Origin of the sequence: Paenibacillus sp. WLX1005 (genome assembly GCF_046603685.1) — a bacterium.
In the GTDB taxonomy this organism is placed as follows: domain Bacteria; phylum Bacillota; class Bacilli; order Paenibacillales; family Paenibacillaceae; genus Saccharibacillus.
In genome coordinates, this window is record NZ_CP176756.1 from 1,574,289 (window position 1) to 1,689,631 (window position 115,343).

A 115,343-nucleotide genomic window follows, 5' to 3' on the forward strand; every position below is an offset into this window, starting at 1 on the left:
AGCAAGAGACAGAAGCGACACAGATTCGCAGCGAACTGGAGCAGGTACGTCAGCAATGGGCGGATGAGCAGCAGCGTTATCAAGAGCAATCCTCGCAATGGCTGGACAAAGAACAACAACTGGCACAAAGTACACGCGAATTGGAAGAACAACTGACGACTGTACGCAGTGAAACTGACGAGTGGCGTGAAGAAGCGGAAACGTGGCGCGAGCTGTCCCGTCAACAGGAACAGGACACTGCCCAGATTCAGAGTGAGCTAGAGCAGGCACGTCAGCAGGTGGACACACTGACGTCGCAACTGGATGAATGGAATGCGCGTCAACAGGAGCAAACTCGTTTACTGGAAGAAGCATTGCAGGATATTGACAGCTGGAGCCAGCGGCATCACCGTCTGGAAGAAGAGTATCGTGCGATTGTGCTGAACGAGCAGGGGTATATGGAAGAGATCGGACGATTGGAGCAACAGAACCAACAGTTATCTGTAGAACTGGAGCAGGTCAATGGACGACTGGAGCAATTAACCGATCGTCAGGAGCAGCAAAATGAACTGCTGCGCGAATTGGAAGAGAGCGAGCAGCAATGGCGTGGTCAGTGCGAGCAATTGCAACATTCGCAGCAGGAGCACAGCCGTGAAGCCCGCGAAGTGATGGATCAGTACGAAATGCTCAGCCATCAGCTACGTATTATGAATGTGGAACGTGAAAGCCAGATTCAGGAGAAAGAGCGCATTCATCAGGAACTTCAACAGCTGCGCGAACAGCATCAACAGCTACAGGTTGAGCACAATGAGTGGATGGAACTGATCGAGCAAGATCAGAACTGAGCAAGTGAAGATGCTCGTAAATGGTGTATGGAAACTGAAATAATAAAAAAGTTAGAATGAGAAAACTGAAATCAAAAAGAACCGACAGCATCTAGGTGCTGTCGGTTCTTTTTACGATTATACAATTACAATAAAGATGAATACCGTCTCACAAGCGTATTATCCAATCTGTTTGTTAGCATTCAACATCCGCATCGTGCGTAGATAAACATACGATGAGATGAAGGCAAGAAGCGCCATAATCATCAATCCCCAGAAAATATTGGAGTACGCAGCTGAGAGAGATAATCCTTTTTGCCATTCCATTGCACTGGATGCCAATGCCACACTGAATGCTCCGCTGAAAAATTGCATCAGCTGGAACAGTCCCATGCCCGAGCCGACCTGTGATGCTGGCAAGATGCGCGAGATTTCATTAGACACACTGCTTGATAACATTGAGAAGCTCAAGCTGTTCAGCAAATAAATGAACAGAATTGATAACCAGGAATTGCCTGCAAACAGGGCGAACAGCACAATCGCGAACAATACCATTAGCGGCGCATATCGCAGAATCGACGAGTTACCATGCTCGTCAATAATAGAGCCGATTTTGCGTGAAGCGACAATCGCCAGTAGCGAACCTGGGAAAATAATGAATCCAGCATGACTGGCACTGAAGCCGAAGCGATGCACCAGAATTTGCGGAATGAGGAACAGCGTAGCAAAGCTGCACAGATACGAGAGAATGCCGACCAGCGATAGTGTTACATACGATGTATTTGCCAGCAGTGCAGGCTGCACGAACGGTTCCGCTGCTAGTCGAATACGCAGAATGAACAGTGCCAAGCCAACCAGCCCGATCGTCAGCGCCAACCATGAGTGATTGGTCAGGAACAGCAGAATACCACTTGTACCTGCCGCAACAAACAATGCGCCCGCCGTATCAAACACACCGCGCTTTGGCATTTCTTTGGGTAAAAATAAATAAAACAGCGGCACCAGCAGCAAGCTAATCGCCGTGATCAGAAATAGAAAACGCCAGCCCATATAATCAACAATCGCTCCGCCGACAACTGGACCTAAGCCGAGTCCTAGCGAGACCGCAGACATAATGAATGCCATCGCTTTACCGCGCCGTTCTAGTGGAATATAGCGGGTGAACAATACCATCGACAGCGAAATGACTGCCCCGGCACCAACTGCCTGCAATACCCGCATCGTCAGCAGCAGTGCAAAGCTGTTACTGAACAGACCGCCGATCGCAGCTAGCCCGAGAATGCTCAGCCCGATCACTAGCAAACGGCGTAGCGGTACGAAGTCGGACAATCGGCTATATGTAATAGAAGAGATGGCGAACATGATCGAATAGCCGGTTACGATCAAGGAAGATACCGAATCCGTCAATTGAAAATAGGACGTGATTTTGGGTAATGCCAGATTGAACATCGATGTGTTCATAATTGCCAGTACGACTGCAATGCCTAGCAGCACGGTTAATAGCCCTTCTTTTTGCAGGCGATCCTGACGGACGCTGTCTGTATGGGAAGCAGCAACAGATGTTGTTGCAGTAGTTGACATCAAGATTCCCCCTGTACGAAAAAAGTGTTGTTCGAATGTCATCGAACAATTGAAATATAGCATGGGATGATTTAAAATTCAATTAGAGATTTTAAAATTGGATAGGAATAGTATTCATTATTTACATGTAAATATAAATATAGTAACTGTGCTCTGCATTTCATAGAAACGTATGATGCCGCTTCCAATTTCCACATGACGTATGAGGGAATAGCGGAGCTGCTACTTACTTTTCAGCTCAAAGGAGACGTTGTTATGAAAGTGTTATATCATCCTGACCGTCACGAGATCGAACTGGCTTCCGTATTGTACGCTTTGAGCGATCCGATTCGGCTTCATATTGTTTCGCAAATTCGCAGTGAGGGCGAGAGTCCATGCAATGCTTTTCAAGTGCCTGTTGCCAAATCGACCTTGTCGCATCATCTGCGGACGCTGCGCGAGAGCGGGGTTGTGTTTACACGCAGTCATGGTACACAGCGATTGATCACTGTACGCGAAGATGATCTGAATGAGCGTTTTCCCGGCGTGCTGCATGCAGTGCTGTCCGCCTATGATGCGACAGCAGCTTGCTTTCCTGATGCTAACGATGAAGCGACGACTACATTGGCAGATGAGGAATAGCAACCATTGATAAAAGAAACAGAGTAGCCACTTTGTCACCATGTAGCCGCCTTGCCACTATATCCATGTTCTACAGCACAAAAAACACGCAGTCAGCATAAGAGCGACTGCGTGTTTTGTCATCCTATTCAAGAGATCATGCTTATGCTTCGTCAACGATCAGCTTGGCAACCATCGTGCTGTGACCGGAGCCACACATGATCGAGCATGCCATATCAAATTCGCCTGCTTCTTGCGGGGTTACGGTTGCCGTTGTATTGCTGGAATTCAGATCGACATTCAGTGCCGGGATCATCAGACCGTGGTTTCCTTGTTCATTTTGGAAGACGATCGTGATCGGTTCGCCTTTTTTGACATGGTATTCCTTCTGGTCGAATGCGTAATTCGTCGCTTTGACGACCAGCTGGTTGCCGCTAGCTTCACCGCTATCCGATGTAGCTACGCCCGTATCGGTAACGCCTGTTCCGCCGGATGAGTTTTGCGCTTGCCCGCCGCACGCTGTTGTTAATAACAACATGGCGGCAGTGACGCCGATCAGCATATATTTTTTCATGAGTAGTTCCCTCCTGATCTCATTATCTTCCATTGCAATCATTTTTATCATAACGCACATGGAAGAGACTGTCATTCAAACCTTTTGTGAAAATTGTGTGCGGGTGTATAATAGAATGGAAGTGGTATGCCATGTTGCCGCTGTAGATGTAATTGGTACGTATTCCACCTGTCTGTACGTGTGTGTTGAAACATTTGCCTGAAATCGCCGTCTATGGTGATGAGGATTTCAGTATGAATAGAGGAGTGTCATAACGTTGAACGAAAAAATATTCCATACGATGCAGTATGGACATATTCTCGATATGCTGGCAGGTTATGCGGCAACCGCGCTTGGTAAGCAGGCTGCGCTGTCGCTGAAGCCGGATACCGATCTGGAGTATGTCAAGAAAATGCTGCAATATACCGATGAGGCGACCAATGTGGATCGACTCAAAGGCACACCGCCATTTGGCGGCATCGTCGATATTCGTCCGGCTGTCAGCCGCGCACGCATCGGCGGTACACTGAACCCAAGCGAGCTGCTTGGTATCGCGAATACGATTATGGGCATGCGCCGTGCGGCACGCCATGTCGAGATGGTGCATGAAGAAGAGCCTGCACCGCTACTGTTTGATCTGATCGAATTGTTGTCTGATCAGCGTCCGCTCGAAAAGTATATCCGTGCCTGTATCGACGATTCAGCGCATGTGATGGACTCTGCCAGCAGTGAGCTGGCAACGATTCGCCGTGAGCTGCGTTCCGGCGAAGTACGTATCCGTGAAAAGCTGGACGGTATGATCCGTTCACAAACGGTAGCGAAGATGCTGCAAGACCAGCTGATTACGATTCGAGGCGACCGCTTTGTCATCCCGGTCAAAGCTGAATACCGTTCGTACTTTGGCGGGATTGTGCATGATCAATCTGGTTCTGGTGCGACGCTGTTTATTGAGCCGGAAGCGATTGTAGCGATGAACAATAAGTTACGCGAAACACGACTGCGTGAAGAGCGTGAGATCGAAGTTATTTTGCAAAAGCTGACCGCACAAGTAGCAGAGCAGAACGAACTGCTTGGCTACGATGTGGAGACGATTGCGCAATTGGACTTTATTTTCGCCAAAGCGCGTCTTGGCTACAAAATGAAAGCGAACAAACCGGTCATGAACGACCGTGGATTTTTTAAATTGAAAAAAGCCCGTCATCCACTGATTGCACCGGAGCATGTCGTTCCGACTGATCTGGAGCTGGGTAATACCAATACGAGCATCATTATTACCGGTCCGAATACGGGCGGTAAGACAGTCACCCTGAAAACGGTCGGTCTGCTCAGTCTGATGGCGATGTCCGGTCTGTTTATTCCGGCGGATGATGGCAGCCAGATGTGCGTATTTGACGCGATTTATGCCGATATCGGGGATGAGCAAAGTATTGAACAGAATCTCAGTACATTTTCCAGTCATATGACCAATATCATCTCCATCCTGCGTCAAATGACACCGAAAAGTCTGGTACTGTTTGACGAGCTAGGCGCGGGAACCGATCCGGCAGAAGGCTCGGCGCTGGCGATTGCTATTTTGGAGCATATTCATGCCCGCGGCTGTCGGATGATTGCAACGACGCATTATAGCGAACTGAAAGCATACGCGTATGATCGCAAAGGCGTCATCAACGCCAGTATGGAATTCGACGTCAACACGCTCAGCCCGACATACCGTCTGCTGATCGGTGTACCGGGACGAAGCAACGCGTTTGCGATTGCTGAGCGCCTTGGACTGTCGAAGGATATTCTGGATGTAGCACGTGGTGAAGTAAGCGAAGAAGATCAACGCGTCGAGCAAATGATCGCTTCCCTCGAAACGAATCGTCTGGGTGCCGAAGCGGAACGCACCGAAGCCGCGCGTCTGCGCCAGGAGATGGAGCAGCTGCGTGCACGCTATGAGCGCGATCTGGAGCGCTTGGAAGATCAACGCGACAAGCGTCTGGAAAAAGCCGAAGACGAAGCGCGTGCCATTCTGGACAAAGCGCGCAGCGAAGCGGATGAAGTCATTCAATCTCTGCGCAAAATGGCGCTGGAAGAAGGCGCATCCGTCAAGGAGCATCGCCTGATCGCTGCTCGTCGTCAATTGGACGAAGCCGCACCAGCACAACGCAAGAAAAAGAAAGCACCGACCACCACTGAGAAAAAAGCAAAACCGATCGGTCCCGGCGATGAAGTTATGGTGCACAGCTTCCGTCAAAAAGGTCATGTCGTCGAACTGTCCGGCTCCAAAGAAGCGCTTGTACAAATGGGCATTATGAAGATGAAAGTTTCGCTCAGCGACCTAGAGCTGATGCAATCGTCCAAATCGACTGCCGCTCAGCCACAGCGCAAGCAGGTGACGACCGTTCAGCGTTCGCGCGATGACAATACTCACTCCGAGCTGGATCTGCGTGGTGCCAATGTCGAAGAGGCGTTGATTGATGTGGATCGTTTCCTTGATGAAGCATTTCTGGCGAATCTCGGACAGGTGTATATTATTCATGGCAAAGGTACAGGCGTACTGCGTACCGGCATTCAGGAGTTCCTGCGCCGCCACAAGCATGTGAAAAGTTACCGTACTGGCAACTACGGTGAAGGTGGTACGGGTGTGACCGTTGCCGAATTGAAATAAATCCGGAATCTCTTTGAAACCATTACGGACGTCATACGTACACAGTATGATGATCTGTAATGATTTCATACCGGAAGGAGTTACGAAGAGGCGTGAAGGACTACGTGGATCCATTGCTGGCGCACCCGGTCGGGATGATGATCGGTTATTTTTCCGTGGCTGTGCTGCAATTAATCGTATTTTTATGGTGTTTTGAATTAGTAACCAAATATAAATGCTGGGACGAAATCAAGCGCGGCAATGTGTCCGTAGCGATGGCAACTGGCGGTAAAATTTTCGGTATTTGCAATGTGATGCGCTTTTCCATTGAAGCGCACAGCTCGGTCTACGGAAGTCTGGGCTGGTCGCTGGTCGGTTTTTTGCTGCTGATGGTTGCCTATTTTTTGTTTGAATTTTTAACCCCGGTATTTAATATCGATAAAGAAATTGCTTCGGACAACCGGGCGATTGGTTTGATCTCGATGATCATCTCCATATCGCTATCGTATGTCATCGGTGCGTCCATTCTTTAAATTTGACTTTGCATCACGAAAGGGACGAAATTATGGATACAACAGTATGCCCATGGTGTCACAGCGAGATCGTATGGGACCCGGAATTTGGACCTGAGGAGCATTGCCCGCATTGTGGTAATGAACTACAAGGTTACCGCACGCTGAATATTGAACTGGATGAGGAAGACGAGCAACCATCCCAGTATGCAGCGGAAGAGGCGTACCAACAGAACGTCATCGGCAACGAGCAAGCGGCGAATACACCAATCGGTAATCGCGCGGCGACATTGCTGGATGAGGCGGAATTGTTCCAACAGCCGAATCTGTCTTCACTCAAGACGATTGAGCAATACGGTGATGAGAACTTCAAGATGGTCGACTACGAGGAAAAGGTTGAGCAATTGCTGGACAGTCAGGAAGAGATTCCGCAATGTCCACATTGTCAGGAGTACATGCTGCTAGCAGGCAGTCAGGAAATGGGGACAACTGGCTTCAAGCCAAACCCCGCAGCGAACGGTAAGCTGTCATTCCTGACAACACCATATACCGTCAACGTATATGTTTGCCCAAGCTGTTTCCATGTGCATCAGAGCTTGGATGAAGCAGGTCGTCTGCGTATGATCGACACGCTGTCACGCTCTACTGAGCAGAATGGCTAAGTTGATGCCAATCTACTTTGCTTCTATTGGAAGATAGGGCAGAGCAATGAGCATAAATGAAAATGAACAAGAATTTATGTACAATGCGATTTGAGCATGATCGGCTAGCTACAATACGAACAAAAATACAACACAAAAAAGCCCGGCAGTTTCTGAATGAATTTCAGAAGCTGTTGGGCTTTTACGTATAAACAAGCACGAATCTCAGTGAAAGAATGCAAACATACAGCATAGCAAGAATAGAATCACATACGAACAATATAGCAACAACATCAAAATAATATAACAAAGCTGTTATTCCTGTTATTCCTGTTATTGCTGCTATTCCTATGTTTGTAACTTAGCTAGCTGTTTAATACCGATCCATCAAGATGCTGGCACATCAGGAGTTACTGCGGGTGACGGCTTAGACGTACGAGTCAAACTGAACAGTTCCAATTCGGGGCGTGTGACGCCGGACAGTTCATCTGCCAGCAGCATGGCAGCGATAGTGCTATATACCGTACCGTTACCGCCATATCCTTCCACAAAGTAGCAATGTGGATAGTCCGGGTGTTTGCCCATATAAGGCAGACCGTCGCGACTAGAGCCGAATGGCGCTGCCCATGCCGATTCGATAGATAATGGACCAATGTCCGGGAACAGCTCTTGTACCGATTCCAGCAGCCGCTGCGCCTGATTGATTCGGCGGACTTCCATATCTTCGATATCTGTCAGTGGTTCGTCCAGACCACCAGCGATAATCCGGTTATCTGCGGTCGTACGGATATACAAATACGGTCGCGCCGTTTCCCAGATCATACTTTGCTTGTACCAGCCATCCCAGCTACTGACTGGATTGGTGGCAATCGCATATGTGTTCATCAGGAACGCACCGCGTTCTTTTTTCTTTTCCTGTGTTTCGTAGCCGGTAGAATACACGACTTTTTTGGAACGAATATGATAATCGCCGATATAGCTGACAACTTCGTTCGTGCCGTATTCCTGATGCGTAATCTCCGCTTCTTCAAATACGCGGACACCGTTCTGATGCGCATCCATCATCAACGCATGCACCAGTCGATACGGATTCACCTCTGCATCGCCATGCGTGTAAATGCCTGCTGGACGGCGGAACGAGAAGTGTTCAGCAATTTTCTCTTCATCCCAGAACTCGGCAGCAAAGCCATGCTTCGATAATGTTTCATATTCTTCGATGACTGTCTCTACATCGCTCTCGTCACTGGCAAAGTACAAACTGCTCCGCGGAATCAGCTGTGCATCCAGCGGCAACTGTGGAGCAGTGTGCAGCAGATATTCCATCGCATCACGGCATAGCCTATAAAAGAGTACACCATTATGCTCGCCAAATGTATTGATGCAAGCAGTCAGTGTTTTGTCATTCGTATATTGAAGCAATCCGGTATTGGCAATGGAGCTACCACGACCGACCTGTCTTTTCTCGGCAACTACTGTGCGTAGACCGCGTTTGGCAAACTCGTGCGCACATAGCGCGCCGCCCATGCCGCCACCGATGATCAGCACATCGCACTCCAGATTCTCAGTCAGTTGTTCGTAGGTTGGCGGGTTCGTCAGGGTGTGTCCCCACATCGTATCTCTGGTGTGCAAATCCATGGTTGTTCGCTCCTTTGATTGTGTAAAATCGTCAAATTTCATACTTAATGTCAGTTGAACCGTCAGTTGGACAATCTTCAATTCTATTCGATGAAAACGAGTGATCTACAATCTGTTATGACACAATATAATCTGTCTTAGCATTAAGTAACCGGAACAGGTGTATAATGAAGCAGAACAACGACAGGTGCGAAGACCGATAGCGGCAAATGCTGCAAAACGACCTTCGGGGCTTGGCAGGAATGTTGGATTCGTGTAATATTTTTAATATTAACTTTTGCACTTGGAGGCTATATCGTTATGAAGGAACTTAGCGAGCTGAAGTTGCAGATCCTTGATCTGCTCAAAGAAGATGCAAGACGTACCCCGCAGCTTATATCGACTCTGCTCGGTATTGAAGAAGCCGAGGTCAAACAGGCGATTCAGGAATTGGAAGATGATCATGTGATCGTCAAATATGCAACAGTTGTCAATTGGAGCAAAGTAGATGAAGAAACGGTTACTGCACTGATCGAAGTACAGATTACACCGGAACGCGGACGCGGTTTTGAAGGGATTGCTGAGCGTATTTACTTGTATCCGCAGGTGAAATCGGTCTATCTGATGTCCGGCGCATATGATCTGCTAGTAGAAGTGGAAGGTCATAACCTGAAAGAAGTCGCGAGCTTCGTTTCCGAACGTCTGTCTCCGATTGAATCGGTATTGTCCACCAAAACACACTTTATTCTCAAAAAATACAAACAGGACGGAATTGTTTTTGAAGATCGCGAAGATGATCGCCGCCTGATTATTTCTCCGTAAAGGAAGGCGAATAGCATGATGGTCAATGGAGGACAGACAGCCGAAGGGCAGAAGTCGATGGAGTCATACCTGGCTCCACTCGTGCGCGGTATTCAGCCTTCCGGTATCCGCAAATTTTTTGATCTGGTGAGCGCGAGCAAGGATATTATTACACTTGGTGTCGGCGAACCGGATTTCACTACACCGTGGCATGTACGTGAAGCGTGCGTATATTCATTGGAACGTGGCTATACCCGTTACACATCCAACTCCGGTATGCCGGAATTGCGTGAAGCGATTGCAGGTTATTTGGAAAATGAGTTCAAAACGTCGTATGATCCCGCAGACGAGATTATCGTGACAGTTGGCGGTAGTGAAGCGATTGATCTGGCGTTGCGAGCATTGATCGCTCCGGGTGATGAGATTCTCATTCCAGAGCCTTGTTATATTTCGTATTCGCCTATTACAGCGATTGGTGGCGGTATTCCAGTCGGTATTGAAACATTTGCCGAGAATAATTTTAAATTAACTGCGGAAGCACTGGAAAAAAGTATCACGCCGCGCTCCAAAATTCTGATTCTCTGCTATCCAAGCAATCCGACAGGCGCAATTATGACATATGAAGATTGGTTGCCGATTGCGCAAGTAGTAGAAAAGCATGATCTGATCGTCATTTCCGATGAAATTTATGCTGAGCTGACTTACGGCACCAAGCACGTTAGCTTTGCATCCATTCCAGGTATGCAGGAGCGTACCATTCTGGTGAGTGGATTCTCCAAAGCCTTTGCGATGACAGGCTGGCGGATGGGATATGCGTGTGGACATCGTGATCTGATCTCTGCAATGCTCAAGATTCATCAGTACACTGTAATGTGCGCACCAGTCATGGGACAAGTTGCCGCATTGGAAGCATTGACTAACGGATTAGAGGAAAAAGACAAAATGGTCGAGTCTTATAACCGTCGTCGTCGACTAATCGTTGATGGATTCCGTAGTGTCGGACTAGAGTGCCATGAGCCGCAAGGCGCATTTTATGCATTCCCAAGTATTCAATCGACTGGTCTGACATCGGAAGAATTTGCTCAGCAATTGCTTGTTGAAGGACGCGTAGCTGCTGTGCCGGGCAATGTGTTCGGATTGGGCGGCGAAGGCTTTATTCGCTGCTCGTATGCGACTTCTGTTGCTCAACTTAGTGAAGCGCTTGAGCGAATTGGATCGTTTGTTAATAAAATAAAATAATTTCCATTAATGTAATTTGTCACAGAATATTTCTAATTTACCCTCTTTAACAAATTTCTGCTTCCATTTCCTTAGACCTGTGCTATAATAGGTCTTCGGAAGCAGGAATTTGTGTAGAAGGAGGGAATTATTTGTATTGTGCTGAATATCCGGTACCGATGTACCGTGGAATGCTACTGTCAGAGAATAAAGCAGTCTGGCCGCAACAACCGGATGACTCCAGACAATTAATTTCTCTGGAAGATGAGATTCACAAGCTTCGTACCCGCATGGAGCTGATGTTTTTGGAAAGACAATCGTTTACAGCGGAAGATGTACTAGAAATCAGCATGCTGCTCGACATCAAGATTAACGAATATATGCACTGCAAAAGCAAACGGCATCGTTTATAAAAAAGCAGTCGGACTCTTGCAATTCAACTATATACAATAACAGGCTTGACTAGTTGCGATATCATACATAGCGTTTATAGCGGTAAGATGAGTGCGTCAGACGGCATAAGATGCCGAATGTAGTCGGCAGTGGGACAGTGAAGACCTCGCGGGAGGTCTTCTTTTTTTGCGCGTGAAAGCTGTGGTATGATGGGAGTTAGTTACGTTGAAGGGGGAACATCGGTGAAGGCGAAGGCATGGATGAGAACAATTGGCTTTGCGCTGGGGATGAGTCTGATGGTGCTGCTGGCGGCATGTGGCGGCGACAAGCAGGATAATGATCCGAACCAGATCAAAGTATTCATTATGGGAACTGAAGGGTTTCCGCAGGAATATGCAGACAAGATCAAGCAGAATTTACAACAGAAGCTGGGCAATGATTTGACCGTTACAGTTAGTACGACGCCCGTATATTCGGCAGAGAAGCTAGTGCTGGAATATGTGGATCGTACCGACGATATTATTATTTTACCGGAAAATGATATGAAAGCTTATGCCGTCAATGGCGGTCATATGGTGCTGGATAACGACTTTAGCGCGAATACGTACAAGTCTGGTGTGACCAAAGGTGCAGCAAACGAGAATGATACCGAACCGACCAAACAAAAGGAGCATCTGTTTGCAATTCCGGTGAGCCAGATGTCCTCGTTCAAAGATATCGGATATACGCGGGATGATCTGTACGCTACCATTCCGATCTTCGCCAATCATGAGCAGGCGGTAAACGTATTGAAAGCACTGACCGACTGATGTATGCAGTAAGCAGAGAGTGAATATGCAATGACGATCGTAGGAGGGAATAGCGATGAGCATCTACACACGTACCGGGGATGAAGGCAGAACATCGGTGATCGGTGGACGAGTCAGTAAGGATGATATTCGTGTTGAGGCGTATGGTACAATCGACGAGCTGAATAGCTTTGTCGGGCAGGCTGTGCTAATGGCGCTGAGTGAGCATCATGAAGATTTGCAGGACGATCTGTTGCTCATTCAGCAGGAATTATTTGATTGCGGCTCTGATCTTGCATTTGTCAGCTTACAGGAGAGTCGCTACAAGGTGCATGACGATATGGTGGAGCGGCTGGAGCAGTGGATGGATGGGTACGAGCAGGAGAATCCGCAGCTGGAGCGTTTTATTTTACCAGGCGGCACTCAGTTGGCGGCAGCACTGCATGTGTGCCGTACGGTATGCCGTCGCGCTGAGCGTCGTACTGTGACATTAGGTGCAGAGCATGAGATCAATCCGGCGGTACGGCGGTATTTGAATCGATTGTCGGATTATTTCTTCGTGATTGCTCGGACTGCCAATGTGCGTTCTGGTGTACCGGATATTGAATATGTACGTAGCCAAAAGGTATTTCGGCGCGATTCCGATACGAAATAACGAGATCGGCAGAGGTAACAGGGAAAGGAATGTCAAACTGCAATGATAGATGAGGACCATAACCGCTATACCCACCCGGATGCTGCCGATTATTATGCTCCCATTCAGCATATTGTCGAACCGCAGGATGAAGGCATGTTGCTGAAAACGATCCTGAATCGCCGAATGGGCATCTCGCGCAAACTGCTGTCCCGGCTAAAAATGACGCAGCGCGGTGTAGAACTGAACGGTCAGCGGGTATATGTGGACGAGAAAGTAAAAGGCGGCGATGTAGTGCACGTACGCATGCTACGTGAAAGCTCGGATGATATTTTGCCACAGCCGATGGAGCTGGACATTTTGTTTGAGGATGAGCATCTGCTTATTTTGAACAAAAGAGCTGGTGTTATCGTGCATCCGACGCATGGACATTATACGGATACGCTGGCAAATGGTGTCGTGCATTACTGGCAGCAGCAAGGTGTGCAATACCGTTTTCGTCCGGTGCATCGGCTGGATCAGGATACGTCAGGCGTGCTGGCAGTTGCCAAAAATCCGTATGTGCATCAGCATATTTCGGAGCAAATGATATCGGGAACGGTGTTCAAATCGTATCGTGCTTACGTGCATCATCTGCCGTCACCAGCTGCTGGCAGAATTGAGGGGGCGATCGACCGCGATCCTGAGCAACCGCATGTACGTATCGTTACGCCGAATGGATATGCGGCTGCGACGCGTTATAGAACGGTACAACAATTTCCTGATCAGGATGCTGCGCTAGTGTCGTTACAATTGGAAACCGGACGTACTCACCAGATTCGGGTGCATATGAAGCATATCGGTTGTCCGCTGATCGGGGATAAAATGTATGGATATGCAGCGGCGGATGGTTCATTGGATACTTTAGCCGCTAAGGATCAACAGGCAGCACAGCGAATCACTCAGCTGGATGAGATCGTTGGCCGTCAGGCGCTGCATGCGTATGAACTTGGTTTTGTACATCCGGCGACAGGCGAGCAGGTGTTGTTTCAAGCGCCTTTGCCGGAAGATCTGGCATTGCTGGATGCTCAATTGAATGTTTGAAAAGGAGTCTGATCTTGATGAGTAAATTGACCGTTTACCAATATCCGCCATGCAGCACATGCCGCAATGCAATCAAATGGCTAAAAGAACAAGGGCACGAACTGAACCTGATTCATATCGTGGAATCACCGCCAACAGCCGAACAGCTGCGCGAACTGGTGGAACACAGCGAATTAGAATTGAAAAAGTTCTTCAATACCAGCGGTGAAGTGTACAAAAGCCTTAGTTTGAAAGACAAGCTGCCAACGATGAGTGCAGAGGAGCAGCTTGAACTGCTATCGCAAAATGGCAAGCTGATCAAGCGCCCGATCGTAACCGATGGCGATCGTGTGACCGTCGGCTTTAAGGCAGATATGTACGAGCAAGCGTGGAAGGCATAATATTTCTTTGGATCGATAAGCAGATGGATAATCTCATCTTCATATGAATCTAGATGTATGTGGTGAATATAGATTCGTATCACCCAGTATGATAAACTCCTCCTAAACATACGGAGGAGTTTTTGCTATGTCTCATACATATTCCCATTCATCGCCGCAGTATCAGCTACAAAGCGCGAATCTCGAAGATGCTCATTGGATCGCCGAATTACGCGCAATAGTATTAAAGGAAGACCTGACCCGTTTGGAGCGGTATGATGATGTGCGTGTTCGACAGCGGTTTTTGAATTCTTTTCAACCACAATATACACAGTTGATCGTTGTTGATTCTCAAGCTGTTGGCTGTGTAGCTTTGCGTCCAGCTCCAGATGCTGGATACGTGCTAGAGCACTTTTACATTCATCCTGATCAACAGGGACAAGGCATTGGCGGTGCCATACTTGCACATCTATTGTCCTCACATGAGCTGCGCGGACAGTCAGTTATACTTAACGTATTGCAGGGCAGTCCGGCGCGTCGATTGTATGAACGCCACGGCTTCCGAATGTATGAGCAGGATGAAGTGGATGTATGGATGAAACGTATATTAGACGCATCAACAGATGGATAAGCAATCAGAATTATCATTGTATAACTAGCATGTATAACATCAGCAGTTATATAGCCAATCAATGGAATATAGATCATTTTTAGTGAAGTCCAATAACCTGACTTCTTTTCCTCAATCTACTTAATTAAATATAATGTGTATTTTTTAGGAATAATAAGGATATAAAATAAAATATAGGGTATACTAATCTGGTAGCTAAGTATTTGATCAATACGATCAAAAGGGGATAAAGATATGATAACCAGGTTGGCGAAAGCATCGGCAGCACTTATTCTGGGCGCTTCACTTTTATTTACAGCAACCACACCGGCAACAGCAGCAAGTTCATCGTACAAAGTCACACTGACCAAAGTTAAAATGATCTCCAATGATCACGTCGGCAATGAATGGTATACCGAAGCCAAAGTGAACAACAAAGTATTGTATGAAGGTCAAAGTGTAACCGTCAAAGCTAACTCGAATGGCACTGTGAAGCTGTATGCTTATGCAGAAGAGCAAGACAAAATTCCCGATGAAGGAACCAAAACCAAAAATGTCAGCCTATCTTCGGTATCGTCTAGCGGTTCTACTGTCAAACTGCGCGTCAGTGTAATCGAGAATCGTGGACGTTATTCCGGCAACGAAGCGGTCTGGGAATTTACGTATGTACTGAAAAAATAACGGATTCTCGATCATGGATTGTCGATTCTGAATCACCGCGTAGGTTTTCCTTTTATTTTGCAAACGTATGACACCAAAGGCTCCCTGTATGAACAGAGAGCCTTTTTGCTGCGGCATAAACGAAGCAAATAAGAAAACGCTGTGAACAGTTGTACAGCTTTGAACAAATTCGGTATGATAGAGTCAAACTGGTTTTACACGCATAAGGGAGAATGGAACATTGACACAATTACAACCACAAAAAATGATGCTGGTCGACGGCATGGCACTGCTGTTCCGGGCGTATTATGCCACCTCACAGAGCGGCTATATCCGTCGTACGAAAGCCGGTATTCCGACTAATGCGATCTACGGTTTTGTACGTTATCTATGGGATGCAGTTAGCCTGTATCAGCCGACGCATGTTGCTTGCTGCTGGGATCTGGGAACACAGACATTTCGACGCGAGGAATTTGCCGCTTACAAGGGTAATCGCACCGCTGCACCGGACGATTTGATTCCGCAATTTGATCTGATTATCGATGTGATGAAAAGTATGGGCATTCCGAATCTGAGTGCACCGGGCTACGAAGCGGATGATTGCATCGGTACGATCTCGCGTGAATTGGAGCAGAATATGGAAGTAATGATTCTGACTGGAGATCACGATATGTTGCAACTGGTCGATCACCGTACCAGTGTGATCATTATGAAAAAGGGTTATGGCAACTACAGAGTGTATACGCCAGAATCGCTCATGGAGGAAAAAGGGCTGACGCCAGCACAGATTATCGACATGAAAGCGCTCATGGGCGATGCAAGCGATAACTATCCGGGTGTCAAAGGCATCGGTGAGAAGACAGCAACCAAGCTTGTACAGGAACATCAGTCGGTAGAAGGCATTCTGGACAATCTGGAATACCTCAGCCCGTCCGTTCGCAAAAAGATCGAAGCCGATCTGGACATGCTGCATCTATCTCGTCGTCTTGCAACGATTCACCGCGAAGTACCAGTGTTGTGCACACCTGACGAATGCTTACTGCTGCTAGAAGACAACAAAATCATCGACAAATTTGAAGAACTGGAAATCAAAAGTCTCTGTTCTATGCTAGGAGTGGGCGTATTTGACTAAAGGTTCTACATCTTCAAGCTGGACTGTTCGTTTGCCAATGATGCTGTTGACCGCCGCGTTGCTGATTGGCATAACGGCTGTTCCGAGCAAGGAGCCTGCACAGGCGGCAGGCAGCGGTATCCGTTATGCCAAAGTCAACGTGCAGGCAGCCGGACGCAGCTTTGCCGTACAAACGGTCCGCATTCCTAAAGGTACTGCAACAGCGGTCGGTCTAGCAGATCGTCAGGTAGGGCATACGTCCTCACTCTCGTCGATTGCCAGCGCATATGGTGCCAAGGCTGCAATTGACGGTGCCTTTTTCGAGGCATACGGTGGACCACCTGATCCTTACGGTACATTAATCTCAGGCGGACGATTGCTGCATATCGGTCGGTACGGTACTACGATTGGCTTTACTGCGAATGGCACTGCGATGATGGACACGCTGCGTATGGAAGTGACTGGTCAAGTGACGCCGCAGAGCGGACGTTCTAGCGGCTGGTATGCCGTCTGGTTTAACCGTACTCCGGCATCCACATCCAGCACATCTATCGTATACACGCCTGATCGGGGCAAAACGACTGGCTTTCAGGGCGGTATCGCTGTCACCGTACGCAATGGTAAAGTAACGGCAAAAGGTAGCAATACCAATACCACCATTCCGACAGACGGGTATGTGATCGTCTTTACCGGTACGATGAAGTCTTCTGCGGATCGCTTTGTCAAAGGAGCAACCGTTAGCATGAACAAAACGTATACGGACATCAATGGCAAGCCCATCGACTGGTCCAACGTCGTCACAGCTGTTGGTGCCGGACCACGACTGGTCAAAGACGGCAGCATTGCACTTAACGCGGCAGCCGAAGGCTTTCAAGATCCGAAAATTCTAACTGCATCCGGTGCACGTAGCGGTATCGCTATTATGGCAGACGGCTCAGTTATGATCGCGACTGTACCCGGCGCAACGATGAAGCAATGGGCAGCGGTTATGCAAAAGCTCGGCGCCAAACAAGCTATGAATCTGGATGGTGGCGCATCGTCCGGCATGTATGTCAACGGCAAAGTCGTTACATCGCCCGGACGTACGCTTAGCAATACCCTCGTATTTGGCGGTAATCGTTCCTAACTCTTATTGAACAATCATGTAACGGCTTGCATGATGGCAAGCAAGGGCGGCTGGTCTGTATCGACATCTGCCCGACACATTGCCACGCTATCATGATAAGCCTGCACATGCTCATATTGGTCATCCATAAGGATGCTGCAAAGGAGACGCATAATTCATGAAAAAACTTGGAGCAATTGAGGCAGGCGGTACCAAATTTGTATGCGGAATCGGTACGGAAGACGGACAGATTCTGGAACGTGCCAGCTTCCCGACGGAGACACCGGAGATTACGATGAAAAACGTCGTATCGTTTTTTGAAGGGAAAGGCATTGAAGCGCTTGGCATTGGCTCATTTGGACCGATTGACCCGATTGTGGGCAGTCCGACATACGGATACATAACAACAACACCGAAGCCACATTGGGGGCAATTCAATCTGGTTGGGCATTTGAAGCAGCATTTTGACATACCGATGAGCTTTGATACCGATGTGAATGGGGCGGCATTGGGCGAATATACTTGGGGTGCAGCGCGCGGGCTAGACAGCTGTATTTATATCACGGTAGGTACTGGGATCGGTGCAGGTGCTGTCGTAGGCGGCAAAATGCTGCACGGTCTGTCTCACCCCGAAATGGGTCATATTCTGGTACGCCGTCATCCTGACGACACCTTCGAAGGGTTTTGTCCATATCATGGAGATTGTCTGGAAGGGATGGCTGCTGGACCAGCAATCGAGAAACGCTGGAATATCAAAGGTTCCGAACTGACTCCAGATCATCCGGCATGGGAAATGGAAGCGCACTATCTTGCCCAAGCGCTGATGAGTTATGTACTGATTCTGTCTCCGCAAAAGATCATTATGGGCGGCGGTGTGATGAAGCAGGAGCAGCTATTCCCGCTTATTCGCACGAAGCTGGTTGAATTGCTGAACGGCTATGTGCAGCACCCAAGTTTGTCAGAACATCTGGACCAGTATATCGTCTATCCCGAATTGGGTGATAACGCCGGATTGTGTGGAGCAATCGCACTGGCGAAACTGGCACTGAATGGAGAGGAAGGTGCAACGATTGGCTAACCCCAAATCGAACAAGAAAAAAGTAAATCCCGAGGTCAAGCGTCAACAACAGCAGGCGTATAAGGAAAAAGAACGTCTACGCCAGCGCAAAACGATGCGCAATCTGATCATCGGAACCGTAGCTGTTATCGCTGTAGTCGTACTACTCATCATCTTCATTCCGAACAACAACAATGATACAACGTCTGGCACGCCGGCAACGTTTGACTATACCCAGTTGCCAGTGAAGGGCGAAGCCAATGCTCCGGTCAAAATTGTAGAATTCGGCGATTTCAAATGTCCGATCTGCAAAATGTACAACGAGCAGATCGTACCGCAAATCCAGAAGGATTTTATCGACAACGGTACGGTAGCGCTGCATTTTGCTAATTTCCCGTTTATCGGTGAAGATTCCACCACTGCTGCACTAGCGGCAGAATCTGTGTATCACCAGAAGAGCGATGCGTTCTGGACATATCTGGATGCCATTTACACAAATCAAAAAGACGAGAATACGAACTGGGCAACACCGGACTATCTCGTTCAACTGGCGGAAAATGCCAAGCTGGGCATTGATACGACCAAGCTGCGCCAGGACATCGATAACAAGACGTATGCCGATCAGGTGAGCGCACAGTACGATAAAGGGCAGGAGCTGAATATTCAGGGAACACCGTCCATCTTTATCAATGGTGTGCAATATACTGGCGATCTCGGTGATTACAATGCGCTGAAGCAAGCGATTGAGAAAGCACAGCAAGAAGCCGCAGCTACTACTGGAACAGGAGGCTGACGGATATGCAGATCAGTGGCTTTAAGCTATTTCTGTCACGGTATTATCTGTATCTTGCCTGGATCGTCGCCATCGTCGCTACTGGCGGCAGTCTATTTCTGAGCGATGTGCTGAAATGGGAGCCATGCAAATTGTGCTGGTTCCAGCGCATCTTCATGTATCCACAGGTCATCTTGCTCGGTATCGCCGCTTATCGCAGCGACCGCCGCATTGTCGGCTACGTTCTGCCAATGAGCATCATCGGCGGTCTGATCGCCATATATCACTATGCCAAACAGCACATTCCGGCACTTGACCGGATTGCGCCATGTACGACAGGCGTACCGTGTAACAAGGATTATTTTGAATATCTGGGCTTTATCACGATTCCGTTTCTTGCTCTGATTGCGTTCACTCTGATTGCACTGCTTCTCTGGCGGGGCAGTCGTGCTTACGACGAAGTGGAAGTAGCGGAAGACAACGCAGAGTGAGTGTACAAGCAGATTGAGTATATAATCGGAGATCGATATCGCATCATACTCATGCTAACTGAAAGATCGCATCTTACAAGACAGCATATTTTAGAAAGATTGTCAGGATAGCATAGTTACAATAAAAATAATTGTGGTAAATATAATTGCTGTATGATTAGGGAGTCAAATGGGACTCTATACGATGGATGCTTGGAACAAAGCTATCGTATAGAGTCTTTTTGTATGCAGAAAGAGTGTTGTTTATACATACAATCAGAACTACAGATTAGTTGATAACCTGTTAATCGTAGTATTTTTACAGCATAAACTTTTTGTGATGATGGGTAGAGACAATTTTCAGATCGTGTACAGATTTAGATCATGTGCAGAAGCACTTTTGAGATCATGTGGGGAAATATAGTTCAGGCGAGAAAACAACTTATTTTATAAAAATTAAAATTTTTTAAAAATATATGTTGCCGACCACGTAAAAATAGTTTATATTTATGTTGCCGGCAACATAAAACATTAAAAATTCAAATAACCCAACAAAAAAGGAGTTTATTATGATGACCAACAATACAATGCAAGCGATTTTGATCGACCGTTACGGAGATGCTAACGTGCTGGAATTACGCGAAACGGATCGTCCTCAACCTCAGGAAAATGAAGTACTCGTCCGCATCGCTTATGCTTCGATGATTCCGTTGGATTGGAAAATTCGCAACGGCTGGCTGGAGCAAGTATTCCCGATCACCTTCCCATACACTCCGGGATTTTACGCTTCCGGTATCGTTGAAACTGTAGGTTCACAAGTAACTGACCTGCAACCGGGCGACCGGGTTTTCGGAGACTTGCGCAGCTCATATGCTCAGTATGCGATTGCTGAAACAGGAGCATTGGTCAAGCTGCCCGATTCCATTTCGCTGCAAGATGCCGCTGCGATCAAAGCGGGAGCAGATTCTGCATGGAAAGCCTTGTTCCTTGAAGGCAATCTGCAAAGTGGACAAACCGTTCTGATCCATGCTGCTGCTGGCGGGGTTGGTCAATTCGCAGTACAGCTTGCCAAATGGAAAGGTGCTACGGTGATCGGAACTGCTTCGGCAGACAATGTTGATTTTGTACAATCACTTGGTGCGGATCAAGTAATCGATTATCGCAGCGAAGATTTTGCTGCAATTGTACATGATGTTGATCTGGTTGTGGATACAGTTGGCGGAGATACAGAACAACGTTCCTGGGGTGTATTGAAGCAGGGTGGTATGCTCGTATCGCTCGTCGGTGATCCTGATGCCGAACAGGCTGCGGCTCACGGCGTGACAGCAAAGTTCAATACCGTGTTCGCTGCTCGTGAACATTTGCTTCAGATCGTGAATCTGATCGCCGATGGTACGCTGAAGGTGGAAACAGGTCGCGTATATCCACTGAGCCAAGCCGGAGCAGCGCAGCAGTTCAGCGAACAGCGGCGTGGACGCGGCCGTATACTGCTCAACCCGGAAGCCTGATTCGGTTTGCGTATACTGGAATGGCTTCTATACAAATTGTATGATAGAAGCAGCAGTATTCTGTATACGAACCAGAATCGCTTAGATACAATAGGAACAGCGTATTCAGAAGAAACGAGGACAATACAATGAATGACGAACAAGCTCACTCCGTTCCATCTTCTCAAGCTCACGATCCACATAGCCAAGAGACGCACAGCGCTGCTGTAGATCATTCTTCTTCAGCACCTACGCGCGAATTCAGTGCGGGCGATCAATATCCAGTCAGCTTTGCGATCTTTGCCGCTGGACGTTCACACAAAGGATTGGCTGCCCAAATGCTACGCGAAGTCGGTCTATTTCCCGGGCAGGAAATTTTATTATTTCAGCTATGGGATCAAGATAGCCAATCGCAAAATAGTCTCGGACGCGCACTGCGACTGGATCATTCCACCGTCGCCAAATCTGTCAAACGATTAGAAGAAGCCGGGCTTGTATCGCGCTCCCGCTCACCGCAAGACGGTAGAGTTACGCTCGTATCACTAACCGATGCTGGACGAGCGCTAGAGCAGCAAGTAACCGAAGTGTGGCACCGTATGGAAGAAGCGACAACAGCAGGACTCACAGAAGAAGAACTGACGATCCTAACAAAACTGGCACTAAAAGTCGCAGCCAATTTGGATAACCAACTAAAATAAAGCAGCTGCCACGAACCCATGCACAAAATACAGCAAAAAGACCATTTCTTCGCGAAGCGGTCTTTTTTGCATGCTCGTATTATTTATGTACGTTGTTCTTATCTACATTTTTACCTTGGCATATATACAAGTATCCGTCCAACGCAACCCATCCGCAGACAAATCCTCATTTTTCAAAATCCCCTCTAATTCAAATCCTAACCGTTCTGCTAATGCTCTGCTTTTCCAATTTGTGCTCTCGCACTGAATCGCCATCCTTCTAAATCCCAATCGCTCAAAACCAAGCTCTATTAACGCTTCAACAGCTTCAGCCATATATCCGTGCCCACTGCAACTGCTACGAATCCAATATCCCAATTCACATTTCTTCACCTGATAATCAATGCCCTGCAAACTGACAACCCCGATAAACTGTGCCGATTCTTTGGAAAAAATCAGATACCGAAACCCTTCCCGACGTAGAAAACGTAACCTCGCCTGTTGCAAATCAATTTCCGTGTCCAATAATTCAGGAACACGTTGAGCGAACGGTAAAAACAACATTAACTCATCCAACGACTCCCGTATAGCCGCATTCACAATAACCGAATCATGAATTTCGACTCTTCCAATCAAAGGCGAACGAATCAAAAGCCGCTCTGTCTCAACATATTCCGGTATAGGATCTGCCAAGGTATATGTCCCATTGTGTTCCTCATTATCCTGCATATCCATTCTATGTACTCCTTCACCCAATTATAGTTTTCTCACTACTCTACTACCACTACCCCCAAAAGCGCAATATTGCCTCCCACCCCCAAATTCGTATACGCGAAGCGTCCTATCCTTTCCAATATACAATTTCCTCACTTCCACCAATATTGCACTTTTCTTTCCCCATCAAACCAGTTAATATCTTTTCTAAGAGCGTCCCCCTAGCAAATATGGTTAATGATGAAGAGTACCACTATCCCAGTAGTATCATCTGAATGAACAGAAGCTTGCAGCAAGCGACAGTACAGTACATCTACCAGCTTAACGAAGAAAGGGGAATGACCACATGAGAGAAGGAACAACGATTTATGAAGTAGAACCGTGGGTAATCCGCGAGACTTCTTTTAATCCACAATACAATCGCCGAAGCGAAACCGTATTTACCGTAGCTAATGGGTATATCGGGATGAGAGGACATTTTGACGAAGGCATGAATGTGCCGGAAGTGGATGCGCTGAATGGTACATACCTGAACGGGTTTTATGATTCGGCAGATATTATATACGGAGAAGAAGCATACGGATATGCCCGCAAACGGCAGACGATGCTTAACGTAACCGATAGCAAAATCATCGAACTATGGATTGAGGGCGAACGCTTCAATCTGCTAGCAGGGCGCATCGTCGATTACGAACGCGTACTGGATATGCAGACAGGCATCATGACTCGCTGTATTACATGGGAGAGTGGACGTGGACGTCTGATCTCGATTTGTATTGAGCGTCTTGTTTCGTTTGCGAATAAGCATGTGGCGATGATTCGCTATAAGGTTAAGCCGCTGAACTTTTCCGGTGAGATTACGCTTGTATCCTCGCTCAATGGCGAAGTGCATAACGAGATTTCCGAAGGCGATCCGCGCGCAGGTGCGGCTTTTACCGGGCAGGTGCTGCATACGATTGACAAGTCCGAGGAAGGCACACGTATGTCGCTGGAGCAGCGCACGTCCGAGACAGAGTTCCATCTGCTGTGTGCCGCCGATCATCGTGCCAACCTCAAGCATGACGTGAAGACAGAGGAACACGAGCAGCGTCTGGATAAACATTTTATATTCAATCTGGAGCAGGATCAGGAAGCGATTTTGGAAAAAGGGATTGTCTATTATTCCTCCAAAGACTACGAGGTCGAGCATCTGGATATTCTCGCTCAATCTACACTCAAAGACGTAATAGAAGATGGATTTGACGAGCTAGCTACACTCCAACGTCAGCGTTTGGATGAATTTTGGGAAACGGCAGATATTCAGGTTGAAGGCGATGAGAAGCTACAGCAGGGATTGCGCTTCAATGCCTTCCATCTGTTCCAGTCAGTCGGTCGCGATGGGCTGACTAATATCGGTGCCAAAGGGATCACCGGCGAAGGGTATGAAGGTCACTATTTCTGGGATACGGAAACGTATATTATGCCGTTCTTCCTGTACACTCAGCCAGATCTGGCGCTTCGTTTGCTCGAATTCCGTTATCATACGCTACCCAAAGCGCGTGACCGTGCCGTAGAGATGGCTGCTTCCGGTGCCTTGTATCCATGGCGGACGATTGGCGGGGAAGAAGTATCCGCGTATTATCCAGGCGGTACGGCACAATACCATATCGACGCCGATGTGGCACACGCTGTCATTCAATATAGCGAAGCTGCCGCAGATGAAGAATTTTTGCATACCAAAGGTATGGAGATTCTAGTGGAAACGTGTCGATTCTTCTTATCTGTTGGCGACTGGATTCCGGGCAAGGGCTTTTGTATTAATGGAATTACCGGACCAGATGAGTATACAGCGATCGTCAACAACAATACGTATACGAATATTATGGTCAAAGACCAGCTGGAGTTTACCGTGCGTGAACTGCGCAACTGGCGCGATAACGACCGGGCGAATTACGAGTCGATGATCCAAAGCCCGATGGGCTTGTCCGACGATGAGATCAACGTATGGGAGCAGGCAGCAGAGTCGATCTATATTCACCGTCAGAGTGGTCTGATCGGACAGGATGATTCGTTCTTGGACAAAGGCATTTGGGATTTTGAGAATACACCAGCAGACAAATATCCGCTGCTGCTGCATTTCCACCCACTGGTCATTTACCGTCATCAGGTGCTGAAGCAAGCGGACTTGATTTTGGCGATGTACATGCAAGGTCATCGCTTTACGAAAATGGAAAAAGTGCGTAACTATGCTTACTATGAGCCGCTGACTACGCATGATTCCTCTCTATCAGCAGCGATTCATGCCATTCTCGCTTCGGAACTTGGCACGATGGATCCGGCATATGATTTCTTCATTCAGTCAGCACGTATGGATCTGGATGATATTCATAACAACGTCAAGGACGGTATTCACGCCGCTTCGATGGCAGGTAGCTGGTTGACAATTGTCGGTGGATTTGCTGGTATGCGTCAGTATGCAGGCTTGCTACATTTTGAACCGAAGTTGCCACCAGGCTGGACACGTTATACGTTCCGCGTCCAATTCCAGAAGCGTCTATTGGAAATGACCATCGAACAGAATCAAACGACTTACAAATTGCTGCGCGGCGAACCGCTGCTGATCGACCATTATGGTGACCAGTATCTGGTTGCATTAACTCAGCCATTGGAAATGAAAAATCGTAAACTGGGTGCTGTCATTTTCGGTCTGGAAGGTGTACTGATTCCAATGCCAGAACTGGAGCAGCATTATGAGATGCCAGCAGAGAAAGAACGCGAACCTGCATTGGTTGGTGCTGCGGCAGACCAGCATGATTATGAGGCAGAAGATGAGAGTAAGAAGCCCAATACAGGACCAACCGGTAAGCTGTTCGATCAAGCGGTAAAACGCAATAAACAGGCAGCACAGGATGCTGCCGACAAAGCGGATAAGGAAGAAGAACAGCATCAACAACAAGCTACCGTTGCGCAAAAGCAAGCGTCTTCTGCCAATACCAACGAACAATCATCTACCGAAGCGCAAGAGGAAGTTGTCCATCCGCAAGAAGATGATAATCAAGATACAGTTAGTCAGCCAAATGTAGTGGATACGCCAGCAGAAAATAATAAATTAACCGATACGAACCGCACAGGTAACAAACGTGGTAAAGGTAAAGCTGCTGACAAAACAACCGCATCGCGTCCGCCAGCATCCAAAGGTAATCCAGACGATACCGACAACCAACGTCTGAAAAAAGCATCTGCGAGTAACGATGAGCATAGCGGCGAAGAAAATGCCCAAGTGTCAAGTCATCCATCGGATGATCAAAAGGCAGTCAACCCTCCTGCTGCATCGGCACAAGGGGATGGTGAAGATACTGTGCTGGATACTGGACATGCCCCAGATGCACAGACTGAGCCAGCACTGCCAATTGATGAGATGAATGAGCAGGAAATGCATCGCGAATTCTTGTTACCAGGTGTAGAAAGTCTGCTTGCTCAACTGCATGAACAAAATGTAAAAGTGCTGCTTGCTACCGATCGCCCGGATGCGCGTCAGATTCTGGAACGTCTTGGCATGGATCACTATTTTGCCTCTATCATTCAAGCGCAGGATATTACCCATCCGAAGCCAGACCCGGAAAGCTTCGTGCTTGCCGCTGAATCAGTAGATGTGCATCCATATCACTGTATGGTCGTTGAGGATTCACCAGAGTGCTTGCGCTCAGTTCGTCAGGCAGGGATGAAGACCATCGGGGTCAGCCTGCATCATATTATGGATCACGCCCACTTTACCGTTGCCAGCCTGGAGCATTTAAATGCAGAAACGATGGAGCGGTGGATGGAGATTCCTTGATGATTCGTAATGCATATCGTACCAGCCGAACGTATATAGCAAGATGAATATACATGTAGCGAATACGGCTATGCAATCTGTTCCAAAGTAAATCCAGAGTTATAAAAAGGCACCTCCGATCTCCTGATCTACAGGAAGTCGGAGGTGCCTTTTATACAACCTATACAACCAAATCAAAAAGCGTCCATACCGGAATGCATATTCCGCATGGACGCTTTTCATAATACAATACAGATCAACATATATGGTAGATGACAATGCATAGCAGAGATGGGATCAGCGACAGAAAGTTAGATCCAGTCACGTTTACGGAACGTGAAGAACATTGTCAAACCAAGTACGATCATAATACCGATCACCATCGGATAGCCGAAGGGCCATTTCAGCTCCGGCATATTCTCGAAGTTCATTCCATAAATGCCCGTAATGACCGTGAGCGGCATGAATATCGTCGTGATGGCGGTAAATACGCGCATAATTTCATTCGCACGATTGGCGATACTCGACTGGTACGCCTCTCGTAAGTTGCCCATCAGATCGCGGAATGTATCAAACATCTCAGATACTTTCACGGCATTCTCGTACACGTCACTAAAATATTTTTGCAGCTGATCGTCGATCAGGCGCAGGTCTTTTTTGTTGAGCGTATTAATAACCTCGCGCTGTGGACCAAGTACCCGTTTGAGCCACAGAATCTCACCGCGTAGACCGATAATTTCGTTCAGATGCGACTTTTTCGTATTCATCAGAATACTTTCTTCCAGCCGCTCGACTTGATCTTCGATCCGATCGCCAACGGTGAAATAGTTGTCCACCACCAGATCGACCAGCAGGTACATGAATTTGTCTGGACGACTCACTTCCTCTTCCCACAAAATCGGTTTGAGGGTGCGCAGCTCACTGATTTTCTGTTTGGTCACGGTGATGATAAAATGACGTCCCAAGAAAATATTCAGTGCGCGCAGGAAAATCTCTTCATCGTCAAAACGAATACTGTTCACAACGATAAAGTAGTGATTTTCATAAATTTCGATTTTTGGACGCTGCTCCTCATCGCCCATCATGTCCTCAACCGCCAGATCATGCAGCATAAAGAGTGGCTGAAGCAAGATCAGATCATCAAGACCAGCGTCTATCCAGTAGAAGCCTTCCTCCGGTGCAACCAGTGTTTCATTAACATCCTCAACCAGCGTGAAATTGCCGGCGTTTACGTGCCGAATTTTCATAATATGCTCTACTCCTTTTTCATATAAATGAGCAGGAAAGAGACGGCAATTGTACACACTTATTTAAAGCTTCGCTATAATCTGAAAATTACATTTTCAACATGGCGCGCTCCTCCGGTATCCTCTTGTCGTTTTCTTCCTGCGATATGGTGGAATCTTCTTGCCAGCTACTCCTCGGGTCGCCTTCCATCTTGAAATTCACCTCTTTGAAATAAATTGAATACCAACATGTTTTACGAAAAACATGAAAATACGCCAAATACTTGTTAAGTATACCGTGGCGACAGCAGGCTTTCAAGCTTAATTCATCACGTCACGATATAAGTTGTATATCGGTAGAACTTACCCTTGACGATAGGTATGACGATGGTATACGATATCGTATATCCAATCCGGTGAGCTTCCATCTGGAACATCCCATATTGGAATAAACGATAACGTGTCTTTCTATTTTTTACCCCATAATCAAATACAGCGAATCTTATCAAGAGCAGGCGGAGGGACTAGCCCTATGAAGCCCGGCAACCGGCAGTCATATACTGTACGGTGCTAATTCTAGCAGAGATACAGGTACATCCTACGATGAAGTATCTGGTATCTGCTGACAGATGAGAGAGGCGCTATATAGACGCATCCTTTGCGGATATGACCTTTCTCAGTATGTTTTGGAGAAAGGTCTTTTTGCGTTACACATCGCAACTCTCCTTCCATCATGCGGGCAGCTGCTCGGCTGTATTATCCACACATTTCAAGGAGTGAATCAGTATGCCAATCAAAATTCCAGACAGTTTACCGGCGAAAGAGATCCTTTCCGGGGAAAATATTTTCGTGATGGATGAATCGCGCGCGTACCAGCAGGATATTCGTCCGCTGCGCATCGCGTTGTTGAACCTCATGCCGACGAAGGAGACGACCGAAACGCAGCTTCTGCGGTTGCTCAGTAACAGTCCGCTGCAAGTGGACATTTATTTGCTGCATACGCGTTCCCACACATCCAAAAACACATCTGCTGAGTACCTGAACGCCTTTTACAAAACCTTTCCAGAAGTCAAGCATCTACGCTTTGACGGTCTGATCGTCACCGGTGCGCCAGTGGAGACGATGGATTTTGAAGATGTGAATTACTGGGAAGAGATTCAGGAAATTTTCGAATGGAGCAAATCCAACGTCACCTCGACGATGCACATCTGTTGGGCATCACAGGCTGGCTTATATCACCACTTCGGCGTACCGAAAGTCGATCTGCCGGAGAAATGCTTTGGTGTATTCCCACATACGCTCAACAAAAACAATGTGCAACTGCTGCGAGGATTCGACGAATTATATTTTGCCCCGCATTCCCGTCATACCGAAGTGCGGCGCGAAGATATTGAGAACGTACCAGAGCTAGAAATTCTGTCCGAGTCGGAAGATGCCGGTATCTACATTGTAGCGACAAAAGACGGCAAACAAATCTTTGTCACCGGTCATTCCGAATATGATCCATTATCCCTGAAATGGGAATACGACCGCGATATCGCACGCGGTATGGACATCGCTGTCCCGAAAAATTACTATCCAAACGACGATCCAACTCGTACGCCGCCGTCGATCTGGCGCGCGCATGCAAACTTGCTGTTCTCCAACTGGTTGAACTATTACGTGTATCAAGAGACTCCGTACGATCTGGAAACAAGCAAGGCCGAAATTGGTCTGTATTCCATTTAAACAGTAGAGACTATATCAAAAGAGATCATATCAAACTTGAATTGGATATCTGAGGAGGAAGTAACCTATGACGGAACATAAAAAGAATGAATCTTCACTTAATATTGAAAGCCGGTTAGCCCAGATTGGGTCGATCCATGAGCCGGTAACAGGAGCTGTGAATTTCCCCATTTACCATTCGACTGCATTCCGTCATCCAGCACTTGGGCAAAGTACAGGCTTTGACTATATTCGTACGACCAACCCGACTCGTGCTGTACTGGAAGAAGCCGCAGCTGGACTGGAATCCGGTGATGCAGGGTTTGCCTGTAGCTCCGGCATGGCGGCGCTGCAAACGATCTTCGCGCTGTTTGGTCAGGGCGATCATCTGATCGTCTCGCTTGATCTGTATGGCGGAACGTATCGTTTGCTGGAACGCATCCTATCCAAATTTGGCATTACTGCATCTTATGTAGACACGAACGATCTGGAAGCGATGAACAACATCGTACAGGACAACACCAAAGCGGTATTTATCGAAACGCCGACCAATCCGCTAATGATGATTACCGATATCGAAGCGGTAGCGACATGGGCGAAACAGTACAATCTGCTGACCATCGTGGATAACACGCTGCTGTCGCCATTTTTCCAACGTCCGATTGAGCTGGGCGCGGACATCGTTGTACACAGTGCGACAAAATATCTGGGCGGACATAACGACGTACTCGCCGGATTGATCATTACCAAAGGCAAAGAGTTGTCTGATGAGATGGCATTTCTGCACAATTCGATCGGCGCAGTACTGTCACCAACCGATTCGTATCAGCTGATGAAAGGCATGAAGACGTTGGCGCTGCGTATGGAGCGTCATGAATACAACGCCACAACGATTGCGAACCATCTGCTAGAGCATCCGCAAATTGCCGAAGTGTTCTATCCTGCACTGCCAGATCATCCGGGGCATGAGGTACAGAATCGTCAATCTAGCGGTAACACGGGGATTTTCTCTTTTAAAGTGAAAGATGCTCGTTATATTAAACCGATCTTGAGCAATATTAAACTGATCGCCTTTGCTGAAAGTCTGGGCGGTGTGGAATCGTTAATGACCTATCCAGCGATTCAAACGCATGCAGATATTCCACTCGAAATCCGTGATGCAATCGGCGTTGACGATCGTCTACTACGTTTCTCCGTGGGAATTGAACATGTAAATGACCTGATCGCCGATCTGGATCAGGCACTGGAAGCAGCACGTATTGAAGTAGAAGGAGCGTGATTGGACATGACCCATTCCGGCAACGAACAGAACAAGAGCGGTGTGACGCAGCTAGACCCTGCACAAGCTAACAGTCACGCTCATTCCGGTCGCGGCGCGGCTGGCAAGTCATACAAAGAACGCAGCTTTGAAACGAAATTGATCCATTTTGGTGCCGAGATTGATCCGGTAACAGGTGCATCCAGTGTGCCGATTTATCAGGCGTCAACTTTTCATCAGGAAGATATTCTGAATCCACCGCAGCATGATTACAGCCGTTCTGGTAATCCGACGCGGCAGGCGCTGGAAGATTATATTGCGCTGTTGGAAGGCGGAGCGCGCGGATTTGCCTTTGCTTCGGGCATGGCTGCCATTTCGACCGCATTTCTAATCCTGTCCGCAGGCGATCATGTCATTGTGACTGAAGATGTGTACGGCGGAACGTATCGTTTTCTAACGACCGTGCTGAACCGGATGAATATCGAGATCAGCTTTGTCGATATGACCAATCTGGAGCAAGTGAAAGGCGCACTGCGTCCGAATACGCGCGCCGTTTATATGGAAACGCCGTCCAATCCGACGTTGAAAATTACGGATATTGGCGCAGTGACGAAGTGGGCGCAGGACAATCATCTGTTGACGATGTTGGACAATACCTTTATGACCCCGTATTACCAGCGTCCGATTGAACTGGGTGTGGATATTATTCTGCATAGTGCGACCAAGTTTCTGTGTGGTCACAGTGATGTGCTGGCAGGGCTTGCTGTCGCTCGTACACCAGAGCTGGGCAAACAGCTCAAGCATCTGCAAAATGGACTTGGCACTGTACTCGGTCCGCAAGATTCATGGCTGTTAATGCGCGGCATGAAGACGCTCGGCGCGCGTATGGCACATACCGAGAAAAGCACCGCGATTATCGCTGACTGGCTGAACAACCGCGATGATATTCATGCGCTATATTATCCGGGGCTGAGCAGTCATCCGGGTCATGCGATTCAAGCGGCACAGTCCAGCGGCTTTGGCTCTGTACTATCGTTTGATGTCGGTTCTGGTGAACGTGCCAAGCAGGTACTGGATCGTGTGCAGTTGCCACTCGTAGCGGTAAGTCTGGGAGCAGTCGAAAGTATTTTGTCCTATCCGCCCACGATGTCACACGCCGCAATGGGTGCGACCGTTCGTGCAGAGCGCGGCATTACGGATGGTCTGCTGCGCTTGTCGGTTGGGCTAGAGGATGTCAACGATCTGATCGCAGATCTGGAGCAGGCGTTGGAAGATTGATTTTGGATGTAATGATCTTCAGAAAGTGAGTATCCCTTTTGATGTAGATAAGACAAAAAGTCATGGATTACTATGAACTTGATCTTATTTATGTTAAAAGGGATTTTTTCTTGGATTGATATGATTGAAAACAAATTTATTATTGTATAGGAGGATGTAAATTTGGCAATAGTCACATCAACTATAATTGCTGTAGCTACTTTTTTGTTTACTGTTTTTAAATATTTTCATGAGAAAAAAGAAAATAGACGCAATGTTGAATTTGATCAATATATAAGAATACTTGATAGAGTCACAGGTAGGCATCCAGATGGAAAACTGATGGTTGAGATACAGCAAATTTCCGCTGTTTATCAACTACTCGAATTTAAAAATTTTAACTATATTACATTGCCTATACTTATTCATTACAAAGAAATGTTTACTGGGGAAGAAGATTCGAGCTTCATCAGAGCAATCAATAATGTATACAGCAAGATTTCGCAATAAACTGAAACATTATATTTTGAAGTGTATTGCAAACGTTATCAATAACAACTGCCGTTTATATCCTATCTCAACGGGTAATGACCATACGTAAGTAACATCCGTGAAGCATGATGACAAGTAGCCATTTTGTTTCTCAAAAACCATCACACGGAGGACCTAACTATGACTCATAATACTTACCCTTTTGAAGATTCTGTTGTACTCATTACCGGCGCTAGCACAGGTATTGGACGTGCAGTTGCTGCTGCTTTTTTGGAAAATGGCGCCAAGGTCGTACTGGCTGCGCGCAGTGAAGATAAGTTGTATGAAGTAGTGGATCGTTACAATGATGATCGGTATCTAATCGTACCGACTGATGTGCGTGTTCGCGCACAGGTAGATGCATTGGTTGAAAAAGCAGTAGAGCGCTTTGGCAAATTGGACGTTGTGATTAGCAACGCCGGTGTCAGCGTGGTCGGGCCTATCGAAGAATTAACCGATGAGGACTGGGACAATATGCGTGCGACTAACATCGACGCTCAGATTTATCTGGCACGCGCTGCTACGCCGCATCTGGTGAAGTCGCAAGGCTCGCTGATTGCCACCTCATCTGTATCTGGTCTTGCTGGCGATTGGCCACACCCGGGGTATAATGCGACCAAAGGTGCAGTCAGCCTGTTCGTCCAATCGCTGGCATTACAGCTCGGTGAAAAAGGGGTACGTGTTAATGCAATCGCTCCGGCATTTACGATCACCGAGATGACCAAGCCGATGATCGAAGAGGGCGGTCAGGAAGTCGTAGAGAAGTTCAAATCTCGCGTTACCCTACAACGCATCGCCGAAGCGGAAGATGTCGCACCAGCGTATCTGTTCCTCGCCAGCCCGGATGCCAAATACATCACTGGCGTAATCCTGCCAGTCGATGGCGGTACGAGCGCATCCAACGGTCAGGGCAACTCTCCGCGTGAATTTGGCAATTGACCATACAGAATATGCATGAAACGGTATGAGCAAACGGTACACCATGATTCATATAAGATTTAAATACACGACTGTGCGATACAGTTGGAAAATAGGATGAAATTATCCTTTCTTATTCATACCAAATCCAACAGCCGTTCGGCATCATATTCTGAAATGTTATATTGGTGTATCAATTGAATCCAACCGAGCGTTTTGCGAAGCGGGTATTCCGATTAGGAACCTGCTTCGCATTTTATATATACTTGCTTATATCCGAAAACCGAATTTTTCGGCCAACTTCTTCATAAAAAAAGATACTCTTCATCATTCCATCCCTGTTTTTAAAATGTGAAATATGTTACGATAGTACATGTCGTTATTGATTATTTTAATTTTTAGATATAGGTTTGCAGACACATCGCAACACGCAGCCCTATCATCAACCTATACTCAAATTGACTTTTCGACATCAACCCCTGATGCCTGAATACACTAGGAGGCTATCATATGAATACAGTAGATCGTATTCTGGAAAAAGCACTACAAGGCGGTCGTCTGGATGTGGAAGATACGATTGCATTATACGAATCGGATCAGATTGAAAAAATGGGTCATGTTGCGAATCAGATCATGATGCGTCACAATCCCGATCCGATCACGACGTTTGTTATCGGTCGTAACGTCAACTATACGAATGTATGTGACGTGTACTGCCGTTTTTGTGCCTTTTACCGTCGTCCCGGTTCGCCGGAAGGTTATGTATTGCCGGACGAAACGATCCTGCAAAAGATTCAGGAAACCGAGGACGTAGGCGGTACTGAAATTCTGATGCAAGGCGGAGTCAACCCTGATCTGCCGTTTGATTACTACCTGAATATTTTACGTAAAATCAAACAGCATTTCCCGAATATCACCATGCACTCCTTCTCCCCAGCGGAGATTATGAAAATGCAAAAACTATCTGGACTGTCGATGGAAGATACGATTCGTGCGATTCACGAAGCGGGTCTGGATTCACTGCCAGGTGGTGGTGGCGAGATTCTCGACGACCGTACACGCCGCAAAATTAGCCGTCTCAAAGGCTCATGGCGTGATTGGATGGACGTGATGCAAACTGCTCACAAAGTCGGCATGAATACAACCGCAACGATGGTAATCGGTTTTGGCGAATCGTTTGAAGAACGCGCATTGCACATGCTGCGTGTACGTGAAGCGCAGGATGAATGTATCCGCAACGGTTACGATTCGGAAGGCTTCCTGGCATTTATCTCTTGGACATTCCAGCCGGATAATACCAATATGAAAGCCGAAAAACAAACACCGGAACAATATTTGAAAAATGTAGCGATTAGCCGCATTTTCCTGGATAACATCAAGCATTTCCAATCGTCTTGGGTAACGATGGGACCGGAAGTTGGCAAAATGTCACTGCAATACGGCTGTGATGACTTCGGTAGTACGATGATGGAAGAAAACGTCGTATCCGCCGCTGGTACAACTCACAAAGTCAACATCGAGCAAACATTGGAAATCATCCGCGCTGCTGGTAAAATTCCAGCACAACGCGATACGAAGTACAATATCCTGCAAGTGTTTGACGACAAAAACCAGAAGATCCAGCGCGACTTTATTATGCAGAACTAATAGCAGGTATGTGATGCATACAGCATAATATGCTGTACGAATACAACCGCAAATTGCGCAAAGTTTCATATATTGAAATATCAAAAGCTCTGTAATCCATAATGGACTACAGAGCTTTTTTTTGGATTCATAGTCAGGGTTTTCGTATATCAGTTTTCCGAAAACTGTACAACAATCCAACCATTCCATACAATTTAACTTATCACTTATCACTTATCACTTATCACTTATCACTTATCATTATATTCATGCTTCAAACGAATACGCGCGCTCTACTTTGCATATTTTCAGTGAGTAGCCAGCATACCATTGCTCTTTCCCTTTATGTTGAGCAACTTGATGTGTCGGGTTCTCCTTCCAGTGTCGAATCGATTCCAGATCGCGCCAGTAGGAGATGGTAACACCTGCGCCGCCAGTATCGCGATAACTTTCTACACCGAGAAAGCCCGGCTGACGGGAAGCCATATCTACCATTACATCGGACATTTGACCATATCCGTGATCTCCTTCTGTGCGCTGGCTACTGAAGATAACGGCGTAATACGGGGTTGTTTGCTGTTCAAGTGGTACATGCATACATGATACTCCTTTCGATTTTGCGGGGTTGCTTGCATATGATACATTAGATTATAACGAGGAATGCGGAATGAGAAAAATGAATGTTTAGATACAATAAGTGAATCTTTTTCATGTACGATAGGAGGGGAGCTATGAGTCTCCAACGTTATCGAATATTGCAAAAAGTAGTGCATACCGGCAGTCTTGCCATCGCCGCCCGCGAGCTGCAATTAACACCTTCTGCAATCAGTCATGCGATCACGTCGTTGGAGCAGGAATTGGGGCTAAAATTGCTGCTGCGCAAACGGGAACATGTGCAGCTTACTGTCGAAGGAGAATTGGCATGGCAGCATATCCGTACGATTTTGCATGAACAGCAGCTGTTGATTCAGAAGGTAGACAGCTTGCGGGAACTGGAGACAGGTATATTACGCATCGGTACATTTTCCAGTGTGTCTATGCGCTGGTTACCCTATATGTTGGCTGAGTTTCGTCAACGATATCCGCAGATTACGATTCAGCTGCGAGATGGTTCGTATGATGAGATTACAAGCTGGATTGCCGCAGGGGAGATAGAATTGGGTTTCATTAGCGAGACCCATACGGCAGGATTACCGTTTCAATTGCTGTATGAAGATGAGCTATTTTGTCTGCTACCAGATGGGCATCCACTGTCTGATGAACAGGAGCTGCATGCAGAGCAGCTTCGGCAGGAACGATGGATTTTGCCTGTGCTCGGTTGTGATACAGGTGTGCGAGGCTTCATAGCGGAATGTGATTGGAAGCCGTATATTGCGTATGAATTGGAAGATGATCACAGTATGATGGCAATGGTGCGGCAAGGGCATGGCATTACGGTTTTGCCGGAGTTGATTATGAATCCTTCTGATCGACAAGGAATGCGACTGGTGAGATTATCCGGTCGCCCTTGTCGTCGTATCGGCTTAACTGCTCTGAATCTCAATGATCTATCACCCGTCGCCTGTCATTTTGCTGCATGTGTTATGGAGTTATTGCTGAGTGATGTACATACCTGATGAAGGAGCTGATATTGATGAAACTTATGTTTATTTCCGATATTCACGGTTCGCTGCACTGGTTGCAAATGGCATTGGACAAAGTTCAAGTCGAACAGCCGGATCAACTGATTTTGCTAGGTGATTATATGTATCATGGACCACGCAATCCGCTGCCAGACGGTTACGATCCTGCTGGTGTCGCTGAAGCTCTGAATCAGTACACAAGTCAAATCATCGGCATTCGCGGGAATTGCGATTCTGAAGTGGATCAGATGCTGCTGCAATTCCCGATGATGGGTGACGATGTTCAATTGTATGTGGACGGTCGCCGTATCTATGTCACACACGGTCATGGCTACAGCATCGACAAGCTGCCACAGCTGAATGCAGGCGATGTATTGATTCAAGGGCATACGCATGTGCCCGTCGCCGATATGAAGGATGGCATCTACGTTCTCAATCCCGGTTCTATCGCATTACCCAAAGAAAACTATGCGAACTCCTATGGCATTCTGGAAAATAATATCTTCACAGTCAAAGACTTCGATAATCAAACGATCAAATCTATTGAGTTTGCATAAACAGCGGTTGCGATTCGAACGAAACTCTACAGAGATCAAAAGCATAGAAACGCCTAAACTGAATATACAATCGACGATATAGCAAAACATATCGCTCGCAAATGCTTGACGCCGCTCCTACACACTTTTATAATAATTGAAGCAACGATTCCATGCGCTGGGTAAGAAAAAACAGCATGATGGCGTTATGCAATCACATATCTGTGCAATGACAAAGACAACAGCACCATGCCTGTCCGGTTCAGAGAGAGGGAAGTTCTCCACGCTGCAATTTCCTCCGGTTGACGATGGTTGCTTACCCCTTTCGAGCAATGATGTTGAACCCGGTATGGTCTGCTTCAGACCTCTATGACCGTCAGTAAGCATGATCGGTTCATCTCCGTTACTAGATGTTCAATGAAGGATTCTGTCCCACCTGCAATGTTACCAATTGCTCTGTGTGCTGGTGCAGAATTGAATCAGGGTGGAACCACGTGTGTATATAACGCTCGTCCCTTTGCCGGGGCGGGCGTTTTTTGCTGTTTATAAAAGAAAGGGAATGAAGCGTAGCCCGAACGGTGCCTTACGATCCATCATGCAATGTACAAACAGTATCTAGCATGATCTATTTTGTATCCAGAGAGGAAGATTGAAGATGGCAATCGAAATTAAACTGCCTGACGGCTCGGTTCGTCAGTACGAAGAAGGAAACAACATCGGCGACGTCGCCAACTCCATTAGCAAAAGCCTGTTCAAAAACGCGGTAGCTGGTAAATTGGACGGAATCGTAGTCGATCTGAATACACCGCTGCATAATGGCGCACTGGTTGAGATCGTAACCGCAGATAGTGCAGACGGCGTGGAGGTTATTCGTCATAGTACGGCTCACTTGACTGCTCAAGCGGTCAAACGTCTATTTGGTGCCAAAGAAGTAAAACTGGGCGTAGGTCCTGTTATCGAGGACGGCTTCTACTACGATATGGATCTGGAGCATTCGCTTAACCCCGAAGATCTGCAAAAGATCGAAAAGGAAATGGAGCGTATCGTTAACGAGAATCTGCCGATTACACGTCGCGAAGTGAGCCGCGCGGAAGCACTGGACATTTTCCGTGAACTAGAAGATCCGTACAAAATCGAATTGATCGAAGCGCTGCCGGAAGACAGCATTATTACGATTTATGATCAAGGCGAATTTTTTGACCTGTGTCGCGGTCCACACGTACCATCCACAGGCAAACTGAAAATCTTCAAATTGCTGAGCGTAGCCGGTGCTTACTGGCGCGGCGATAGCAAAAACAAAATGCTGCAACGTATCTACGGTACAGCATTTAACAAAAAAGCCGAGCTGGAGCAGCATCTGCATTTCCTCGAAGAAGCGAAGAAACGCGATCACCGCAAGCTGGGTAAAGAACTAGGCATGTTCACATTCTCCAATCTGGTTGGTCAAGGCTTGCCAATCTGGCTGCCTAACGGTGCCAAGCTGCGCCGTACACTGGAGCGTTATATCGTTGATCTGGAAGAAAAATTGGGCTATAGCCACGTATATACACCAGTTCTCGGTAACGTTGAACTGTACAAAACATCCGGTCATTGGGAGCACTACCAAGAAGATATGTTCCCAGTGATGAGCATGGACAATGAAGAACTCGTTCTGCGTCCGATGAACTGTCCGCACCATATGATGGTGTACAAGAGTGATCTGCGCAGCTACCGTGATCTGCCGATCCGTATCGCCGAACTGGGTATGATGCACCGTTACGAAATGTCCGGCGCACTGACTGGTCTGCACCGTGTACGCGCGATGACGCTGAACGATGCGCATCTATTCGTACGCCCAGATCAGATCAAAGATGAGTTTGCCCGTGTTATTCAACTGGTGCAACAGGTATACAAAGACTTCGGCATCAGCGACTATCGCTTCCGTCTGTCGTACCGCGATCCACAGGATACTGAGAAATATTTCCCGAACGACGAAATGTGGGAAATGTCCCAGCGTATGCTGCGCGAAGTCGTCGAAGATCTGGATCTGCCATTCTTCGAAGCAGAAGGCGAAGCAGCATTCTACGGTCCGAAGCTGGACGTACAAATCCGTACTGCACTGGGTAAAGAAGAAACGCTGTCGACTGTACAGCTGGACTTCCTACTGCCAGAGCGCTTTGAGCTGGAATATATCGGTGACGATGGTCAGAAGCACCGTCCGGTCGTTATTCACCGCGGTGTCATCAGTACGATGGAACGCTTTACTGCCTTCCTGCTGGAGAACTTTGCTGGTTCGCTTCCACTATGGCTGTCCCCGGTACAAGCGAAAGTCATCCCGGTATCGACTGCATTTGAAGAATATGCACGCAAAGTTGAAGATCAGCTGCGCCTGAGCGGTGTAACCGTTGAAGCCGATCTGCGCAACGAAAAACTGGGTTATAAAATCCGTGAAGCCCAGCTGGAGAAAATCCCGTACATGTTCGTTGTCGGCGAAAACGAGATGAATGCAAACAGCGTCTCTGTTCGTAAACGCGGCGAAGGCGATATTGGCGCTATGCCGCTGGATGAAGTAGCCAAACTACTGAGCCAGCAAATCGCAGATCGCACCATTTTCTAAATCGGAATTTGGACCATTGTCGAATCATCTTCTTATTCCCATGGAATGTAAAAGGAAATAATTGACTGTAGTTTACGCCTATTTTGCACGAAAACGCAGCTATTGCTGTCCATTTCTTCTATAATGAAAGCATCGATCTTCATGATCGGTGCTTTTTGTTGTTGAGTCATTCCATACATGGGATTCAACGACATCGTGCTACTTAATGAAAAGCCTACTGTTTAGATATTGTAATCTATCTATGAGCTACACTTATGAGGCATGTGAGTACATCATGTCATAATCTGCGTATGGTACTCAGTCTGTAGACCGAGATAAGGTTCCGCCTATTGCCGCTATGCAGAGAGGCTGTATTTTTTTACACTTAGAGTATGAATGAACGAAGGTATGCGTACTGGAATGATATAGAGATGAAAGTAACAGGCAACAAGAAAGCGAGGGGCTTCATATGAATCGTCATATGTTCCGCAAAACGTTCTGGGGATTGACTCTGATTGGACTTGGTTTGGTCTTTCTGCTGGATCGACTGGATATTATCGATTGGGGCGTAAGAGATGCACTATTTCTACTTTGGCCACTGTTTTTGCTGGAGATCGGTTTAAACGAGCTTCTGTTCAAATGCAAAAAGGATGTTGGCGGCTGGATTATGACCATACTGGGTGTATATTTCCTCGGACGCAATCTGGATTGGTTTGACTATTCGATCGGCGATCTGATTCGTCTGATGATTCCGCTCGGATTCGTATTTTTCGGATTCCGTATGCTGACTGGCAAAGGTCGTTCCGATCATAAGCGTAGAAAGCATCATCAGGAGCATGGTAATCCATATGCAGATCAACCATCATCACCTTACAATGCTAGCCCGCCACCACCGCCGGCTCCTTCTTCGTTGGACGATCTGTTTGATGAGAAGTTAGGACGCAAACAGAATCCATCCTCATCCGAACCTTCTGCTTATCAGCACGAAGCGGTGGGGAATCAAGCACAGCAAGGATTTGGCGAGAAAAAAGGCCCGAATCTGCGTAAGGATGAACATTCATTCGAGGATGGATTTCATGAACCTTTGCATAACGAGCATATGCATAACACGCAAGCACATCAGGATGATGGATCTGGCTGGGAAAGATTTAATAAGCAGGATTGGCATCAGCACAAGCAAGATTTCAAAGATCATATGCGCCGCATGAAGCAGGATAAGCAATGGCATGCGGAACAGTGGAAACAGCAGCATAAGCAGGGGCATCATTATGCGGGTAATCGGTGCAGTAGTCGATATAATCAGCAACATGGCTATGGCGGTAATGTAGAGAATCGTTCCAATTTTATCGGCGATGTGCATATCGGCAAAGATTATTTTGAACTAAAACCGCTGAATATTTCTCATTTTATCGGTGATACAATGCTAGATTTAACAAAAGCTCAAATTCCATACGGTGTGACCAAGATCAATGTCTCTGCCTTTATCGGCGATGTCAAAGTATTTATCCCAAGCGGTGTGGAAGTGAGTTTCAAAGCGCAGGGCAATTCGTTTATCGGTAATATGGATATTATGAATCGCAGTATGGATGGTATGATGAATCAGCTGAGCGGCGAGACGAGTGATGACGAATCGACGGGCAAACGGGTTGAAATCGCGGTAAGTGTATTTATCGGCGATATCCGAATTAACCGAGTGGGGTAAGATGACGATGCGGACAAAGTGGTTTAAAAATATCAAATGGGAATTAATTGGCTTCTTCGGTATTGTAGGCGTATTAACTACGATTACAATCTATGTCGCCTTGAGCCGGGATTACCATCTGCTGGTTATGCCGGAAAATTGGTATCTGTACTTTATCGGTCTGATCGCTATCTCGCTCATTGCTGGTTATGTTGCCGGTCAGCGGGTACAGCGACGCATCGATAATGTCCATTTGCAAATGACACAGGTGGCAAAAGGGAATTTCGGTGCTCGACTGCAACCTATCGAAGACGAATCATTTAACCGTGTACATGAAGAATTTAACGAAATGATGAGCACGGTGGAGCGCAAGATGCGTATTCTGCAACAGCTTGGCGAGCGTGAAGTGATGGAACGTACGCGCGAAACCGAGCAGGCGGTGCTGGAAGAACGTCGCCGGATGGCACGCGATCTGCATGATTCAGTCAGCCAGCAGCTATTTGCCATTCATATGTCCGCGTCTTCATTGCCCAAAGTACTGGAACGCAATGAACAACAGGCTAAGCAGGTGATGGAGCAATTGATCCAGATGTCCCAGCTCGCGCAAAAACAAATGCGTGCGCTCATTACCCAGCTTCGTCCGATGGAGCTGGAAGGGCGCTCGTTGACCGAGGCGCTGGATACGTGGTTTCCGGATTATTGCCGTCACAACGGCTTGAAGGGAATTCAGGATATGGAGCTTGTGGGAGAATTGACTGAGGCCAAAGAGCGTCAGCTTTTTCTCATTATTCAAGAGGCACTGGCGAATATCGTCAAACATGCGGACGCTTCGATTGTCAGCCTGTCATTGCAGGAGGAGCGTCACCATGTATCTTTACATATTAGCGATGATGGTCGCGGCTTTGAAATGGGACTGCATAAGCAGGGTTCCTATGGGTTGACCATTATGGCGGAACGGGCGGAGAAGCTGGGCGGGCAGGCCGAGATTATCAGCAAGCCGGGAGCGGGAACAACGATCCGTATTCATATCCCGACATTTGAACATAATAGCAGGGGAGCGGATGAGCGTGGACAAGATCAAAATATTGCTGGCAGATGATCACGATATGGTACGGATGGGTCTAAAAACGTATCTTATGCTGGACGATCGATTTGAGGTTATTGCCGAAGCCGCAGATGGGCAACAGGTCATTCAACTGTTAGAGCAGGGCATTGATGGCGGTATGCCGGATTTGATTTTGATGGATATGATGATGCCTGTTATGAACGGTGTCGAAGCAACGCGTCATATTATACGGCAATATCCATATTTGAAAATTGTCATTCTGACTAGCTTTCTCGAAGACGAGATGGTGGTGGAGGCAATCGAGGCGGGAGCGGTTAGCTATATACTGAAAACGGTCTCTGCTGAAGAATTGATCTATGCGCTGCAAGGAGCAAGTCGTGGTATGCCTGTAATGACCGGTGATATTTCGCAGGCATTAACGCGTGGGCTGCGTCAGCGCAGCACCAATCAGGAGGAATCATCCGATCTGACTGCTCGTGAGCGTGAAGTGTTGATGCTGATCGCCGAGGGCTTGAGCAACAAGGAGATTGCCGAAGAACTGCATATCAGTATCAAAACGGTTAAAACGCATGTCAGCAATCTGTTGATGAAATGCGAACTGGATGACCGTACGCAGCTAGCAATCTTTGCGCATCGCAAAGGCTGGGTCACACAATATTAAGCCAGTTTTAAGATGAATTCTTACATGTAGAACGATTCATATGACGTTCATAAACGATCAAACCGCCGATTCTGGCGGTTTTTTGCTGTTTTTCCATACTTGATCTGGTGAGTAGGTAAGGATTTATTTTCTTTTTAATTGATTTTAATGTGAAGTTAAGGTTAATAAGCGAATATAACAATGTACCAAATGAGACGCAAACGATCTACACAGGCATTGCACTCATATCATGGGAATCTGGGAGGTTTTCTTCATGGAAGATAAGAACAAACATCAGTTTAATAACGGCCAGAACGATGAAGGCCAAAACAATCATACAGCAAACTCGGCTTCAAACAAAGCCAACAGCGAGCAATCGCATTACTATTCATACGGTCCATTTCAATCGCTTAACAAGGACAACAGCAATGAGCAATCGTCAACCACGTCCGACAATCAGGTAGAAGTGACGCCTCCTGCTCCGGTTCGTCCCATTTACAGTTCGGAGTCCAACAATGCAGTGCCAAGCAACTCGCCAAACGATCATCTTAACAATCTGCACAATACCGGTAACGGAAACGGTAATGGTGGATACAACGGTAATGGATATGGTGGCAATGACGGAAACAACCGCAAACCTCAATTCCAATACAACAAACCGAAAAGCCCTATCAAAACTGTGGTCGCTTCCGTACTTGCCGGCATGATCCTAATGACCGGTGGGATGTATGGTGCAGATCGTGCCAACCTGTTTACAGGCGGCGAAGCTGCGACCACATCAACAGGAACAGCATCGACCACCAACGCGACACCAGCTGAGAGTAATACCGTCACGCAGGCAGCATTGCCAGCAGGATCAGCAGATGTAGCGGATGTCGTGAAAACAGCCAGCCCGGCTGTAGTTAAAATTGAAACGTACACCAATTCCAGCTCTGGCAGTGGAGGTAGCAGCAGCCCTAACTATAGCGATCCGATGTACCGTTTCTTTTTCGGTGATCAATTCGGCGGCGGAGATGGTAGCTCCGGCGGTTCAGGTTCCGGCAACGGTGGAAATGGTAGTGGCAGCGGCAGTGGCTCGTCAGGTGGCTTGACTCCGCTCGGTATCGGCTCTGGCTTTATTTTCGATAAAAGCGGTTATATCCTGACCAATGCTCACGTAGTCGGTGATGCGAGTACAATCCAGGTTACACTGGAAGATAACAAAACACCGTACGAAGCCAAGCTGATGGGCAAAAGTACAGACCTCGATCTGGCTGTACTGAAAATTGAGCCAACGGAAGGTCAAACCGACTTCCCTTACATTTCACTCGGTAACTCGGACAATGTATCGATCGGTAGCTGGTTGGTCGCCATCGGTAACCCACAGGGGTTTGATCATACCGTAACAGCAGGCGTACTGAGTGCGAAGGAACGCAGTATTACCGCTTCCGACGCGTCCAACGGCGAATCGACCAAATATCAGCATCTGCTGCAAACCGATGCTTCCATTAACCCTGGTAACTCTGGTGGTCCGCTGCTGAATATGCAGGGACAAGTGATTGGGATCAATACCGCGGTGAGTGAAGACGCACAAGGTATCGGCTTTGCAATTCCGTCCAACGAAGTTGCCAAAGTTGTAGATAATCTGAAAAATGGTAAAGAAATCCCGGCTACTCCGGTTCCATTTATCGGTGCATCCCTAATGACGCTAACTCCGGAAATTTCCAAACAATTAGGTGTTGATACTACTAGCGGTTCGGTTGTAACGGAAGTATTGTACAGATCTCCTGCATACCAGGCTGACCTGCGTTCGTACGATGTTATTACAGGCATCAATGGTACTGCCTATACGAACAGTCAAGACTTGATCACAGCGATTCAAAAATTGACTGTTGGTGATAATGTAACCTTGAACATCATCCGTGATGGTAAGAAAATGGATCTGAAGGTAGCAATCGGTGATCGCAATCAATACGAGAAAACCGTAGGCACTTCGGGTACAGAAGGTAATCAATAATCGCATACGCGATTTTATATAACAAACAGGCGGAAGGGGTATCCTTTCCGCCTTTTGTGTGGGCAGCACATATAGTCTATTTTTCAATTCATTGTTACAATAGGACTAATACTCACATTACAGAACGATGACCAAAGGAGAAGCTGCGATGAGACCAACGATTCTAATTATTGATGACGATGAAAAAATTATTTCCATGCTCCGACGTGGGCTGGCATTTGAAGGATATGAAGTATTGACTGCTTCTAACGGAGCGGAAGGATTAAACAAAATGCTGGAAAACGATCCTGCGGTAATGGTACTGGATGTGATGATGCCGCAAGTGGATGGTTTTGAAGTATGCCGACGTGTGCGCGAAGCGGGAATTTCCGTACCCATTCTTATGTTAACTGCCAAGGATGAAGTGGAAAATCGCGTCAAAGGGCTAGATGCCGGAGCAGACGATTATCTGGTGAAGCCATTTGCGCTGGAAGAATTACTGGCACGTGTACGGGCATTGCTGCGTCGTAAGCCGGATGCAGACAGTGCCAACACGAACCGATTGAGCTTTGAGGATCTGACACTGGATGCAGATGCGCGTGAAGTGACACGCGATGGGAATCGTCTGGAGCTGACAGCCAAGGAATTTGAACTGCTGTATCTGTTTATGCAAAATCCGAAGCGTGTACTTTCGCGTGATCTGATTATGGATAAAATCTGGGGCTACGACTATAGCGGCGAATCCAATGTGCTGGAAGTGTACATTGCGATGCTGCGCCAGAAAACGGAAGAGCATGGCGGCAAACGCCTGATTCAGACAATCCGTGGTGCAGGTTACATTTTGCGAAACAACACCTAGGAAAGGGCGGACAGTATGTCAATACGTTTGAGGCTGACAGTATGGTATTCCGGCATATTAGCAGTAACATTGATGCTGTTCAGTATCGCCATTTACGCATTTGTATATTTTAATACGTATCAGGATTTGAGTAACCGTCTAACGGAACTGTTCAATAATCAGATCAGTGTATCAGCGGGGGTTCCCGATGAGAATGGAAGCATTGACCTGCTCCCTTCCCGTAAAGATTATGATCGATTCATTGATGCTGGTCTTCGGTTTAAACTGGCTAACTATACCGATTCGTCCAAAAATTTAACGTATAACGGTTCTTTTCTGAAAGTCCCTGATAAAAATAAAATACCCGAAAAGTTGCAAGAAATTAGTTACAATGAACGTACGTATTTAGTTGCATATAAGCCTATAAGAGATAGAACAGATTTGCAAAATGTACTGGGTGTATTGATTATTGCGTCGGATATGACGGATTCGCATCAGTTGTTTGACAATCTGCGTGTGACGCTCATTGTCGGCTCGCTGGCGACGCTGTTTATTGCCTTTACCCTCGGGCTATTTCTGGCGCGCAAATCTATGGCGCCTATTGGTAAGGTTATTAAAGCAGCCAATCAAATTCAGAATGGAAAAGATCTGAGCGTTCGTATTGATTATGATGGTCCTGCGGATGAAATCGGGCAGTTGATCAGCACAGTAAACGGCATGTTTGGACGTACTGAGGTGTTCTACAAAGAACTGGCTGAAGCTTATACAGCACAGCGCCGATTTGTATCGGATGCGTCTCATGAATTGCGTACACCGTTGACTACTATTCGCGGGAATGTCGATCTGCTGCAAAAAGCATGGAATAAAAAGCCGCACGAAGCTCCACATCTCGATGAAGTGATGCTCAAACAGCTGTCGATGGAAGCGATCAACGATATTTCCGATGAAGCCAAACGGATGAGTCGTCTCGTCAATGATATGCTCTCGCTAGCGCGTGCTGATGCGGGGCAGACGATTATGAAAGATGCGCTGCCTGCTGGCGAATTACTGGAAGAAGTCGTACGCCGGGCACAGTTTATTCCGCACCGCGCAGACTGGCAACCGGACCTTTCGCCACAGCTGCATGAGTACTTTGTGTACGGCAACAAAGATTATTTACAGCAGATGCTGTTTATCTTTATCGAAAATGCGTTTAAATATACGCCGGAAGGTATTGTTACACTTGACACTGTTCTGTACCCGGATCAGATCGGTATTCGTATCAGCGATAGCGGGATTGGTATGGATCAGGAAGAAGTGCCGCATATCTTCGAGCGCTTCTACCGTGCGGATGAATCGCGTGGTGTGACGCCGGGTACAGGTCTGGGGCTGTCCATTGCTAAATGGATTATAGACGCTCATGAAGGCTCTGTAGAGGTCGTTACCGCCAAAGGGAAAGGAACTACCTTTGTCATCTGGCTGCCACTTGCTGCGGTGCCAGTAGAAGGCGAGATTCTAGCGGACAAATTGCCGGACGGTGAAGAAATACTGGAAATGAAGCCGGATCGCGATACCCGCAAACCGGGTCGACTCGACTCGAAAAAGAAACCGGAAAAACAGGCGCAAAAGAACGAAAAAGACGATCGTAAACCGGATTCTCCTTTTTCGACCTGAATCTTATTGTACTGTATGACGTATAAGGAATACGCGGACAAATTAGCATGTACCACATCGCGGCACAGTTGACATTCGGATAATCGTACGTTCCGAACCGTCGGCTGTGCCTTTCCTGTCACCGCTCTGATAAGGTATAATGAAATTGTTGTTGCTCCTTTGCGAGCAAACCCCAGAAAGCAGGTGTTAAGCCCATCATGGAAATCGTAAAAATTGCGCCACGCGGATACTGTTACGGTGTCGTTGACGCTATGGTGATTGCACAGCAGGCCGCACAGAACCCGGATCTGCCGCGACCGATTTATATACTTGGTATGATTGTACACAACAGTCATGTAACCCAAGCTTTTGAAGATCAAGGTATTGTTACACTGGACGGTCCGAACCGTCTGGATATTCTGGATCAAGTAGAGAGCGGTACGATTATTTTCACTGCTCATGGCGTCTCTCCAGAAGTCCGCCGGATTGCTCGTGAAAAAGGATTGACGACCGTGGATGCAACTTGTCCCGATGTTACTCGTACCCACGATCTGATCCGCGAGAAAACAGCAGAAGGATATCATGTAATCTATATCGGCAAACGGAATCACCCAGAGCCAGAAGGCGCGATCGGTGTCGCACCAGATTATGTACATCTGATCGAAAAGGAAGAGGAGATCGACGAACTGGAAGTGAATGCCGAGCGCATTCTAATTACGAACCAGACGACGATGAGCCAGTGGGATATACGCAAGATTATGGAACGTTTGCAGGAGAAATTCCTGCATGCCGAAGTGCATAACGAGATTTGTCTGGCAACTCAGGTTCGTCAGGAAGCGGTCGCTGAACAAGCAGGACAGGCTGAACTGGTGATCGTTGTTGGCGACCCACGTAGTAATAACTCCAACCGTTTGGCGCAAGTATCCGAGCAGATTGCTGGTGTGACAGCGTACCGCATCTCCGATATTACAGAGCTGAATCGTGAATGGCTGCTAGGCAAATCCAGAGTAGCTGTTACAGCAGGTGCGTCTACGCCAACGCCGATTACGAAGGAAGTTATCGGATATTTGGAACAATACGATAATGACGATCCTTCCACTTGGGAGATGATACGTACGGTCAATCCGAATCGTTTGTTGCCGCCTGTACGTGAGAAAAAAGGTAGAACGACCAATCAACCGGTTCGTCGTTAAATCGTTTCTATGAAGCTGTCTAACAGCTTAGTCTGATACATTATCATTCGAAAAGCACTGTGTTTGCCTCTCCGGCGGACACAGTGCTTTTTGTATATTTGGGATTTTTTATCATATAAAAATTACGATTTCATAACCATGAGCAGGCAAATGATCATCTATTTAAAGCATAATAAGATGTCTTACATTTACATAATCCGTACAAGAATTTGCATTTTCGTCACAACTGATATTATTGACACTGATAGACAAAAGGTGTATATTTACTTTAGTGATTAAAAGCTTAAAAGCGTGCAAGCTAAAAAGCATAAAATCAATAAAGCGAGCGCTGATTTATAGGAACGATAATTTATAGTTAGTTAGTATTTAAAATCTCAATGTCCCAAACTATACAATCCTACAGGAGAGGAAGATTTTATTATGATTATCCATGTATGCAAACAAACATCGCAGGAGCAATTGAACCAGATTGTAGAGCTTGTACAACAAGAGGGAGTACAAGCGCATGTATCGCATGCTACCGACCGCATCGTAGTTGGTATGATCGGCTCGGTCAAACCGGATTTGGTAGAACGTCTTCAACAGATGAACGGTGTACAGTCAGTGAACAAAGTGTCCAAATCTTACAAATTGGCAAGTCGTGAATTCCATCCAGAGAATACAGTGATTCGCATCGGAGATGTGAATATCGGCGGTGGTGAACTGGTCGTTATGGGCGGTCCGTGTGCGGTAGAATCGCCGCAGCAGATTGACGAAATTGCTCGTCTGGTCAAAGCCGCAGGTGGTCAGGTATTACGCGGAGGTGCGTTCAAACCGCGTACTGGTCCATACAGTTTTCAAGGTGTTGGAGTGGAAGGTCTGATTATGATGGCTGAAGCAGGTAAGAAGCACGGTCTGCTCACGATCACTGAGGTTATGACACCGGAATATGTTGATATTTGTGCAGAATACGCGGATATTTTGCAGGTCGGTACTCGGAATATGCAGAACTTTGATCTGCTACGTAAGCTGGGCGAGATTCGCAAGCCTGTACTGTTGAAACGTGGATTCAGCGCGACATATGATGAATTGCTGAATGCAGCAGAATACATTTTGGCAGGCGGCAATCCAGATGTAATGCTGTGTGAGCGTGGTATTCGCACGTTTGAATCATACACGCGCAATACGCTTGATCTGTCAGCGATTCCAGTGCTGCAACAACTGAGCCATTTACCGGTTATTTCCGATCCGAGTCATGGTACAGGACGCCGCGAATTGGTAGAGCCGATGACTAGAGCGTCTGTAGCCGCAGGTGCGGATGGCCTGATTATCGAGATGCATACCGATCCAGACAACTCGATGACTGGTGACGGTGTTCAATCGCTGTTCCCGGATCAGTTTGCTCATTTACTGCGCCAACTGGAACAATTGTCTCCTATTATCGGCAAAAGCTTCAACACGCCCAAAGCACCAGCAGAGCAGTTTGCCGTGTCCGCTCAATCGTAAGAGGTAATATAGGACAAATCTTCTTTAATCATGAATTATTGACTGAATAGTACCTGAATATAGACTGTTATTTACGTTATTTTCGATAAATGAAACAGCTTATTGTACATGTACAGATTGAACACTTGAACAATGTGAAAAGACAGGATGTACTTCATTGCCTTGGCCACAATATATTCGTAAAGCGCACAACGTTACCTCTGTACAAACAAATGCAAAGAAATAGACATTAATAACAAACCGTAAGGCGAAAAGACCGGTAGATCAAGGAATCTCGGTCTTTTTGTCTTATTATTTATGATGTTTTCTCACAGTGTAAGCTCTTTCAAAATTAGAGTGAATCAAGAGCAGACTTGTAGTTTGCAAAGGAAAGGAGTAATATGCCTTTTAAATATATTGCTGATTTGACGCTTTAAAGCGGCTGATACATATCATCAGCACTGAGATGTAATAATCGCCGATTGACGAGTATAATTCTTTTTTGGTAAGCTAGTAAGTGTAAGCATATCTTACATTTCAGCCAGAAATATATTACATGGCTATTGACGATGTTAGGTTTAAGGTTTTATAATGACGACAGAAAAAAAACGAGAAAATGAACATTGAACGTTAGAAAAAGTTGTAATGTTCGGAAATTTGGGGAGGAAAGTACAAATGCCGGTAGAAAATGTATTGAAACTCGCACAAGAAAACAATATTGAGTGGTTTGATTTCCGTTTCGTGGATCTGTCTGGACGTGCACACCATATCTCGCTGCCATCTAGTGAAGTTGATGAGGATACGTTTGTAAATGGTGTAGCGTTTGACGGTTCTTCTATTCCGGGTTTCCGCGGTATTGAAGAGTCCGATATGGTTATGATGCCAGATCCGGAATCGGTGTTTATCGATGCGTTTACTGCTCATCCAACACTGAATATCATGTGCAACATCTACACACCGGACGGCGAGCGCTATGAGCGTGACCCACGCGGTATTGCCGAGAAAGCAGAAGAATTTCTGCAATCCAGCGGTGTAGGTACAGCGGCATTCTTTGCTCCTGAGTCCGAATTTTTCATCTTTGACGATGTTCGCTACCAAAGCGACACTAACGTATCTGCGTATTCCGTAGATTCGAACGAAGCGTTCTGGAATACTAACCGCAAAGAAGAAGGCGGCAACCTTGGTTTCAAAATCCGCAAAAAAGGCGGTTATGTACCGGTTGCTCCAGTTGATTCCCAGCAAGATATCCGCAGCGAAATGTGTCGCCTGCTGGAAGAAGCTGGTCTGAAAATCGAGCGTCACCACCATGAAGTGGCGACTGCCGGTCAAGCGGAGATCAACTTCCGTTTTGATACATTGAAATTCACAGCAGACAACCTGATGAAATACAAATACATTGTGCATAACACAGCACAGCAATATGGCAAAACAGCAACATTCATGCCGAAACCACTGTTTGGTGATAACGGTAGCGGTATGCACGTTCACCAATCTATCTTCAATGGCGATGAGCCGTTGTTCTATGAAAAAGGTGGCTATGCGAACCTGAGCGAAATGGCGCTGCACTACATCGGTGGTATTCTATACCATGCACCAGCTCTGATCGCACTGACAAACCCAAGCACCAACTCGTTCAAACGTCTGGTTCCTGGTTACGAAGCGCCGGTTAACCTCGTATTCTCCAAAGGTAACCGTTCCGCAGCGGTACGTATCCCGGTAGCTGCTGTAACACCAAAAGGCTGTCGTATCGAGTTCCGTACACCAGACTCCACTGCCAACCCTTACCTGGCGTTCTCCGCTATGCTGATGGCTGGTCTGGACGGTATTAAAAACAAACGCGATCCTCGCGAACTGGGCTATGGTCCTTTCGACAAAAACATCTATGAGCTGTCCGATGCGGACAAAGAAGGTATCCGCAGCGTACCAGCTTCCCTGGAGGAAGCACTGGATGAACTGGAGAAAAACTATGAGTTCCTGCTCGAAGGTGACGTATTTACTGAAGACTTCATTACAAACTACATCGCATTCAAACGTGCTGAAGCGAAAGACGTAGCGATTCGTGTACATCCACACGAATTCAGCCTGTACTACGATTGCTAATACGAATGTAGTCTGATGAAGATGCAAATGGCATATACGCCTATCCAATCCTCCGGAATATCTGTTCCGGAGGATTTTTTAAATCAAGCTGCGATCAATATACTGAAATTGGTAGTTATATTGGCAGGTGATTTACCATCGTGATATGACTGAAAAGCCGTTTGTAAAGTGAAAATCTACTGGAATAGCAAGGATCGTGTTGCATAGCCTTGTTCGGAAATAGGTTTCATTGAAGCATTATATCTGTTTGGTATCAAGTGATTGTGTGTGCAACTGCAAAGTGACAAAAGGCACTTGCTTGGTTCAGCAATTGCTGATATTATAGCGATAATTACCATGAACCTGACATCACTGCATTACAGGATTAAAGATGGCAGGCGTGATCTGAAAGGGTGGAGAAAGAGATGACCAAGAGAGCATACAATTTCAATGCAGGTCCTGCAGCGTTGCCGCTGGAGGTGCTGGAACGCGCCCAGAAGCAATTTGTAGACTATGAAGGTACTGGAATGTCCATTATGGAGATGTCGCACCGTGGAGCCGTCTACGAGGGCGTACATAACGAAGCAGAACAACGCCTGTTGTCCTTGTTTGGCAACCCGAAGGGTTACAAGGTATTATTCCTGCAAGGCGGAGCAAGCACGCAGTTTGCGATGCTGCCGATGAACCTGTTAACGGAAGGCAAAGTGGGTAGCTATGTTGATACAGGCAGCTGGGCGGGGAAAGCGATCAGCGAAGCGAAATTGATCGGTGAGACGCATGTCGTCGCTTCAAGCAAAGCTGCTAATTATATGAGCGTACCGGATTTTGATACATTTGATATTCCGGCTAACGCTGCTTATGTGCATCTGACCTCCAATGAGACGATTGGTGGGGTACAGTTTTATGAGTTTCCGAATACCGGCGATGTGCCATTAATTGTGGACATGTCTAGTGATATTCTGAGTCGTCCGCTGGATATTAGTCAGTTTGGTATGATCTATGCAGGTGCTCAGAAGAATCTAGGTCCATCCGGCGTAACGGTTGTCATCGCTCGCGAGGAGCTGATTAACGAATCGCCGTCGAATATTCCGACGATTTTCCGTTATAGCACGCATGCGAGCAACGGCTCCTTGTACAATACGCCGCCATCGTTTGCGATCTATATGGTCAATGAAGTATTGAAATGGATTGAAGAGAAGGGCGGTCTGGAAGGCATCGCCCGTCTCAATGAGCAAAAGGCTACGCTGATCTATGATGCGATCGACAACAGCAATGGCTTCTACAAAGGAGCTGCTGATTTTTCGAGCCGTTCCCTGATGAATGTTACGTTTAGGCTGCAAACGGAAGAACTGGAAAAAGCCTTTGTTAAGGCATCCGAAGAGGCTGGTATGATCGGTTTGAAAGGTCATCGTAGTGTTGGTGGACTGCGAGCATCGATTTATAATGCTGTTCCTTATGAAAGTTGTCAGGCGCTGGTGGATTTGATGAAAAAATTCCAAGAAAATCACAGCTAAACAAGCAACTTTTGCAACGAAAATGCGTTAAAAAGGTAAAGCCTTCCCCGTTGGGAAGGCTTTTTTTGAAAATATTCAACTATTTTTTGTCAAAAGCTGTCGCAATTTACCGAGATCGGTTATAATCAAAAAGTACTATATAAAAGGTGGAAACAGAACTATGGCACTACACATCGTACTCGTGGAACCAGAGATACCAGGAAACACCGGCAATATTGCTAGAACATGCGCAGCTACGGGGATTCACCTGCATCTTGTGCGCCCGCTAGGCTTCAAAACTGATGATGCGACGCTCAAAAGAGCAGGATTGGATTACTGGCATGCCGTCAATATTGAGTACCACGATTCATTTGAAGAGGTTCAAAAGTCCTACTTTGGTCATCGTTTCTTCTATGCGACGACCAAGGCTAAAAACAAATATTCTGATTACACATTTCAGGATGGCGATTTTTTCGTATTTGGCAAGGAAACCAAAGGTTTGCCACCCGAGCTAATTGCAGCTAATCCCGATACAGCCATAAGAATGCCAATGACTGGCGATGTGCGTTCGCTAAACTTATCGAACTCCGCAGCCGTTATTGTTTATGAGGCGCTTCGGCAGCTGGATTTCCCCGGTCTTGATTAAAGGGGAGTCGGTGAGAAAAGCTTGGTTTCTAAAAGAAGGAAGCGAAATTAGTAAAAGTTAGCAGGATTCAACAAGTAAGCGGAGAATATAGTGGAGAGTGGAACAGAGAATATATAGCTGATATTCCAAATTTTATGATCCAATATTCTTCCTTCACTTGCGTGAGCACAACTATCGTGCTCCAGTATCAATAATTAGAGAGGTGTTAATTGTATGAAACCGGCAGGCGTTGTACGTAAAGTTGATCAATTGGGAAGAATCGTATTACCAAAGTCTCTGCGCAAAAGATATCAAATGAATGAAGGTGACCCAGTCGAAATTCTGGTACAGGGCGACCACATCATTCTGGAAAGATATCGTCCAAAATGTGTATTTTGCGGCTCCATGGAAGAAGTAAGTGAATTCAAAGAGCGCTACATCTGTGCTCAATGCGTAACGGAAATGAACCTGATTCCTAAAAATGCCTAATTTATTTAATGAGTAACATCGATATATAAAGACGATGAGCATATAAGCTGCTCATCGTCTTTTTTTATGCGCTATAGTTCATATTTTATACGCTGTTGGTTTGTTGTTATTTAAAGAATAGGAAGTTGGTAGCTACGGGACGGAGATTACCGTCGGACGGGTGGTTGACCACGCGTCCGTTCAGGATCAGCGAAGTGGAACCGCCGCCGTCCAGATTGTAGGCATCTACAACGCCCATTTTATACAGTTTGTCCTGTAATTCTTTGAGCGTTGCGCCAGAGCTTCCGTTCTCATTATACCCATCGGCGGCGATAATAATGAGCTGATCATCCTTATATTTGCCGATCACGGTGCGTGGGGCACGTAGCGGCGTTTTTTGCCATTTGGCGGGTATAGCGACCTTTTGCCCGTTTTTGATCAACACAGGGACGAAGGAGGCACCAAATGATGGACTGAGCGCATCCAGATTCGCCTGACTGTTGAATTTGCCACCGATCAGTTGCCCGGAATGATTCAGACCGACGAAAAATAGATCTTTGAATGTTGCCTGAAAGCCATTCACGTATTTGCCATCCAGTACAGTAGTGCTGAGTGGATAGCGTTTGCCACCAGAGTCGGCGAATCCGCCTGCATTGATACCAGCGATGGCACCATAGCGCTGCGTCGCAGTGAGTGTCGTTTCCGCACCGCCAAATGTATCTTTGCCGAGCGTCATCTTCATCGCATCGGGATCAAGTAGTTTGATCTTCATCGCATATGCTTTGTACATGCCGGGATTGAGCCGGAACAACTCGATTTGAATCCGGTCGCTATTTACACGCTCCGCGGCGGCACCTAGCTTGGAAGTGATTCGCTTGTTGTAGATTTGCTCTGGTTTGGCAGCTTGTGCGGTCGCCGCCTGAACAATTGAAGACATGGCGGTGGTAGTCTGATTGTATAGACGCGTCGTTTTCTCAATAGACGTCGATGTTTGTGTGGCTACCTTTTCCGCCTGATCCAGCCCGTTCATGATGGAAGTGGACTGAGCGGTGAGCGTTGTCTGCGGCTTGTAGGTGTCCAGATCCAGCGACACGGTCAGCTGCTTCGGTTGTAGCAGCAAAACGATCAATAGTCCGATAAACGGAGCCAGTGCCAGCAGGAAGAAACGATTGACAGTTTTGACACGCATCGTCATTTGAGTAACTCCATTTTCTTTTGCAAGGTATTCAATTGCTTCTGCACTTCATTCAGCTGAGTGTACAGTTTGTTGCTATTGTCGGTTTTGCTGCTGGCGTTGTCTTTGGTAAAGGTGAGTAGTTCGTTGAACGAATCGACTTTACTTTGCAGGTCGTTCATTTCCTTTGACATGCTGCTCAGTTTGGTTTCGTAATCGGTTTGCAGCGCTGCAATCTGGCGCTCGGTATCCGCCTGAATCGCAGTAATCATCTGCTGTTTGACATGGTTGCTATATAAATAAGCAGCGGTCGCGCCGATAGCTATAATCAATATCCAGAATAACAAAAACCATTTGGCAGAGGACCCTCTGGAGGTCTCGATCCGTGATGCGACACGCCGATTAGACTCTGCTTTTGAATCCATAATGATCACCTCGGTACATACAATAGTTTGAAGAATATCGTCCATTTTAACATGACGTATGGGGAGCGTCCATTTCCGTAAGCTATCAGATCACGCTAGGTGGATTGTACTTGCATGATTGATGGACGGTCTGACAAGGATAGCAAATGTACAATGAATCATGCTCATTCTGGAACGTTAAACGCAGGGGAGAATGAATAGTTTCGCATACATTTACCCATTTTCTCAAAGAGAGCGATGGATGGATGAATGGATAATAAGGCGACAGCAGTCATGCTGGTATCAAGTACAAATCGCTGAGAGTCGGCATGGCAGCTAGGTCGAGAAAGACATGTTTTGACCGTTTTAAATGAAGAAAAGAAAAAGATAGGATTAAAAATAGTCTGCACGTAACCGATAGTAACTATACAGTCCCACCGAGGATCAATGTCTGAAACAGGGAGGAAGTGCCCCAATGGATAGTACATGGAAGGTTATCATTATTGATAATCATCCCGCATTAATGCTGGGAACCAAATTGATACTGGAAGAGACGGATAATCTGAGTGTTGTCGGTACAGCCGGTTCGGTCAAAGATGGACTCAAGCTTGCCGCACGCGTGAAACCACATCTGATCCTGCTGGACGATTCGCTGCCAGAAGGCAATGCAGAACTATATTTGCGTCAAATCAAGCGCAGCAGTGAGCAGAGTCATGTCATTGTACTGACCGGTGATAACAATCTATCATTGTTCGCTGGCTTGATGAGCATGGGCGCAAGCGGTGTATTGTCCAAAGAATCGTCGCCTGCACAACTGCTGCATCTGATCAGCGGATTGCGTCAAGGATTGACGGTGATTCCGTTGTCGTGGCTTAGCCACGGCGTTGTACCGGTTCCTGCACAAATACCGACCGACGGTTATTTTGAATTGTCTCCACTGGAACACAATATTATGACACAGATTACACAGGGGTTTACATACGATAAGATCGCTGAGACGATCCGTGTAAGCCGCCGATCTGTCGATAATTATTTACGCAAAATCTACGATAAGCTTGGCGTCAACAGTCGTGCGCAAGCGATTGAAAAATATACACTGTATTCGCATACCGCTTCGTTTAAAGGGGCATTGGAGAGTCATCCCAGTGTCGCGACTGTAGAATCCGGCGTTACACTGGATAATGTATTGCCTCATTCGCCTGCAACTGCGGCAAAAAAGGTTGCCCTTGATTCAAGTTCAGGTGTATGATCTTGAAAAAGCATCGTACAGGAGGCTGGAACGGTGAAGTTCTCATTTGCATCCAGGGTTGGCAAAATGCCGCCATTTTCAGTCAGACCGGCAGCGGACAATCAGCGCCGCGAATCATGGATTTCGCTGGCGGAAGAGTTGCCTGCTGAGGAGTTGTTCCCGCTTGCCCAGTTGGGGGAAGCGGCAGGGGCGGTATTTTCGGCAGGTCCGCTTGATTTGCAGTATGGTGATGTAGCCGGTTCGCCTGAATTGCGAGAATGGCTGCATACCCGCTGGCAAAAGGATCAGAAGCTCGTCGTCGATCCATCGCATATTTTGCTCACATCCGGTAGCCAGCAGACGATTGATCTGCTGGTGCGTATTTATGTGAACAGCGGAGATATCGTGCTGATCGAATCGCCCGCGCCACCGGGCTGTTTGCAGGTGCTGCATTTGCAAGGGGCAAAGGTAGTGCATGTAAATTGTGATGCCGATGGTATGGTGCCGGATCATCTGGAGCAATTGATTACACAGCATCAGCCCAAGCTGTTATTCGTATCACCGAATTTTGGCAACCCAACCGGACGTGCATGGAGTCTGGAACGTCGTCGTCAAGTGGTAGAGCTATGTCGCCGATATGAGCTATTAGTCGCGGAAGATGATGCGTATGGTGATCTGCATTTTGGATCGGAGCAGGTACGTTCTTTTCGTCGTCGGTATCCGAGTCTGTTTCAACTGGATCGCGAACAGGGTGGCAATCATGTGCTGTATATCGGTTCATTCAGTAAAACGATTGTACCAGCGCTGCGGATTGGCTGGGCGGCTGGCGATCCGCAACTGATTGAGGTATTATCAGCAGCCAAGCAGACGGCAGATTGGCAATCCAGTACGATGAACCAGGCGATTCTGCTACGTTTGCTGCAATCGCCACGTTTTGACTGGGATAGCCATATTACGATGCTGAACCGGGAGTATGAGATTCGGCTCAAGTTGATGCTGGAATTGTTGAAACGACCGAACTGGCGTGGTACTGAGGTCGAGATGCCGGTCGGCGGCATGTTTTTGTGGGCGCGGTTGCCGGATGGGCTGGATGGTGAGGAATTGCTGAATCGGGCGTTGGCGAGAGGGGTCTCCTTTTTGCCGGGTCAACGTTGTTATGCCGATGGGCAGGGTAGCAGCAATATTCGCTTAAATTTTAGTCATCCGGGGCGCGAGGAATTGCTGCTCGGTATGAACCTGATCTCTGAAGAGATCGCTGAGCTACGGAATCGCTAATCCGCTTGGATGCTAATGAACCCTGTTCTGTAAGGAACAGGGCTGACATAAGGCGGATGATACATAGGAATAGAATGTATAAATACGGAATGGCGTGGATGGATAACTGTCCGCGCCATTCTTGTTGTTCTATTGCTGGATATTCTAGTGCTGAATACGATGTGTAGATGTGTAGTTGATATGCATTTGGCTAATCAAATCATTCGTTGTGTATAAAAATGCTGCTGGCATGGTCAGACAGATTGCATCCTACAGCTGTCCAAAGCGCTGGATGATGGACGCATAATCGCGCAGTGCCTGTTTGCCCATTGTCGTGAGACGATATTGTCCGCGTGCCATACGTTCAAACCAGCCGTAGTAATTTTGCTGCATGATCGATGCCGCTAGCGGGACGCCGCTCAATTGACGCAACGTAGCAGGGGAGATGGCTTCCTGATCGCCAAGTGCATAGGCGACGCGTAGCGCCTTTTCCCGGTAAGCGGTAATCAGTGGAACGCCGCTACTGCCACCCAGATTGTAGTCGCCGCTGCGCTCTGCGAGTTCTTTTGCCAGACGAGCACGCTTGCTGCCTTTGCGCGGAGCAGATGGGGGCGTGCTATTCAGCATCGGTGTGCATAGTATTTCCACCAGTGGACGTTTGGTCTGGTAAAAGGTCACAGTGATCAGACCGAGCTGTAGTCGCTGACAGAGTTGAATGAGTTCGCTCCAACGCTGATTATGTGCGCCTTTTTTGGCACGGTTGCGTTCGACGGCGACGTATACATTGCTACTGAGTGTTTGCCGCTCCAATCCTTGCAAAATGAGCGCTAGATTGAACGTTTTTTTGATCTCGATAATGAGTGGCTCGGGATCACTCTGACGTGTGCCGACCAGATCGCAATGACGGACTTCGCTCTTGATATCATAGCCCTGAAGGGCGAAAAAGTGCTTGATCGGAAGGTATAATTCGCTTTCTTTTTGAACAGCCATATCGGAAGATTCCCCTTTTGCCGTATGAATATATGTGAAGATTATGTGGATCGGTAATATCGGTCAAATGATGTCTGTACACGATGGGATTTTATTATAAAACAAGTGTGCTGGAGAACCAAAATTTTTTTGATAAAAAAACAGAACTTCTTTGACATTTCCATACAACGGTGTATAATGGGAATAGTGCGAATAATTTTATGGAATAAGGTGATTACTCATGAAAAAAGAAGGACATCCTAAATTTCAACAGGCTATTTTCCTGGATCCAAGCTGTGGATATAAATTCCTGAGCGGAACAACTAAACATTCCAGCGAAACTATGGAATGGGAAGATGGCAACACTTACCCTGTAATTCGTGTGGATACTAGCTCTGCTTCCCACCCGTTCTACACTGGTAAACAAAGAAACGCAGACGTGGGTGGCCGCGTAGACAAGTTCAACAAAAAATACGGCTTGAAATAAGACCTGTTTCTTGTGAACCTCTCTTCACAACCATGCCGGTTGTGAACCGTCATAAAAAGCGTACCGTGATATCTTCGGATAGAAGCGGTACGCTTTTTTTGTTGTGGATCGGCATATGTAGTCGACCTGTGCCTTTTTTGATATTCATATCCAGCATGTTCAGGTACGGATAAAAAGGTACATCGTTGTCGTTGTATGCTCTCATTGCGATGGTCACTGTCGCTTGGATTGTCCTCATCATTCGTAAATCTCCTGTACATAACTATCTGCGTATCATTAAAAACAGCAGGCTCTTTTTGCAAAAGTTTATACTGCGTTTACATTAACCATACACTGCATACAAAAATGACAGATATACTGTTCAGGAAACAGTTGGACATCTAGTGCATGTAAAACAGGCTGAACCGCGTAATCCGGTTTAGACGACCATGGTGAAAACAGGTGGAGTTGAATATCATGATGGAACTTACGATTCTTGGCGGCGCGGGCGAGCATGGACGATCCAGTTATCTGCTGAGGCGGGAAGACCGTTATTTGCTGCTTGATTGTGGGATGGAGCTGCAACGGGATGAGCACGATTTTCCTGCCCGAATGACGTATATGTTATCACGAACACAGGCTGTCTTTTTGTCACACGCGCATGAGGATCACAGTTCCGGTTTGCCATTATTGGAGCAGTATGGATATACCGGCGATATTTGGACGACGCGGGCTACGCTCAAGCAATTACCGGTTTGTCTTCGTATGCATGAGCAACATCTGAACGAGCAGCACTATGTGGTTGCTGATCAGAAATCAGACCAGTGGTCGTATCATACCGCTAGTGAACTAGCGAATCCGTTGACGTATGAACATAATGATAATGATCAGCGACAAGTAAAAGTCTCCAGCGATGCTGAACGAAAGCCGCTGTCTTCTCTAAAATTCCGCTATTTGGAAGATGTCGCACCGCCGGGAGAATGGACATGGCTGCGTCCAGAGCTACAAGTATGCTGGGGACGGGCAGGTCATTTGCCGGGTTCCATCTGGGTTGCAGTGAACTGGTATGGCAAGACGATCTTTTATACCGGTGATTATAGTGCCGAATCGCGACTACTGGAAGCAGATCGTCCGCTGCATCATTCGCGTATTATCTCGCGTGCACATCCTTCACCTGGGCAAATTCCAGATCTGGATCTGGCAATTGTCGATGCGGCGTATGGTGTAGATACAGATCGGCAGGGCAATAAGCTATCACAGTTGAGTCGGTATATGAAGGAAACGTTGAAGCGCGGAGGTGCGATTCTCCTGCCGGTACCGTTATATGGACGCGGACAGGAATTGATTCTGTGGGCGCGTGAGCAGTTTGCTCAGATTCCGATTCTCGTAGAGCAGGATCTGCTGGAAGCGCTAGAGTTGTTCGCTGCTGAACCGCGCTGGCTGCGTAGCGATGGAGCGGAGCGTATTGCACAGCTATTGAAGCATCCACAATTGTATCGGCTGACGGATGAGCATTCGCGCGAAGCCTTATTTCGCCAGCATCCTAGTTCGATTCTGTTTACCGACGACGGGATGCTGCAATCGGTCAAGGCACAGCAGCATTATACTCGTATTGCTACGAGTGCTGTGAATCGGGTGATTTTTACCGGTGATCTGGCGCATGGCTCATTCGGGCGGTTGCTGCTGATGGATATGGAGCATCAGGGCTGTCAGATTCATCATGTGCGCTACAAGGTGCATCAAGGGCTGCCGGATGTGCGGCAAATGCTGCTTGATCTCAAAAGTCCGCGTACCCTGCTCGTACATGCGACACGTCCGCGTACCGATGGACTGGCGCTAAGGCTGGAGCAAGAAGGCTTTCAGCAGGTACATTCGCTAAAGCCGGATGATCAGTTGTATTTTTAACCGTATATAAGCACGAAAAAGAAGTGCGCCGCAGAGACGCACTTCTTTTTGCTAAGCAGGTTCATGCAGAACCCACTCTGCTGAACTTACTGATTCTGTTAGATGGTTCATTGGGAATGAGCATTCGTTCCAACACTACTGCTCATGCACACGGTATCCTTGCTTCTGCCGAATCGTGTTGCTACGGTCTTGCTACAAAATCAATATCCGCCTTGATCCATTCTACTCATAGTGGCAAAGAATGCCGCGCCGAAAATTGCAAAGAAGATAATGTACAGCACGATCCAGATCGCTGCCCACAGCAGTGTGGCTTTGGCGTAGTTCGATTTGGACAGTGGTGCGCTGTTACCGAATGCCCAGACGAACAGCATAACGATATTGACGACAGGAATCGCCAGCAGCAGCAGGGTGATCATCCAGTCTTTGACACTCAGTACACCTGCGCGCGGGTTGTAACCACCGGGTGGGTAGTTCGAGTCTGGAGGGTAGTTCGGATTTTGTCCGGGTGTGAATTCCGGATTGGGTTTGTTAAAATCCAATTTGTTCTTCCCCTTTCAAATATATGTATTTGGTGTGAAAGCTGTAAAAAGCCCACGTTATCTTATACCCAGACACCAAGCTGACAACACACGTATATGTAAAATGTTAAATTCGAACTATTTTGTATACCAAATTTTCGTAAACATGCATTATATAGACATGTTTAAAATGATTAAAATAGAGAGAGCAAGTAGCGAAATGATAAGATTTAGCATCCTATCTTGAAATGGATAACAGAATACGTTACGCTATACATATAGATAAAACCGAGTTAAACGATATGAATTATATAAAAAGCTATGATTTTTATGTACAAAGCTATTGCAAGTTACTAAAAGTATCTTTATAATGAGATTTATTCAAAGGTTAGCTTGCGAAACTTTCAAAAACGTCTTTCATGGTTAATGAAATAGAATCATGATGATAATTATTAGCTATCGTAATGAACAATCGAATAGAGATCTTCGGGGTAAGGTGAAATTCCTGACCGGCGGTAAATGTTGACGATGTCGACAGCAGCCCGCGACTCACTGTTCCAATTTGGAGCAGTTGACTGATCTGGTGCAATTCCAGAGCCGACGGTAAAGTCCGGATGGGAGAAGATCAACACATAAACCTGTACAGGTATGTTTGCCGATGAACAGCATCGGTATATCATAGGTACATGTTTATTTGATCAGCCCCTGAATGTCGGTTCCCGATGCTCAGGGGCTTTCCGTATAAGATCGCCTATTCAAATTCTAATTATATTAAGGAGTTTGAATTATGGAAAACGTCAACTATCGGTTTCAATCTGCTGCGGAAACAAAACAGCGTCATGTCAAAAGCGGCTTCTGGCTCGTCTTTATCGGGGCAGCACTATGGGGTGTCGATCCGCTATTCCGTATTATTTTGCTGGAGTCGTTCACATCGACCCAGATCGTATTGCTGGAGCATCTCGTAGCATTCCTCGCTGCCGCTCCAATTTTGTGGATCAATCGTCATGAACTGCGCGGTCTGAAATGGCAACATATCGGCGCGCTGCTGTTCCTATCTTGGGGCGGCTCGGCAATTGCAACTGTACTGTTCACAATGGGTTTATCGCATGGCGATCTCAACGCCGTCTTATTATTGCAAAAGCTGCAACCGTTATTCGCTATCATTCTGGCGCGTCTGCTGCTAAAAGAAACATTGCCACGCGGTTTTGGCTGGCTGTTCGTTCTGGCACTGGGCGGTACGTACTTGCTAACATTCGGTTTTGCCGTTCCGATTGGTCATTTTAACGATTTTGCACAGGTTGGTTCTTTGCTCGCTCTTGGCGCCGCTGCATTATGGGGCGGATCAACCGTTATGGGGCGTCTGATGGTCGGAAAAATGAAATACGAGACTGTCACTTCGCTGCGCTTCATTCTGGCGATCCCTTTGCTGCTCGTCTTGACCTTGAACGAAAATGCAGCATGGAGCCTGCCCGCAGGTGCTATTCCTGTCCTGCTTGTCATCGTCAATCTGGTCGGTCAAGCTCTGTTGCCGGGACTGCTCAGCCTGCTGATGTACTACAAAGGCTTGTCCACGACCAAAGCATCGGTAGCAACGCTGGCAGAATTAAGCTTCCCGATGGTCGGTGTCCTGATCAACTGGATCGTCTATCATCAGGTCGTAACGTGGTCGCAACTGCTCGGTTTCATCCTCATCTGGGGCGTTTTGTTCGCCATTTCCAGACAACAACAACCAACCGAAGCCAAAGACCCGGTTCCTGCTACTTCCTAACGATCAGTATGCAACTGAAATTGGTATATAAATGCTCTTTCACTTTCGATAAAAGCCTAACCAAAAGCTACGTCAACTCAATCAAGTGAGTTTGCGTAGCTTTTTGAATATATGCAGCGGATGGAATCTATATAAAATCATCCACACACGGTGAGCAGGGATAAGGTATGATGGATACAGATTTAATTGTAACCGCTTACGATATTGTTGTAGATGCTGTCCTGCTGCTTTGATTGGGAACATATATTATATCTGAAGGAGGAACTTCATCACATGAGATATGTACAACATCCAACTGCGCGCAATGATCGCGACCAACGTCTGCCACGACCGGAATATCCGCGTCCGCAACTGGTGCGGGAAGATTGGATTAATTTGAACGGGACGTGGGCGTTTGCGTTTGACGATGAACGCTGTGGAGATGCAGAAGGCTGGCATATGCGCGGACAGGGGACATTTGACCGCAGCATTGAAGTTCCGTTTGCCTTTCAAAGTGAATTGAGCGGTATTAGTGACACCGGATTTCACGATCTGGTCTGGTATCGCCGGACACTGGAGCTGCCGACCGACTGGGCGGGGAAACAGATCATCGTTCATTTTGGTGCGGTTGACTATGCGGCAACGGTCTGGGTAAATGGACAATGGGCGGCGGCACATGAAGGCGGGCATACGCCGTTTCAAGCGGATATTACAGCGTTGCTGGATAAGGAAGATACGAACGAAATTGTGGTGCGCTGCGAGGACTTTAGCCGTGATGTAACGCTGCCGCGCGGTAAACAGTACTGGCTGGAAGATTCGGCAAGTATCTTTTACACTCGCACGACTGGAATCTGGCAAAGTGTATGGCTGGAAGTGGTAGAGCCGTATCACTTGCAGCGTCTGCGCTTGACCCCGGATATTGATCGCAACGAGATGCGGATCGGGCTGAAGTATACGCCGGAAACGGGACGTGCGCTACATACTAGCTCTTTTCAGGTACGATTGACGGTGGATTTTGACGGGGCAAATATCGCGAGCGACGAATTTTCCTTGTGCAGTGTGGAGCCGTTCCGAGCGATTGGACTGAATGACTTTAACGATCATACACAGGGGCGCTGGTGGAGTGCTGACCGACCGAATCTGTACGATCTGCGGGTAGAGCTGCTACGTGACGGCGAAGTGGTGGATACGGTGGACAGCTATTTTGGTATGCGCAAAGTGTCTATCGACAACAGTCGGTTTTATTTAAACAATCGGGCTGAATTTCTGCGGCTCGTCTTGGATCAGGGGTATTTTCCAGATGGCATTCTCACACCGCCGTCGGATGCAGCGATCCTGCGAGATATTGAATTAACACAGCAAATGGGCTTCAACGGTGTGCGCAAGCATCAGAAGACGGAAGACCCGCGCTTTCTATACTGGTGCGATGTGAAGGGGCTGATGGTGTGGGGCGAAGCTGCCAATGCGTATGATTATTCCGAGCAATATGTGAACCGGTTTACCCGCGAATGGCAGGAGATCATTCAGCGTGATTACAACCATCCGTCCGTGATCGTCTGGGTGCCGCTTAACGAGAGCTGGGGCATTCCGAATGCGCTGGTCGATCAACGTCAACAGCAGCATGGGCTGGCAATGTATCATCTGACTCGTTCACTGGATGAGATGCGCCCGGTCATTTACAACGATGGCTGGGAAATGATGAAAACCGACATTGTGGCAATCCATGATTATGCGTGGGAAGAGCAGGTGCTGACAGACCGTTATGCTAACGTGGAGACAGCTGTTAACGCGACGCCGGGCAACCGCCACCTCTTCGTCGGTGGTGCGCAGTATGAAGGTCAGCCGATTATGATTACGGAATTTGGCGGCATCGCGTACCAGACAGGGGAGCAGGAGGGCTGGGGCTACTCCGGTGCCGAGAATGATGACGATTATTTGCAGCGTCTACAGGCGGTCATTCGTCCGCTGTACGGCTCGCCGATTGTGCGTGGATTCTGTTATACCCAGTTGACGGATGTGGAGCAGGAAATTAACGGTCTGCTGACTTATGATCGCCAGCCGAAGGTTCCGCTGGAGCAGATTCGACGGATTGTGCTGAATCAGGAGTAGAATGTGTAATGACGCAGGAATGACTATGCACACTTGGATTGAAGGAATGCCAATCGATTGATCTTGTACCTGACAAAGAACCTGAACGCGTATAGATACATGTATATCCTTTGCCATGAATACACGCATAACAAGTGATCGTTATGCAGTGATTATGATGGGAAGAAGTATGCAATCTGTACACCGTCTCAGGTTCTTTTTGCATGTATAGTGTAGTGCGATAAAATCATACCTGTATATTTTACATAAAAAAGGGAACTCATGGACGCTGTGCTCAGTCTACATAGAGAAGGCTTAGAGCGAGAGAGAAGGAAGGGGATATTGTGGACGATAGGGAGCTATTTGAGACGTACCGGGAATCGGTCTATCGGTATTGTCTGTATATGACAGGTAATCCTGCCGATGCTGAGGACATTTGTCAGGAAGTATTTATTAAGGCATTGCTGGCAAAGCGGGATCATATTACACATGAAAAGGCGTGGTTACTGCGCATCGCCGCGAACGAATGTCATACTCAGTTTCATCGGCGTACTAGTCGCAAGCGGCGAGAGCAGCGAGCATTTACGTTGCACTTGCCGCTATTGTCGGGCAAATCAGTAGAAACGCAGATTGAGCATGGGGAGACGGTGGATGAGTTTGCTAAGCTGTTGAATCATTTGTCAGTGCCGCTACGAGAGGTGTTGTTGCTGTATTACATGGGGGAATGCAGTACAACCGAGACGGCAGAGACTCTGAATATTCCAGTTGGTACGGTCAAATCCAGACTAAACCGTGCGCTGAAAAAGCTGCGCAAATATTCAACCCATTTCAACGACGATGCCCAGAAAGGAAGTGATATTCATGCCAAAATGGGATGAGCAGACGATCAAACGGCATCTGGACAAAGAACCGGAACAGACACCGGATTACGATGGGATGTGGAGCCGCATCCAGCGGGAAGTCGATAACCGTCGCTCCGGTTGGAGTCGGGATGATCAGCCCAAGATGAAGCAGTTTCGTTCGCAGAAGCGGGGACGAAGAGGGGGAGTCATTGCGCTTGGTGTAGTTGCAGCGATTGGTATTGGGGTATTGGGTTGGCAGTACAATGAGCAATCTATACCGATACAATCGACTCAACAAGCAAGCTATAATGTAGAGTCTGCCATCCCACATGCACAAGATAATTCTCTCAATAAGAGTCTGCCAATAACAAAAAATCTGAACATTGAGTCTGTGCAAAATGGCGTAGGGCTAAGATTAAATACAGGACGCTTCAATGTTAATCCAGACGGAATTGAATCGTTAACGCTCAATTTCAGTTTATTTGGAATCGACAAATCCACATTCGATTATGCTTCATTCGTTGAGGGTGATCTTGTGAATGCTGGAAACGGAAGCGATGTTATTAGTACATTGAATGGATTTGACAAAGCTAAAAATTACTTTGCAGACGAAACATTCTCCTTGAACGAGTCTGCGAATATTATGGATAAGCAGCAGTATCTGGTGAAGTTCAAAGATCTAGTATTGATCAAGCATCATAACCTTAAATTGCCATCTAACATGCAGACAGGCAAACAATATACGATTCATCCTGGTGAACAGGCGAACTTCTTGCTTCACTCCCTTAACTGGTCGGATAACCATCGGAAACTGACTCTACGTTATAGCCTAGATCAAAGTGTGATCAAAATTCCAGACAATGATCAGTTTCATAAGCTACAGGCGATGAACAAACTTGTTTTGCGGAAAAATGGCGAGTTGCTAGATTATTCATCATCTCTTACTACTGAAGGAGATATTGCGGAACAACAGTTTGATTTCAATACACCAATGGTAGATGATCAACAGGATATCGATTTCTATTTCGATTATGCCAATATCGTTCAAACACTAGATGGACAATGGACGATTTCGTTTTCTATGGATGAATAATTGTACACGATCATGTGAAAAAGTATTTTATACTATTCGCAACTTTTCCAGCTATGATGAAGTCTAAAAACAAGGACTTCAAAAATATGGAAAGGAAGATGAATATTGAAAACGATCAAAATGCTCTGGATCATCTCTGTATTGATGATCATCGGATTAGTGCCTACGTTGACCGCACAAGCAGCAACCGAACTAACCATTGTCACGCCTGCCGGGCAAAAGTTGGACGGAGGCACCTTGACCACTTCGAGAGGACAACTCATGCTCCCGTTACGTCAGCTTGCCCAAGCCACCCACTCCCAATTTCACATTTCTGCAAACGGCACGATCACGCTGGCACCGTGGGCGGGTGAGGTATATACATTCAAGCTTGGTCAAAACGAATACAAGCTTAATGATGGAAAGCAAAACGTATTTCAGCTGTATACACCGATACAGAAGATGAACGGTCGTATGTATATTCCGGCTGCTTTTATCCGACAGCTAGGTTACAACTATACCTACAATAAGCAAACCTTGACGATTCAGCTGCCATTGAATAGAGATGATCGACAAATTTTGGACAAAGGCGATCTTGCGAGTGCACGTAAGCTGATTGTAGAAGGCACTCTAGTTTCGCTCCCCGGTGTACATAGTTTGCGACAGCCATTGGAAGTCACATCCAATGGAGAAATGTTGGATCGTGAATTTCTATTTCCGGAAGGAGAAGCACTACGATTCTATTATATTTATGGAGATACGATTTCATTGATTGAATTCAAAGGCGATTTCCTAGTTATTACATGGCAGGCACATGGATTGAGCGCCGAAACAGGCGATTTCCATACGCTGAACGACCTACTTACATTTCAATTAAAAGATAAATGGAGCGATATTCCATTAAAGTATCAAAACTTTGTATATTATTTGCATGGAGGCTGGGGTGATAGCAGCTTAGTAGAAACAGGCATCATTCATTCAAATAACAGTTTTCACAGAACAGGTAGAGTATATAAGGTGGGAGGGGCAATTTCGGATCAATCGGGTACGATTTCGTATACGTTACCTGATGAAAAGCGCATCGATACGCGCTGAGATAGCGACGCATCTTTAAGAATTAAAAGTATAGAAAGTAACAAGTTTTAAGTACATGCGGTCTAGAAAATAAGTAGGTAGCAAGTATGTAGCTTTTTAAACGATAAGGAGTTTCACCGATATCATAAGTAGACTTATACCAAATAGTAGCAATGAAAAGATCAAGAGTAAAAAATCCAACCAAATTCTCCTAATGCAAAGTTCCTAAACAAAATCAAAAACCAAGACCAAAACCAAAACCAATAACAAAAGAACCTGTCCGTAACAAGATGCTGTAATCGGAACAGGTTCTTTGTTGTTGCATTGGATTCGCTAGCACATCAATAAACTGGCATGATACGCCCCTAGATTCCTCATACCATTGCTTGCTATATCCAGTAAAATGGAACCGGTTCCTAAAGAAGTTGTCAGCTCTATCAATGTGCCGTATACTGTCAAAGTTACAGTCGTGTAACTATACTGAAAATTTGCGTAAGCTTGTTATATCAATAAATAAGTAGCTGTATCAACTCATCATCCATCATTGTGAATTCCATTCCGTATTCACACATTCAACACCGAACATTGAACATTGAACAACATTTGCAATCCATAACATTGGCAAAGGAGGAATGCTTGTGCGGGAAGAAGAAACTGCTTCCCCGGCAGCGAAGCGGCTTCAACGCCGTCAGCATATGCAGCAACTGGCAGAACAGCTCATTGTACAATCCGGCGGGCTGCATAATGTACAGGAAGTATTGCATTGCACAACCCGTATCCGCCTGCGGCTGCATCATCCTGAGCTGGCGGATCACTTAGCGCTTGCCAATATTCCAGAAGTACAAAATATACGTCAGGTTGGTGGGCAACTGCAAATCATTGTAGGACCAGAGCTAGTATTCCGGCTGTATCGCCAGATTGAACGCCAGTTGCAGCAAAAGGAAACGACAGTACCACAACAGCATACGATGGAGTCAGAGACAGACGGATCTGTGGGTGAAGAATTAGCAACTCCACCATTCACTGCTGCGGCGATTCGTGCCAATGATCATCCCTCAAAGGATAAACTGCCACTCGTCAGACGTCCGCTGACTACACGTATCGTAGACGCGGTATCGTTCTTTTCCGATATTATCGTGCCGATGATTCCAGTCTTTGTTGCGGCAGGCATGTTGCTCGGACTGGTTAGCTTACTGCAATTTGTCGGCTGGGCGCAAGCGGATTCCCTCTGGTTCCGATTGCTACAACTGCTGACCGGATCGATTTTCCAAATCATTAGTGTGATGTTTGGCTACTATGCTGCCAAGCGATTCGGCGGTACACCTGTACTAGGCGCAGTACTAGGGATGTTAATGTCCAGGCCGGAGATTGTAGGCAATGATGGTATGCCGCCGTCGGTTATTTCATCGTTCGGGTTAGTCGCTCTGCCGCAATTCAGTTATCAGGGGACAGCAATTCCGGTCATCGTCGCCTCTATGCTGATGGCGATGCTGGAAATCCGCCTACGCCGTATCATTCCCGGTTCCGTACATGTACTGGTCATTCCGGTATTGTCACTGCTCGGTGGCTGTATGCTTGCGCTGTTCGTGATCGGTCCGCTCTCTGGATGGTTGGGTCATTGGTGTGCTGCACTACTGGAGCATCTGTATGCGTACGGTGGTACTTGGTTTGGATTGGTGTTGGGCGGGGCGTACAGCAGTATTGTACTGACAGGGCTGCATCAAGGGTTACAGGCGATTGAAGCAGGCTTGATCTCCAACCCAGATATTGCGGTGAATTTTCTACTGCCGATCTGGTCGATGGCAAATGTGGCACAAGGCGGGGCAGGCTTAGCAGTGTATGTGCGTACCCGAGATTCCGTGCTACGCAAAGCGGCATTGCCGGGCGCACTAATTGCCTTTCTCGGCATCACAGAACCGGTCGCGCTTGGTGTCAATCTGAAGCTGGTGCGTCCGTTTATTGCGGCGGCAGCTGGTGGTGCAGTCGGTGGCGCTTATATCGGCTGGCATCATGTGGTTGCTAGCTCCTTCGGGTTGACTGGCATTCCGATGCTGGCATTCATTATTCCGTTTGGCTGGTCTAATTTTATTCATTATATGATTGGCTTTGTGCTGGCGACGAGTACAGCATTTGTACTGACCTTGTTGCTGGGCAGAGAGGAGCGTTCATCATAACGTATTGTGGAGGTAGATGACATGAAGATCAAAAAGATTCTGAACAACAACGCTGTCATCGTCGACGATCAGGGACAGGAGAAGATTGTGATGGGCGGCGGGGTGTCTTTTGAAAAAGGCAAAAACGATATCGTTGATCCTAGTCGCATTGAGAAAATATTCATTTTGGAAGATCAGGAGCGGTATGGGTATTTGCAGGAAATGCTGCAAAAGTTACCGGAAGAGGAGATCGCAGTGTCGGAGCATATTATTTCCCATGCGGAACGTGAGTTGAATGTTTCCTTTAATGAGCATATTCATATTGCGCTGACCGATCATCTGTCTCATGCGCTAGAACGGCTGCGTAGCGGCATGATCATTCACAATACATTGCTGGAAGAAATACGAATTCTATATCCGGCAGAATTTCGCATCGGGTTATATGCTCGTGAACTGATCGCCACGCGTCTACAGATTGATATTCCTGAGGATGAAGTCGGTTATATTGCTATGCACATTCATACTGCTGTCATGAATGCAGGCTCTAGTGCTGCTTCTTCCGGTCTGGCAGCGCTCATTCGCGATATGGTAGAGGATATTGAATATGTGCTGAACCAGCCGCTGGATCGCAAGTCGGCAGCATATGAACGATTGATTAGCCAGCTAAAAAGTATACTGCAATCCTCGGTCGATGGTCATCCAGCTGCTGAATTGGATGAGGAGATCATCGTGATCGCTCGTGACAAGTATGCGGATTGGTATGCACAGGTGCAGGAGATGACCGATCATGCGGAAGACGAGTATGGATATAGCTGCACGGATAGTCAGCGTGTGCTTATAGCGATTGAGCTGCAACGGTTGCAGGAAAGGTTGGGTCATCCAGCCCGTTGACACATCGTAGCTAGCAGCATATGAACGACGAGAATGGACTTGATTCATTGCGATCAAGCAGCAGCATCAACTGTTATTCATACCGATACAGTTCCATATACCTGTTCCACTGACTAAGCAGAACTATTCATTTTTACAGGCTGTCTGGATAAAAAGTAGCAAAAATGTAACCTTTAATGACAAACTGTAATCTTTGAAAATGTGAAAATAAGACTAATAATGATAATTATTCATGAAAATTTGCGAAAATAGTCGTTTGTATCTGGTTGCCAAATTGGTTCATTCTCTCTATAGTACTGTCAGCAGCAGGCGGTATAGAATAGGTGTCAGCAACAGCATATCCGGGTGTGTTACTGGTAAAGCAGGCAAGACCTAAAAAACTCCGACTGGAGATCGCTATGTCCTATGACATGGTGTCTGGTTAGGGATTTTTAGGTCTTTTTGTCGTCCAGTTCCTTCCGGCATTCCATATTCTGAAAGGGAGTTTGAATTATGAACATCAATCAATGGTATAAAAAGGCGGCTGCCGTTACGGTGGCAGCAGCGCTGTTGGCAGGCGGTACACCGGCACTTGCCAGCGGCTATGGACAAGATTACAATGGCGGTTCTCCGACACGTCCTACACATCCTGTACCGGAGAATCCAGCTATTCCATCGGTGATCGACGATACATACGGCTTCTCGCATATCACCCGTTTTGATGCACTGAAAATTCCACAGCAGCAACAGCAATCGCAATTTCAGGTGCCTGCATTCAATAAGGACGAGATCCGCAATATTCCGTCTGCTGTCGGCAAAGATGCAAACGGCAATACGATCAATCTCGACGTCTGGGACACATGGCCGCTGCAAAATGCGGACGGTACGGTTGCCAACTATAACGGTTATGAGATCGTATTCGGTCTAGCTGGCGATCCGAAGAGTTCGTCCGATACATTCATCTATCTATTTTATAAAAAAGCAAATGACCAATCGCTGGACGCTTGGAAAAATGCCGGTCGCGTGTTCAAAGATACCGACAAGCTCGTGCCCAACGACTGGATTCTGAATCATCAATCGGAAGAATGGTCTGGTTCGGCAACGATGACCAAGGATGGCAAAGTACGCCTGTTCTACACAAACCGTCATCCATGGGATGCGGATCAAGGCTTCTATGGCAAGCAGACGCTGACAACTGCGCAGGTGAATGTATCACAACCGGAAAACGGCACACTGAAAGTAGACGGCGTGGAAGATTTCAAATCGATCTTTGATGGCGACGGCAAAATGTACCAGACGGTCAATCAGGCATTCAGCGCGGGGGATTATTCCGATAACCATACGCTGCGTGATCCACACTATGTAGAAGATAACGGTCACAAGTATCTGGTATTTGAAGCGAATACCGGCTCGGAAACTGGTTATCAGGGTGACGAGATGTTTTACAACAAAGCCTACTATGGTGGCAACGACGAATTTTTCAACAGTGAACGGGAGAAGCTGCTGAATAGCCCGGACAAGGATTACATGTCTATCGCTAACGGAGCGCTCGGCATTATTGAACTGAACGACGATTACTCACTGAAAAGAGTAATGAAGCCGCTGATTGCATCGAATACCGTAACGGATGAGATCGAACGCGCCAACATTTTCAAAATGGACGGCAAATGGTATCTGTTCACCGATACACGCGGTGCGAAAATGTTCCTTGACGGTGTAGATGCAGAAGACATTTATATGCTCGGCTATGTATCGGATTCGATCGACGGACCATACAAACCGCTGAATGGAAGCGGGCTGGTGCTGCATCAGGATCTGAATCCGCGTGATGTAACGTGGACGTATGCGCACTTTGCGATTCCACAGGTGAAGGATAATAAAGTGGTCATTACGAGCTATATGACCAACCGTGGTTATTTTGCCAATCAGCAGTCGACCTTTGCACCAAGCTTCCAAGTGGCGATTCAGGGCGACCGTACATCGGTTGTACCGAACAGTACTCTGAATCAAGGTCAGGTAACAACGAAATAACAAACGAAAAATGGCGAAATGGAAATATGTATGTTGATGTATAGATTCGGTTGAATCCAAACAATCGGTTTGCTATGACCATGAAGTCTCATTTGAGGAATCGTTTGATTGAAGTGCAATTGGATACACCTTGGATGGAGATTGTCCATGTGCAAGAACGGGAATAGAGGGGGAGAAAGTTGGCGAATAACCGCCGCTTTCTGTTCCCTTATTCCATTTATATCGCATCTGTTATGAACAGGATCAACGACATCAGAGAGGAGAACATATTATGAAGCATCCAGATAACCGCAACACATCCAGAACGACAGTCCTGCGCCGGTGGATATGGCCGCTTGGACTGACCGGAGTGATCGCTGTCGGAACGGCGGCGTGCTACGAGCTGCAACCTGATGCATCAACATCTTCGTCCACACAAGCGGAAGCAAGCAGCTCAACCAATCCGTCAAGCCAGTCGAATGAACAAAGTGAATTCAATGGACAAAGCCAGCAGAATGTAGAAACACAACTGTCCTCTACCGGTCAGCAGATCAACGGCTACCGTTCAAACTATCATTTCACCGTGCCGGATAAATGGAAGAATGATCCGCAGCGTCCAGTCTATGCCAACGGCAAATATCATTATTACTATCTGTACAACAAAGACTACCCTAACGGCAACGGCACCGAATGGCGTCATGCTACCTCAACCGATCTCGTACATTGGCAAGATCAGGGCGTTGCGATTCCGAAATACACTAGCGCTAACGGCGATCCGTGGTCAGGCTCAGTCGTTGTCGATACGAATAATACAGCCGGTCTGGGCAAACATACGATGATTGCTATTGTGACCCAGCCTTCTGCCAACGGCGGTGCGCAGGAGCAATACCTGTGGTTCAGCACAGATGGCGGCAATACGTTCAAGGCATATGGCAACAAGCCGATTTTATCCAACCCGGGTAATGCCGATTTTCGTGATCCGAAGCTGGTCTGGGATAAGCAATCCAAGCGCTGGATTATGCTTATGGCGGAAGGCAATCGTATCGGCTTTTACACTTCCCAAAATCTAAAAAGCTGGCGTTATGTCAGCGACTTTGTAGCCGACAATATCGGTACACTGGAATGCCCTGATCTGTATCGGATGCGGGCATCGAATGGTACGTATAAATGGGTACTTGGCGTTAGTGCCAACGGTCGTGCATCTGGTCAGCCGAATACGTATGCGTACTGGATCGGCACCTTTAACGGACTAAGCTTCAAAGCAGACAATCAACAGCCGCAATGGCTTGATTACGGATTTGACTGGTATGCGGCAGTGACCTTTGAAGATGGCACCAGCAACAAGCCCTACGATCATCGCTACGCGCTCGCATGGATGAACAATTGGGATTATGCCAACAATACGCCAACGTTGAAGGATGGATATAATGGAACCGACTCGATGGTACGTCAGATTCAATTGAAACCATCATCCAACGGCTATACGCTGCTATCCCAGCCGATCCGTGGACTGTCCCAATTTGTCACTGCTACCCAGCATATTCCGCGTGTGGAAGTGGACGGACAATATAAGCTGGATGTAAAAGGTTCTTCGTATCAGCTGGACGCCGACATCTCATGGTCTGATCTAAAAAATGCGGGCTTACAGCTACGCCGTTCGCCGGATGGATCACGACATGTGGATGCAGGTGTGTTTGTAGAAGGCGGGTATACGTATGTGAATCGTTCGTACACTGGTCATCCTGACAACAGCAACAATCTGCTGGAAAGTCAGGCGCCCTTCGATTCGTCGAAGAAAAAGGTGCATCTAAAACTACTGGTCGATAAAACAAGTGTAGAAATGTTCGTCGATGGCGGGCAAGTAACACTTTCCAATCTGGTATTCCCGGAGCCGGGTGATCAGGGGATTGCGCTGTACAGCGAAGGGGGCAAAGCGGTATTTGATAATGTTGTCATCAAATATCTAGGCAAATAGAGCGGCTGTAGCTTCAGCCGCTCTGTTCCACACAGATGATAAATTGTTCAAAATCAGGCAACTGTTCCTCAATCATCTCTTCCAGAATCTCCACCTGTACCGCCTGATAATCGTGCATGGCGATATTACGAAAGCCAACCATCGCCTTCAGGCTGCGATTGAGAGCCGGATCAATGATGCCACTGCGCTGCAACAGATCGAACGCATCCCGGCTGCTCTGCGGCACACCAAGTTTATTTTCAGAAATCAGGTGCATTGCCAGATCCAGACATCCTTCACAAGCACGCTGCAAATTCAAAATAATCGAATCCTGACGGGTGAAGTTGAACAGATTGTCGACATTGCCTTCATATTCCTCCTGAATCCGCTGCACACATCGACGAATGGTAGCGGATTTGTTCAATATAATATCTCTATTCACGATAAGAGTTCCTCCTATAGAAGTGGCTGCCTGTTCACCATTTGCCACGGGTGTATCCTTGTTGCGCTGCTCCGATAATCGATCTGTATGACATTCTATCGGCAAAATAAAGCTGGACTTGTTCGCAGCATCCGTCATCATCGACTGTGACTGTGACTGTGACTGTGACTGTGACTGTGACTGTGACTGTGACTGTGACTGTGACTGTGACTGTGACTGTGACTGTGGTGACAATAGCGTGTCGATCACCGTCTGTCTGCGCTCACCGAGCAGCGCATAATCGCGATAAGCAGTAATCCAAGCTAACGGTCGCAGCAGCTCATTTTGCTCGTACAGTACGACCGCTGTCGTAGCAATTTGCAATTGAAAGACCGTGCTGGCACATGCAAAATCGATCAAATCTACATCTCTACCGAGCAGATCTGCCAACTCCTGTGCCAGCATATATCGCCGATAAGTAGACAACGGTCGGCGATGCGGAGACGACATATACACCAGATCCACATCGCTATCCACTCGCAATTCTCCGCGTGCCGCAGACCCAATTAGCAATATCAGCTCCGCATCACATTGTTCACGCAGTCGTTGAATTATCGGCTGCATCATCTGGTGAGACAGCTGCATGAACGATACCTCCCGACGATAAAATGTCCAATTTTTACAACTATAACACACTTTCACGATGAATTTGGTATCGTCTCTACACAGCATTTGCTGGGAACATGTCTTGCTCTATGCTGCTCGGATCGTCTATTTCGATTGCTCCTATCATCTACAATCGGGAAGTTACATTTGACTTGAGCCGCATCATCACGTTAAATATAAGCGGTACCCCTGTGTAGCACACAACGATGTACATCTAGATCATACAAGCAGATGTGTACGGCAGATGTATACGTTAAAAGCAGATATTCGCTTTGTACATGCCGAGCAGCTTTATCACCAGATCGCTCGATAGCGGGTTCATCCTAATGGAATGACCATGACCCAGCCGATTCGTTACTACAACCACAATGGAATCGATATCCATCTACCTTACCAGCTTATACATACAAATCAGATCAGGACAGCTATCCATATCATCACAATCATTACAGCAACCTACATTAGATATATGAGATCTATACAGACGAGACAGACGGTTTTGCGACAAGCGTAATGAAATGGAGGGGCAACTTTTGGGAATGTCTTATGCAGACAAACGTAGTACGACTTCATGGATGATGTATGATTGGGCGAATTCAGCGTATGCGACAACCGTACTGGCAGCGGTGATGCCAGTCTTTTACAGCTCAGTGGCTGCTTCAACACTGGATAAAACGACAGCTGCATCGTATCTCGGCTATACGCATTCGATTGGTATGTTATGTGTGGCACTGCTATCGCCATTGTTGGGTGCAGTATCGGATGTGGCGGGCAATAAAGGGCGGTTTTTGTTTGTATTCTCGCTACTGGGCATTACGGCAACGATATGTTTTAGTACGATCGGTACAGGGGATTGGCTGTTTGCTTCGATTTTGTTAATTGTATCGACAATTGGGTTTGCAGGCAGCAATGCTTTTTACGATGCGTTGTTGCCTGATATGGTGCCGCGTGGACAGCGAGAAGCGGTATCGGCGCGCGGGTATGCGTATGGTTATATTGGCGGTGGACTATTGCTGGCGATCAATCTGTTGATGATTCAGCAACCGCACTGGTTCGGACTGCAGGATACGTTAGCAGGAACCCGACTTTCCTTTGTAACGGTAGGGATCTGGTGGTTAGTGTTTACGATCCCATTGTTTCGCGTGAGCGGTGCGTGGTCGAAGCGTTCGACGAACGCTCCCACGATGAGTACGGCGGCTTATCTGCGCGCAGGTATGAATAATATCAAGGTGAGTTTACGCGGGATTCGTCGTTACCCCGAGCTGGTCAAGCTGCTGGCAGCATTCTGGTTTTTCAATGATGGCATCAATACGATTATTCTGATGGCGACGGTATACGGGGCAACGATTGGCATTGGTACGACCGATCTGATGCTCGCGCTGCTGATGACACAGTTCATCGGATTTCCGAGTACATTGCTGTTTGGCAGACTGGGTACTACATACGGCGCGAAACGGTTATTGATAATATCGTTATCGGTGTATTTGCTTATTGTCGTACTGGGTTACTTTATGACCACATCGTGGCATTTTTATATGTTGGCGGCGTTGGTTGGATTGGTGCAGGGTGGCAGTCAAGCGTTAGCGCGTTCGCTGTTTAGCGATCTGATTCCACCGCAGCGTACCGGGGAGTATTTTGGCTTGATCAACGTTACTGGCAAATTTGCTTCGATCTTCGGACCATTTTTGTTCGGACTAGTCGGACAACTGACTGGTTCAGCTCGCTATGGCATTTTATCACTGCTCTTTTTCTTTATTATGGGCATTGGGTTGCTATTGTTCGTGCGCGTCGAGCAGGGACGGGAGCAAGCACTGCGATAGCATGAGCACTATGAAGCATATCGATACAATGCTCAATAGACACCTTGCTCTACGTTCTGATAAAATGGAAATAAATTGAAACGATTATACTTGTTGCTACGTATAGGTGTACAACGGATAACTACTCTATGGATCGCCATTGCTGTATTCTTCACCACTTATGTTCATCACTTATGTTCATCACTTATGATAGATAAGCAGGGAGGCTGAATGGTATGAATGATCGCGATATGAATAATAACAATATGCACCCCGGATTACACTCAGAAGAATATGTGAATGAATTGCACAACGATCATCGCCGCCGCTTGCTACATCCTCGTGGATTTTTGCATGAATTGAGTAATTATGGACTGGCGGTACTGCTCATCGCTGCTGTATTGCTTGCGATCGTATGGTTGCGTTAAATGAATAACGAATCATTGGCTGTGTTGCATATACTGAGTTACATGTAAATCCCTGATTCACATGTAAGACCCCCGATTCCAGTGAATCGGGTTTTTTTGATGTTCACGGAATAGTAACCGGTTGAAAAACGTATAGCATAGAAACAACCTGAAACGATTTGAAAATGGTATAATACAATCATTTTAGTATGTATTCTACGGCCAGTAAGCTCTTATCATCTACATACAACAGATATTTTCTCAATCCGATCTGCATAGAATGGAGGAACCACGATGCAACTTCAAACCGAGAGACTGATCTTACGCGATCTCGTACCGGATGATTGGACAGCTATACATACGTATACATCCATGCCAGAGGTAACGACCTATACGGCATGGGGACCGAATACCGAAGCGGATACGCAGGCGTACATTCAGCAGGTGGTAGACTGGCAACAGGAGCAACCACGTCAGCATTATGAACTGGGCATTCAGCTGCAAAGTAATCGTACATTGATTGGCGGTATCGGCATTCATCTGCAATCTACCAATGCCGAGATTGGCTATGTCCTGCATCCACAGTATCAGGGGAGCGGGTATGTAACGGAAGCAGCACAAGCATTACTAGGTTATGCCTTTGACAAACTGAATGTACATCGCATCTATGCGACCTGCCGTCCCGCCAATACTGCCTCTGAGAAAGTGATGCAAAAGCTCGGTATGACACGCGAGGGTGTGCTACGCCAACATTGGTATTACAAAGGCGAATTTCACGATTCCTATCTGTATTCCATTCTATCAACCGAGTATGCTAGACGATAACTTGCTAGTACATGAGCTGTTTACGTATTGGAAGATACGCTGTTATTCGTAGTATAGTTGTATGGGAAACCTTTATTTTCGGTATGGAAATCATGGAAGCAGAAGGGCTGGGATTGCGATGGAATTTACGTTACAGGAAGCAAGCATTACGCAGCTGCAACAGCTGATGGAAGAAGGACAGGAAACGGCGGTATCAATCGCCTCTCAATATATGCGCCGCATCGCCCAATTGGATCAGCAAGGTCCGCAGCTGCGCTCTGTTATCGAGCTGAATCCAGATGCCATTCCTATAGCGATGCAGCTGGACAGCGAGCGCGCGGCAGGGCATATTCGCGGTCCGTTGCACGGCATTCCCGTACTGATCAAGGATAATATCAGCACATCCGATCATATGCACACTAGCGCGGGTTCGCTCGCACTGGCGGATTCGTTTGCGCCGACAGACGCGTTTCTTGTACAGCAATTGCGTCAGGCAGGAGCGGTTATTTTAGGCAAAACCAATCTGACCGAGATGGCGAATTTCATGTCGTTTCAGATGAAAAATGGTTATAGCGCACGCGGTGGACAAACGCTGAATCCATACGGTCCCGGGCAGCTGGATACCGGCGGCTCCAGTTCTGGTTCCGGTGTCGCAGTAGCTGCGAATCTATGCGCAGTTGCGGTTGGTACGGAAACGTCTGGTTCGATTTTGAGTCCATCTGCCAGTAATAGTCTCGTCGGCATCAAGCCAACGCTGGGACTGATTAGCCGCACTGGCATTATTCCGATTACATACACGCAGGATACGGCGGGACCGATGGCGCGTACAGTAGAGGATGCAGCGATTCTGTTAGGTGTACTGGCAGGACGCGATGCGCAGGATACGACTACACTATCCGCACCTGCGAATATACCGGATTATGCAGCAGATTTGCATACTGCGAGTTTGCATGGAGTGCGCATTGGGATCAATCGAGCGCATCTGGACCGATGTAATGAAGAGGAGATCGCCATTATGGAGGCATCGATCGAAGCGATGCGTCATGCGGGGGCGGTCATTATCGAAGGCGCCAATTTGCCAGATACGGTAGCCGAGGGTGATATGACGGTGCTGTTGTATGAATTCAAATCTGCCTTAAATGGATATTTGGCAAGTCTGGGTGCGCAGGCAACCGTACGTACGCTAAAGGAAATGATTGACTTCAATCATCTGCATCATCGGGAAGCATTACGATATGGACAGGACATTTTGCTCAAAGCAGAATACGAAACATCTGGCACATTGACTGAGCCAGCTTATATCAACGCTCGTCTGGATCAGTGGCAAGCTGCGCGTGCAGACGGCATTGACACAATCTTGCATCAGCATCGACTGGACGCCATTTTCACACCTGAATTTACCGATACACCAGCAGTTGGCGGCTATCCGGCGATTATGGTGCCTGCGGGATATCGCCGTGACGGTATGCCGTTTGGCGTTAGCTTTATGGGGACTGCATATAGCGAAGCACAGCTGATTCGTATTGCATATGCTTTTGAACAGGTCGTGCCTGCTCGCCGCAGCCCGCTGCTATAGACGAAGGTACAATGCTACTGATTCTATGATTTCTCTCCAAGCAATCACGTATATCTCTACCCGGTCATTGCCGCTCATGGCAGTTACCGGGTTTTTGCTATACACTGCGATCTGAACTGAGCAAACGTCGTATGATGAATCACAGATCACTTTGAAACGATAGAATATTCATCATTATGCAGAAAGAGGCGTTCATTTCTCCAGTCCATATGTGTAAACGGTTAAAAATGTTTGATTGCTATCTACACTTCCTGTTGCAAAAGTACGACATAAATAGAAAGAAACGAAAAAACTTAACTTTCGATGATCGAGGAGGATTTATGAATACAGCCATTGCGCCTACACAACCCCCTGTTTTTGCCGACTCGTATGAAAAGCTTGCTGCCAAACTGCATTTGTATACATTATTGCTGCTGCTTGGTTCCTGTGTTCCCATCTTTGCGCTGATGTATATCCTTGGAATTATGCCGCTTATGTACTGGATTGGCATTGAAGCTGTCGTGATTATCGCTATCCCCATCTTGATTTTGTTATATCGTCGTTTTCATGAATACAAAAGCGGCAAACACTGGCTGACCGCATTTTCCTTTTTCATCACATTTTGCTCGTTATGGGTAATTCCATCAGAAGCGGCGTGGTCGTCTATTTTCATTTATGTGCTGTTGGCGCTATTGTATCTAGATCGCCGAACGACTGTATTAAGTATTGTGTACATGCTTGGTATTGAAGTGGTGCACGTACTATATAATCCATTTTTGAGCAGTGCTAGTATTATGGACAAGATCGTCGTTTTCCTCGTGACGATTATGGTTGGCGCGGTAGCAATCTCCGTCTGTATCGTAGGTCAGCGTATGGCTGCGCATCTGCAAAACCAGCGCGACCAATTAGATGCGCTGCTCGGCGAAGTGGAGCAATCTGCGGAACGGTTACATGATTTTGGGCTTGGATTACAGCAAAATGTACAGGATACGAATCGACTGGGACGAGAGTTGAATGTAGGATTTGGCGAAATTGCTGGTGGTGTGTCCTCCCAAGCGGTAAGTATTAACGAGGTGAATGAGTCGATCCAGCATTCCGAATCATTTATTCATGATATTGACGAAGCTGCTGTCCAGATGAATCGACTGGCGGAAAAGGCAGCCGTTTTAACCCGTTCTGGTGGCGAGCATGTGCAGCGTCTGCATGGTAGTGTCGGTACTGTGGCAACCGTTATGGATAATACGCATACTGCGATGGATCAATTCCGCGAATACGCTGCCGATATCTTTACCGTATTGGAATCGATTGAGGGCATTGCACGGCAGACGAATATGCTATCATTCAATGCGGGAATCGAAGCAGCACGCGCAGGAGAGCATGGACGCGGATTTGCCGTTGTTGCATCCGAGATTCGCAATCTGGCGAACGACTCCCAGCAGGCGACTCTGAATATTAGTGAAATCTTGAATCGAGTGAATCAACAACTGGAAGTGGTCGGTAGTGGAATTACCGAAGGGCGCGAAGTGATTGGCGGAATCCAAGAGGCTGCTGGTGAGACAGGCAAACTGTTTGGCCGTATTCTCGACGAAACGGTGATGGTATCCAGTCACTCTGCTGATATTAGTCGTAAAATTGCGGAACTGATCGAAGCGCTCAAACATTCCGTTATGGAAATTGGCAGCATTTCCGCTGTTACCGAACAGTCCAGCAGCTCAATTGAACAGATTAATTCCAGTCTGCATCTACAAACCGAACGAGTCGATTCTATCGCGAACAGCTTTGATCAATTACAGCATCTGATTCAGCTACTCAACCGCTCCCTGAGTCAAGGTGATACTGTATCTACCCAGCCTCATATGGCATAAATCATATCGGGATTGAAATGTACAAAATTTCTTCTAATTCCAGTAAATGTGATAATATTGTCTGTGTTCGACACGCCAGTACAGCAACTAAGCTGATCTTGGAATGGATTTGGTTTTAAAGCGTGAGAGCACATCCTCAAAACCAACATTTTTCTTTCGTATTCGCAGAAAGAAGGTGTTGGTTTTGTTTGTTTTCTCCTTTTTATCCACAAGATGGGTCTTTTGCCCGGTTTCTCATGCAGAGGATTGACTAAAATGACAGACTGCAACAATATGGAATATAGATTCACCGATGTTCCAGTATATGTATTTTTATGCCATTATTATTCATCTGATTGACCACATTCAAAGGAGGAATTGGAATGCAGCAATCCAGTGTTTCTGTTGAGCAAATGATTCAGATGATCAGCGATGTGAAGGACGATCCCGCCTGTTTGACCACTCTTGGTCCGGACTCGGACATTATTCATGATGCCGGTTTGGACTCCCTCCAGCTTATTCATTTTATTTTGCGTATTGAAGACGAATTTGACGTAGAAATTGATTTTGAGGAATTTGATATGGATCACCTAGGCTCGATTGCGAAATTTTGCGATTTTGTCAATCATTTGCATGCCGGGGAAAGCGTAGAATCACTAGAAGCCTGATCTTTTACATAATGATGTAAAGATGGGGCTTGGCAAGGTACAACAGACAGGGTCCGCATGACGCACAGGATCACGGTATGACATATAACATGCCGTTAGATGCTGCTCGCCGTCTGCTGTCTTTTGCGACGACACAACAGGAAAATCATCTTCGCCATTTTGATGAAAGAGGTGTTCTGTGTGCAGCCAAGAAGTGAAGTAACGATAGATCGCGAAGCCTTTAAATTAATTAAACGAACCGTGCGCAATGCCACTGTATCCTACCGTAACAAAATCAAAGACCCTACTTACCGGACAGAGTTACCGCAATCGCTCGGCATCAAGCTGACGAACCGCTGTAATCTGCGATGTACCCACTGTTTCCAGTGGAATGAAGACGGCTACCATCACAACATGGAGAAAGCCGAGCAAAATATGGATCTTGATCCTGCTATTTTCAAGCAATTGCTGGATGATACGCGGGAGGTCAAGTCGCGCCTGTATCTATGGGGCGGCGAACCGATGTTTCACCGTCAATTCAGCGAGATCATGGGACATATCCAGAATGATCGCCGTGAGATGACGATCTGTACGAACGGATTGCTGATCAACAAGCATCTGGATCAGATTCTGGATTTGTCGGAAAATCTGGAGCTATTAATTGCAGTCGAAGGATTCGAGGCTGAGCATGATCTGATTCGTGGCAAAGGCACCTTCAAAAAGACGATGGCTGAGATTGATCGTCTGGTAGAGCTGCGTGAACAAGGATTGTATAAAGGTCGCATTTCCGTGCATGCCGTTATCAACGACAATATGATCGGTCGTATGAGCGAGTTGCTGGAATTTTTTGAATCGAAAAAGCTTGATCTCGTGATGCTATGCTTCCCATGGTATATTTCCCGGGAAACATCGCTCAAGATGGATCGCTATTTTGCCGATCGTTTTAGCTGGCTGCGTCAGCTGGATGAACGTCATATTAGTAGCTGGCATGCATTTAAATACAAAATCAATCCGAACAAAATGGAAGCGCTTATGGACGATCTGAACAAGATCAATGATCGTGTCTGGAAAATCCGCGTTCGCTATCAGCCGGGTCTTGATTATGATGAGATCGATAAATTTATCCATGGCGATGAGATGACCAGTCGCTGCTCCAACAACTGTCTGGCACTCACGTCGCGTACTGACATTATTCCAGATGGTAGCGTGATGCCATGCAAATTTTTCGCTGAATTCACGGTAGGTAATTTGAAAAATAAAAGTCTCAAGGAAATCTGGGATTCCGAGGAATACGCACAGATTCGCCAGACGATCAACGAAGGCGGGTTAACACCGGCTTGTTCCAAATGCAGCGTCCTCTACCTGCACGGAGCTAGCGGATTGCAGTCGCTCAACTATATCTGATCCGTACAGGAGGAATAAGGATGAGTACAGACCACAAAACGCTGGTGCCGCTCAGCATTGACGTGCTCGGTGTGAACGATGAGGAAGTCGCAGAGCTGATCCGGTCGGTGCCGTTGCCTGCCAATGGACAGCTTGTCGTTGCAGATTTGCTGAATGTAGTGGATGGTCATTTTGTGATCAATCATTGCTTCTATGGAGCGATGCGGGCGATGCTGAATCAGCAAGGATCGCAGCTGGAAGAAACCGATATTTATTTCCTGTGTAATGGTCCATCTTTACGCTATCGGGGTGGTAGCCAGTACGATACATTTGGATTGCGTCCGATTGTGGAGATGTTGCAGGAGTGGAGTGAGCATACAGGTATCGGCATTTCTTATACATCGGTTGAGCCAGAGCAGCGCGATCAGGCGGAGATTTTACGCGAATGGTATGACGTATTATCTTCTGGCAAAACGCTGCTATTGCATGTGGAAACTGCCAATCTGGTCTATAACCAGCTGTTTACGGAAAGCCCCGGCAAAGGGCATATTATTCAGCTGTACGGATTACAGCCATCTGACAATATCGCGCATATTGCCGACCATTTCCTGCTGGATCAGGCGGGGCAGGTGTTAGGATACAATGGCACGATTCCACTGCATGAATTGCTGGAAGGCGTAATCGAGTACGGGTATTTACAGAGCGAGCAAGGCATTGATGTTGCGCCACAAACGGTGTTGTCTGCTGCTGCCATCCATATTGAGGAGTTTTTGAATGGAGGGCTGAACAGTGACGGCTATACCACCGGGATCGCTGCGTATGGTCAACTGAATGCGGAACTGGCAAGTTTGCGAGAACTGGACGATGTGCAATTTGAGGAGACGTGCGGAGTTGTCTATTATCATCTGCGGATTGAGAGTCTGATGCATCTGCTGCGATATACTAGTCAATTTGCTGAACGGTATCGCTCACTGCTGGGAGACAACGCAACAGAATTGGTCAACGACCTGCAACAAGTACAGGAGCAAGCACGCCGCCAATTGATGAAATTGTACAAAATGGGTGCACGACGTGATCGTAGCAAGCTAGATGCGTATATGGACAGCAATACAGAATTGCTGGAAACGATGGCATTGAAGTTGGAAGCATTAGTCACTGCTAGCAAAGACGCTGCGATCATACCTACATCATGATGTAGAGTCGACCAATTCAAAAAAACACATACTCTATCTCGCAATCTGGCAGTGACTTTTCAGGCTGCGAGATGACGGAACGAGACAGCCTGTATGCCTTCTTCACCCCTGACGGATTGTATATCAGTCAGAGGATGCAGGCAGGCTGTATCTTTTGTTTCACTTTTTACCGCTGCGGATAGACCATTCGCAATGAGGATCATCATAACTTGAAAGGAAGGGATGACATGCGTGAATGGATGCCTGATGCTGATAGATCACCGATTTTACATATGGGCACCTTTGAAGCGGAATTGCACTGGCGTGAGAACAATCTGGCGATTTTGCCAGCATTGCCAGACAAGGAAGCGGAGAAGATTGTGACCGCGATGGACGAGTTATTGTTTTGCTTTTGTAAGCCGGGTGATCTGTTGTTAACTCGGTATGCTTCCTCACCGGCACAGCTGGATTATACGTCTGCGCTTGGATTTGATTATGTTGCGAATACTGCCAATCTGGAGCAGTCTGTCGGCTCGCCGCTTGCAGCGGTTACAGCAGGACAGCTACCACCACGCGCGCGTCCTGCCGATCAGCATCCGGTATCGGTATTCCGATTGTTGTATGAGCAGGGACAGCCGATTGAGAATGAGCTACCTCTGTCTGGTGCAGTGATCTCGCCATTTGCATGGGTGCCTTATATTGGCGAGATCAGTCGCAAATTTGGCATTTACAGCAATCATCCGTCATTGGAGATCGTGCGGCGTGTGAATACGAAGCGTTATTCCGCATGGATGAAGCAGCATCTGGATTTGAAGCATCCGGGCTTTTTTGTGGAGAGTGCGGCAGAGCTGGAAGTGATCGGCAGTGAGCTGCTGCGGGATGGGACGTTTTTGATCAAAGATAATTATGGTGTATCTGGCAAAGGCAATCTGCATATCGAAACGCCGTCGATGCTGACGCGCATTCTGTCCAGCATTCGCAAGCAAGAGGAGAAGGGGCGCAATGTGCAGTTTGTGCTAGAACGTTTTCAGCACAAAGAGCGCGACTTCTCATGTCAATTTCATATTACCGAGCAGGGTGATATGGATATTTTGTCGGTGCAATGGCTGGCGAATTCGCAATTCGCTTATCGGGAATCGCTCTCGCCGGACATTCAGTTTATGGATCGGCTGGAGCAGGCGGCGTATTTTGACATTATGATGGATATTGGGCGGCAGCTGTACCGAGATGGGTATTTTGGACATGTATGTATCGATTCGATGACATTGGAAGATGGCAGCATCGAGCCGCTGGTAGAGATTAATGCCCGCAAATCGATGAGTCTGATCAAGAACAGCATTGACCGTTATTTACGTAAATACAATCTGTTCGGCAATATGACCAATTATACGGTGTCGCATGATGGCAGCTTTGATCATGAACAACTGCTGCTGGAGCTGGAACGTGAAGGGCTGCTGTTCCTGCCGCATCGCGAGACTGGCATCATGCCGCTCACTTCCGCCGCCTTATCGGTCAATCATGCCGATATTCCAACCGGCAAAAAGCGCAAAGGACGCTTGTATCTGTCCGCTGTTGCCGCTGACGAACCGGGCAAGCATGAGTTATTGTCTCGACTGGAGCACCTGCTGGAACGTAGCGGTCTGCATATTTTGAATTGAAGTGTCTGCCTGCACGCAAACGCATCATGGTATTGCTTATTTGCATCTGGATACCTGAGACGAAAAGGGAGGATGTCATATGACCGTAACCATATTATGTTCAGGCTTCGGACTAGGCTTCTATACGCCGGGGCTACTGGTGGAGGCAGGCTTGCGGCGGCTGGGCATACCGGCAGAAGTGCTTGTATTTGAAAATGTAATGAACCCGGAGCAGCGCGGCAAGGTCGATCATAGCCGCAGGGCGTATCATGAAGACTTCTCGGTGGCGCTTATGTCCCAGCGTATTCCGCAGGATATTCGCAAGAGCATGGATGAGCAGCAGGTGCATGCTTTGCTGAATCAATGGAAAGCGGAGGGACGGCGACATTTTGTATGTTTATCCGGTCACTGGGTATATTTGCTGGAAATGTACCGGGAGCAGATGGACAGTGAGCTGGAAGTGGATCTATTGTATCTGGATGCGTCTGATTCGCCTTCCTGGAAACATCTGAAAAAGCGACTGGGTACGCTAAGTGATGACTATCGGGAAGTATGGCTGTTCGGACGACAGCATGAACCGATGTATACGTATATCGATATCGTGGGTTCTGATCCTGTTGTTCCGTATGAGCAGCGAGAGCGTCGACTGCTCGTTCATGGCGGCGGCTGGGGGATGGGTACATATCGCGAGCATCTGCAAGCGCTGAATCATGCCGGATACGGATTGGATATCGTACTGTACGAGGGCGATGAGCCGGGTGCAACGAATGCTGGACAACGCTATTATCGGATGGATCCGTCATGGCGTACATGGCAACAAAATGAACAGGGCAAGCATACATTTCCACCATTTGCCGAAGTTCGTAATGGCGAGCAGGAGTCGTATCGTCTACATGAAGATTATCATCTGCTATGCGAGATTGAGCGCCGGGTATGTGCTATCGTGAGCAAGCCTGGTGGCGGTACGCTTGCCGATTCGTTTGCCTCTGGTACGCCGATTATTTTCTTGGAGCCGTTTGGTGAGCATGAGCAGAACAATGCGCAGCTATGGCAGCATTACGGATACGGGCTGAGCTATGACACATGGATGAGTGAATATGGCGGTGGCACTGATATTTTGGAGCAGATGCATAATCGGCTGCTTCAGGATCGGCAGTCACTATCATCATATACGGAACAATTGTCTGCACGTTGGGGTTTGGATTCACAACCATCGGCAGGTGACGACCAGCTGCTGACGCTGACAGAGGAGGAACGCCATTGAAAGAACAACCCATACCTGACAATGTGATTCCATTGCCAGTTCGCGATCTGCCGTTGTCGAGACAGGCACCAGGATTGGTCTCACCAATGCATACGGTGCGTTTGGGCATTCTCGGCTGTTCTGGCATCGTGCCGCGCGCTGTATTGGAACCGGCAGTGCATGTGCCGAATCTGGAAGTGACAGCCGCTGCCAACCGTACCTTGTTCAAAGCCCAGCAGATGGGCAAGCAGTACGGTATCCCGATCATTCACCATACGCTGGATGATCTGCTGGATAACCCGGAGCTGGATGCCGTCTATATCGGTCTGAGCAATCAATTACACGCCAGTTGGATTGAAAAGGCGCTACGCGCGCGCAAGCATGTGCTGGTAGAGAAACCGATCTGTCTGGATGCGGCACAATTGCCAGTACTGAGTGCGGCGGCAGAGCAATATGGCGTGCATCTGGCAGAAGCGATGATGGTGTCCCATCATCCATGGCAGCAGGCATTGCGGCAATTGATCTTTTCCGGCGAATTTGGCGCATTGCTGCGTACCGAGACACGGTTGGCGATTCCGGCGCGTGATGATCATCAGCATAATTATCGTAGTGATCCAGAGCAGGGCGGTGGTTGTCTATGGGATCTGGGCTGCTACTGGCTACAATTTTTGCAGCTGTTTACAAGACTGGATCAGACAGAGCTGGAAGGACGCTCACAGTTTGATGGACCGAATGGTTGCGATTGGACGTTTCAGGCGCAGGCGACGCTACGGGATGGAGTGAAGGCGGAGGCATTGCTATCCTTTGAACAGCCGTATGCGTGTCGGCATGTACTGCATTTTGAACAGGCGACTGTGACGATCAACGATTTCTTCCGCTGCAATCTAGGCTTTTACAAATTAAAATTCAAAATCGTACCTATACGCCGCAATGGTGGCGACACAGAAGTACAACAGCGTATGTTCGAGCCAGCCAATTATTATGTCAATCAACTGCATACATTTGTTCGTGATGTGCAGCAGCATCAGCCGGGACAGCCCAATGAGCAGTTGGACGAAGCAGCGGATCGTATTCGTGCGCTATCCACACTATATCAAAGTGCTCGTACCCATATGGCTTTATTTTAAAAACAGTGCTCGCCGAGCCAACATAACAAAACCGCCAGCCGGTCGCGAAACCAGCAGGCGGTTTTTTGCGTTGCAATGAAGATATGACCTTTTGTTGCGTTCATTCCAACGATTTACATAAAATATTCCGGTGGCAGCAACTCGCTCCAGTCCAGCATCAATAAGGGACGCGGACCGATTGGACGAGTGGCGCATACCGCTAACTGGTAATGCCCGTCCATATTGATCTTACGGAAAAAGCAGCTCTGGCTGCGATGGTCGTCCCAGCCGCCGGAAGAATCTTCTTTCGGATTGGGTGCAGTCAGCCGCGCAGTATGCTCATCCACCAATTGAACGGCAAAGGAATCAAGTGGAATCGATAACCCTTTTCCGACAAATTTGATATAACTTTCCTTCAATGTCCACAGCGTGTAAAATAATTGAAGTCGCTTCTGTTCCGGTGCATCTAACAGCAGCTTGTATTCGGATGAGGTGAAAAATCGCTCTGCAATCGCAAAGTCGATCGGACGCACCTTTTCAATATCGACACCGACTGGGGCAGAATCGTCCGCACAGATGATCCAATCCCCGGCATGAGATAGATTAAAATGAACATGCGGATGCTGTGTCAAAAATGGTTTGCCATAGCTATTCTTGCCCATATCCAGCGTATCGGCAGCCAATTGATACCGCTCCCGCAAAATATGCAATAGCAGCAGTTCTCCAACAAGACTGCGCTGAGCATCCTGCTGGCGTTGAAACCGTAATGACGCATCCCGTCGTTCCGCAGATACCGCAGAACGCATACGCGTCATGACATCGTCCGGCAATAGCTCGGGCAGATGTACACCAGTAATAGTAACCAAGCCTGTATCCTCGCTTATCGTCTGGCTTGTCCGTAGACAGCCTTGGAATGTATACCCATATATTGACGAATAATGACAGGCACGTCAATATGACAGAAGAGGAAGTTTTTGCTGGAAAGCTTCCTTTACACAGACAGGACATACAATGCACCTTGAAGCTGATATAATGAACACATTCACAGCAAACAGCTCGCCTGCTCATCAGGTGGCTCAGATTGAACTACAGGAGGAAGACCGTTGTCAGAAATAAAACATTTACCTTATCAAAGTGAAGATACGTATTTCGTACAGATGATTCCCGACATTCAATTTGCCCGTTTTCCGAATGGAACCACATTGAAAATGAATATTTTGCGTCCAGAATCCCATATTCCATTGCCATTGATCGTCTGGATCGTTGGCGGCTCTTGGCTGGATGCCGATCATTATAAACATGTACCGGTCATGTCCGAACTCGCACGTCAAGGCTATGTGATTGCTTGTATTCAGTACCGTACCGTAAACCGCGCACCGTTCCCAGCGCAGCTGGAAGATGTGAAAACCGCAATTCGTTTCCTCAAAGCACATGCAGATGAATACGGCATTGATGCCGAGCATGTCGGCGTATGGGGGCATTCCGCTGGCGGGCATCTGGCTTCACTCGCAGCTGTTACCGGTCATCAGCCAGAATGGGATGAGCGCGGACAATGGCCTGGCTATTCCAGTAACGTGACGGCTGTAGTCGACTTTTGCGGTCCGATTGATGTACAGGTTGATTTTGATCATGAATATGCGCTACCCGTCATTTCGCTGCTAGTGGGTGGCCCGATGCGAGAAAAGGGCGCCAATGCCGCTTTATCCAACCCAGTGACCCATATTCGTACGGCAGCCGAGCAAGGAACGGTATTGCCGCCATTTCTGATCATGCACGGCGATGCGGATGAAATGGTGCCACTGCGCCAGAGTCAGCTGTTATACGATGCACTGCATGAAGCGGGTAGTCGTGTGAATATGTACGTGCTAGAAGGTCTCAAACATTCGTCTTCCGGTCTGATGACACGTATGGATGTGCTGGAAGCAGTTAGCCGCTTCTTTGCCCGTCATTTGAAAGGCTCCTGAGGCAGACGGCATGCAGCAATGCACAATCACCGCTGTTACAGGTCGGATGAACACACAATATGGACACCGTTCCGGGTGTCGATGCTCAAGCGTTACATAAAGGGGGATGGGGACATTGGACAATCATGATAACGAGATTCTTCATCATCTGGTTGCCGGGGAGGGCGGTGTCTACCGTCCGTTGTTTGAGCATCACCCCGACGCGATTTATGTGATGGACAAGGAAGGCAATTATTTGTATACAAATCCGGCTGTGCTGCGTATGACGGGCTATTCGCCTGAGGATTTGCTGACAATCGACAAGCGGCAGATTTTCGGCGAGCAGCGTTTGCATTTTCGGTCACCTTATTTTCAACAGGTGATGCAGGGGCAATCGGTACAGTTTGAGACGAATATTTTTCATAAGCAAGGGCATCTAGTATATCTGGATGTGACGTACGCACCGGTTGTAAAAGAAGATCGGATCGTGGGCATCTTCGGCGCTGCCAAAGATATCACATCGCGCAAGCAGGCGGCGGAGCAGCTGCGTCAGAGTGAGCAGCGGCTGAATCTGGCACAGGATATCGGCGGATTCGGCTGTTGGGACTGGAATTTGCAAACTCGGGAGCTGGTTTGTACGCCGCGCTTTTTTGACATTATGCATATGGAGCAGGAATCACCGACATTGCTGTATCGCCGCTTTCTCGCGCGAATTCACCCGGATGATCGCAGTGCCGTTCGAGAAGCATTTCGCCAAGTACTGGCAAAAGAAACGATCCATCTCGAATGTCGATTGAGCGAGCCGACACATGATGTCAAAACGATTGCGATCCGAGGACAACTCGTTCGTCCAGATGAAAGTAACGAACGACGGATGGTCGGTACGATCCAGGATATTACCGAGCAGCGGCTGATGGAGGATCTGATTCGGGAAAGTGAACGGCAATATCGAATGTTGTCCGAGCATACGATGGATCTGATCTCCACCCACACAGCAGACGATCACTTGAGCTTCCTGTATGCCTCGCCGTCGCTTACACGTCTGCTTGGTTATGAGCCGGACGAGATACTAGGACAGCAGGCTATCGAGTATCATCATCCAGAAGATCATGCTGTCGTACAGATCTACGTACAATCGATTCTGTATGCGCAGGAGCAGCATACAGTCTGCTACCGATTCCGGCATAAGGATGGTCATTATGTCTGGTTGGAAACGAGTGGCACATTTGCCCCTGATACGATGTCGCCGACAGGTGGAACGATTGTAGCGGTATCGCGGGATGTGTCAGATCGCAAATTTGCCGAGCAACGACTAATGGAGAGCGAACAACGATACAAATCGCTAGTAGAGTATAATCCGTCCGGTGTGTATTCATTTGATACGGAAGGACGTCTATTCAATCTGAATCCGGTTGCGGAGATTCAGAGCGGTTATGTCAGCGGCAAGGTAGAACATGTGTATTTTACCGATTTGATCGACAAAGAAGATGTGCATGAGGCGCAGGAGCATTTTAACAAAGCCCGACTCGGTTTACCGCAAAATTACGAAACTACGTTAATCCAGTCCGGCGGCGCTCGTATGGAAGTGAACATTACTAACGTACCGATCATCGTCGGTGGTCAGATTACAGGTGTGTTTGGCATTGCTACGGATATTACGGAGAGCAAGCGCTATGTGGAGCGGATACAATCGATCAGCGAGGAATACAATCTGATTCTTAGCTCTGTGTCAGAAGGTATCTTCGGTATCGATCTTAGCGGTCGAGGAATCTTCATCAATGAAGCTGCTGCGCGTATGTTGCAATTGCCACGCGAGGAATTCATCGGTTCGCCGTTACAGGAGATTATGATCAATGCACGTGTAGATGGGGAAACGTATCCGCCTGAACACAATCCGGTTCAACTAACGCTATCGGACGGGCAAGCTCGGCATGCAGCAGAGGAAGTCTTTTTTCGGCGAGACGGATCAAGTTTCTTCGTCTCGTATCGCATCAATCCGCTATTTGACCGGGAGCGCATCGTAGGAGCGGTTGTCGTATTCAGCGACCGGACGAATGAACGGGCGATTATGGAGGCAAAAGAAACGGCAGAACGTGCTGCTTATGCTAAGTCGCAATTCATTTCCATGATCAGTCACGAGCTGCGTACCCCGATGAATGCCATCATTGGTATGACCGAGCTGATGCATGAGGCATCGCCAGACGATGAACAACGCTGGTATGCGGATATTGTACTGCAAAATAGCCATGAGCTTATGCGGATTATGGACGATATTACCGATGTGCATCGACTGGAAAATGGGCATCTGACACTGGATGAGCAAATCTTCGATCTGCATGAACTGATGGATACCGTTTATCAGCTATTTATGCCTGTAGCGGCAGATAAGAACATCCAGCTGTATCTATCCATCGCGCAGGAAGTACCGCGACTGGCAAAAGGCGATATCGTCCGTCTGCGCCAGGTGTTGGTGAATATAGTCGGCAATGCGGTCAAATTTACCGATCAGGGCAGTGTACAGATTGCCGTCGAGCTGTCTCATCTGTCTCGTGAACATGGGATGCTAGTTGAATTCCGCATTGTGGATACTGGTATTGGCATTCCGGCGAATCGGTTGAACGAGCTATTCCATTCGTTCTCGCAAGTGCATCAGGTGATGAACCGTCATTATGGGGGCACAGGCTTGGGCTTGTTTATTAGTAAAAATCTGATTGAGCTGATGAACGGAACAATCGGAGTAGAGAGCCGGGAGCATAGCGGATCAACGTTCTATTTTACAATTCCATTGCAATTGGCAGAACAGCACGTAGAATAGCTGGAAATGGATAACAGTAAAAGGGGAAGCATGGCTGCGAACGATCCAAACTGTGCAATATCTAAAATTTAAAATTCACGTATACACGTATATTTGAAAGCCATCTCTCTATAGCCATCCGAATCTAACTCCAGTTCATGCATCAGCCTGAATGTACGCTGTACATTTAGAAACACAGAGAAAGCCATATTCCACAGTATGGGATCAGTCCCACGGGAATACGGCTTTCTTTGTGCTTTTTTATCGTCCTTCATAGAACATGCAGAACGGAACATCATGCAATACAAGTAACAAGCGTATCCTAATATCTATCCATTCCTGATCGCCAAGTGTAACGTACTTACAATGTCGCGTACATCAGCGCAATCGTCTGCGGTCCGCAATGACTGGAAATGACACAGCCTGCTTCAGTAATGATTACCTGCTGGACATCCGTCTGCTCGCGCAATACCGCCTGCATATGCAGCGCTTCTTCCTCTGCTAGTGAATGTACGACGAAGATCACATCCTTGTCCAGCCGATGCTTATTGTCTAGCGCATTACGCAGCAGCTGTTCCATCGCCTTGTCGCGTTTACCACGAACTTTGTATGCTGGTGTCAGCGAGCCTTCCGGTGTGACCTTGATTACTGGTCGAATCTTGAGCAGACTGCCGATCAGATTTTGCATACCTGAGCAGCGTCCACCTTTATACAGATATTCCAGTGAATCAATGGCAAATTCGGTCTCGATTTTGCCGCGCACCGACTCAATCATAGATACAATGGCAGGCACATGATTGCCAGCCGCTGCTGCCTGAACTGCCTTCATCACTAGCAAACCGATTGAGCTGGACAGATTAAGCGAATCGATCACGGTCACGCGACCAGCAGGCAATTCTTCGGCAGCGATCACAGCATTGGCATATGTAGAAGACAGCGCCGAGGAAAGGCTAATATAAATAATGGAATGTCCTTCGTCCACCACCGGGGTAAACGCCTGTAGAAAATCAGATGGGGAAGGGGCAGATGTCTTGGGGAGCTGACCGTCGCGGCTTACGCGCTCGTACAGCTGACCCGGTGTTATATCAACACCATCGCGATAGACATCCTGACCGAACGTTACATACAGCGGCACGATGCCGACCTGATGTTCTTGAAGCCAGGCAGAAGGCAGATCACACGTACTATCTGCAAAAATGCGAATCGAAGTCATAAAAGTCTCCTGTCTATTGTTTCTCGTACACGAATATATAAAGTAACACGGATGGCGTTATTATACCATGACTTGCTGTTCACCAACATACATAGCGTCTCCTGTGATCCAAGAACAGGCGAATGAAATGATTGATATGAGTGGATCAGCATTCAGCCTGATCAGCGATACGCCTTCATCAATTGCTCACAATTGCGCTACACAGCAATAGGAATCGATACGCTATAATAAAATAGATGAAATTCAAAGGATTTTACGGATATAGGAGGCATATCATGCAGCGTACTTACATTATCATCGCTTCGATTCTCGGCATGATCGGCGTCATCTTCGGCGCATTTGGTTCCCATATATTGGAGCCTATTATCGGAGCGCGAATCGAAACATTCAAAACAGGCGTGGAATATCATTTTGTGCATACACTTGCTGTTCTGCTAGTAGCATTGTTAGCAGGTCAACTAGGCGAAAGCCGATTATTACGCTGGTCAGCAATGTTGTTCGTGATCGGCATCGTCTTTTTCTCCGGCAGTTTGTACGTACTGTGCATAACGGGCGTCAAAATATTGGGCGCGATCACACCGATTGGCGGTGTCTGCTTTATCGCTGGCTGGATTTTGCTGGCAATCGCCGCAGCGCGCTCTGGCAAAAGAGTCTGATACAGCGAGAATATCCATTTCATACGTGAACGATCATCAACATGATCCGTTCGCAACACGCAAAAACGCCGACTGAACTCAATCAGTCGGCGTTTTATCATTGAATCCTACATCATCTTATTGAATGCTCCATACTCAAGCGTGCTGGAAATCATCGATTTCGTTAAGTTTGAACGTGTATACCTGCTTCTCGTCTACATGATAGACGCTGATCGTTTGATCCTCGTTATCGTATTTCAAAATACGGCACGGAATAGAAACACGTTCTCCGCGGCGATTGAGAGTTAAGCGAATCAACTGGTTGCCTTGAATGTAGAGGGACAGCCAATTTCCCATATCATTTTCAATCTTCTCATGCAACTGAGCAGCAGCCTTTGTCTGCTCTGGTTGTGCGGCTGGCTTGGATGGTGCTTTTTTGCTGTCGGATTGCGATTTTAAGTCCACGGGCGTCTGATTGTTACCTGCGGCGGCAACAGCTTTTTCAATTTTCGCACCAAGTTTAATACCGTTTACAATGCGAAAATCTGCAAGTTCTGCCTGACTGTTCAGGATATCCAGCAGCTTTTGAAGGGCGACCGCATTGCTTGTTCCGGTAATCATGAGGTCTACATTAAATAAAAATTCGGTAGCATCATTAGTCTGCTGTTTGTTCATCATTTCCCCATCTCGCTTACTATATCGGATTGGTCTAACCGTGTAACAACTTGTCAATAAACTATACCATTTTTTCGTCAAATTTCATAGGTCTTAGGATACAGTCTATAGGTACATTTTAACAGTATACCTTAAAATTAAAAATTCTTGTACACATAATACGGTTTTTTACTATTATCGGATTACAGCACGTAAATTTTAACCTTATTGGCAAGTAACAACTATAAAATATATACACATACACCAAAAAACCGAAACGATATACATTTCGGTTAAATTGGTACTTTAGAACTATATAAAAGATGACAAAAAACGAGTAAATGTACTCTTTTTAATACTTTAGTTACTGAATAGTTTAGGCAGTTCTTCCTGATAAGACGGATACACAATTCCTTTTTCCGTAATGATCGCCGTCACATATTCATTCGGTGTTACATCAAACGCCGGATTGAATACTTTGATATCCTGTGGAGCGGTACGCTTACCAAAGCTTTCTGTAACTTCAGCAGCGGAGCGCTCCTCAATCGGAATCTCAGCTCCAGTAGTAGTCGCCAGATCAATCGTCGATAACGGGCAAGCGACATAGAATGGAATATTATGCGCTTTTGCCAGTACAGCTACACTATACGTACCGATTTTGTTAGCAACATCGCCATTAGCAGCTACACGATCCGCACCGACGATTACAGCTTGGATCCAGCCTCTCGCCATTACCATGCCTGCCATATTGTCACACAGCAGAGTAACGTCAATGCCTGCTTGCTGTAATTCAAATGCCGTCAGACGAGCACCTTGCAGCACCGGACGCGTCTCATCCGCGTACACTTTGAGCTGAATGCCCTGCTCCTGTGCCAGATACATCGGTGCGAGCGCCGTACCGTATTTGGCTGTTGCCAGACCGCCAGCATTACAATGTGTAAGCACGCCCATGCCATCTTGGAATAGAGGCAGTGCGTGTACGCCGATCATGCGGCATACTTCTTCATCTTCTGCATGAATCGCGATCGCTTCATGTTCCAATTCGCGATTGCGAGCTGCTGTATCATGATCCTGTTCAGCGAGCTGATGAGCACGCTTGTTCATACGATCCAGCGCCCAGAACAGATTGACCGCAGTTGGACGCGATTCTGCCAGATGAGCAGCTGTTTTTAACACTTGTTTCAGCCAGACTGCCGCATCTTCGCCTTCATATTCACGAGTGCCCAATACGACGCCATATGCAGCGGAAATACCGATTGCGGGTGCACCGCGTACTTTCATGGATTGAATGCCTTCGAATACTTGATCCGCTGTGAACAGCTCTAACATTACAATCTCATCCGGCAGCAGACGCTGATCGAGCATCAGTAATTTGTCGCTTTCCCAGCGCAGCGACAATAAGGGTTCAAACGGAGCCTGAACAGCGCCGTCATGGTTTGTATCGATATGACTCATAGTTATAATCACTCCCTTGCATAATGAACACGCATGAAACGGATAAATCATTAAAATATACAATATCGGAAAAGCGGCAATTTGCACAGTTCTTTTTGCTGATTGGGATCATTTACAACGTTTGTCGCAGCAGAATAACGATAGGGAAAGTTGTTTCGTCAAACAGGATGACGGGTAAGTTCTATGCAGACGAGCATGACATGTTGATGGTATGGATTACATGCCAGCACATCAATAAAATTCGATAAAAGCGAGGGATTTTCATTATGTCTAACGTAACGAATCAAAATTCAACTCAAACCAAACGCATCGAAGAATTGCTGAATCTGCAAGTAGCAAACTTGAATGTACTATATGTAAAAATCCACAACTTCCACTGGTATGTAAAAGGTGAGAACTTCTACACGCTGCATATCAAATTCGAAGAACTATATAACGAAGTAACCCTGAAAATGGACGAAATCGCTGAGCGCCTGCTGACACTGAAAGGTTCTCCAGCCGCAACGCTGAAAGAATATTTGGAACTGGCAACGGTACAGGAAGCTAACGGTAGCGAAGATGCTCGTACGATGGTACAAACAATCATCGAAGACTTCGCAACAGTAACCGAGCAATTCCAAGAAACAATCGAACTGGCTGAAGAGTCCGCTGACCAACCGACAGCAGATATGCTGATCGCGTTCAAAGCTGATCTGGAAAAACACATGTGGATGCTGCGCTCTTACCTGGGTTAAGCTGCACATCATATCGTCAATGGGACATATGCTCTTTTACAGAGCCATCGTTCCATACGGTCATCAAAATGGCTGTCAAAACGCCGTCTGCTATATGCAGGCGGTGTTTTTTGCGTTGTTTATATCGTTTGTTGCGCGCTTCGATAAGAGCACCATGTGATTGATCGTCAAATATCCTAATCATTAATGAATAATACATGTTATTTAATATATTAATAGTAAAATAATGGTATTATTAAAGTGCGTTCATTGTCCATGAAGTCATTACATACTGCGTGTACCGTGAATAGCATGAAAAGGGAGAGTGAAGATCATGAAGACGATTCGCTTATTTAGTGTCATGATGATTGCATTACTGTTATGTTTCCCTGTTTCGCTAACTTCTGCTGCCGGTTCATCAGTTACACCTCAAACCGATCCGCCGGATTACGGACATTATGTTTGGTCGGAATGGTTCGAAGTGGCGGAAGATTATCCCGAAGGATATACAAATTGGTGGAGTACGAATAATGTAGTCGATGTAACGGTAGTTACCCAACTAGAAGGGGATTCTCGTTTAACCGTGTCTTTTCAAGAAGGTGGTGGCTCTAGTGGTTGGCACACATTTGAGACGCATGTTATTGAACAATCCGGTTCTTATCCATACAGATTTGGAAGAGGTCCCGTTATTCCGGCTGACGATTATCATACGTATCGGGTGCTGTATCGGGTAGATAACGCTTCTGGCCCTGCGGCGGCTCGTGGCGATATCGATATCGAGATACACAATGTATGGGCAGGACCTAATTGGTAACATCATACGGAATCAAGGAACGCATATGCTTTGTATGGACTCCGATCGGGATTTCTTTACCTTCTTCAGCAAAAATGTTCTGTTATATTGATCCAACATGGAACCCAAGTGGATGTATTCTTTTCGAATAGGTGTAAAATAAGAAAAGAATAAAGTCCATCATCTGGCGGCATAAAGGAGACAAACAATCGTATATACAGCATTTCTTTATGCCGTTTTGCTAAAAGGAGGAGACAAAATGAGTCATTCTGAACAACGCGTTATCGCACTGAAAGAATGGGCGTCCGCGATCCGTGCGCTGGAAGAAGGCAGTCAGATTCTACTCATGCGCAAGGGTGGTATTGTAGAAGAAACGCGCAGCTTTGCATTGAAAGAGAATGCTTTTTACTTGTATCCCACGTATGAGCATCAGCGCAGTGAGCTACTCAAGCCGGAGCATCGTCATCTGGTAGAGGAATCGCTGCAAGATTGGTCGCCAGAGCAGCAGACTGCTAGTATTCGGCTGTACGCCGAAGTGACAGACGATCTGGAAATCCATGATCAGGAGCAACTGAATCTGCTACAGGGACATCACATCTGGACAGATACCTTTGCCGAAGAACGGTTACGCTGGAAAAAGAAACATCCGCTTCATATTCTCTTATTGCGGGTATATATACTTGAACGACCGGTGGACATTCACATCGAAGAGCAGTATATCGGCTGCAAATCGTGGATCTCCATACCAAGTGGTCCGGTGACGAGCGAAATGACGCCGGTGTTGGACGCTGCGGAGTTTGAGGCAATGAGAACCGCTGCACTGCAATCGCTGCAGAAGCGTGATATTCCTGCCATAAAGCTTGACTGATACGAATCGGTCAGGCTTTTTCTTATTTGATGCGCAACAAGTGAAAATGTGATATCATCATGGCTTTCACATTAAGATACAGTAAAGCATATACCTATTCGTTGCAGCTACATTGAAATTATTATAAAATAGCTTGAGAATCGGTGAGAATCAGTTTAGAATAGGTCTAAGGAAGATTTATTCTTAGACTTTATCTAAATCTACCGAACGTTGAGGTATTTTCCTTTTCATTTGAATAGATGATGCAGCAGGGAAAAGCGCTCTGTTCGCGGGAAAAGGTGGTCATGTGCCACTTCCCGGGGTCATGCCTGAAATGGGCTTCTCCTATCGCATCGTACCGTCGGCAATATTCTGTAAAAATTGCCGCTATTTTTTTGCGAAAGACCCCGTTTTATTGTTATGATTTAAGAAGCAAAATGATGTTGTGATTAATCCTGAAGCTGCACTGAATAATACATCAAAATTGTTCTATTCAGCAGCTTACTTACTTATTTTGGAGGGACGTCTACTATGGCAACAAATTTCGTCATTGAAGGTCTGAAAGCAACAATCGAGAACAAAGAAATCCTCAAAGGTGTGAACCTGTCGATGAAAGGTGGAGAAATCCACGCAATCATGGGACCGAATGGTACTGGTAAAAGTACATTGGCATCCGCACTGATGGGTCATCCGAAATATGAAGTAACAGATGGCGTTGTTACACTGGACGGCGAAGACGTATTGGAGATGGAAGTAGATGAGCGCGCTCGCGCAGGTCTGTTCCTGGCAATGCAATATCCGAGCGAAATCAGCGGCGTAACGAACTCCGACTTCCTGCGTAGTGCGATCAATGCACGCCGCGAAGAAGGCAAAGAAATCTCCCTGATCAAGTTCATCCGTCAAATGGAAGGTAGCATGAAAGAGCTGGACATGAACCCTGAGTTCGCTCACCGTTACCTGAACGAAGGCTTCTCCGGTGGTGAGAAAAAACGTAACGAAATTTTGCAAATGCTGATGCTGGACCCGAAAATCGTTATTCTCGATGAAATCGACTCCGGTCTCGATATCGATGCTCTGAAAATCGTTGCTGCTGGCGTAAACAAAATGCGCAGCGAAGATCGCGGCTTCCTGATCATCACTCACTATCAACGTCTCCTGAACTACATTACGCCTGACTACGTACACGTTATGATGCAAGGTCGTATCGTGAAATCCGGTGGTCCTGAGCTGGCTGCCCGCCTGGAAGCGGAAGGCTATGACTGGGTCAAAGAAGAACTCGGTATCACTGACGAAACCGTAGGTCAAGAACAAGAAGCGTAAATAACGGTACGGAAGGAGCAAAAGCATAATGACATTGCAGACGATACTTCCGCTGAGCGCGGAAGCACTGAAATCTCTATCCCAGCAAAAAAACGAACCGGCATGGCTGACGGAAAGCCGTCTGAGCGCGTTGGAACTCGCTTCCCGCCTCGAACTGCCAAAACCGGAAAAAACAAAAATCGATAAATGGAATCTGTCCGAATATGGTACACACCAATCGGCGACTGTCGTATCCTCCGTACAGGAGCTGCCAGAAGCAGTAAGCGCTCTGGTTAACGAGGACGAAGCAGCTAACCTGCTCGTACAAAAAGATTCTGGTGTCGTATATAGCACGCTGTCCGACGAACTGAAATCCCAGGGTGTTATTTTCACCGATCTGGAAACGGCAGCACGCGAACACAGCGATCTGGTAGAGAAGCATCTGTCCAGCGTTGTGAAGAACGATGAAAATCAGCTGACCGCTTTGAGTGCGGCACTGTGGAACGGCGGCGCTTTCCTCTATGTTCCGAAAAACGTAGAAGTGTCCGTACCGCTGCAAGCAGTATTCCTGACGGAGAACGCAGGCGCTACCTTTGCACCACGCGTACTCGTCATCGCAGACGTAAACAGCTCCGTAACGTATGTGGATAACTACATTTCCGCAGGCGACGACAACCGTCTGCACAACGGAATCGTAGAAGTTATTGCAAAACCGGGCGCGAAAGTTCGTTTTGCAACGGTTCACCAATTCGGTCTGAGCACAACAGATATGAGCTATCGTCGTGCGATTACCGAGAATGATGCATCCATCGAATGGATTATCGGCGAAATGAACGACGGCAATACCGTAACCGATACATCCACGATTTTGAAAGGCAACGGTTCGACGTCTGATGCGAAAATCATCGCTGTCGGTTCCGGTTCCCAGCGTCTGAACTACACTACACGCGCTGTTCACTTTGGTAAAGATTCCACCAGCCAAATGACAACTCGTGCAGTTATGCGCGAAGAAGCCAATGCCATCATCAACGGTATTACCAAAATTGAACACGGCGCAACCCGTTCCAACGGTGAGCAAGCAGAGAAAGTACTGATGCTCAGTCCGAAAGCACGCGGCGACGCGAACCCAATCCTGCTGATTGATGAGGATGACGTTATGGCGGGTCACGCGGCTTCGGTTGGACAGGTGAACCCTGAACAGGTACATTATCTGATGTCCCGTGGTATCTCCCGTGCACAGGCAGAGCGACTGATCATTTACGGTTTCCTGGCTCCGGTCGTTTCTGACATTCCGCTGGAACAGCTCCAGACCCGCTTGCAACAGCTGGTCGAAAGAAAAGTCGGTCAGTGAACGATCTGATCCGCGAGCAGTTTCCGATTTTACACCAGGAAGTAAACGGACATCCGCTTGTATATCTGGATAATGCGGCAACATCGCAAAAGCCGCGCGTCGTACTTGATGCGCTGCGTCATTACTATGAATACGATAACTCGAACGTACACCGCGGCGTGCATACGCTCGGTACACGCGCAACCGACGCTTACGAAGGTGCACGCGAGAAGATCGCGCGTTTCATCAACGCGTCGCGCAGTGAAGAGATTGTATTCACCCGCGGTACAACCACAGCGCTCAATCTGGTGGCTTCGGCATATGGCGGTCCACGTCTACAGCCGGGTGACGAGATTGTGATTACGCCGATGGAGCATCACAGCAATCTCATTCCGTGGCAGCAGCTGGCTCTGCGCACTGGTGCCACGCTGAAATACATTCCACTGCAACCGGATGGCAATATCGATCTGGCAGATGTGGAGCAAGTCATTAACGAAAATACCAAAATCGTCTCGGTCGTCTACGTATCGAACGTGCTTGGCGTAGTTAATCCGGTCAAAGAAATTGCCGAGATTGCCCATCGCCACGGTGCAATCATGATCGTGGATGGCGCACAGAGCACGCCGCATATGAAAGTGGATGTGCAGGATCTAGATTGCGATTTCTACGCATTTTCCAGTCATAAAATGTGCGGACCGACCGGATTCGGTGCCCTGTATGGTAAGCGTCAGCTGCTCTCACAGATGGAACCAATCGAATTCGGCGGCGAGATGATCAACGATGTCGGTCTGTACGAATCGGACTGGAAGGATGCACCATGGCGGTTTGAAGGCGGTACGCCGATTATCTCTGGTGCGGTCGGCCTTGCGGCTGCGATCGACTTCCTGAGCGAAATTGGCATGGACAAGATTGAGGAGCATGAAGCCCATCTCGCGAACTACGCGATGGAGCGCATGTCCAAGATCGAAGGCATTCACATTTACGGGCCGGCGAAACGCAAAGTCGGGATCGTGACATTCAATCTGGATGGCGTGCATCCACACGATCTGGCAACCGTGCTAGATACGTACGGAATTGCCATCCGTGCCGGACACCATTGCTGCCAGCCGCTCATGAGATGGTTGGAAGCAAGCTCGACTGCACGCGCCAGCTTTTACCTGTATAATAATGAACAAGACGTGGATCGCTTTATCGAAGCGTTAGTTCAGACAAAGGAGTATTTTGGCGATGCAATTGGATGATCTATACCGCCGCGTCATTATGGACCATTACAAAAACCCGCGTAATCGTGGGACGTTTGGCGACGATGCGGTTACAGTGAATCTGAACAACCCGACTTGTGGCGATCGGATCTCACTGCAACTGCTTGTCGAGGATGGCAAAGTAACAGACGCGAAATACACTGGCGAAGGCTGCTCGATCAGCATGTCCTCCGCCTCCATGATGACCGAAGCTGTCAAAGGCAGAACGTACGAAGAAGCACTTGATATTGCAGACCGTTTCTCCGCCCTCATGAAAGGCGAAGAGGTGCAATTTGATGAATATGAAGAGATCGAAGCCCTATCCGGAGTAAACAAATTCCCCGCTCGCATCAAATGCGCTACACTGGCTTGGAATGCATTGCGTAAAGGAATCGGCGAAGACAGCAACAACAATTAAGATGGGGAGGCTACAACCATGGCTAAAAAAGCACCAGAAATGGAAGAGTACAAATATGGTTTCCGCGACGAGCACAAGGCGATTTTTCAGTCCGGTAAAGGTCTGAGCAAAGAAATCGTTATGGCAATCTCCAAAATGAAAGACGAGCCGCAATGGATGCTCGATTTCCGCCTGAAATCACTGGAGCAGTTCGAGAAAATGCCAATGCCTGAATGGGGCGGCGACTTGAGCGAACTGGATTTCAACGATATTCAGTACTATGTAAAACCGTCCGAAGGACAGGGGAAAACATGGGAAGAAGTACCGACTGAGATCAAGGAAACCTTTGACAAACTGGGTATTCCAGAAGCAGAGCAAAAGTTCCTTGCTGGTGTATCGGCTCAGTACGAATCTGAGGTCGTGTACCACAACATGCAGAAGGAACTGGAAGATCAAGGTGTTATCTTTACCGACACCGATACGGCGCTGCGCGAGCATCCGGAGATCTTCAAAGAATACTTCTCCACCATCATCCCGCCAGCAGATAACAAATTCGCAGCGTTGAATAGTGCCGTATGGTCCGGCGGCAGCTTTATCTATGTTCCACCAGGTGTACAATGCGAAATTCCGCTGCAAGCGTATTTCCGTATTAACTCCGAGAACATGGGTCAATTTGAGCGTACTCTGATCATCGCGGACGAAGGCAGCTTCGTGCACTACGTTGAGGGCTGTACAGCACCAATCTACAGCACCAACTCCCTGCACAGTGCAGTTGTCGAAATCCTGTGTAAAAAAGATGCGCGTGTACGTTATACAACGATCCAAAACTGGGCGCCAAACATCTACAACCTCGTTACCAAACGTGCCGTTGCAGAAGAAAATGCGAACATGGAATGGGTTGACGGTAACATCGGTTCCAAACTGACTATGAAATACCCTGCGGTTGTACTGAAAGGTCGCGGCGCCAAAGGTTCCGTACTGTCCATCGCTGTAGCTGGTAAAGGTCAGCTGCAAGATGCAGGTGCGAAAATGATCCACTTGGCACCAGATACAACATCTACGATTGTATCCAAATCGATCAGTAAACACGGTGGTAAAGTAACCTATCGTGGTCTGGCATCGTTCGGACGCAACTCCGACGGCGCGAAATCCAACATCAAGTGCGATACGTTGATTCTGGATAACGAGTCTACGTCCGATACGATCCCGTACAACGAGATCAAGAATGATAACATCACTCTTGAGCACGAAGCAACGGTATCCAAAGTATCCGAAGATCAACTGTTCTATCTGATGAGCCGCGGTCTGAGCGAAGACGAAGCGACACAAATGATCGTTATGGGCTTCATCGAGCCGTTTACGAAAGAACTGCCGATGGAATATGCGGTAGAGATGAACCGTCTGATCAAGTTCGAGATGGAAGGTTCTATCGGTTAATATTTAAAACTCTTTTCGTTAAAATATGATTGTGATATTTCATTTAGCGATAATTTATTATGTTAGCTAGCAATTTGTATAGAAGACGAACTTAAAAAGTTCGTCTTCTTCTATTTTTACCGTAATAGTAATCGATATTTCCAATGAGTTTTTACTGAAATTATTATTGTATAGTCAATTTTTTAATGATTAGGTAGCTATCAAATTACGTTTTATAGTCAAATCAGTTTGTTCATATATAGTTTCTGTACTACTTCTTTCTGTAAATCCCATTTATATATGTAACACCTGTGTGGGCTAAAACTAGTAAATATATTCGATTACACTATTGATCGCTAAAAATCGTTACAAATTCGCTTTATACTCGAATTCATATTCAACTTCTATTTATGCCCAGGTGATTGGCTCGCTATGGGATTCAGAGTAGAAAGAATCATGAATACTATATAATTATTTCTCATAGAATCGAATAATGCCAAGTTGGATAGGAGTTAATAGCAAAATCGGAAGAAACAAAGGTCAGTTAACCATGTTATTCAATGGTCTGGCTGATTATAGATATAACAATCGGGATGGATCAGATTACTTTACTAAATATTAAAAGGCTCTGCCATGATCGGCAGAACCTTTTAATTATTTTAAAGAAATATTGAATTCGAAGGGTTTGAATTGTTTACTGTAGTCATCTGTAGAGCCTTCAGCAATTAATCGCAGATTACCTGAGTTTAAATCTATAGTTTTAAAACTAATAATACCTTCTGTTTTTACACCGGGTAAAATTTCAGACTGTAGTTCAGGATATTTAGCAGCGTAATTAGTTTCTTGCTCGTATTGTTTTGATCCTTGTACTAATTTTGTATTAAAGGCATAGAAGCTGGCGGTGTCTTGAGTTGAATTTTCAATTGAAATATAAGCCCTTGTTTCACTCTCAGCCAATTCTATTTTTTGAACTGTAATTTTGTAACCGCTTTGGTTTTTAGTTTCATTGACATCAATTGTTTTTAAAGCAGGTGCAACCGCAGTTGCATAATCCACCACTTTAACCGAATCAGATAAAATAACTGGTGCTGTGACAGTCCCACCCATCATATTTTCGCCTTCAAATTTGTCTTTAACTACACCTTTAACATGCACGTAGTCGTCAGACTTAATGGTAGATGCAGGATCAGCAATTCCAACTATGATGTTTTTAGCATTATTTTTTGGATCGGCATAAACCTGAAGATATGTTCCTTGTTCATCTTTTTCAGGATTAACGAAAACTTTACCATAAAATTCAACTGTTCGACCTTTAAAATCAAGTGGATTAGTTATCATTTGGTCAAACTCGTTTGATGTTAACGGAGTAGTATTTACAGCTTCAGCAGTTGATGCACTTTCTGATTCATTAGTTGCAGCAGTAGTATTTGATATGTTATCTGAGCAAGCTACTAATGTTGCAATCGATACTACTGATAAAAACATTCCTATACCTTTAAACTTCTTCACGACAAAACCCCTTTGTAGTAATTATGTAGTACGTAATTATTATATCGGAAAAAGATGAAAATGTTAATGGAAAATCATGTTGATAAATGATTAACAGCAAAATATAAAATAGTATTTTTCTATATACTTATTTCATGTTATCACTTGTACTACTAAAATTCAGATTAAACAAATTTAATTATGTAACTACTGATTTTATACTGAAAATCAATCGAGAAGTATGATCTCTGTGTGAAAAGGAAAGTATTAATAAAACTATATCTTTCAATATTCTGCTAAGTTATAGGAACTTATGACCTTATAATTTAATCATGTTCTAGATGGAAGACTTTATCGGTTGATTTTTAAATTGCTATCCTCAAAGTATGATGTTGCAGTAGAAGTTTCAAGGATAAAGTTGATATTTTAACTACGTATACTTGCTTAAAAAAGAGACGAACTTTTTGTTTGTCTCTTTTTTATTACAATTAGATTTTTAAGTATTTCAGATAAAGATATTTTAGATTTATACATTTTGTTTCTCTTTAAACTTAATTAATTTTCTTTTCATGATGGATGCACAGTATTTAATTATTGCAATATACGAAGCTGCTAATACCATAGAATCTGACATGAAGTCGCTACTAATGATTTTTAAACTTTTTATGGCTATTAATAAGGTTATTATAACTGCCAAAATATTACTTGCATGATCGAAGTCTGATTGTAATTGTTCATATCCTTTGTAAAATAGTACTTTTTGCTGCTGATTATTTTCAGACGACGTTATTTTGATGACATTATAGTAAAGCAGATTTATCCAATATACAACGGAAAAAATGGAGCTACCTGCAAGGATAATATATACTATAGTGTATTTATCTAACGAACTTAGTAACTCAACTCTTGTAAAAGCAACTATAAAAATCACCAAAAAACATATTAAAAATTCAAAGGCAGAACGAGCAAAAGTAGTCAAAATAGTTAAAAGAAATATGACATTTAAAACTAATATATTTGCAATTAAAGAATTGGAATACGAGTACAAAAAAAAGCACTTTCTCCATATATATAAAAATTTGTAGATATACCAATAATAAATAAAAATATTGTAGTTCTAATTACTTTTTGTTTTAAGGTTTTGAATTTATGATTGTACATTTCTTTGTATAAATATTGTAAACATAAGTTAAGGAAAGGGTTTTGTTCTTCTTTTTTTTGTTTTTCGATTTTCTTCTTTATCTTATTCATATTTTATTTCCTTTCTTTCTAGTTTCTCAACAACCAACCCGGAATCACCCGAATATACACAAGCTCACCCATCAGTTCTACAACTGTCTGCGTAACAATAATAGCAGCTACCAACGTGTTCCAATCATCCGGCAATGCCAGTGCGAGTGGCAGTACAACTAGTGAATTTCGTGTTCCTGAACTGAATATCACTGCCCGTCCAGAGGCAGGTTCCAATTGTAACAAGATCACAATGCCTTTGGAAATCCAAGGCATGATCAGCATAAACAGAACATACACCGGAATCACCTGAATCAATACATACCAGTAAGTCGCTAACTTGCCCATCTGCGATGCAATCACAACGAACAGCGTCAATGCCATGAACGGAACGGGAACCCATGCCGAACCGTCCAAGATCAGTTGCCCATAGCGATGCTTGCGAGACATCAGCTGTACAACGACTGCGATCACCAATGGTATAACGATGATGATCAGAAATGCTTCGATAAACGGCTTCGGATTCACAATATCCGCAGTATCCTGCCCCATGAATAGCCACAAATACACAGGCAGCAAAATCATTTGCGTGATAAATAAAATTGGCGTAGCCAGCAGCATCAACTTCTCATTGCCGCGCCCCAGATGCGTAAATACGATGACATAATCCACACACGGCGTTAACAGCACCAGATACACACCAAGCAATATCGGCGGCTGTTGCGGCAAGAGCCATGATAAGCACCAGACAACAATCGGTACAGCAATATAATTAGCAAGTAAAATACATACTACAAAACGTCGATCTTGCAGCGACTCCCGCATCGAGCCAAACGGAATCTGTGTAAACATGCCATACATCAGCACAGCAATAACGCCAGATAGCAATACAGGATTGTCTAATACCGACATCCCTTTTGGCAATAGCAGCCCGAGTCCGATCGCTGCAATCAATACAACGATATAGATACAAATCTGCTGTTGTTCCATTTTTTCACGAGTGAGCATATGATCCCCTTTTCCAAACGTTCTATATTTATGTCATTTTATTATAAGCATACATCAGCTGAATTTTCTTTATCCTTTAAGATGAATTGGTCAAATGGCGAGAAGCGTACTTATTCCTTTACCAATTCCAAATCATATCAATACTACCGTATCAATGTAACAGCGAACAATGGCAGTGCGGATTATACCGCTATTGGCGAGCTGGAAATGTATTAAGTATTACACAATAACGACCGCTATACCCCAATGGGTGGCGGTCGTTTTTTCTTTTAAAATATTCAAGAATCGTTACATAAGTGTAGGTGACATCTCATCGTATAGGTATAATAATGTTGATACTACAAATGAAAGAAGTATAATCTAATATTTTCGGTCTACTCTCTGCCTTGATTTGTCTGATCTATTTTGATCTGTTTGATCTACGTTGATCTGTTTCATCAATGCCTCGATTTCGTTGCAGGCATACGAAAACGTTATAAGAAATACTGTACATCATTCCATATACAACAAAAAAAGAAGGATACTCAAGATGCCTATTAATTCGTTTGAACATTACCATATGAGCTGGAAGCCAGTCATCGACAAAACGCAAAAGCCGATCTATCAGGCGCTTGCAACTCAATTGGAACGCGATATTATCGGCGGTTATCTGCTGCCTGGTACGCAGTTGCCACCGCAGCGTGAGCTGGCAGATTATCTCGATCTGAATCTCAGCACCATCTCCAAAGCATTCAAAGTATGCGAGCTGAAAGGGCTGCTCAGTGCAGTCGTTGGTAGCGGTACATTTGTGTCGTACGATGCGCTGTCTAACGCTTATCTGCTAGAAGACCAGAAGCCGCAGCATGTCATCGAGATGGGGGCGACGTTTCCAGACAATGATTCGTATGAACCGCTCATGCTGCAATTGAAAAGTATGCTGCATGACGGCGGCGATTATGCGCGCTGGTTTGGATACGGTCGTCCGGGCGAGCATCTCTGGCAAAAGGACGCGGCAGTGCAGTTGATGCGGCGCGGTGGATTGGATACGACGGTAGATCATATTTTGTTCTCTAATGGAGGGCAAAATGCCATCGCTGCGACACTTGCCGGATTGTGCAAGCCTGGCGACCGTATTGCAGTGGATCAGCATACCTATCCAGGGCTGAAAACAGCCGCTGCGATGCTTAGTATTCAGCTGATACCGATCAAAGCGGACGATGGCGTGATGAGTCCCACTGCGCTGGAATACACCTGTAAAAACGAAAATATTAAAGGGATCTACTTAATCCCCGACTGTCATAATCCGACGGCATCTATTATGCCGCTGGCTATTCGGCAAACAATTGCCGCTATTGCTGTGCAATACCAGATATTCATTATGGAGGATGCGTCGTACCATTTGCTAGCATCTCATCCATTACCTGCGCTCGCTTCGTTTGCGCCAGAGCAGGTGATCCATATCGCGAGTCTGTCCAAATCGCTCGCACCCGGGTTGCGTATGGCATATGTATCGGTGCCCAATCAGGTTCGGGAAGCAATCTCCAAAGCGCTATATAATCTGAATGTCACAGTATCGCCACTGCTGTCTGAGCTGACGGCACGGATGATTGTATCGCATCAGTTTGAAGAATTGATTGCTGGTCATCGTCAGCAGACGATGCAGCGTAATGAAGCGGTGAATACACTGCTGGCTGGATACACCTGTCACGGTGAGGATACTAGCATTTTTCGCTGGTTGTTATTGCCGGAAGGTTGCAGTGGAGCACAGTTTGAGGCGCTGGCTGCGCAGCGAGGTGTTCAGGTGTATGCGGCAGAACGCTTTGTCGTAGGCAACAGTTCACCAGAACGGGCAGTACGATTGTCGGTTTGTGCGCCGGTATCCTTGGCGGAACTGAAGCAGGGACTGCATATATTGAAGCAGCTATTGGATCATGTTGCACAAGAGCATGAACAATCGGGTGGTCAGTAATGTTCAAGTTGTTTGAATATCTCCTTTTTATAATAACTACTAGTACGCGTTACACATGCAACTAATATTACACATGTAGCCAATATCACACATGTCACCAACATTGTATGCCATACAATTATAGTATTGTATGGCTTTTTCGTATCATGATATGATAATCCCATTCTGGTAGAAAGTACTACGAATCGGATTCTGAAGGAAAGCAGGTTGGAGCATAATGAGCAGGAATCATACAAATGGATCGCAGCAGCAATTGGATTGGCTTCACCGTTACAGTCAATCACCAGAGCAGCAGCAAGCTCTGTATCGGCGTACGCTAGGTGTCGTCAGTGTCTCGCAAGTATTTGGCGGTGCCGGGCTGGCAGCAGGTGTTACGGTAGGAGCGCTACTTGCCCAACAAATGCTCGGTACAGATGCTTATGCTGGTGTGCCGTCTGCGTTGTTGACGTTAGGATCGGCAGGGGCGGCACTGCTGGTTGGACGCTTATCGCAGCGGTACGGTCGACGGACAGGGCTAACGATTGGCTTTATGCTAGGCGGAGTCGGTGCGATTGGGATTATTTTGGCAGCGGTGTGGAGTAGTGTTTGGCTGCTATTTGCGGCGTTGCTCATCTACGGTTCAGGTACAGCGACGAATTTGCAAGCGAGATATGCGGGAACTGATCTTGCGAGTAGCAAGCAGCGGGCAACAGCGGTTAGTATGACGATGGTATTTACAACATTTGGTGCGGTGGCAGGACCGAATCTGGTGAATGTGATGGGCAATGTTGCCTTATCCCTAGGGATTCCGGCGCTGGCAGGACCGTTTATACTCGCTGCGGCTGCGTATCTATTAGCAGGATTGGTATTGTTTGTCATGCTGCGTCCTGATCCGCTAATGATTGCGGAAATGCTGAGAACACAGGGATTGCAGCCGTCTGCTCATCCTGCACATAACCTTACAACACCATCGGAAAATAAAAAAGGGATCATCGCTGGTGCGACCATTATGGTCGTTACGCAGGTGGTGATGGTTGCGATTATGACGATGACACCTGTACATATGCAGCATCATGGTCACGGTCTGGGCGAGGTCGGATTGGTGATTGGATTTCATATTGGAGCAATGTATTTGCCATCACTGGTGACCGGAATGCTAGTTGATAAGCTGGGGCGGGCGGTAATGGCGGTCGCTTCCGGCGTCACCTTGTTATTAGCAGGGCTGGTTGCGGCGTTTGCCCCTGCTGATTCCATGATCTTGTTGATTGTGGCACTCTGTCTGCTCGGTCTGGGCTGGAATCTGGGCTTGATCAGCGGTACGGCATTGATCGTCGATTCAACCGAAGCTTCCACCCGGGCAAAAGTACAAGGCTCGGTCGATGTATTGATCGCCTTATCCGGTGCCGCTGGGGGAGCATTGTCCGGTATGGTTGTGGCGGGTTCCAGTTATCCGGTATTATCGATAGCTGGTGG

General features: G+C 46.7%; 100 protein-coding genes and 2 riboswitches (2 of these 102 cut by a window edge). Of the genes, 80 read left to right on the forward strand and 20 right to left on the reverse strand.

All coding sequences use genetic code 11. From position 1 onward, the window contains the following. Positions 1–824 carry the final stretch of a cell division protein ZapA gene (gene zapA, locus ACE3MZ_RS06875; RefSeq protein WP_411345712.1) on the forward strand. The gene continues 2,839 nt to the left of window position 1, outside the view, so the window shows 824 of its 3,663 coding nt (coding positions 2,840–3,663); the start codon falls outside the window, past its left edge; its stop codon occupies positions 822–824. 159 nt (positions 825–983) lie between these two features. Here the strand turns inward: zapA and ACE3MZ_RS06880 are convergent, their stop codons facing one another. Continuing rightward, positions 984–2,384 carry an MFS transporter gene (locus ACE3MZ_RS06880; RefSeq protein WP_411345713.1) on the reverse strand — a complete coding sequence of 467 codons (1,401 nt, stop codon included), beginning with the start codon at positions 2,382–2,384 and terminating at the stop codon, positions 984–986. A 255-nt stretch (positions 2,385–2,639) separates the two neighbouring features. Here ACE3MZ_RS06880 and ACE3MZ_RS06885 point away from each other — a divergent pair, with 255 nt between their 5' ends. After that, complete coding sequence (locus tag ACE3MZ_RS06885; protein WP_411345714.1) at positions 2,640–3,005, forward strand: ArsR/SmtB family transcription factor; 366 nt, start codon at positions 2,640–2,642, stop codon at positions 3,003–3,005. Positions 3,006–3,147: 142 nt separating this feature from the next. On the opposite strand, the gene ACE3MZ_RS06890 is transcribed toward ACE3MZ_RS06885, so the two are convergent. After that, on the reverse strand, positions 3,148–3,558 hold the full coding sequence (locus ACE3MZ_RS06890) for a cupredoxin domain-containing protein (protein WP_411345715.1): 411 nt from the start codon (positions 3,556–3,558) through the stop codon (positions 3,148–3,150). Positions 3,559–3,814: 256 nt separating this feature from the next. On the opposite strand from ACE3MZ_RS06890, the gene ACE3MZ_RS06895 reads away from it, so the two are divergent. From ACE3MZ_RS06895 to ACE3MZ_RS06905, 3 genes are read left to right on the forward strand one after another with little or no spacing between them, the layout of a single operon-like run. After that, positions 3,815–6,187, forward strand: a complete 2,373-nt coding sequence (locus ACE3MZ_RS06895; protein ID WP_411345716.1) for an endonuclease MutS2 — start codon at positions 3,815–3,817, stop codon at positions 6,185–6,187. A 59-nt stretch (positions 6,188–6,246) separates the two neighbouring features. After that, the gene (locus ACE3MZ_RS06900) at positions 6,247–6,699 is read left to right on the forward strand and encodes a DUF350 domain-containing protein (RefSeq protein ID WP_367055237.1); all 453 of its coding nucleotides are present in this window, start codon (positions 6,247–6,249) and stop codon (positions 6,697–6,699) included. Between the two features lie 32 nt (positions 6,700–6,731). Continuing rightward, a complete protein-coding gene (locus tag ACE3MZ_RS06905; RefSeq protein WP_411345717.1) occupies positions 6,732–7,340 on the forward strand; it encodes a hypothetical protein in 609 nt (202 codons plus the stop codon). A gap of 366 nt (positions 7,341–7,706) precedes the next feature. On the opposite strand, the gene ACE3MZ_RS06910 is transcribed toward ACE3MZ_RS06905, so the two are convergent. Further along, entirely contained in the window at positions 7,707–8,954 is a 1,248-nt protein-coding gene (locus tag ACE3MZ_RS06910) for an NAD(P)/FAD-dependent oxidoreductase (RefSeq protein ID WP_411345718.1), read from the reverse strand. 300 nt (positions 8,955–9,254) lie between these two features. Between ACE3MZ_RS06910 and ACE3MZ_RS06915 the strand changes: the two genes are divergently transcribed. The 16 genes from ACE3MZ_RS06915 to ACE3MZ_RS06990 all read left to right on the forward strand — a co-directional run bounded on the left by ACE3MZ_RS06915 (position 9,255) and on the right by ACE3MZ_RS06990 (position 22,179). Beyond that, the gene (locus ACE3MZ_RS06915) at positions 9,255–9,755 is read left to right on the forward strand and encodes an Lrp/AsnC family transcriptional regulator (protein WP_411345719.1); all 501 of its coding nucleotides are present in this window, start codon (positions 9,255–9,257) and stop codon (positions 9,753–9,755) included. Positions 9,756–9,770: 15 nt separating this feature from the next. Continuing rightward, positions 9,771–10,973, forward strand: coding sequence for an aminotransferase class I/II-fold pyridoxal phosphate-dependent enzyme (locus ACE3MZ_RS06920; RefSeq protein WP_411345720.1), 1,203 nt, complete (start codon positions 9,771–9,773; stop codon positions 10,971–10,973). Positions 10,974–11,104: 131 nt separating this feature from the next. Then, positions 11,105–11,365 carry an aspartyl-phosphate phosphatase Spo0E family protein gene (locus ACE3MZ_RS06925; RefSeq protein WP_411345721.1) on the forward strand — a complete coding sequence of 87 codons (261 nt, stop codon included), beginning with the start codon at positions 11,105–11,107 and terminating at the stop codon, positions 11,363–11,365. Between the two features lie 222 nt (positions 11,366–11,587). Continuing rightward, positions 11,588–12,154: a hypothetical protein gene (locus tag ACE3MZ_RS06930; protein ID WP_411345722.1), complete on the forward strand. Its 567-nt coding sequence runs from the start codon at positions 11,588–11,590 to the stop codon at positions 12,152–12,154. Between the two features lie 55 nt (positions 12,155–12,209). Next, positions 12,210–12,788, forward strand: coding sequence for a cob(I)yrinic acid a,c-diamide adenosyltransferase (locus tag ACE3MZ_RS06935; RefSeq protein ID WP_411345723.1), 579 nt, complete (start codon positions 12,210–12,212; stop codon positions 12,786–12,788). Between the two features lie 42 nt (positions 12,789–12,830). Further along, a complete protein-coding gene (locus tag ACE3MZ_RS06940; RefSeq protein WP_411345724.1) occupies positions 12,831–13,850 on the forward strand; it encodes an RluA family pseudouridine synthase in 1,020 nt (339 codons plus the stop codon). Between the two features lie 17 nt (positions 13,851–13,867). Then, positions 13,868–14,230 (forward strand): arsenate reductase family protein, encoded by a 363-nt coding sequence (locus tag ACE3MZ_RS06945; protein WP_411345725.1) that lies wholly within the window; start codon positions 13,868–13,870, stop codon positions 14,228–14,230. A 127-nt stretch (positions 14,231–14,357) separates the two neighbouring features. Beyond that, positions 14,358–14,840 (forward strand): GNAT family N-acetyltransferase, encoded by a 483-nt coding sequence (locus ACE3MZ_RS06950; RefSeq protein WP_411345726.1) that lies wholly within the window; start codon positions 14,358–14,360, stop codon positions 14,838–14,840. Between the two features lie 234 nt (positions 14,841–15,074). Next, a complete protein-coding gene (locus tag ACE3MZ_RS06955; protein ID WP_411345727.1) occupies positions 15,075–15,500 on the forward strand; it encodes a hypothetical protein in 426 nt (141 codons plus the stop codon). A 220-nt stretch (positions 15,501–15,720) separates the two neighbouring features. After that, a complete protein-coding gene (locus tag ACE3MZ_RS06960; RefSeq protein ID WP_411345728.1) occupies positions 15,721–16,611 on the forward strand; it encodes a 5'-3' exonuclease H3TH domain-containing protein in 891 nt (296 codons plus the stop codon). Next, a complete protein-coding gene (locus tag ACE3MZ_RS06965) occupies positions 16,604–17,716 on the forward strand; it encodes a phosphodiester glycosidase family protein (protein ID WP_411345729.1) in 1,113 nt (370 codons plus the stop codon). The genes ACE3MZ_RS06960 and ACE3MZ_RS06965 overlap by 8 nt, the downstream gene beginning before the upstream one ends. Before the next feature lie 157 nt (positions 17,717–17,873). Continuing rightward, the gene (locus ACE3MZ_RS06970) at positions 17,874–18,773 is read left to right on the forward strand and encodes an ROK family protein (RefSeq protein ID WP_411345730.1); all 900 of its coding nucleotides are present in this window, start codon (positions 17,874–17,876) and stop codon (positions 18,771–18,773) included. After that, positions 18,757–19,545 carry a DsbA family protein gene (locus ACE3MZ_RS06975; protein WP_411345731.1) on the forward strand — a complete coding sequence of 263 codons (789 nt, stop codon included), beginning with the start codon at positions 18,757–18,759 and terminating at the stop codon, positions 19,543–19,545. Before ACE3MZ_RS06970 ends, ACE3MZ_RS06975 begins: the two co-directional genes overlap by 17 nt. A 5-nt stretch (positions 19,546–19,550) precedes the next feature. Further along, positions 19,551–20,015 (forward strand): disulfide oxidoreductase, encoded by a 465-nt coding sequence (locus tag ACE3MZ_RS06980; RefSeq protein WP_411345732.1) that lies wholly within the window; start codon positions 19,551–19,553, stop codon positions 20,013–20,015. A gap of 548 nt (positions 20,016–20,563) precedes the next feature. Next, positions 20,564–21,502: an NADP-dependent oxidoreductase gene (locus tag ACE3MZ_RS06985; RefSeq protein ID WP_411345733.1), complete on the forward strand. Its 939-nt coding sequence runs from the start codon at positions 20,564–20,566 to the stop codon at positions 21,500–21,502. A gap of 128 nt (positions 21,503–21,630) precedes the next feature. Next, a complete protein-coding gene (locus ACE3MZ_RS06990; RefSeq protein WP_411345734.1) occupies positions 21,631–22,179 on the forward strand; it encodes a MarR family winged helix-turn-helix transcriptional regulator in 549 nt (182 codons plus the stop codon). A 102-nt stretch (positions 22,180–22,281) separates the two neighbouring features. Here ACE3MZ_RS06990 and ACE3MZ_RS06995 read toward each other — a convergent pair whose 3' ends face one another. Next, entirely contained in the window at positions 22,282–22,893 is a 612-nt protein-coding gene (locus tag ACE3MZ_RS06995) for a GNAT family N-acetyltransferase (protein ID WP_411345735.1), read from the reverse strand. Positions 22,894–23,218: 325 nt separating this feature from the next. Between ACE3MZ_RS06995 and ACE3MZ_RS07000 the strand changes: the two genes are divergently transcribed. Continuing rightward, positions 23,219–26,686 carry an HAD-IA family hydrolase gene (locus tag ACE3MZ_RS07000; RefSeq protein ID WP_411345736.1) on the forward strand — a complete coding sequence of 1,156 codons (3,468 nt, stop codon included), beginning with the start codon at positions 23,219–23,221 and terminating at the stop codon, positions 26,684–26,686. 290 nt (positions 26,687–26,976) lie between these two features. Here ACE3MZ_RS07000 and corA read toward each other — a convergent pair whose 3' ends face one another. After that, a complete protein-coding gene (gene corA / locus ACE3MZ_RS07005; RefSeq protein ID WP_411345737.1) occupies positions 26,977–27,912 on the reverse strand; it encodes a magnesium/cobalt transporter CorA in 936 nt (311 codons plus the stop codon). A 478-nt stretch (positions 27,913–28,390) separates the two neighbouring features. Next, positions 28,391–28,527: riboswitch (SAM riboswitch) on the forward strand. Between the two features lie 150 nt (positions 28,528–28,677). On the opposite strand from corA, the gene metA reads away from it, so the two are divergent. The 6 genes from metA (at position 28,678) to mqnC (ending at position 35,209) form a co-directional block, all read left to right on the forward strand. Then, positions 28,678–29,619, forward strand: coding sequence for a homoserine O-succinyltransferase (metA, locus tag ACE3MZ_RS07010; protein ID WP_411345738.1), 942 nt, complete (start codon positions 28,678–28,680; stop codon positions 29,617–29,619). A gap of 67 nt (positions 29,620–29,686) precedes the next feature. Then, positions 29,687–30,877, forward strand: a complete 1,191-nt coding sequence (locus ACE3MZ_RS07015) for an aminotransferase class I/II-fold pyridoxal phosphate-dependent enzyme (protein ID WP_411345739.1) — start codon at positions 29,687–29,689, stop codon at positions 30,875–30,877. Positions 30,878–30,883: 6 nt separating this feature from the next. Further along, entirely contained in the window at positions 30,884–32,134 is a 1,251-nt protein-coding gene (locus ACE3MZ_RS07020; protein ID WP_411345740.1) for a PLP-dependent transferase, read from the forward strand. A gap of 162 nt (positions 32,135–32,296) precedes the next feature. Beyond that, positions 32,297–32,623 carry a hypothetical protein gene (locus ACE3MZ_RS07025; protein WP_411345741.1) on the forward strand — a complete coding sequence of 109 codons (327 nt, stop codon included), beginning with the start codon at positions 32,297–32,299 and terminating at the stop codon, positions 32,621–32,623. Positions 32,624–32,785: 162 nt separating this feature from the next. Continuing rightward, on the forward strand, positions 32,786–33,583 hold the full coding sequence (locus ACE3MZ_RS07030; protein WP_411345742.1) for an SDR family NAD(P)-dependent oxidoreductase: 798 nt from the start codon (positions 32,786–32,788) through the stop codon (positions 33,581–33,583). Between the two features lie 489 nt (positions 33,584–34,072). After that, complete coding sequence (mqnC, locus tag ACE3MZ_RS07035) at positions 34,073–35,209, forward strand: cyclic dehypoxanthinyl futalosine synthase (RefSeq protein ID WP_411345743.1); 1,137 nt, start codon at positions 34,073–34,075, stop codon at positions 35,207–35,209. Between the two features lie 246 nt (positions 35,210–35,455). On the opposite strand, the gene ACE3MZ_RS07040 is transcribed toward mqnC, so the two are convergent. Beyond that, a complete protein-coding gene (locus tag ACE3MZ_RS07040) occupies positions 35,456–35,785 on the reverse strand; it encodes an antibiotic biosynthesis monooxygenase family protein (RefSeq protein ID WP_411345744.1) in 330 nt (109 codons plus the stop codon). 134 nt (positions 35,786–35,919) lie between these two features. Between ACE3MZ_RS07040 and ACE3MZ_RS07045 the strand changes: the two genes are divergently transcribed. The 15 genes from ACE3MZ_RS07045 to ACE3MZ_RS07115 all read left to right on the forward strand — a co-directional run bounded on the left by ACE3MZ_RS07045 (position 35,920) and on the right by ACE3MZ_RS07115 (position 55,096). Further along, positions 35,920–36,804 carry a LysR substrate-binding domain-containing protein gene (locus ACE3MZ_RS07045; RefSeq protein WP_411345745.1) on the forward strand — a complete coding sequence of 295 codons (885 nt, stop codon included), beginning with the start codon at positions 35,920–35,922 and terminating at the stop codon, positions 36,802–36,804. A 17-nt stretch (positions 36,805–36,821) separates the two neighbouring features. Further along, the gene (gene yfcE, locus ACE3MZ_RS07050; protein ID WP_411345746.1) at positions 36,822–37,367 is read left to right on the forward strand and encodes a phosphodiesterase; all 546 of its coding nucleotides are present in this window, start codon (positions 36,822–36,824) and stop codon (positions 37,365–37,367) included. A 634-nt stretch (positions 37,368–38,001) separates the two neighbouring features. Further along, positions 38,002–39,942, forward strand: a complete 1,941-nt coding sequence (thrS, locus tag ACE3MZ_RS07055) for a threonine--tRNA ligase (RefSeq protein ID WP_411345747.1) — start codon at positions 38,002–38,004, stop codon at positions 39,940–39,942. Between the two features lie 448 nt (positions 39,943–40,390). Continuing rightward, entirely contained in the window at positions 40,391–41,623 is a 1,233-nt protein-coding gene (gene liaF, locus ACE3MZ_RS07060; RefSeq protein WP_411345748.1) for a cell wall-active antibiotics response protein LiaF, read from the forward strand. 7 nt (positions 41,624–41,630) lie between these two features. Next, a complete protein-coding gene (locus ACE3MZ_RS07065) occupies positions 41,631–42,701 on the forward strand; it encodes a histidine kinase (protein WP_411345749.1) in 1,071 nt (356 codons plus the stop codon). Then, positions 42,664–43,329: a response regulator gene (locus ACE3MZ_RS07070; RefSeq protein WP_411345750.1), complete on the forward strand. Its 666-nt coding sequence runs from the start codon at positions 42,664–42,666 to the stop codon at positions 43,327–43,329. The genes ACE3MZ_RS07065 and ACE3MZ_RS07070 overlap by 38 nt, the downstream gene beginning before the upstream one ends. 253 nt (positions 43,330–43,582) lie before the next feature. After that, complete coding sequence (locus ACE3MZ_RS07075; RefSeq protein ID WP_411345751.1) at positions 43,583–45,304, forward strand: S1C family serine protease; 1,722 nt, start codon at positions 43,583–43,585, stop codon at positions 45,302–45,304. A gap of 148 nt (positions 45,305–45,452) precedes the next feature. After that, the gene (locus tag ACE3MZ_RS07080; RefSeq protein WP_411345752.1) at positions 45,453–46,142 is read left to right on the forward strand and encodes a response regulator transcription factor; all 690 of its coding nucleotides are present in this window, start codon (positions 45,453–45,455) and stop codon (positions 46,140–46,142) included. Positions 46,143–46,157: 15 nt separating this feature from the next. Beyond that, a complete protein-coding gene (locus tag ACE3MZ_RS07085; protein ID WP_411345753.1) occupies positions 46,158–47,774 on the forward strand; it encodes a sensor histidine kinase in 1,617 nt (538 codons plus the stop codon). Between the two features lie 197 nt (positions 47,775–47,971). After that, complete coding sequence (locus ACE3MZ_RS07090) at positions 47,972–48,946, forward strand: 4-hydroxy-3-methylbut-2-enyl diphosphate reductase (RefSeq protein ID WP_411345754.1); 975 nt, start codon at positions 47,972–47,974, stop codon at positions 48,944–48,946. Positions 48,947–49,366: 420 nt separating this feature from the next. Continuing rightward, positions 49,367–50,431, forward strand: a complete 1,065-nt coding sequence (aroF, locus tag ACE3MZ_RS07095; protein ID WP_411345755.1) for a 3-deoxy-7-phosphoheptulonate synthase — start codon at positions 49,367–49,369, stop codon at positions 50,429–50,431. 654 nt (positions 50,432–51,085) lie between these two features. Next, positions 51,086–52,510 (forward strand): type I glutamate--ammonia ligase, encoded by a 1,425-nt coding sequence (glnA, locus tag ACE3MZ_RS07100; protein WP_411345756.1) that lies wholly within the window; start codon positions 51,086–51,088, stop codon positions 52,508–52,510. A 404-nt stretch (positions 52,511–52,914) separates the two neighbouring features. Then, the gene (serC, locus tag ACE3MZ_RS07105) at positions 52,915–54,003 is read left to right on the forward strand and encodes a 3-phosphoserine/phosphohydroxythreonine transaminase (RefSeq protein WP_411345757.1); all 1,089 of its coding nucleotides are present in this window, start codon (positions 52,915–52,917) and stop codon (positions 54,001–54,003) included. Between the two features lie 160 nt (positions 54,004–54,163). Next, complete coding sequence (trmL, locus tag ACE3MZ_RS07110; RefSeq protein WP_411345758.1) at positions 54,164–54,628, forward strand: tRNA (uridine(34)/cytosine(34)/5-carboxymethylaminomethyluridine(34)-2'-O)-methyltransferase TrmL; 465 nt, start codon at positions 54,164–54,166, stop codon at positions 54,626–54,628. Positions 54,629–54,841: 213 nt separating this feature from the next. After that, the gene (locus ACE3MZ_RS07115) at positions 54,842–55,096 is read left to right on the forward strand and encodes an AbrB/MazE/SpoVT family DNA-binding domain-containing protein (protein ID WP_046215508.1); all 255 of its coding nucleotides are present in this window, start codon (positions 54,842–54,844) and stop codon (positions 55,094–55,096) included. Between the two features lie 106 nt (positions 55,097–55,202). Here the strand turns inward: ACE3MZ_RS07115 and ACE3MZ_RS07120 are convergent, their stop codons facing one another. Together ACE3MZ_RS07120 and ACE3MZ_RS07125 are read right to left on the reverse strand one after the other, a co-directional pair. After that, complete coding sequence (locus ACE3MZ_RS07120; protein ID WP_411345759.1) at positions 55,203–56,270, reverse strand: phosphodiester glycosidase family protein; 1,068 nt, start codon at positions 56,268–56,270, stop codon at positions 55,203–55,205. After that, positions 56,267–56,674: a hypothetical protein gene (locus ACE3MZ_RS07125; protein ID WP_411345760.1), complete on the reverse strand. Its 408-nt coding sequence runs from the start codon at positions 56,672–56,674 to the stop codon at positions 56,267–56,269. Before ACE3MZ_RS07125 ends, ACE3MZ_RS07120 begins: the two co-directional genes overlap by 4 nt. A gap of 454 nt (positions 56,675–57,128) precedes the next feature. On the opposite strand from ACE3MZ_RS07125, the gene ACE3MZ_RS07130 reads away from it, so the two are divergent. Together ACE3MZ_RS07130 and ACE3MZ_RS07135 are read left to right on the forward strand one after the other, a co-directional pair. Continuing rightward, entirely contained in the window at positions 57,129–57,902 is a 774-nt protein-coding gene (locus ACE3MZ_RS07130; RefSeq protein ID WP_411345761.1) for a response regulator, read from the forward strand. A 33-nt stretch (positions 57,903–57,935) separates the two neighbouring features. Continuing rightward, the gene (locus ACE3MZ_RS07135; RefSeq protein WP_411345762.1) at positions 57,936–59,156 is read left to right on the forward strand and encodes a PLP-dependent aminotransferase family protein; all 1,221 of its coding nucleotides are present in this window, start codon (positions 57,936–57,938) and stop codon (positions 59,154–59,156) included. A 249-nt stretch (positions 59,157–59,405) separates the two neighbouring features. Here ACE3MZ_RS07135 and ACE3MZ_RS07140 read toward each other — a convergent pair whose 3' ends face one another. Next, complete coding sequence (locus tag ACE3MZ_RS07140) at positions 59,406–60,125, reverse strand: DUF2161 family putative PD-(D/E)XK-type phosphodiesterase (RefSeq protein WP_411345763.1); 720 nt, start codon at positions 60,123–60,125, stop codon at positions 59,406–59,408. A 220-nt stretch (positions 60,126–60,345) separates the two neighbouring features. Here ACE3MZ_RS07140 and ACE3MZ_RS07145 point away from each other — a divergent pair, with 220 nt between their 5' ends. Continuing rightward, a complete protein-coding gene (locus ACE3MZ_RS07145) occupies positions 60,346–60,591 on the forward strand; it encodes a type B 50S ribosomal protein L31 (protein ID WP_367055359.1) in 246 nt (81 codons plus the stop codon). Positions 60,592–60,640: 49 nt separating this feature from the next. On the opposite strand, the gene ACE3MZ_RS07150 is transcribed toward ACE3MZ_RS07145, so the two are convergent. Beyond that, positions 60,641–60,832, reverse strand: coding sequence for a hypothetical protein (locus tag ACE3MZ_RS07150; protein ID WP_411345764.1), 192 nt, complete (start codon positions 60,830–60,832; stop codon positions 60,641–60,643). Positions 60,833–61,047: 215 nt separating this feature from the next. On the opposite strand from ACE3MZ_RS07150, the gene ACE3MZ_RS07155 reads away from it, so the two are divergent. Then, the gene (locus ACE3MZ_RS07155) at positions 61,048–62,475 is read left to right on the forward strand and encodes an MBL fold metallo-hydrolase (RefSeq protein ID WP_411345765.1); all 1,428 of its coding nucleotides are present in this window, start codon (positions 61,048–61,050) and stop codon (positions 62,473–62,475) included. A gap of 200 nt (positions 62,476–62,675) precedes the next feature. Here the strand turns inward: ACE3MZ_RS07155 and ACE3MZ_RS07160 are convergent, their stop codons facing one another. Continuing rightward, a complete protein-coding gene (locus tag ACE3MZ_RS07160) occupies positions 62,676–63,014 on the reverse strand; it encodes a hypothetical protein (RefSeq protein WP_411345766.1) in 339 nt (112 codons plus the stop codon). A gap of 457 nt (positions 63,015–63,471) precedes the next feature. After that, a riboswitch (FMN riboswitch) is annotated at positions 63,472–63,623 on the forward strand. 157 nt (positions 63,624–63,780) lie between these two features. Between ACE3MZ_RS07160 and ACE3MZ_RS07165 the strand changes: the two genes are divergently transcribed. From ACE3MZ_RS07165 to ACE3MZ_RS07205, 9 genes are all read left to right on the forward strand, one after another. Then, the gene (locus tag ACE3MZ_RS07165; protein ID WP_411345767.1) at positions 63,781–64,761 is read left to right on the forward strand and encodes a DMT family transporter; all 981 of its coding nucleotides are present in this window, start codon (positions 63,781–63,783) and stop codon (positions 64,759–64,761) included. A gap of 273 nt (positions 64,762–65,034) precedes the next feature. Next, positions 65,035–66,849, forward strand: a complete 1,815-nt coding sequence (locus ACE3MZ_RS07170; RefSeq protein WP_411345768.1) for a glycoside hydrolase family 2 protein — start codon at positions 65,035–65,037, stop codon at positions 66,847–66,849. Between the two features lie 323 nt (positions 66,850–67,172). After that, positions 67,173–67,706, forward strand: a complete 534-nt coding sequence (locus ACE3MZ_RS07175; RefSeq protein WP_411345769.1) for an RNA polymerase sigma factor — start codon at positions 67,173–67,175, stop codon at positions 67,704–67,706. Beyond that, on the forward strand, positions 67,690–68,763 hold the full coding sequence (locus ACE3MZ_RS07180; RefSeq protein ID WP_411345770.1) for a hypothetical protein: 1,074 nt from the start codon (positions 67,690–67,692) through the stop codon (positions 68,761–68,763). Before ACE3MZ_RS07175 ends, ACE3MZ_RS07180 begins: the two co-directional genes overlap by 17 nt. Positions 68,764–68,868: 105 nt before the next feature. Next, positions 68,869–69,837: a stalk domain-containing protein gene (locus ACE3MZ_RS07185; RefSeq protein WP_411345771.1), complete on the forward strand. Its 969-nt coding sequence runs from the start codon at positions 68,869–68,871 to the stop codon at positions 69,835–69,837. Between the two features lie 617 nt (positions 69,838–70,454). After that, complete coding sequence (locus ACE3MZ_RS07190; RefSeq protein ID WP_411345772.1) at positions 70,455–71,990, forward strand: PTS transporter subunit EIIC; 1,536 nt, start codon at positions 70,455–70,457, stop codon at positions 71,988–71,990. 21 nt (positions 71,991–72,011) lie between these two features. Next, complete coding sequence (locus ACE3MZ_RS07195) at positions 72,012–72,860, forward strand: PRD domain-containing protein (RefSeq protein ID WP_411345773.1); 849 nt, start codon at positions 72,012–72,014, stop codon at positions 72,858–72,860. Positions 72,861–73,352: 492 nt separating this feature from the next. Next, a complete protein-coding gene (locus ACE3MZ_RS07200; RefSeq protein ID WP_411345774.1) occupies positions 73,353–74,870 on the forward strand; it encodes a glycoside hydrolase family 68 protein in 1,518 nt (505 codons plus the stop codon). Between the two features lie 271 nt (positions 74,871–75,141). Beyond that, entirely contained in the window at positions 75,142–76,824 is a 1,683-nt protein-coding gene (locus ACE3MZ_RS07205) for a glycoside hydrolase family 32 protein (protein ID WP_411345775.1), read from the forward strand. Positions 76,825–76,837: 13 nt separating this feature from the next. On the opposite strand, the gene hepT is transcribed toward ACE3MZ_RS07205, so the two are convergent. Together hepT and ACE3MZ_RS07215 are read right to left on the reverse strand one after the other, a co-directional pair. Then, positions 76,838–77,869 (reverse strand): type VII toxin-antitoxin system HepT family RNase toxin, encoded by a 1,032-nt coding sequence (gene hepT / locus ACE3MZ_RS07210; protein WP_411345776.1) that lies wholly within the window; start codon positions 77,867–77,869, stop codon positions 76,838–76,840. Between the two features lie 274 nt (positions 77,870–78,143). Then, positions 78,144–78,275 (reverse strand): hypothetical protein, encoded by a 132-nt coding sequence (locus tag ACE3MZ_RS07215; RefSeq protein ID WP_411345777.1) that lies wholly within the window; start codon positions 78,273–78,275, stop codon positions 78,144–78,146. Between the two features lie 154 nt (positions 78,276–78,429). On the opposite strand from ACE3MZ_RS07215, the gene ACE3MZ_RS07220 reads away from it, so the two are divergent. The 11 genes from ACE3MZ_RS07220 to ACE3MZ_RS07270 all read left to right on the forward strand — a co-directional run bounded on the left by ACE3MZ_RS07220 (position 78,430) and on the right by ACE3MZ_RS07270 (position 91,508). Beyond that, positions 78,430–79,710 (forward strand): MFS transporter, encoded by a 1,281-nt coding sequence (locus ACE3MZ_RS07220; RefSeq protein ID WP_411346724.1) that lies wholly within the window; start codon positions 78,430–78,432, stop codon positions 79,708–79,710. A 215-nt stretch (positions 79,711–79,925) separates the two neighbouring features. Then, positions 79,926–80,117, forward strand: a complete 192-nt coding sequence (locus ACE3MZ_RS07225) for a hypothetical protein (protein WP_411345778.1) — start codon at positions 79,926–79,928, stop codon at positions 80,115–80,117. A gap of 273 nt (positions 80,118–80,390) precedes the next feature. Further along, on the forward strand, positions 80,391–80,921 hold the full coding sequence (locus ACE3MZ_RS07230) for a GNAT family N-acetyltransferase (RefSeq protein WP_411345779.1): 531 nt from the start codon (positions 80,391–80,393) through the stop codon (positions 80,919–80,921). 61 nt (positions 80,922–80,982) lie between these two features. Next, positions 80,983–82,476 (forward strand): amidase, encoded by a 1,494-nt coding sequence (locus ACE3MZ_RS07235; protein ID WP_411345780.1) that lies wholly within the window; start codon positions 80,983–80,985, stop codon positions 82,474–82,476. 320 nt (positions 82,477–82,796) lie between these two features. Continuing rightward, a complete protein-coding gene (locus tag ACE3MZ_RS07240; RefSeq protein WP_411345781.1) occupies positions 82,797–84,320 on the forward strand; it encodes a methyl-accepting chemotaxis protein in 1,524 nt (507 codons plus the stop codon). 362 nt (positions 84,321–84,682) lie between these two features. Further along, complete coding sequence (locus tag ACE3MZ_RS07245; protein ID WP_411345782.1) at positions 84,683–84,967, forward strand: acyl carrier protein; 285 nt, start codon at positions 84,683–84,685, stop codon at positions 84,965–84,967. A gap of 180 nt (positions 84,968–85,147) precedes the next feature. Beyond that, entirely contained in the window at positions 85,148–86,350 is a 1,203-nt protein-coding gene (locus tag ACE3MZ_RS07250) for a radical SAM protein (protein ID WP_411345783.1), read from the forward strand. Between the two features lie 20 nt (positions 86,351–86,370). Continuing rightward, positions 86,371–87,522 (forward strand): BtrH N-terminal domain-containing protein, encoded by a 1,152-nt coding sequence (locus ACE3MZ_RS07255; protein WP_411345784.1) that lies wholly within the window; start codon positions 86,371–86,373, stop codon positions 87,520–87,522. A gap of 227 nt (positions 87,523–87,749) precedes the next feature. After that, on the forward strand, positions 87,750–89,159 hold the full coding sequence (locus ACE3MZ_RS07260) for a hypothetical protein (protein WP_411345785.1): 1,410 nt from the start codon (positions 87,750–87,752) through the stop codon (positions 89,157–89,159). 79 nt (positions 89,160–89,238) lie between these two features. After that, positions 89,239–90,402 (forward strand): UDP-glucuronosyltransferase, encoded by a 1,164-nt coding sequence (locus tag ACE3MZ_RS07265; protein WP_411345786.1) that lies wholly within the window; start codon positions 89,239–89,241, stop codon positions 90,400–90,402. Continuing rightward, a complete protein-coding gene (locus ACE3MZ_RS07270) occupies positions 90,399–91,508 on the forward strand; it encodes a Gfo/Idh/MocA family protein (protein WP_411345787.1) in 1,110 nt (369 codons plus the stop codon). Before ACE3MZ_RS07265 ends, ACE3MZ_RS07270 begins: the two co-directional genes overlap by 4 nt. 113 nt (positions 91,509–91,621) lie before the next feature. Here ACE3MZ_RS07270 and ACE3MZ_RS07275 read toward each other — a convergent pair whose 3' ends face one another. Continuing rightward, positions 91,622–92,353: a 4'-phosphopantetheinyl transferase family protein gene (locus tag ACE3MZ_RS07275; RefSeq protein WP_411345788.1), complete on the reverse strand. Its 732-nt coding sequence runs from the start codon at positions 92,351–92,353 to the stop codon at positions 91,622–91,624. Positions 92,354–92,590: 237 nt separating this feature from the next. On the opposite strand from ACE3MZ_RS07275, the gene ACE3MZ_RS07280 reads away from it, so the two are divergent. Together ACE3MZ_RS07280 and ACE3MZ_RS07285 are read left to right on the forward strand one after the other, a co-directional pair. Further along, positions 92,591–93,451, forward strand: a complete 861-nt coding sequence (locus ACE3MZ_RS07280; protein ID WP_411345789.1) for an alpha/beta hydrolase fold domain-containing protein — start codon at positions 92,591–92,593, stop codon at positions 93,449–93,451. A gap of 115 nt (positions 93,452–93,566) precedes the next feature. Continuing rightward, positions 93,567–96,245: a PAS domain S-box protein gene (locus tag ACE3MZ_RS07285; RefSeq protein ID WP_411345790.1), complete on the forward strand. Its 2,679-nt coding sequence runs from the start codon at positions 93,567–93,569 to the stop codon at positions 96,243–96,245. A gap of 340 nt (positions 96,246–96,585) precedes the next feature. Here ACE3MZ_RS07285 and ACE3MZ_RS07290 read toward each other — a convergent pair whose 3' ends face one another. Next, on the reverse strand, positions 96,586–97,437 hold the full coding sequence (locus ACE3MZ_RS07290; protein ID WP_411345791.1) for a DegV family protein: 852 nt from the start codon (positions 97,435–97,437) through the stop codon (positions 96,586–96,588). A gap of 275 nt (positions 97,438–97,712) precedes the next feature. Here ACE3MZ_RS07290 and ACE3MZ_RS07295 point away from each other — a divergent pair, with 275 nt between their 5' ends. Then, positions 97,713–98,093: a DUF423 domain-containing protein gene (locus ACE3MZ_RS07295; protein WP_411345792.1), complete on the forward strand. Its 381-nt coding sequence runs from the start codon at positions 97,713–97,715 to the stop codon at positions 98,091–98,093. Between the two features lie 135 nt (positions 98,094–98,228). Here ACE3MZ_RS07295 and ACE3MZ_RS07300 read toward each other — a convergent pair whose 3' ends face one another. Continuing rightward, positions 98,229–98,750, reverse strand: a complete 522-nt coding sequence (locus ACE3MZ_RS07300; RefSeq protein ID WP_411345793.1) for a hypothetical protein — start codon at positions 98,748–98,750, stop codon at positions 98,229–98,231. Between the two features lie 336 nt (positions 98,751–99,086). After that, on the reverse strand, positions 99,087–100,181 hold the full coding sequence (gene mtnA / locus ACE3MZ_RS07305) for an S-methyl-5-thioribose-1-phosphate isomerase (RefSeq protein WP_411345794.1): 1,095 nt from the start codon (positions 100,179–100,181) through the stop codon (positions 99,087–99,089). A 266-nt stretch (positions 100,182–100,447) separates the two neighbouring features. Here mtnA and ACE3MZ_RS07310 point away from each other — a divergent pair, with 266 nt between their 5' ends. The 8 genes from ACE3MZ_RS07310 to sufB all read left to right on the forward strand — a co-directional run bounded on the left by ACE3MZ_RS07310 (position 100,448) and on the right by sufB (position 108,238). Then, positions 100,448–100,915: a Dps family protein gene (locus ACE3MZ_RS07310; RefSeq protein WP_411345795.1), complete on the forward strand. Its 468-nt coding sequence runs from the start codon at positions 100,448–100,450 to the stop codon at positions 100,913–100,915. A 313-nt stretch (positions 100,916–101,228) separates the two neighbouring features. After that, on the forward strand, positions 101,229–101,708 hold the full coding sequence (locus tag ACE3MZ_RS07315) for a hypothetical protein (RefSeq protein WP_411345796.1): 480 nt from the start codon (positions 101,229–101,231) through the stop codon (positions 101,706–101,708). Positions 101,709–101,946: 238 nt separating this feature from the next. Further along, positions 101,947–102,555 carry a DUF1802 family protein gene (locus tag ACE3MZ_RS07320; protein ID WP_411345797.1) on the forward strand — a complete coding sequence of 203 codons (609 nt, stop codon included), beginning with the start codon at positions 101,947–101,949 and terminating at the stop codon, positions 102,553–102,555. A 510-nt stretch (positions 102,556–103,065) separates the two neighbouring features. Next, positions 103,066–103,854, forward strand: a complete 789-nt coding sequence (gene sufC, locus ACE3MZ_RS07325) for a Fe-S cluster assembly ATPase SufC (protein WP_411345798.1) — start codon at positions 103,066–103,068, stop codon at positions 103,852–103,854. Between the two features lie 28 nt (positions 103,855–103,882). After that, the gene (gene sufD, locus ACE3MZ_RS07330; protein ID WP_411345799.1) at positions 103,883–105,184 is read left to right on the forward strand and encodes a Fe-S cluster assembly protein SufD; all 1,302 of its coding nucleotides are present in this window, start codon (positions 103,883–103,885) and stop codon (positions 105,182–105,184) included. Next, positions 105,181–106,404, forward strand: a complete 1,224-nt coding sequence (locus ACE3MZ_RS07335; RefSeq protein ID WP_411345800.1) for a cysteine desulfurase — start codon at positions 105,181–105,183, stop codon at positions 106,402–106,404. Before sufD ends, ACE3MZ_RS07335 begins: the two co-directional genes overlap by 4 nt. Further along, complete coding sequence (gene sufU / locus ACE3MZ_RS07340; RefSeq protein ID WP_367055499.1) at positions 106,391–106,822, forward strand: Fe-S cluster assembly sulfur transfer protein SufU; 432 nt, start codon at positions 106,391–106,393, stop codon at positions 106,820–106,822. Before ACE3MZ_RS07335 ends, sufU begins: the two co-directional genes overlap by 14 nt. An 18-nt stretch (positions 106,823–106,840) precedes the next feature. Then, entirely contained in the window at positions 106,841–108,238 is a 1,398-nt protein-coding gene (gene sufB / locus ACE3MZ_RS07345) for a Fe-S cluster assembly protein SufB (RefSeq protein WP_367055502.1), read from the forward strand. Positions 108,239–108,871: 633 nt separating this feature from the next. On the opposite strand, the gene ACE3MZ_RS07350 is transcribed toward sufB, so the two are convergent. The 3 genes from ACE3MZ_RS07350 to ACE3MZ_RS07360 form a co-directional block, all read right to left on the reverse strand. Continuing rightward, the gene (locus tag ACE3MZ_RS07350; RefSeq protein ID WP_411345801.1) at positions 108,872–109,726 is read right to left on the reverse strand and encodes a hypothetical protein; all 855 of its coding nucleotides are present in this window, start codon (positions 109,724–109,726) and stop codon (positions 108,872–108,874) included. Positions 109,727–110,728: 1,002 nt separating this feature from the next. Further along, positions 110,729–110,956 carry a hypothetical protein gene (locus ACE3MZ_RS07355; RefSeq protein ID WP_411345802.1) on the reverse strand — a complete coding sequence of 76 codons (228 nt, stop codon included), beginning with the start codon at positions 110,954–110,956 and terminating at the stop codon, positions 110,729–110,731. 18 nt (positions 110,957–110,974) lie between these two features. Continuing rightward, positions 110,975–111,943, reverse strand: coding sequence for an arsenic resistance protein (locus tag ACE3MZ_RS07360; RefSeq protein ID WP_411345803.1), 969 nt, complete (start codon positions 111,941–111,943; stop codon positions 110,975–110,977). Positions 111,944–112,472: 529 nt separating this feature from the next. Between ACE3MZ_RS07360 and ACE3MZ_RS07365 the strand changes: the two genes are divergently transcribed. Next, positions 112,473–113,891: a PLP-dependent aminotransferase family protein gene (locus ACE3MZ_RS07365; protein ID WP_411345804.1), complete on the forward strand. Its 1,419-nt coding sequence runs from the start codon at positions 112,473–112,475 to the stop codon at positions 113,889–113,891. A 217-nt stretch (positions 113,892–114,108) separates the two neighbouring features. Then, on the forward strand, positions 114,109–115,343 hold the 5' portion of the coding sequence (locus ACE3MZ_RS07370) for an MFS transporter (RefSeq protein WP_411345805.1). It continues 64 nt past the right edge of the window; the window shows 1,235 of its 1,299 coding nt (coding positions 1–1,235); the start codon lies at positions 114,109–114,111; its stop codon lies off the right edge, out of view.

Coding starts and splice junctions, on each gene's coding strand:
- ACE3MZ_RS06995 (WP_411345735.1), bottom strand. CDS start 22,893: ATGGATATGCAGGATAATGAGGAACACAATGGGACATATACCTTGGCA.
- ACE3MZ_RS07315 (WP_411345796.1), top strand. CDS start 101,229: ATGAAGACGATTCGCTTATTTAGTGTCATGATGATTGCATTACTGTTA.
- ACE3MZ_RS06990 (WP_411345734.1), top strand. CDS start 21,631: ATGAATGACGAACAAGCTCACTCCGTTCCATCTTCTCAAGCTCACGAT.
- ACE3MZ_RS07020 (WP_411345740.1), top strand. CDS start 30,884: ATGACCCATTCCGGCAACGAACAGAACAAGAGCGGTGTGACGCAGCTA.
- ACE3MZ_RS07320 (WP_411345797.1), top strand. CDS start 101,947: ATGAGTCATTCTGAACAACGCGTTATCGCACTGAAAGAATGGGCGTCC.
- corA (WP_411345737.1), bottom strand. CDS start 27,912: ATGAAAATTCGGCACGTAAACGCCGGCAATTTCACGCTGGTTGAGGAT.
- ACE3MZ_RS06935 (WP_411345723.1), top strand. CDS start 12,210: ATGAGCATCTACACACGTACCGGGGATGAAGGCAGAACATCGGTGATC.
- ACE3MZ_RS07290 (WP_411345791.1), bottom strand. CDS start 97,437: ATGACTTCGATTCGCATTTTTGCAGATAGTACGTGTGATCTGCCTTCT.
- ACE3MZ_RS06900 (WP_367055237.1), top strand. CDS start 6,247: ATGATTTCATACCGGAAGGAGTTACGAAGAGGCGTGAAGGACTACGTG.
- ACE3MZ_RS06955 (WP_411345727.1), top strand. CDS start 15,075: ATGATAACCAGGTTGGCGAAAGCATCGGCAGCACTTATTCTGGGCGCT.
- ACE3MZ_RS07070 (WP_411345750.1), top strand. CDS start 42,664: ATGAGCGTGGACAAGATCAAAATATTGCTGGCAGATGATCACGATATG.
- ACE3MZ_RS07230 (WP_411345779.1), top strand. CDS start 80,391: ATGCAACTTCAAACCGAGAGACTGATCTTACGCGATCTCGTACCGGAT.
- ACE3MZ_RS07045 (WP_411345745.1), top strand. CDS start 35,920: ATGAGTCTCCAACGTTATCGAATATTGCAAAAAGTAGTGCATACCGGC.
- ACE3MZ_RS07265 (WP_411345786.1), top strand. CDS start 89,239: ATGACCGTAACCATATTATGTTCAGGCTTCGGACTAGGCTTCTATACG.
- mqnC (WP_411345743.1), top strand. CDS start 34,073: ATGAATACAGTAGATCGTATTCTGGAAAAAGCACTACAAGGCGGTCGT.
- ACE3MZ_RS06920 (WP_411345720.1), top strand. CDS start 9,771: ATGATGGTCAATGGAGGACAGACAGCCGAAGGGCAGAAGTCGATGGAG.
- ACE3MZ_RS07310 (WP_411345795.1), top strand. CDS start 100,448: ATGTCTAACGTAACGAATCAAAATTCAACTCAAACCAAACGCATCGAA.
- ACE3MZ_RS07220 (WP_411346724.1), top strand. CDS start 78,430: ATGTCTTATGCAGACAAACGTAGTACGACTTCATGGATGATGTATGAT.
- ACE3MZ_RS06880 (WP_411345713.1), bottom strand. CDS start 2,384: ATGTCAACTACTGCAACAACATCTGTTGCTGCTTCCCATACAGACAGC.
- thrS (WP_411345747.1), top strand. CDS start 38,002: ATGGCAATCGAAATTAAACTGCCTGACGGCTCGGTTCGTCAGTACGAA.
- aroF (WP_411345755.1), top strand. CDS start 49,367: ATGATTATCCATGTATGCAAACAAACATCGCAGGAGCAATTGAACCAG.
- yfcE (WP_411345746.1), top strand. CDS start 36,822: ATGAAACTTATGTTTATTTCCGATATTCACGGTTCGCTGCACTGGTTG.
- ACE3MZ_RS07355 (WP_411345802.1), bottom strand. CDS start 110,956: ATGAATAAGATAAAGAAGAAAATCGAAAAACAAAAAAAAGAAGAACAA.
- ACE3MZ_RS07090 (WP_411345754.1), top strand. CDS start 47,972: ATGGAAATCGTAAAAATTGCGCCACGCGGATACTGTTACGGTGTCGTT.
- ACE3MZ_RS07125 (WP_411345760.1), bottom strand. CDS start 56,674: ATGGATTCAAAAGCAGAGTCTAATCGGCGTGTCGCATCACGGATCGAG.
- ACE3MZ_RS07365 (WP_411345804.1), top strand. CDS start 112,473: ATGCCTATTAATTCGTTTGAACATTACCATATGAGCTGGAAGCCAGTC.
- ACE3MZ_RS07260 (WP_411345785.1), top strand. CDS start 87,750: ATGCGTGAATGGATGCCTGATGCTGATAGATCACCGATTTTACATATG.
- ACE3MZ_RS07295 (WP_411345792.1), top strand. CDS start 97,713: ATGCAGCGTACTTACATTATCATCGCTTCGATTCTCGGCATGATCGGC.
- ACE3MZ_RS07180 (WP_411345770.1), top strand. CDS start 67,690: ATGCCAAAATGGGATGAGCAGACGATCAAACGGCATCTGGACAAAGAA.
- ACE3MZ_RS07245 (WP_411345782.1), top strand. CDS start 84,683: ATGCAGCAATCCAGTGTTTCTGTTGAGCAAATGATTCAGATGATCAGC.
- ACE3MZ_RS07030 (WP_411345742.1), top strand. CDS start 32,786: ATGACTCATAATACTTACCCTTTTGAAGATTCTGTTGTACTCATTACC.
- ACE3MZ_RS07300 (WP_411345793.1), bottom strand. CDS start 98,750: ATGATGAACAAACAGCAGACTAATGATGCTACCGAATTTTTATTTAAT.
- liaF (WP_411345748.1), top strand. CDS start 40,391: ATGAATCGTCATATGTTCCGCAAAACGTTCTGGGGATTGACTCTGATT.
- ACE3MZ_RS06940 (WP_411345724.1), top strand. CDS start 12,831: ATGATAGATGAGGACCATAACCGCTATACCCACCCGGATGCTGCCGAT.
- ACE3MZ_RS07085 (WP_411345753.1), top strand. CDS start 46,158: ATGTCAATACGTTTGAGGCTGACAGTATGGTATTCCGGCATATTAGCA.
- ACE3MZ_RS06985 (WP_411345733.1), top strand. CDS start 20,564: ATGATGACCAACAATACAATGCAAGCGATTTTGATCGACCGTTACGGA.
- ACE3MZ_RS07040 (WP_411345744.1), bottom strand. CDS start 35,785: ATGCATGTACCACTTGAACAGCAAACAACCCCGTATTACGCCGTTATC.
- ACE3MZ_RS07000 (WP_411345736.1), top strand. CDS start 23,219: ATGAGAGAAGGAACAACGATTTATGAAGTAGAACCGTGGGTAATCCGC.
- ACE3MZ_RS07080 (WP_411345752.1), top strand. CDS start 45,453: ATGAGACCAACGATTCTAATTATTGATGACGATGAAAAAATTATTTCC.
- ACE3MZ_RS06885 (WP_411345714.1), top strand. CDS start 2,640: ATGAAAGTGTTATATCATCCTGACCGTCACGAGATCGAACTGGCTTCC.
- ACE3MZ_RS07120 (WP_411345759.1), bottom strand. CDS start 56,270: ATGACGATGCGTGTCAAAACTGTCAATCGTTTCTTCCTGCTGGCACTG.
- ACE3MZ_RS07255 (WP_411345784.1), top strand. CDS start 86,371: ATGAGTACAGACCACAAAACGCTGGTGCCGCTCAGCATTGACGTGCTC.
- ACE3MZ_RS07215 (WP_411345777.1), bottom strand. CDS start 78,275: ATGGATATCGATTCCATTGTGGTTGTAGTAACGAATCGGCTGGGTCAT.
- ACE3MZ_RS07165 (WP_411345767.1), top strand. CDS start 63,781: ATGGAAAACGTCAACTATCGGTTTCAATCTGCTGCGGAAACAAAACAG.
- ACE3MZ_RS06905 (WP_411345717.1), top strand. CDS start 6,732: ATGGATACAACAGTATGCCCATGGTGTCACAGCGAGATCGTATGGGAC.
- ACE3MZ_RS07130 (WP_411345761.1), top strand. CDS start 57,129: ATGGATAGTACATGGAAGGTTATCATTATTGATAATCATCCCGCATTA.
- sufU (WP_367055499.1), top strand. CDS start 106,391: ATGCAATTGGATGATCTATACCGCCGCGTCATTATGGACCATTACAAA.
- ACE3MZ_RS07140 (WP_411345763.1), bottom strand. CDS start 60,125: ATGGCTGTTCAAAAAGAAAGCGAATTATACCTTCCGATCAAGCACTTT.
- trmL (WP_411345758.1), top strand. CDS start 54,164: ATGGCACTACACATCGTACTCGTGGAACCAGAGATACCAGGAAACACC.
- glnA (WP_411345756.1), top strand. CDS start 51,086: ATGCCGGTAGAAAATGTATTGAAACTCGCACAAGAAAACAATATTGAG.
- ACE3MZ_RS06910 (WP_411345718.1), bottom strand. CDS start 8,954: ATGGATTTGCACACCAGAGATACGATGTGGGGACACACCCTGACGAAC.
- ACE3MZ_RS07235 (WP_411345780.1), top strand. CDS start 80,983: ATGGGAAACCTTTATTTTCGGTATGGAAATCATGGAAGCAGAAGGGCT.
- ACE3MZ_RS06915 (WP_411345719.1), top strand. CDS start 9,255: ATGAAGGAACTTAGCGAGCTGAAGTTGCAGATCCTTGATCTGCTCAAA.
- sufC (WP_411345798.1), top strand. CDS start 103,066: ATGGCAACAAATTTCGTCATTGAAGGTCTGAAAGCAACAATCGAGAAC.
- ACE3MZ_RS07015 (WP_411345739.1), top strand. CDS start 29,687: ATGACGGAACATAAAAAGAATGAATCTTCACTTAATATTGAAAGCCGG.
- ACE3MZ_RS06980 (WP_411345732.1), top strand. CDS start 19,551: ATGCAGATCAGTGGCTTTAAGCTATTTCTGTCACGGTATTATCTGTAT.
- ACE3MZ_RS07205 (WP_411345775.1), top strand. CDS start 75,142: ATGAAGCATCCAGATAACCGCAACACATCCAGAACGACAGTCCTGCGC.
- metA (WP_411345738.1), top strand. CDS start 28,678: ATGCCAATCAAAATTCCAGACAGTTTACCGGCGAAAGAGATCCTTTCC.
- ACE3MZ_RS07360 (WP_411345803.1), bottom strand. CDS start 111,943: ATGCTCACTCGTGAAAAAATGGAACAACAGCAGATTTGTATCTATATC.
- ACE3MZ_RS07145 (WP_367055359.1), top strand. CDS start 60,346: ATGAAAAAAGAAGGACATCCTAAATTTCAACAGGCTATTTTCCTGGAT.
- ACE3MZ_RS07065 (WP_411345749.1), top strand. CDS start 41,631: ATGCGGACAAAGTGGTTTAAAAATATCAAATGGGAATTAATTGGCTTC.
- sufB (WP_367055502.1), top strand. CDS start 106,841: ATGGCTAAAAAAGCACCAGAAATGGAAGAGTACAAATATGGTTTCCGC.
- ACE3MZ_RS07115 (WP_046215508.1), top strand. CDS start 54,842: ATGAAACCGGCAGGCGTTGTACGTAAAGTTGATCAATTGGGAAGAATC.
- ACE3MZ_RS07155 (WP_411345765.1), top strand. CDS start 61,048: ATGATGGAACTTACGATTCTTGGCGGCGCGGGCGAGCATGGACGATCC.
- ACE3MZ_RS06890 (WP_411345715.1), bottom strand. CDS start 3,558: ATGAAAAAATATATGCTGATCGGCGTCACTGCCGCCATGTTGTTATTA.
- ACE3MZ_RS07195 (WP_411345773.1), top strand. CDS start 72,012: ATGAAGATCAAAAAGATTCTGAACAACAACGCTGTCATCGTCGACGAT.
- serC (WP_411345757.1), top strand. CDS start 52,915: ATGACCAAGAGAGCATACAATTTCAATGCAGGTCCTGCAGCGTTGCCG.
- ACE3MZ_RS07225 (WP_411345778.1), top strand. CDS start 79,926: ATGAATGATCGCGATATGAATAATAACAATATGCACCCCGGATTACAC.
- ACE3MZ_RS07200 (WP_411345774.1), top strand. CDS start 73,353: ATGAACATCAATCAATGGTATAAAAAGGCGGCTGCCGTTACGGTGGCA.
- hepT (WP_411345776.1), bottom strand. CDS start 77,869: ATGCAGCTGTCTCACCAGATGATGCAGCCGATAATTCAACGACTGCGT.
- ACE3MZ_RS06945 (WP_411345725.1), top strand. CDS start 13,868: ATGAGTAAATTGACCGTTTACCAATATCCGCCATGCAGCACATGCCGC.
- ACE3MZ_RS07150 (WP_411345764.1), bottom strand. CDS start 60,832: ATGATGAGGACAATCCAAGCGACAGTGACCATCGCAATGAGAGCATAC.
- ACE3MZ_RS07170 (WP_411345768.1), top strand. CDS start 65,035: ATGAGATATGTACAACATCCAACTGCGCGCAATGATCGCGACCAACGT.
- ACE3MZ_RS06970 (WP_411345730.1), top strand. CDS start 17,874: ATGAAAAAACTTGGAGCAATTGAGGCAGGCGGTACCAAATTTGTATGC.
- sufD (WP_411345799.1), top strand. CDS start 103,883: ATGACATTGCAGACGATACTTCCGCTGAGCGCGGAAGCACTGAAATCT.
- ACE3MZ_RS07075 (WP_411345751.1), top strand. CDS start 43,583: ATGGAAGATAAGAACAAACATCAGTTTAATAACGGCCAGAACGATGAA.
- mtnA (WP_411345794.1), bottom strand. CDS start 100,181: ATGAGTCATATCGATACAAACCATGACGGCGCTGTTCAGGCTCCGTTT.
- ACE3MZ_RS07240 (WP_411345781.1), top strand. CDS start 82,797: ATGAATACAGCCATTGCGCCTACACAACCCCCTGTTTTTGCCGACTCG.
- ACE3MZ_RS06950 (WP_411345726.1), top strand. CDS start 14,358: ATGTCTCATACATATTCCCATTCATCGCCGCAGTATCAGCTACAAAGC.